General features: G+C 35.6%; 101 protein-coding genes, 1 other RNA gene, 8 pseudogenes and 1 other annotated feature (1 of these 111 running past the window's edge). Of the genes and pseudogenes, 87 read left to right on the top strand and 23 right to left on the bottom strand.

The genetic code is table 11. The features are described from left to right. On the top strand, positions 1-202 hold the 3' portion of the coding sequence (locus tag AC1PU0_RS12195; RefSeq protein ID WP_206849424.1) for an ABC-F family ATP-binding cassette domain-containing protein. The gene continues 1,337 nt to the left of window position 1, outside the view; the window shows 202 of its 1,539 coding nt (coding positions 1,338-1,539); the start codon falls outside the window, past its left edge; it ends in the stop codon at positions 200-202. Between the two features lie 42 nt (positions 203-244). On the opposite strand, the gene efaA is transcribed toward AC1PU0_RS12195, so the two are convergent. The 4 genes from efaA to AC1PU0_RS12175 all read right to left on the bottom strand — a co-directional run bounded on the left by efaA (position 245) and on the right by AC1PU0_RS12175 (position 4,255). Beyond that, entirely contained in the window at positions 245-1,174 is a 930-nt protein-coding gene (gene efaA / locus AC1PU0_RS12190; protein ID WP_206849423.1) for an Mn/Fe ABC transporter substrate-binding lipoprotein EfaA, read from the bottom strand. Continuing rightward, positions 1,171-2,028 carry a metal ABC transporter permease gene (locus AC1PU0_RS12185; RefSeq protein ID WP_069655128.1) on the bottom strand — a complete coding sequence of 286 codons (858 nt, stop codon included), beginning with the start codon at positions 2,026-2,028 and terminating at the stop codon, positions 1,171-1,173. The genes efaA and AC1PU0_RS12185 overlap by 4 nt, the downstream gene beginning before the upstream one ends. Then, the gene (locus AC1PU0_RS12180) at positions 2,025-2,780 is read right to left on the bottom strand and encodes a metal ABC transporter ATP-binding protein (RefSeq protein ID WP_206849422.1); all 756 of its coding nucleotides are present in this window, start codon (positions 2,778-2,780) and stop codon (positions 2,025-2,027) included. Before AC1PU0_RS12180 ends, AC1PU0_RS12185 begins: the two co-directional genes overlap by 4 nt. Before the next feature lie 281 nt (positions 2,781-3,061). Further along, positions 3,062-4,255 carry a serine hydrolase domain-containing protein gene (locus AC1PU0_RS12175; protein ID WP_206849421.1) on the bottom strand — a complete coding sequence of 398 codons (1,194 nt, stop codon included), beginning with the start codon at positions 4,253-4,255 and terminating at the stop codon, positions 3,062-3,064. Positions 4,256-4,499: 244 nt separating this feature from the next. Between AC1PU0_RS12175 and AC1PU0_RS12170 the strand changes: the two genes are divergently transcribed. From AC1PU0_RS12170 to mnmA, 5 genes are all read left to right on the top strand, one after another. Next, positions 4,500-5,465, top strand: a complete 966-nt coding sequence (locus tag AC1PU0_RS12170) for a ribose-phosphate diphosphokinase (RefSeq protein WP_206849420.1) — start codon at positions 4,500-4,502, stop codon at positions 5,463-5,465. 87 nt (positions 5,466-5,552) lie between these two features. Then, positions 5,553-6,449 carry an EamA family transporter RarD gene (gene rarD, locus AC1PU0_RS12165; RefSeq protein ID WP_206849419.1) on the top strand — a complete coding sequence of 299 codons (897 nt, stop codon included), beginning with the start codon at positions 5,553-5,555 and terminating at the stop codon, positions 6,447-6,449. A gap of 84 nt (positions 6,450-6,533) precedes the next feature. After that, positions 6,534-7,679, top strand: a complete 1,146-nt coding sequence (locus AC1PU0_RS12160; RefSeq protein WP_206849418.1) for an aminotransferase class V-fold PLP-dependent enzyme — start codon at positions 6,534-6,536, stop codon at positions 7,677-7,679. Positions 7,680-7,761: 82 nt separating this feature from the next. Continuing rightward, positions 7,762-8,103 (top strand): DUF1831 domain-containing protein, encoded by a 342-nt coding sequence (locus tag AC1PU0_RS12155; RefSeq protein WP_069655134.1) that lies wholly within the window; start codon positions 7,762-7,764, stop codon positions 8,101-8,103. Between the two features lie 209 nt (positions 8,104-8,312). After that, a complete protein-coding gene (mnmA, locus tag AC1PU0_RS12150) occupies positions 8,313-9,437 on the top strand; it encodes a tRNA 2-thiouridine(34) synthase MnmA (RefSeq protein ID WP_069655135.1) in 1,125 nt (374 codons plus the stop codon). 111 nt (positions 9,438-9,548) lie between these two features. Here the strand turns inward: mnmA and AC1PU0_RS12145 are convergent, their stop codons facing one another. Then, positions 9,549-9,932, bottom strand: coding sequence for a hypothetical protein (locus AC1PU0_RS12145; protein ID WP_206849417.1), 384 nt, complete (start codon positions 9,930-9,932; stop codon positions 9,549-9,551). 225 nt (positions 9,933-10,157) lie between these two features. On the opposite strand from AC1PU0_RS12145, the gene AC1PU0_RS12140 reads away from it, so the two are divergent. Continuing rightward, positions 10,158-10,523: a DUF1033 family protein gene (locus AC1PU0_RS12140; RefSeq protein WP_069655137.1), complete on the top strand. Its 366-nt coding sequence runs from the start codon at positions 10,158-10,160 to the stop codon at positions 10,521-10,523. Positions 10,524-10,669: 146 nt separating this feature from the next. On the opposite strand, the gene AC1PU0_RS12135 is transcribed toward AC1PU0_RS12140, so the two are convergent. Then, positions 10,670-11,383, bottom strand: a complete 714-nt coding sequence (locus AC1PU0_RS12135; RefSeq protein WP_206849416.1) for a DsbA family oxidoreductase — start codon at positions 11,381-11,383, stop codon at positions 10,670-10,672. A 184-nt stretch (positions 11,384-11,567) separates the two neighbouring features. Here AC1PU0_RS12135 and AC1PU0_RS12130 point away from each other — a divergent pair, with 184 nt between their 5' ends. Next, entirely contained in the window at positions 11,568-13,649 is a 2,082-nt protein-coding gene (locus AC1PU0_RS12130; RefSeq protein WP_206849414.1) for a DNA topoisomerase III, read from the top strand. Positions 13,650-13,697: 48 nt separating this feature from the next. On the opposite strand, the gene AC1PU0_RS12125 is transcribed toward AC1PU0_RS12130, so the two are convergent. Beyond that, positions 13,698-14,630 (bottom strand): DUF1266 domain-containing protein, encoded by a 933-nt coding sequence (locus tag AC1PU0_RS12125; protein WP_206849412.1) that lies wholly within the window; start codon positions 14,628-14,630, stop codon positions 13,698-13,700. A gap of 582 nt (positions 14,631-15,212) precedes the next feature. On the opposite strand from AC1PU0_RS12125, the pseudogene AC1PU0_RS12120 reads away from it, so the two are divergent. The 4 genes and pseudogenes from AC1PU0_RS12120 (at position 15,213) to cydC (ending at position 21,139) form a co-directional block, all read left to right on the top strand. Next, positions 15,213-16,630 (top strand): annotated as a pseudogene (locus AC1PU0_RS12120) (cytochrome ubiquinol oxidase subunit I). Beyond that, complete coding sequence (gene cydB, locus AC1PU0_RS12115; RefSeq protein ID WP_206837333.1) at positions 16,627-17,652, top strand: cytochrome d ubiquinol oxidase subunit II; 1,026 nt, start codon at positions 16,627-16,629, stop codon at positions 17,650-17,652. Before AC1PU0_RS12120 ends, cydB begins: the two are co-directional and overlap by 4 nt. Further along, positions 17,649-19,379 carry a thiol reductant ABC exporter subunit CydD gene (gene cydD / locus AC1PU0_RS12110; protein ID WP_479998419.1) on the top strand — a complete coding sequence of 577 codons (1,731 nt, stop codon included), beginning with the start codon at positions 17,649-17,651 and terminating at the stop codon, positions 19,377-19,379. The genes cydB and cydD overlap by 4 nt, the downstream gene beginning before the upstream one ends. After that, on the top strand, positions 19,379-21,139 hold the full coding sequence (gene cydC / locus AC1PU0_RS12105) for a thiol reductant ABC exporter subunit CydC (RefSeq protein ID WP_181429439.1): 1,761 nt from the start codon (positions 19,379-19,381) through the stop codon (positions 21,137-21,139). The genes cydD and cydC overlap by 1 nt, the downstream gene beginning before the upstream one ends. 115 nt (positions 21,140-21,254) lie before the next feature. Here the strand turns inward: cydC and AC1PU0_RS12100 are convergent, their stop codons facing one another. Continuing rightward, on the bottom strand, positions 21,255-22,235 hold the full coding sequence (locus AC1PU0_RS12100; RefSeq protein ID WP_479998417.1) for a polyprenyl synthetase family protein: 981 nt from the start codon (positions 22,233-22,235) through the stop codon (positions 21,255-21,257). A 119-nt stretch (positions 22,236-22,354) separates the two neighbouring features. On the opposite strand from AC1PU0_RS12100, the gene AC1PU0_RS12095 reads away from it, so the two are divergent. From AC1PU0_RS12095 to AC1PU0_RS12015, 17 genes and pseudogenes are all read left to right on the top strand, one after another. Then, positions 22,355-23,260, top strand: a complete 906-nt coding sequence (locus AC1PU0_RS12095; protein ID WP_206849409.1) for a prenyltransferase — start codon at positions 22,355-22,357, stop codon at positions 23,258-23,260. Positions 23,261-23,292: 32 nt separating this feature from the next. After that, a complete protein-coding gene (locus AC1PU0_RS12090) occupies positions 23,293-24,504 on the top strand; it encodes an NAD(P)/FAD-dependent oxidoreductase (protein WP_479998416.1) in 1,212 nt (403 codons plus the stop codon). Positions 24,505-24,847: 343 nt separating this feature from the next. Further along, complete coding sequence (gene nhaC, locus AC1PU0_RS12085; protein WP_206849407.1) at positions 24,848-26,233, top strand: Na+/H+ antiporter NhaC; 1,386 nt, start codon at positions 24,848-24,850, stop codon at positions 26,231-26,233. A gap of 110 nt (positions 26,234-26,343) precedes the next feature. Further along, positions 26,344-28,722, top strand: a complete 2,379-nt coding sequence (locus AC1PU0_RS12080; RefSeq protein WP_206849406.1) for a DNA translocase FtsK — start codon at positions 26,344-26,346, stop codon at positions 28,720-28,722. Between the two features lie 259 nt (positions 28,723-28,981). After that, complete coding sequence (locus AC1PU0_RS12075; RefSeq protein ID WP_479998414.1) at positions 28,982-29,683, top strand: GntR family transcriptional regulator; 702 nt, start codon at positions 28,982-28,984, stop codon at positions 29,681-29,683. Positions 29,684-30,379: 696 nt separating this feature from the next. Beyond that, positions 30,380-31,486, top strand: coding sequence for a tyrosine-type recombinase/integrase (locus AC1PU0_RS12070; RefSeq protein ID WP_206849403.1), 1,107 nt, complete (start codon positions 30,380-30,382; stop codon positions 31,484-31,486). A gap of 203 nt (positions 31,487-31,689) precedes the next feature. Next, positions 31,690-32,358 (top strand): winged helix-turn-helix domain-containing protein, encoded by a 669-nt coding sequence (locus AC1PU0_RS12065; RefSeq protein ID WP_206837354.1) that lies wholly within the window; start codon positions 31,690-31,692, stop codon positions 32,356-32,358. A gap of 71 nt (positions 32,359-32,429) precedes the next feature. Continuing rightward, positions 32,430-34,208 (top strand): MSCRAMM family protein, encoded by a 1,779-nt coding sequence (locus AC1PU0_RS12060; RefSeq protein ID WP_430597461.1) that lies wholly within the window; start codon positions 32,430-32,432, stop codon positions 34,206-34,208. Between the two features lie 67 nt (positions 34,209-34,275). After that, entirely contained in the window at positions 34,276-34,920 is a 645-nt protein-coding gene (locus tag AC1PU0_RS12055) for a WxL domain-containing protein (protein ID WP_430597460.1), read from the top strand. A gap of 34 nt (positions 34,921-34,954) precedes the next feature. After that, positions 34,955-36,052: a WxLIP family cell surface protein gene (locus AC1PU0_RS12050; RefSeq protein ID WP_479998413.1), complete on the top strand. Its 1,098-nt coding sequence runs from the start codon at positions 34,955-34,957 to the stop codon at positions 36,050-36,052. 34 nt (positions 36,053-36,086) lie between these two features. After that, the gene (locus AC1PU0_RS12045; protein WP_479998412.1) at positions 36,087-36,422 is read left to right on the top strand and encodes an LPXTG cell wall anchor domain-containing protein; all 336 of its coding nucleotides are present in this window, start codon (positions 36,087-36,089) and stop codon (positions 36,420-36,422) included. Between the two features lie 71 nt (positions 36,423-36,493). Beyond that, positions 36,494-37,312 carry a WxL domain-containing protein gene (locus AC1PU0_RS12040; RefSeq protein WP_206837367.1) on the top strand — a complete coding sequence of 273 codons (819 nt, stop codon included), beginning with the start codon at positions 36,494-36,496 and terminating at the stop codon, positions 37,310-37,312. Positions 37,313-37,475: 163 nt separating this feature from the next. Further along, positions 37,476-38,588, top strand: coding sequence for a WxLIP family cell surface protein (locus AC1PU0_RS12035; protein ID WP_479998411.1), 1,113 nt, complete (start codon positions 37,476-37,478; stop codon positions 38,586-38,588). Positions 38,589-38,775: 187 nt separating this feature from the next. Beyond that, positions 38,776-39,831, top strand: coding sequence for a PA14 domain-containing protein (locus AC1PU0_RS12030; RefSeq protein WP_206849396.1), 1,056 nt, complete (start codon positions 38,776-38,778; stop codon positions 39,829-39,831). 213 nt (positions 39,832-40,044) lie between these two features. After that, positions 40,045-41,493 (top strand): SdrD B-like domain-containing protein, encoded by a 1,449-nt coding sequence (locus AC1PU0_RS12025; protein ID WP_206849394.1) that lies wholly within the window; start codon positions 40,045-40,047, stop codon positions 41,491-41,493. 122 nt (positions 41,494-41,615) lie between these two features. After that, complete coding sequence (locus AC1PU0_RS12020; RefSeq protein WP_069655160.1) at positions 41,616-42,365, top strand: ABC transporter ATP-binding protein; 750 nt, start codon at positions 41,616-41,618, stop codon at positions 42,363-42,365. After that, positions 42,355-44,180 (top strand): annotated as a pseudogene (locus AC1PU0_RS12015) (ABC transporter permease). The gene AC1PU0_RS12020 and the pseudogene AC1PU0_RS12015 overlap by 11 nt, the downstream one beginning before the upstream one ends. Positions 44,181-44,229: 49 nt before the next feature. On the opposite strand, the gene AC1PU0_RS12010 reads toward AC1PU0_RS12015, so the two are convergent. Together AC1PU0_RS12010 and AC1PU0_RS12005 are read right to left on the bottom strand one after the other, a co-directional pair. Next, on the bottom strand, positions 44,230-44,586 hold the full coding sequence (locus AC1PU0_RS12010; protein ID WP_479998409.1) for a helix-turn-helix domain-containing protein: 357 nt from the start codon (positions 44,584-44,586) through the stop codon (positions 44,230-44,232). A gap of 84 nt (positions 44,587-44,670) precedes the next feature. Next, positions 44,671-45,174, bottom strand: coding sequence for a nucleoside 2-deoxyribosyltransferase (locus AC1PU0_RS12005; protein ID WP_206849391.1), 504 nt, complete (start codon positions 45,172-45,174; stop codon positions 44,671-44,673). Between the two features lie 202 nt (positions 45,175-45,376). On the opposite strand from AC1PU0_RS12005, the gene rlmN reads away from it, so the two are divergent. Beyond that, positions 45,377-46,447, top strand: a complete 1,071-nt coding sequence (gene rlmN, locus AC1PU0_RS12000; protein ID WP_206837395.1) for a dual-specificity RNA methyltransferase RlmN — start codon at positions 45,377-45,379, stop codon at positions 46,445-46,447. A gap of 180 nt (positions 46,448-46,627) precedes the next feature. Here the strand turns inward: rlmN and AC1PU0_RS11995 are convergent. From AC1PU0_RS11995 to AC1PU0_RS11970, 6 genes and pseudogenes are all read right to left on the bottom strand, one after another. Continuing rightward, positions 46,628-47,931: pseudogene (locus tag AC1PU0_RS11995) on the bottom strand (ISL3 family transposase). A 129-nt stretch (positions 47,932-48,060) separates the two neighbouring features. Next, a pseudogene (locus AC1PU0_RS11990) lies at positions 48,061-49,678 on the bottom strand (IS1182 family transposase); the annotation flags it as partial. 148 nt (positions 49,679-49,826) lie between these two features. Further along, positions 49,827-50,756, bottom strand: coding sequence for a LysR family transcriptional regulator (locus tag AC1PU0_RS11985; protein WP_111247732.1), 930 nt, complete (start codon positions 50,754-50,756; stop codon positions 49,827-49,829). A gap of 74 nt (positions 50,757-50,830) precedes the next feature. Next, a complete protein-coding gene (locus tag AC1PU0_RS11980) occupies positions 50,831-51,598 on the bottom strand; it encodes a DeoR/GlpR family DNA-binding transcription regulator (protein WP_111247731.1) in 768 nt (255 codons plus the stop codon). A gap of 15 nt (positions 51,599-51,613) precedes the next feature. Further along, complete coding sequence (locus AC1PU0_RS11975) at positions 51,614-51,859, bottom strand: hypothetical protein (RefSeq protein WP_479998406.1); 246 nt, start codon at positions 51,857-51,859, stop codon at positions 51,614-51,616. A gap of 50 nt (positions 51,860-51,909) precedes the next feature. Continuing rightward, positions 51,910-52,377, bottom strand: a complete 468-nt coding sequence (locus AC1PU0_RS11970; RefSeq protein ID WP_479998404.1) for a hypothetical protein — start codon at positions 52,375-52,377, stop codon at positions 51,910-51,912. Positions 52,378-52,573: 196 nt separating this feature from the next. Here AC1PU0_RS11970 and ulaG point away from each other — a divergent pair, with 196 nt between their 5' ends. From ulaG to AC1PU0_RS11885, 17 genes are all read left to right on the top strand, one after another. Next, positions 52,574-53,638 carry an L-ascorbate 6-phosphate lactonase gene (gene ulaG, locus AC1PU0_RS11965; protein WP_206849897.1) on the top strand — a complete coding sequence of 355 codons (1,065 nt, stop codon included), beginning with the start codon at positions 52,574-52,576 and terminating at the stop codon, positions 53,636-53,638. Positions 53,639-53,653: 15 nt separating this feature from the next. Then, positions 53,654-54,112 carry a PTS sugar transporter subunit IIA gene (locus AC1PU0_RS11960; RefSeq protein WP_206849898.1) on the top strand — a complete coding sequence of 153 codons (459 nt, stop codon included), beginning with the start codon at positions 53,654-53,656 and terminating at the stop codon, positions 54,110-54,112. A gap of 15 nt (positions 54,113-54,127) precedes the next feature. Further along, complete coding sequence (locus AC1PU0_RS11955) at positions 54,128-55,603, top strand: PTS ascorbate transporter subunit IIC (protein WP_206837408.1); 1,476 nt, start codon at positions 54,128-54,130, stop codon at positions 55,601-55,603. 180 nt (positions 55,604-55,783) lie between these two features. Continuing rightward, positions 55,784-56,083, top strand: coding sequence for a PTS sugar transporter subunit IIB (locus AC1PU0_RS11950; RefSeq protein ID WP_069655171.1), 300 nt, complete (start codon positions 55,784-55,786; stop codon positions 56,081-56,083). A 127-nt stretch (positions 56,084-56,210) separates the two neighbouring features. Beyond that, on the top strand, positions 56,211-56,849 hold the full coding sequence (locus AC1PU0_RS11945) for a 3-keto-L-gulonate-6-phosphate decarboxylase UlaD (protein ID WP_206849899.1): 639 nt from the start codon (positions 56,211-56,213) through the stop codon (positions 56,847-56,849). A gap of 5 nt (positions 56,850-56,854) precedes the next feature. After that, the gene (locus tag AC1PU0_RS11940) at positions 56,855-57,715 is read left to right on the top strand and encodes an L-ribulose-5-phosphate 3-epimerase (RefSeq protein WP_069655173.1); all 861 of its coding nucleotides are present in this window, start codon (positions 56,855-56,857) and stop codon (positions 57,713-57,715) included. Then, on the top strand, positions 57,705-58,415 hold the full coding sequence (locus AC1PU0_RS11935) for an L-ribulose-5-phosphate 4-epimerase (protein ID WP_069655174.1): 711 nt from the start codon (positions 57,705-57,707) through the stop codon (positions 58,413-58,415). The genes AC1PU0_RS11940 and AC1PU0_RS11935 overlap by 11 nt, the downstream gene beginning before the upstream one ends. A gap of 136 nt (positions 58,416-58,551) precedes the next feature. Next, positions 58,552-59,883 (top strand): APC family permease, encoded by a 1,332-nt coding sequence (locus AC1PU0_RS11930; RefSeq protein WP_206849900.1) that lies wholly within the window; start codon positions 58,552-58,554, stop codon positions 59,881-59,883. A gap of 477 nt (positions 59,884-60,360) precedes the next feature. Then, entirely contained in the window at positions 60,361-61,323 is a 963-nt protein-coding gene (comGA, locus tag AC1PU0_RS11925; RefSeq protein WP_111247724.1) for a competence type IV pilus ATPase ComGA, read from the top strand. Next, on the top strand, positions 61,277-62,323 hold the full coding sequence (comGB, locus tag AC1PU0_RS11920; RefSeq protein ID WP_206849901.1) for a competence type IV pilus assembly protein ComGB: 1,047 nt from the start codon (positions 61,277-61,279) through the stop codon (positions 62,321-62,323). The genes comGA and comGB overlap by 47 nt, the downstream gene beginning before the upstream one ends. Then, positions 62,320-62,601, top strand: coding sequence for a competence type IV pilus major pilin ComGC (gene comGC / locus AC1PU0_RS11915; RefSeq protein ID WP_111247722.1), 282 nt, complete (start codon positions 62,320-62,322; stop codon positions 62,599-62,601). Before comGB ends, comGC begins: the two co-directional genes overlap by 4 nt. A 5-nt stretch (positions 62,602-62,606) precedes the next feature. Beyond that, positions 62,607-63,041, top strand: coding sequence for a competence type IV pilus minor pilin ComGD (gene comGD, locus AC1PU0_RS11910; protein WP_069655179.1), 435 nt, complete (start codon positions 62,607-62,609; stop codon positions 63,039-63,041). After that, a complete protein-coding gene (gene comGE, locus AC1PU0_RS11905; protein WP_069655180.1) occupies positions 63,016-63,339 on the top strand; it encodes a competence type IV pilus minor pilin ComGE in 324 nt (107 codons plus the stop codon). Before comGD ends, comGE begins: the two co-directional genes overlap by 26 nt. Continuing rightward, the gene (gene comGF, locus AC1PU0_RS11900; protein ID WP_206849902.1) at positions 63,305-63,778 is read left to right on the top strand and encodes a competence type IV pilus minor pilin ComGF; all 474 of its coding nucleotides are present in this window, start codon (positions 63,305-63,307) and stop codon (positions 63,776-63,778) included. Before comGE ends, comGF begins: the two co-directional genes overlap by 35 nt. Continuing rightward, a complete protein-coding gene (gene comGG, locus AC1PU0_RS11895) occupies positions 63,771-64,124 on the top strand; it encodes a competence type IV pilus minor pilin ComGG (protein WP_206849904.1) in 354 nt (117 codons plus the stop codon). Before comGF ends, comGG begins: the two co-directional genes overlap by 8 nt. Positions 64,125-64,375: 251 nt before the next feature. Beyond that, positions 64,376-65,383 (top strand): class I SAM-dependent methyltransferase, encoded by a 1,008-nt coding sequence (locus tag AC1PU0_RS11890; RefSeq protein WP_206849982.1) that lies wholly within the window; start codon positions 64,376-64,378, stop codon positions 65,381-65,383. A gap of 25 nt (positions 65,384-65,408) precedes the next feature. Then, positions 65,409-66,596 (top strand): acetate/propionate family kinase, encoded by a 1,188-nt coding sequence (locus AC1PU0_RS11885; RefSeq protein ID WP_069655183.1) that lies wholly within the window; start codon positions 65,409-65,411, stop codon positions 66,594-66,596. A 60-nt stretch (positions 66,597-66,656) separates the two neighbouring features. Here AC1PU0_RS11885 and AC1PU0_RS11880 read toward each other — a convergent pair whose 3' ends face one another. The 4 genes from AC1PU0_RS11880 to AC1PU0_RS11865 all read right to left on the bottom strand — a co-directional run bounded on the left by AC1PU0_RS11880 (position 66,657) and on the right by AC1PU0_RS11865 (position 69,123). After that, positions 66,657-67,133 (bottom strand): universal stress protein, encoded by a 477-nt coding sequence (locus tag AC1PU0_RS11880; protein ID WP_206849905.1) that lies wholly within the window; start codon positions 67,131-67,133, stop codon positions 66,657-66,659. Positions 67,134-67,229: 96 nt separating this feature from the next. Next, a complete protein-coding gene (locus AC1PU0_RS11875; RefSeq protein ID WP_069655185.1) occupies positions 67,230-67,508 on the bottom strand; it encodes a hypothetical protein in 279 nt (92 codons plus the stop codon). 70 nt (positions 67,509-67,578) lie between these two features. Then, positions 67,579-67,772, bottom strand: a non-coding RNA gene (ssrS, locus tag AC1PU0_RS11870) — 6S RNA. Between the two features lie 70 nt (positions 67,773-67,842). Beyond that, a complete protein-coding gene (locus tag AC1PU0_RS11865) occupies positions 67,843-69,123 on the bottom strand; it encodes a replication-associated recombination protein A (RefSeq protein WP_111247719.1) in 1,281 nt (426 codons plus the stop codon). Positions 69,124-69,421: 298 nt separating this feature from the next. Here AC1PU0_RS11865 and AC1PU0_RS11860 point away from each other — a divergent pair. The 9 genes and pseudogenes from AC1PU0_RS11860 to AC1PU0_RS11820 all read left to right on the top strand — a co-directional run bounded on the left by AC1PU0_RS11860 (position 69,422) and on the right by AC1PU0_RS11820 (position 77,684). Beyond that, a pseudogene (locus tag AC1PU0_RS11860) lies at positions 69,422-70,121 on the top strand (DNA-3-methyladenine glycosylase). Then, the gene (locus AC1PU0_RS11855) at positions 70,057-70,542 is read left to right on the top strand and encodes a DUF3013 family protein (protein WP_111247718.1); all 486 of its coding nucleotides are present in this window, start codon (positions 70,057-70,059) and stop codon (positions 70,540-70,542) included. The pseudogene AC1PU0_RS11860 and the gene AC1PU0_RS11855 overlap by 65 nt, the downstream one beginning before the upstream one ends. Before the next feature lie 14 nt (positions 70,543-70,556). Beyond that, a complete protein-coding gene (gene prmA, locus AC1PU0_RS11850) occupies positions 70,557-71,504 on the top strand; it encodes a 50S ribosomal protein L11 methyltransferase (RefSeq protein WP_069655189.1) in 948 nt (315 codons plus the stop codon). A gap of 1 nt (position 71,505) precedes the next feature. Continuing rightward, positions 71,506-72,255: a 16S rRNA (uracil(1498)-N(3))-methyltransferase gene (locus AC1PU0_RS11845; RefSeq protein WP_111247716.1), complete on the top strand. Its 750-nt coding sequence runs from the start codon at positions 71,506-71,508 to the stop codon at positions 72,253-72,255. 17 nt (positions 72,256-72,272) lie between these two features. Next, a complete protein-coding gene (locus AC1PU0_RS11840) occupies positions 72,273-72,920 on the top strand; it encodes a beta/alpha barrel domain-containing protein (protein WP_206849907.1) in 648 nt (215 codons plus the stop codon). Next, positions 72,911-73,069, top strand: a complete 159-nt coding sequence (locus tag AC1PU0_RS11835) for a hypothetical protein (RefSeq protein WP_167351529.1) — start codon at positions 72,911-72,913, stop codon at positions 73,067-73,069. The genes AC1PU0_RS11840 and AC1PU0_RS11835 overlap by 10 nt, the downstream gene beginning before the upstream one ends. 59 nt (positions 73,070-73,128) lie before the next feature. Further along, positions 73,129-75,342 carry a RelA/SpoT family protein gene (locus tag AC1PU0_RS11830; protein WP_069655192.1) on the top strand — a complete coding sequence of 738 codons (2,214 nt, stop codon included), beginning with the start codon at positions 73,129-73,131 and terminating at the stop codon, positions 75,340-75,342. A 12-nt stretch (positions 75,343-75,354) separates the two neighbouring features. Beyond that, positions 75,355-75,801 (top strand): D-aminoacyl-tRNA deacylase, encoded by a 447-nt coding sequence (gene dtd / locus AC1PU0_RS11825; protein ID WP_069655193.1) that lies wholly within the window; start codon positions 75,355-75,357, stop codon positions 75,799-75,801. A gap of 122 nt (positions 75,802-75,923) precedes the next feature. Then, positions 75,924-77,684 carry a choline/carnitine O-acyltransferase gene (locus tag AC1PU0_RS11820; RefSeq protein ID WP_111247714.1) on the top strand — a complete coding sequence of 587 codons (1,761 nt, stop codon included), beginning with the start codon at positions 75,924-75,926 and terminating at the stop codon, positions 77,682-77,684. Positions 77,685-77,799: 115 nt separating this feature from the next. On the opposite strand, the gene AC1PU0_RS11815 is transcribed toward AC1PU0_RS11820, so the two are convergent. After that, positions 77,800-78,732, bottom strand: a complete 933-nt coding sequence (locus AC1PU0_RS11815) for an aldo/keto reductase (RefSeq protein WP_206849908.1) — start codon at positions 78,730-78,732, stop codon at positions 77,800-77,802. Positions 78,733-78,909: 177 nt separating this feature from the next. Beyond that, positions 78,910-79,116, top strand: a binding site (T-box leader). 384 nt (positions 79,117-79,500) lie between these two features. On the opposite strand from AC1PU0_RS11815, the gene hisS reads away from it, so the two are divergent. The 10 genes and pseudogenes from hisS to AC1PU0_RS11765 all read left to right on the top strand — a co-directional run bounded on the left by hisS (position 79,501) and on the right by AC1PU0_RS11765 (position 92,279). Continuing rightward, positions 79,501-80,802 (top strand): histidine--tRNA ligase, encoded by a 1,302-nt coding sequence (hisS, locus tag AC1PU0_RS11810; protein ID WP_206849909.1) that lies wholly within the window; start codon positions 79,501-79,503, stop codon positions 80,800-80,802. Between the two features lie 29 nt (positions 80,803-80,831). Further along, on the top strand, positions 80,832-82,601 hold the full coding sequence (aspS, locus tag AC1PU0_RS11805; RefSeq protein ID WP_206837444.1) for an aspartate--tRNA ligase: 1,770 nt from the start codon (positions 80,832-80,834) through the stop codon (positions 82,599-82,601). 179 nt (positions 82,602-82,780) lie between these two features. Continuing rightward, positions 82,781-83,575, top strand: coding sequence for an ankyrin repeat domain-containing protein (locus tag AC1PU0_RS11800; RefSeq protein ID WP_206849910.1), 795 nt, complete (start codon positions 82,781-82,783; stop codon positions 83,573-83,575). A 135-nt stretch (positions 83,576-83,710) separates the two neighbouring features. Then, positions 83,711-84,586 carry a YitT family protein gene (locus AC1PU0_RS11795; RefSeq protein ID WP_069655200.1) on the top strand — a complete coding sequence of 292 codons (876 nt, stop codon included), beginning with the start codon at positions 83,711-83,713 and terminating at the stop codon, positions 84,584-84,586. Between the two features lie 330 nt (positions 84,587-84,916). Continuing rightward, positions 84,917-85,954, top strand: a complete 1,038-nt coding sequence (locus AC1PU0_RS11790) for a sugar-binding transcriptional regulator (protein ID WP_069655201.1) — start codon at positions 84,917-84,919, stop codon at positions 85,952-85,954. Positions 85,955-85,994: 40 nt separating this feature from the next. Next, positions 85,995-86,997: pseudogene (gene gap / locus AC1PU0_RS11785) on the top strand (type I glyceraldehyde-3-phosphate dehydrogenase). 136 nt (positions 86,998-87,133) lie between these two features. Next, a pseudogene (locus AC1PU0_RS11780) lies at positions 87,134-88,328 on the top strand (phosphoglycerate kinase). 163 nt (positions 88,329-88,491) lie between these two features. Continuing rightward, positions 88,492-89,247, top strand: coding sequence for a triose-phosphate isomerase (gene tpiA, locus AC1PU0_RS11775; RefSeq protein ID WP_069655203.1), 756 nt, complete (start codon positions 88,492-88,494; stop codon positions 89,245-89,247). A gap of 158 nt (positions 89,248-89,405) precedes the next feature. Then, complete coding sequence (eno, locus tag AC1PU0_RS11770) at positions 89,406-90,701, top strand: phosphopyruvate hydratase (protein WP_479998396.1); 1,296 nt, start codon at positions 89,406-89,408, stop codon at positions 90,699-90,701. Positions 90,702-90,893: 192 nt separating this feature from the next. After that, entirely contained in the window at positions 90,894-92,279 is a 1,386-nt protein-coding gene (locus tag AC1PU0_RS11765; protein WP_206849911.1) for an aldehyde dehydrogenase family protein, read from the top strand. Between the two features lie 78 nt (positions 92,280-92,357). On the opposite strand, the gene AC1PU0_RS11760 is transcribed toward AC1PU0_RS11765, so the two are convergent. Beyond that, positions 92,358-92,837 carry a DUF3955 domain-containing protein gene (locus tag AC1PU0_RS11760; protein WP_206849983.1) on the bottom strand — a complete coding sequence of 160 codons (480 nt, stop codon included), beginning with the start codon at positions 92,835-92,837 and terminating at the stop codon, positions 92,358-92,360. Between the two features lie 364 nt (positions 92,838-93,201). On the opposite strand from AC1PU0_RS11760, the gene AC1PU0_RS11755 reads away from it, so the two are divergent. The 19 genes and pseudogenes from AC1PU0_RS11755 (at position 93,202) to AC1PU0_RS11665 (ending at position 112,083) form a co-directional block, all read left to right on the top strand. Continuing rightward, the gene (locus AC1PU0_RS11755; RefSeq protein WP_069655205.1) at positions 93,202-93,909 is read left to right on the top strand and encodes a DUF975 family protein; all 708 of its coding nucleotides are present in this window, start codon (positions 93,202-93,204) and stop codon (positions 93,907-93,909) included. 170 nt (positions 93,910-94,079) lie between these two features. Continuing rightward, complete coding sequence (locus tag AC1PU0_RS11750) at positions 94,080-95,039, top strand: DUF4822 domain-containing protein (RefSeq protein WP_069655206.1); 960 nt, start codon at positions 94,080-94,082, stop codon at positions 95,037-95,039. A 77-nt stretch (positions 95,040-95,116) separates the two neighbouring features. Continuing rightward, the gene (locus AC1PU0_RS11745) at positions 95,117-96,580 is read left to right on the top strand and encodes a sensor histidine kinase (protein WP_111247703.1); all 1,464 of its coding nucleotides are present in this window, start codon (positions 95,117-95,119) and stop codon (positions 96,578-96,580) included. Between the two features lie 13 nt (positions 96,581-96,593). After that, positions 96,594-97,295, top strand: coding sequence for a response regulator transcription factor (locus tag AC1PU0_RS11740; RefSeq protein WP_069655208.1), 702 nt, complete (start codon positions 96,594-96,596; stop codon positions 97,293-97,295). Positions 97,296-97,319: 24 nt separating this feature from the next. Then, on the top strand, positions 97,320-98,366 hold the full coding sequence (locus AC1PU0_RS11735) for a hypothetical protein (protein ID WP_111247701.1): 1,047 nt from the start codon (positions 97,320-97,322) through the stop codon (positions 98,364-98,366). Positions 98,367-98,671: 305 nt separating this feature from the next. Continuing rightward, the gene (locus AC1PU0_RS11730) at positions 98,672-99,871 is read left to right on the top strand and encodes an MFS transporter (protein ID WP_069655210.1); all 1,200 of its coding nucleotides are present in this window, start codon (positions 98,672-98,674) and stop codon (positions 99,869-99,871) included. A 53-nt stretch (positions 99,872-99,924) separates the two neighbouring features. After that, a complete protein-coding gene (locus AC1PU0_RS11725) occupies positions 99,925-101,094 on the top strand; it encodes a M20 metallopeptidase family protein (protein ID WP_111247699.1) in 1,170 nt (389 codons plus the stop codon). Between the two features lie 218 nt (positions 101,095-101,312). Continuing rightward, positions 101,313-101,597: pseudogene (locus AC1PU0_RS11720) on the top strand (DUF2200 family protein); the annotation flags it as partial. A 439-nt stretch (positions 101,598-102,036) separates the two neighbouring features. Then, entirely contained in the window at positions 102,037-102,237 is a 201-nt protein-coding gene (locus AC1PU0_RS11715) for a helix-turn-helix transcriptional regulator (RefSeq protein ID WP_069655212.1), read from the top strand. Between the two features lie 211 nt (positions 102,238-102,448). Beyond that, a complete protein-coding gene (locus AC1PU0_RS11710; protein ID WP_206849912.1) occupies positions 102,449-103,045 on the top strand; it encodes a hypothetical protein in 597 nt (198 codons plus the stop codon). Positions 103,046-103,144: 99 nt separating this feature from the next. Beyond that, positions 103,145-103,963 carry a HEAT repeat domain-containing protein gene (locus AC1PU0_RS11705; protein WP_479998395.1) on the top strand — a complete coding sequence of 273 codons (819 nt, stop codon included), beginning with the start codon at positions 103,145-103,147 and terminating at the stop codon, positions 103,961-103,963. 11 nt (positions 103,964-103,974) lie between these two features. Then, positions 103,975-104,328 (top strand): hypothetical protein, encoded by a 354-nt coding sequence (locus AC1PU0_RS11700; protein ID WP_206849915.1) that lies wholly within the window; start codon positions 103,975-103,977, stop codon positions 104,326-104,328. A gap of 122 nt (positions 104,329-104,450) precedes the next feature. Further along, positions 104,451-106,184 (top strand): DNA/RNA helicase domain-containing protein, encoded by a 1,734-nt coding sequence (locus tag AC1PU0_RS11695; RefSeq protein WP_206849917.1) that lies wholly within the window; start codon positions 104,451-104,453, stop codon positions 106,182-106,184. Beyond that, entirely contained in the window at positions 106,172-106,501 is a 330-nt protein-coding gene (locus AC1PU0_RS11690) for a nucleotide pyrophosphohydrolase (protein ID WP_206849919.1), read from the top strand. Before AC1PU0_RS11695 ends, AC1PU0_RS11690 begins: the two co-directional genes overlap by 13 nt. 100 nt (positions 106,502-106,601) lie before the next feature. Beyond that, positions 106,602-107,915: a hypothetical protein gene (locus AC1PU0_RS11685; protein WP_206849921.1), complete on the top strand. Its 1,314-nt coding sequence runs from the start codon at positions 106,602-106,604 to the stop codon at positions 107,913-107,915. 205 nt (positions 107,916-108,120) lie between these two features. Further along, the gene (locus tag AC1PU0_RS11680) at positions 108,121-109,128 is read left to right on the top strand and encodes an SIR2 family protein (protein WP_479998393.1); all 1,008 of its coding nucleotides are present in this window, start codon (positions 108,121-108,123) and stop codon (positions 109,126-109,128) included. 70 nt (positions 109,129-109,198) lie between these two features. After that, positions 109,199-110,164 carry a restriction endonuclease gene (locus tag AC1PU0_RS11675; protein WP_206849924.1) on the top strand — a complete coding sequence of 322 codons (966 nt, stop codon included), beginning with the start codon at positions 109,199-109,201 and terminating at the stop codon, positions 110,162-110,164. Between the two features lie 251 nt (positions 110,165-110,415). Further along, positions 110,416-110,883, top strand: coding sequence for a hypothetical protein (locus AC1PU0_RS11670; RefSeq protein ID WP_206849926.1), 468 nt, complete (start codon positions 110,416-110,418; stop codon positions 110,881-110,883). Positions 110,884-110,922: 39 nt separating this feature from the next. Further along, positions 110,923-112,083, top strand: a complete 1,161-nt coding sequence (locus AC1PU0_RS11665; protein WP_206849928.1) for a C47 family peptidase — start codon at positions 110,923-110,925, stop codon at positions 112,081-112,083. An 88-nt stretch (positions 112,084-112,171) separates the two neighbouring features. Here the strand turns inward: AC1PU0_RS11665 and AC1PU0_RS11660 are convergent, their stop codons facing one another. Continuing rightward, complete coding sequence (locus tag AC1PU0_RS11660; RefSeq protein ID WP_206849930.1) at positions 112,172-112,465, bottom strand: hypothetical protein; 294 nt, start codon at positions 112,463-112,465, stop codon at positions 112,172-112,174. A gap of 1,163 nt (positions 112,466-113,628) precedes the next feature. Between AC1PU0_RS11660 and AC1PU0_RS11655 the strand changes: the two genes are divergently transcribed. Both AC1PU0_RS11655 and AC1PU0_RS11650 read left to right on the top strand, forming a co-directional pair. Then, positions 113,629-114,849, top strand: coding sequence for a C39 family peptidase (locus AC1PU0_RS11655; protein WP_206849932.1), 1,221 nt, complete (start codon positions 113,629-113,631; stop codon positions 114,847-114,849). Between the two features lie 18 nt (positions 114,850-114,867). Further along, on the top strand, positions 114,868-115,263 hold the full coding sequence (locus tag AC1PU0_RS11650) for a hypothetical protein (protein WP_206849934.1): 396 nt from the start codon (positions 114,868-114,870) through the stop codon (positions 115,261-115,263). The last annotated feature ends 80 nt before the right edge of the window (positions 115,264-115,343 follow it).

The following is a 115,343-nucleotide window of genomic DNA, read 5'->3' as shown; positions in this document are numbered from 1 at the left end:
GAAGCTATGTGAGTTGACAATGGAGTCTAGTAATCTTATTTTTTTAGATGAACCAACGAACCATATTGATGTAGCTGCAAAAGAAAGCGTACGTCAAGCGATTCAGCAATTTCAGGGAACGATTGTCATCGTTTCACATGAGGAGGAGTTTTATACTGATATTACAGACCGTGTGATCAATATTGAGGAAATGATACAATAAAAAAATTGCTTCTAACAATTTAGACCGTTAGAAGCAATTTTTTTATTTCATTAACCCATCATGGATTTTATCTAAATTCCATTTCATCATTGCATAATAGCTATCGCCATCTTCCCCTTTTTTAGCAATAGAATCAGTAAAAATCGTACTATAAATTGGCAAATCTGTTTCTTTTGATACTCGTTCCATACTACGTTTGTCGACACTTGTTTCAACAAATAAAGCAGGTACTTTTGTTTTGTGGATTTGATCAATGATTTGTTTCATTTGATCGGGTGTTCCTTGGCTTTCTGTATTGATTTCCCAAATATAAGCAGCAGTCAGTCCATATGCTTTAGAGAAGTATTTAAAAGCCCCTTCACTGGTAACGAGTAATTTTTGATTTTCGGGAATATCTGCGAATTTTTCTTTGGCTTCTTTGTCTAGAGCGTTAAGCTTTTCGATGTATTCTTTAGCATTTTTTTCATAAGTTTCTTTGTTTTTTGGATCTTTTTTACTCAATGTGTCTCTGATCGATTCTACATAAGCAATCCCGTTTTGAATATCTAGCCATGCATGTGGATCTTGTTCGTCTTCTTTTCCAGCACTCGTTAAATACATGGGTTCGACTTTCTTACTTACAGAGAAAAAGTCTTCATCTTCTTTTTTCTTAGCGGTTTCCATTAGTTTATTGAACCAACCGTTACCACCAGTTTCTAAGTTTAACCCATTGAAGAATAAAACATCAGCTTCCGAAGCTTTAGCCACATCTTCAGGTAGGGGTTCATATTCATGTGGATCTGTTCCAACCGGCACAATACTATGGAGATTAACTAAATCTTCTCCAACATTTTCGACCATATCGGCAAGAATCGAGTTCGTGGCAACAACGTTGATCTTTTCTTTTTCTGAAGTATTGGCAGAGTTAGTTTGACAAGCGACTAGTAAAAATAAACCGGCTAGAGCAGTGATAAAAAGTATTTTTTTTCTCATAAAGTTGGTTCCTCCGTTTTCTGTTTATTGACAAAAAATAGTCCTTTTTTTGGTGAAAATAGAAAGGCAATAATAAAAAATGCTGCGGCAGTTAAAACGATCGTAGCTCCCGATGCTAAATTGTACGAATAGCTAAAGAATAGGCCGATAATCGAACTTAGAATTCCGAAAAGAGAAGCTAAGGCAATCATAGTAGGCAAGTGATTCGTCAACAAGTAAGCGGTAGCGGCAGGAGTAATCAGCATAGCAATCACTAAAATCGTTCCGACTGTTTGTAAAGATGAAACAGCAACGAGCGTTAATAAAAACATTAAAGCATAGTGGAAAAATTGAACATTTAATCCATAGGCTTGTGCCATTGTAGGGTCAAAAGAAGTAATTTGTAATTCTTTATAGAAGATTCCGACAAAAATCAATACGATGATCCCCACGATCACAGTAATCAATATATCAGAATCACGAACAGCTAGAACATTCCCAAAGAGAATATGATAAAGGTCAGTCGAACTTTTAGCAAAAGAAATCATAATAATTCCTAAAGCAAAAAATGAACTGAAGACAACCCCAATAGCTGTATCGTTTTTTAACTGACTTTTTTGAGTGATAAATCCGATCAATAAAGCAGCTAGAATACCGAAAATCGATGCCCCAAAAATATAATTGACCCCAAACATATAAGAAGCTGCTACTCCTGGGAGTACGGCATGAGAAATTGCATCTCCCATCAAAGACATTCCTCGTAAAACAATAAATGAACCAATTATTCCTGAAACCAATCCAACGATGATCGAGGTGATCAAAGCATTCTGTAAAAATTGGTAACGAACCAAACCATCAATAAAATTTGCAATCATGCGTCAGCCACCCCTTTGATCATAATATCGCCCATTGTGTCACCATAGGCTGATTGAATATTTTTGTTTGTAAACGTTGTTGCAACAGGACCACTAGCAATCAATTTTTTCTTTAAAATGATCACATTATCAAAGTAATGAGCAACTTTGTGAAGATCATGATGAACGATCAAAATCGTTTTTCCGGCATCTTTTAATTGTTTTAGAATATCCATGATCACTTTTTCGCTGGTCATATCGATGCCTACAAAGGGTTCATCCAAGACGATGACATCTGCTTTTTGAGCGAGAACGCGCGCAATGAATACTCGTTGTAATTGACCACCGGATAATTCACCGATTTGACGTTTGGCAAATGCCTCCAACTGAACGGTTTTGAGGGCTGCCAAAGCTTGTTCTTTTTCTTTCTTTTTAGGTCGTTTCATCAAACCCAGTTTCGGATATGTTCCTAAGAGAACGACTTTCATAACATTGATTGGAAAAGAAAGGTCTAATGCACTCCGTTGTTCTACATAAGCGATTCTCTTTTTCTGTGTATCCAGAGGTTGCTCTCCAATTGCTACAGTTCTGGAGTCTGTTTTAAGTAGACCTAGCAATCCCTTTAGAAATGTTGACTTTCCGGCTCCATTTGGACCGATGATCCCCGTTATTTTTCCAGCAGGAATGTTTAAAGAAATATCAGTTAGCGCTTTTTGACCTTGATAACTAACTGTTAACTGTTTGATTGTAACATTATTGTTATTTATAGACATAAAAAAACCTCCTTTTTAGGTTTACCTTAAAATAAGTATAAGATAAACTTAAAATAAAATCAATCCATTTTTTAGGTTCGCCTAAAAATAAACGAAAAAAGAGGCCGGATACAACTCTACGAGTCATATCTCAGCCTAAAAGAATTCAAATAAACGATATAAGTAAAAGCAGCGCCTTCGGAAATTAGCTCAAAAACACAACGAGGGACGTATTGATATTATACAGCATCTACTTGTTTTTCGGAGTTAATTACGTCTCTCTCAACTTCTTTATAGTAAAATTATTCGCTTTGATCGGATTCTAATAAGTCGAAAATTGAATCAGCTAATTTCGAATGGGAATCATTTTTTGGGTATTGATTTGATAATAAAATGACTGCATTTTTTCGGTCTTTTGAGAACATTGCATTTGATTCGAAACCTGCTTCGTTACCATGTCCTTTGATATGGGTTGCGAAATTGTATAATCCGCCCATATATTTTGTTTCAGTTTCAGGAGTCCAAACTTCTTCCATGATTTGTTGGTCAATAATTTTTCCTTCAAATAAGTCAGAGTAAAATAAATAAAGATCGCCGACGGTCATGCCAACATTTCCTGTTCCAACTTCTTGATCAAACGTTAATGGATTGTCATTGATTTGGGTGCCAAAATCTTTACCAGACGCTGGTTTATACGCATAGGTTCGATTCGAAGAGTGTATAAAGTCATCATAAAAGCATGTATGAGACAAATTTAGTCCTTGAATAAAGGTTTGCGTAAATAAAGTTCGATAAGACTGACCAGTCACTTGTTCTAGAATACCAACTAAAATGGAGTAATTAACTCCTTCATATTTATATTTTCCATAAACGCCCATAGTGGCATTGGCAATAGAAAACTGAATGAAATCATCATCCGTCATCAAAATAGTAGGCTTGACCTTTTGCTCTAATCCGGAAGTCATTGAGAGTAATTGGCGAATGGTTATTTTCTGGCTATCTGGAATTGTAGGATAAAATTGATCTAAAGTATCATCCAACGAAAGTTTTCTCGCTTGAACTTGCTTTAAAATAAGTGAAGCGGTAAAAGCTTTTTGAATCGAACCGATTTGAAAGGTAGCGTTATAAGTGTTCGGTCGACTTTCAGAAACATTGGCATAGCCAAAGCCTTTTTGCAAAATGATTTGTCCGTTGTGAATAATTAAAGCTGTACCTGTAAACTGAATATCTTCTAGTTTTTGGTTTAGTTCTTCAGCAAAATCTGAACTGGGTTGAACTTCTTGATTAAAGTTTTTTGTTTGCTCTATATCTTGGGTATTTGAAGGAGAAGATTCAGTCATCATACTTGTTTCGCTTGAGTTGGTTTGCGATGAAGAATCAGGCTGGTTTTGATAGAACAAAAGATAACATTCTACCATGACCAAAAGAATCAAAACTAAAATGATGAATGCAGGGATAAAAGAATTTCTTTTTTTATGATGTTTTTTGTAATGCATGAGTTCAGGCACCTCCGATTATTAATTTATTTTACTTATATTTTGTTGAAATACAAGATGATCCTATAAGATTTTACGAACAGTTTTGTAAGCACAACTATTCTTCATTTAAAAGTCGATAGATTTTCAATTATTTTTCACAAGAAAGCAAAAGTTTCATGATTTTTTTAGCAATCAATGTTAAAATAGAAACTGAAGTTTTTAACTATAGGAAAAGAAAAATACCTAGATCACGGAGGAAATCATGACCCAAAAATACAAGGATAAAACATTACGAATCTTTAGTTTGAATGCCAATCGCCCTTTAGCGGAGAAAATTGCTGAAGTTGTCGGGACTGAACTGGGAAAAAGTACGGTGCGCCAATTTAGTGACGGAGAGATTCAAATCAATATTGAAGAGAGTATTCGTGGGGACCATGTTTTTCTTGTTCAGTCAACCAACCTTCCAGTTAATGATAATTTAATGGAATTGTTGATCATGATTGATGCATTAAAACGAGCAAGTGCTAAAACAATCAATGTAGTGCTGCCTTATTATGGGTATGCTAGACAAGATCGTACGGCTAAGCCAAGAGAACCGATTACCGCAAAATTAGTCGCCAATTTATTAGAAGAAGCCGGAGCAACGCGTGTCTTGACCTTGGATTTACACACTGTTCAAGTCCAAGGATTCTTCGATATTCCAGTAGACAATCTATTCACAATGCCGTTATTCGCGCACAATTATCGTGAGCAACAGTTGACAGGTGACGATATCGTGGTTGTTTCACCTAAAAATAGTGGGGTGCAGCGTGCTAGAAGTTTATCGGAATATTTAGATGCGACACTTGCAATTATTGATCAAGATGAAGTAGATGGTGTACGTTCAGGTTACGTTATCGGAGAAGTCAAAGGTAAGACATGTATTTTAGTCGATGATATTTTAAATTCCGGTAGTACTATGGCAACAGCTGCTAAGATTTTAAAAGAAAATGGCGCCAAATCTATTTATGCTTGTGCGTCTCATGGTTTACTATCTAAAGGGGCTAAAGAGAGGTTAGATGCATCGCCGATCGAGCAAATTTGTGTAACGGACTCTGTTTTCATTTCTGAGGACCGCAAACCTGATGCTTTAAGTATCGTTTCTTGTGCGGAGCTTATGGGTGAGGCAGTTAAACGAATCCACGAAAATACGCCGATGAGTCCACTATTTCGTTTAGAAGAGAGATAAGACCGATTGAGTTAAATCAAGAAAGAAGTTCAGTTATTGTTTTATACTGGGCTTCTTTTTATCATTTAATAGAATGGAGTTGTACATGTGAAGGAACAGAAAAAAGGGATCTTATTTGGATTTATTGCGTATATATTTTGGGGGATCATCCCAATTTACTGGAAATTGCTACCTACAGTCGATCCGTTGGATATCTTATGCTATCGAATAGTTTGGTCATTTGTCTTTATGATTCTTTATATGTTGATCACTAGAAGATGGTCATTATTTTTAGCAGAAGTTAACGTTGTATTACAAGACAAGAAAAAATTATTCGCTATTATTTGCGCCGCTATGCTGATTTCAGTAAATTGGTTTACCTTTATTTATACGGTTAGCCAGGGACATGTTACACAAGCTAGCTTAGGTTATTATATAAATCCGTTAGTGAATGTGTTGCTAGCAACATTGATCTTGAAGGAAAAATTGAGTCGTTCGGGAATGATTGCATGTGGGTTAGCACTGTTCGGTGTTCTGTTATTAACGATTCAAACAGGAGAAATTCCATATGCGCCATTAATTATGGCGGTGACCTTCAGTTTTTACGGGTTAATCAAAAAAGGGATAACCGTAAGTTCATATACGGGCTTGACCATTGAGACAGTGGTTATTATGCCAATAGCGGTCATTTATTTAGTCTTCTTTTCAAGACAAGGATTTATGCACTATGAACTGTCTACTAATTTATTATTGATGGGAGCTGGCATCGTGACGGCTATTCCATTATTGCTATTTGCACAAGCAGCAAAACAAATTTCCTACATTATTCTAGGATTCATTCAATATATAGGCCCAACAATCATGTTGCTATCTGCACTCTTTTTATACCATGAACCCTATTCAGCAGAGCAATTTATTGCCTTTGGTTTTATTTGGTTAGCGATAGCAGTGTTTACGTATGGCAATATTTACACGTATCGCAAGGAAAAACGGTTCGCCAAGTGAGAAGCTTAAGAATCAATCTTTGAGGAACATTTCTAGTTATGTTAAACTAATCCCATTAAAAAGGATTCAGAAAGGATGAGTTCAGTGGAACCCATTTATTTAGATCACGCAGCAACAACACCAGCGCATCCAGCAGTTATTGAGATAATGGCCAGTGAATTGGCTAACACATTTGGTAATCCATCTAGTATCCATACATTTGGTAGAAAAGCACATCGTACCTTAGAAGATATCCGCCAAGTGATTGCAGCTAGTCTTAAAGTGAGCCCTCATGAAATTATTTTTAATAGTGGTGGGACTGAAGGGGATAACACAGCAATCATCGAAACGGCGCTTTCTAGAAAAAATCAAGGGATGCATTTGATCACAACGGCGATCGAACATCCAGCTGTTTTAGAAACCATGAAATATTTGGAAGAATTAGGTTTTGAAGTCACCTATTTACCTGTTGATGAACGTGGAGAATTGTCTATCACAGATTTCGAGAATGCCTTAAGAAAAGATACAACATTGGTATCTGTGATGTACGGTAATAATGAAATCGGTAATTTGCTCCCAATCAAAGAAATCGGCGCTTTACTAGAATCACATCCAGCGATTTTTCATACAGATGCCGTACAAGCGTATTGTTCTGAACAGATTTCACCTCACGAATTAGGGATCGATTTATTAAGTATATCTGCTCATAAAATCAATGGACCAAAGGGGGTGGGCTTCTTATTTAAAAATGACAACATTTCGTTGCCCTCATTTTTACATGGTGGCGAGCAGGAAGAAAAACGTCGGGCAGGAACGGAAAACTTAGCTGGCATTGCAGGTATGGGCAAAGCGGTTGAGCTTTTATCAGATAGTGAAAAAAAACAACGACATGAAAAATATGCTGATTTTGAGCGAATGATTTTAGCTCAACTAGATCAAGCTCAGATTGAGTATCAGGTCAATGGCAATCCTGAAAAAAAATTAGGTCATATTCTAAACTTACGGTTTTCAGGCGTCTCAAGCGAGCTGCTATTGATGCATTTAGATCTTCAAGGTGTGGCAATCTCAACGGGATCGGCGTGTACGGCTGGCACAGTAGAGCCTTCTCATGTTTTAGAAGCAATGTATGGCGAGAACCATCCTGCAATCAAGGAATCTGTTCGGATCAGTTTTGGGTTAGGCAATGATGAAGTACAAATTCAACGTTTCGTAGCGCTATTGATCGAAACAATCAAAAAAATTAAACAGTAATGCAATAAAAATAAGATTAGAACTAGTAAAAAGAAAGCGCACCAATTATAATAGAAGAGACAAAAAATAAAGAGGTGGAAAAATGGCATTTAAAGAAAAGGCAACAGTCGAAGGTTGTACGGTATTTTATAAGGTAAATGAACAAGCAAAAAAATACACACTGAAAGATAATGGCTTCACTGAAACAAATTCAGGAAATTTTCAATTGATTCGTCCATTAGATGGGACACCCCAAAGTAAAGAAGGATTTAAATTAAAAATCACGATTGCTGAAGATCTGAAAACATTAAAAATGTCAGTAACAACTGCAAATGGATTGAAAGCAATGAATATCTTTAAGAGTGAATCTCATGCAATGAGTCAAGAGAAGTTTTATTTCTTGATGGATGGTATGATTAGCCGCGGTGTGTTTGAGAAAGCGTAATGTTCAAATTCTGAAAATAAGACAAGGTCAAAAAGATCGAGTCTTATTTTTTTACTATCAAAATGAAGAAAGATTTTGCAAAGAAGGACGTTGTATTCTCTTAATACCTTTACATCTTCCAAAATCCTAGTATAATAAGTATCACTGAAAAGTTACGACCTTCAAATCGTAGATGCATTCAGAATCTAAATTGAAATGATGGTGATCAAATGACAGATAACAGCAAAACTCGTGTCGTTGTGGGCATGAGCGGAGGCGTAGATTCTTCTGTTACAGCACTGCTTTTAAAAGAGCAAGGCTATGATGTTGTGGGTATCTTTATGAAAAATTGGGATGACACGGATGAAAATGGTGTGTGTACAGCTACCGAAGACTACAAAGATGTAGCAAAAGTTGCCGATCAAATAGGTATTCCTTATTACTCTGTAAATTTTGAAAAAGAATATTGGGATCGCGTATTTGAGTATTTCCTTAAAGAATATCGCTTGGGACGAACGCCAAATCCTGATGTGATGTGTAATAAAGAAATCAAATTCAAAGCCTTTTTGGAATATGCCATGCAATTAGGCGCAGATTATGTTGCAACTGGACATTATGCTCAAGTAGAACGAAAAGAAGATGGCACCGTACGTATGTTGCGTGGTATAGATAACAATAAAGACCAAACTTATTTCTTAAGTCAATTATCTCAAGCTCAATTGGCTAAAACCATGTTTCCTTTAGGCGGTATGGAAAAATCAGAAGTTCGAGCAATCGCTGAACGTGCTGATTTAGCAACAGCGAAGAAAAAAGATTCAACCGGGATTTGTTTTATTGGAGAAAAGAACTTCAAGCAATTTTTAAGTACCTATTTACCTGCTAACAAAGGAAATATGGTGACTTTAGATGGTGAAATCAAAGGACAACATGATGGTTTGATGTATTATACCATTGGGCAACGTCAAGGTTTAGGCATTGGCGGTGGCAAAGGTTCACAAGAACCTTGGTTTGTAGTGGGAAAAGACTTAGCAACGAATACATTATATGTTGGACAAGGGTTTCATCATGAACAATTATATGCAACGCATTTAGACGCAAGTGAAATCCATTTCACAGTCGATACAGAAATGCCAAGAGAATTTGAATGTACGGCGAAATTCCGCTATCGTCAAGAGGATATACCAGTCAAAGTTGTGTTAACTGGTGACGGAGCGACAGCGAAAGTGATTTTTTCTGAACCTGTTCGTGCCATCACTCCAGGACAAGCAGTCGTCTTTTATGATGGCATGGAATGTCTTGGTGGTGGCTTGATTGACCAAGCCTATCAAGAAGAAAAAATATTGCAATATATTTAATCAAAGCGGTTGGGACAGGAGTGTTTAATCCCGAAAAATAAGGAGGGATTGCTCCTGAACCCACCGTTTATAAGGATTCAATGTGAGCGGGATATGACTCAAAGAGTTGCCCTACTCATTTTTTTTAGTAATATAAGCTCTTGATTCAGGCGAAAGAACAAGATAAATCATTGAAGCAAACTCGATCACACGAAATGCTAGCATAAGCATTTTAGGAAACATACTGACCATCATAGGAGGATAAATGTACATTAAAAAGATAAATGGAATGAAAAGAATGGAAATGATGTACCCTTTTTTACCACCCGTCATCAATCCGGCAATCTCAATAATGTAAATAAGATAGACAAATATCTGATACCAAACATCCGATCCAAATGTTCCATTTCCTTCGACCACCGTTTTTAGCGCTATGATCAATGAAATAATAAGTAAAATATTATTATATAAGAGTAAATAAATCGCAATCGAGTTCCAAAATACAGGTTTTTTCATAATAAGAAACGTTCCTTTCTATTCTTTCCATATTTTAGCAAATGCTATTTCTATTCGCAATCAAATAAAGTAGAAATTAAGTTTATTCTTTCGTACAGAATAACTTGTGGTGGAATAAAAAATCGCAAACGTTTAAACAAAAAGAATTTCACAAGCACTTAAGTTGAAAAGTTTTTGGGAAGTGACTAGAATAGCTCTTGTAGAAAGAATTGGAGTGATCGATCAATGTATCAAGTGGTTACCATGTACGGCGATAATGAACCTTGGTGGTTTTTTGAAGACTGGCAAGAAGATATTGAAGAAAATAAAACGTTTAATTGTTTAGAAGATGCCGAACGTTACTACATAAAAAAATGGCAAGAACTTTCTTCAACATATGAATACATAAATACAAAAGTGAATTATTTGGCAGCCTTTTGGAATGCTGGTGATGAACGCTGGTGCGAGGAATGTGACGAAGATTTGCAACAATACAAAGGAATAGCTTTGCTGAAAGACTTGCAGGCTGTAACATTTGAAAGTGGCGATGATTTTCATGAAAGGCATAATGACTGTGCTAAGCCGAAATGTTGTAAATCGAGTTTTGCTTAAATGAACCAATAAAAGGGTTAGAAGAGTGAGAGAACAGAATTGTTTCTTACTTTTCTAACTTTTTATATTCTATTAGAGCAAACAAACGAGTAATCAAAAATCTGATTCACAGTATGAGCTGAACAAAAATTAGTTTGAAGACATGATTAATCTGTACAAACCCACTTGCCATTTTCCATGTTGCAAGATCCATGCTCGGACTCATTATTTTCGATTACTTCAATAATAGGTGTTTCTTTATCTTTGATCGTCTCGATAGCTTGGCTGATTTGGTCCATTGGTTGTGCACCGCTAATCAGATATTTTCCGTTAACGATCAATGCAGGGTCGCCTGTAAGTTGATAAGTATTAGCTAAACGAAAATCGTCTTCAACTAAAGTTAGAGTAGTTGGATCAGTGAAGGCCTGTTGCCACTTTTTAAAATCAATCGAGCTAGCTTTTACGATGGACTCAATCACGTTTAGATCATCAATATTTTGGCTATTGACGAATAAGCCTGTCTGCAAAGCATCAAAAACAGACCAATAACCGGTCTGCATTCCTACGACACTAGCTGCCTTTGAAGCAAGCAAACTGTTCATAGAGGTTGGGAAAAGAAAATCAGCCTTGTTCATTCCTTCGATATTAAAGCGATGGAGATCATCATTTTGATTCGTATGAACCCAGTGGGATAAAATATCATTTTTTGCATTTTCTCTTGAGCCAAACATTTCCTCGTGACTTTTTGAATCTCTAGCTAAAGCAAAAGAGCGGAGTATAATTTTGACTTCAGGTATTTCTTTTTGAACTTGTCTCATTCTATAGGACATGGGAAAACAAAAACTGCAGATAACGTCGTGAAAAAATTCAATTGTAATCATAGCTTCTCCTTGATAATCATAATTTCAGCTTAAAATTAGTAAGTATATGCTCTTTTATAGGCATTTCAATGAAAAAGCGTAAATAAGAGGCGAAAAGAATAGGGAGAGTGTGGTAAAATCAACCTATTGACATTTTACAGATAAATTAAATTTACATAAGGAATACAGAAAGTGAGTGAACAAAATGGCGAATAAACAACTGATCATTGCTGAAAAACCGAGTGTTGCCAAAGATTTAAGTAAAGTACTTGGCGCCAATCAAAAAAATAAAAGCTACTACGAAGGCCCAAATGTCATTGTGACTTGGGCATTAGGACATCTGCTAGGATTAAAAATGCCGGAAGATATCAACAAAGAATGGCAGTCTTGGCAAATGGAGACTTTACCAATGGTACCCAAAAATCTAGGGATCAAACCATTACCCAAAACGGGTCATCAATTAAAAGCCATCAAACAATTAGCGAACAGAAAAGATGTCACAGAAGCAGTTATCGCAACGGATGCTGGACGTGAAGGAGAACTTGTTGCTCGTTGGATTTTAGAATATGTTCATTTTAATAAGCCAGTTAAGCGTTTATGGATCTCTTCTCAAACAGACAAAGCAATCAAAGATGGCTTCAAAAAATTAAGACCAGCTAAAGAATATGACAACTTATATTATTCAGCCTTAGCTCGTGCAAAAGCGGACTGGTTAGTGGGATTGAATGTTACTAGAGCTTTGACTGTGAAGTATCAAGATAGCTTATCAGCAGGACGTGTACAAACACCAACCCTATCTTTGGTCCGTCAACAAGAAAAGAAAATAGAAAGCTTTAGACCGCAAACGTATTTTTCAGTGGAACTACACGTTCAAAAAGAAAAAGCTAAATTAGTTCAAAGTAATCCATATGCCTTAAAAGAACGCAATGATGTCGAATCCTTTGTAAAAAAATTAAGCGAAGGCAAAGGAAAAGTAACTGATATTCAAGAAAAAACAAAGACAGAACAAGCACCGTTACCTTATGATCTAACCGAAATTCAAAGAGAAGCAAACCAACGCTACCAATTTTCAGCGAAGAAAACGCTATCGCTTGTTCAAAGTCTCTATGAATTTCATAAAATTGTGACGTATCCAAGAACGGATAGTAAGTATTTAACAACGGATATGAAAGCTACTATGAAAGAACGCTTGCAAGCAGTCAGTGATTTTTCGCCAGAAGTTAAAACCTATATCAAAGACGGCGGTCAAGTGAAACTAACAAAAGTATTCCAAAATGAGAAGGTCACAGATCATCATGCCTTGATCCCAACAGAACAACGCCCACGCTATGAGAAGCTAAGTGGGGATGAACAAAAAATCTATAACATGATTGTGACTCGTTTCCTAGGGATGTTTGCAGAATCTCATCGCACGAAACAAACAAAAGTAATCGTGAATTTTGGCAAAGAACAATTTATCTTCCGTCAAAGTAAAGTTGAAGTTGCTGGCTGGAAACAAGAAAAAGAAGAAGTCGTTCCGTCTGTGGATTGGAAATTAGGCATGATCATACCGCCGAATTTCACTATAAACAAAGAACTCACTACGCCACCTAAACCTTTAACTGAAGGAACCTTACTCGGTTTGATGGAAAAACACAGCTTAGGAACGCCTGCCACACGAGCAGAAATCATTGAAAAACTAATCAAATCAGAATTGATGGAACGGAATACGAATGGGTTAAATGTTTCTCCGAAAGGGAAGCAATTACTAGAATTAGTCAATCCGTCATTGGTAACGCCAGAACTAACTGAAAAATGGGAAAAAACACTTGAAGCTATCGCCAAAGGCAAACAAAGTAGCACTGTTTTTCTAAAAGAAATCGAACAAGACACGAAAAAATTAGTCAACGAAATCAAACAAAGCGAAAGCAAATACCAAGACTTTTCGATCACGCAAAAAAAATGCCCAGAATGCGGCTCAAATTTACGTGAGAAAAATACCAAAGATGGAAAAATCTATGTTTGCTCCAACCAAGATTGTAGCTATCGCCGTAGAAAAGATCCAAAAGTATCTAATCATCGTTGTTCACAATGCCATCGAAAAATGGAAATCATCGATGGTAAAAACGGTTCATACTTCAAATGTAAGTACTGCTCAATCACTGAAAAAATGCAAGATAAAAAAGAACGTAGTAAAAAACTTACAAAACATGAAGAACGTAAGTTAATGAAAAAATACTCACAAAAAGAAGAACCAGAAGAAAGTGCATTAGCACAAGCGCTGAAAGCAGCGATGAAAAACGATTGATCACAAAAAATCCAACCATTAGCTATTCTTTTGGTTGGATTTTTTACGTTACAGTTCACTAAGCGGGTATTTTTTCCAAATATTTTGCTGGAATTCATTTACGTCATCCTCGGGATAAAAAGAAAAGAGCCATGAAAAATGCTCGATATACCATTCTTGATAAGGATCACCAGACCAAATATATCGGCCAACTAAAAAAGATACTGCAAGTTGTTCCCAAGAAGAAAAGTCTTGTACGACCAATTCGTTAAATGCAAGGATGTAGCGCCACGTTTCGTTTTCATCAAGATAGCCTAAATTATAACAATCTTTTGCCATGCTTGCGCCACGGATATAATCCCAACCACTAAGATTCGTAAAGTTGTAGATGATGTTGGGGTTGATGTAATCAATCTGTTTGCTGTGAATAGAATATGTAATTTGATTGACATTTTTGATCAATTCAGAGATTTCTTCTGTTAACTCAGCTGGATTACGTAGCTGAGCTATGAGGGCATTTTTTTGAGTGATGATAGTCTTGTCATTTCTATGACCAGAATGAAGCAACCAATCAAGTTGTTTTTTTGCAGAAGTCATATCAACAATTCCCCAAGACTCGTTTATATTCTCTTTTCCCTTTAGAGTATCTTCGGGTTTTTGCAGAAAAAACTTATTCAAGCATTCAACAGTCCGATAGGGATGAAGTGAAAATAACGCGCCCAGAGCCAGATATTTTCTTTTCTCTTCCGGTGCAATATGGTTAAATAGAAAATCTTCTTGTTGATTTTCTAAGGTTGAAGCAGAGCCAGATAAATTCCGTATAAAAATAAAAAGGCCAATGAGAAGTGATAGACCACCGCCTATCAAAACGTAACCTGCGTAACCAGTATTCCAATCAACATAGGTATCTTTTGTGAACCCCATAAAAAGGAAAACTAGCCCCAATAAAAGAAAGACTCCTGATTTACTTAGCGCACGTGAAAGACGAATATACAACAACATAATAGTACCTCCTTTTTTTAAAAATTATAACAAAAAGTTATATATTTGTACATATTAGCTTTACTTTACCGTCACTTCAGTGATATAAATAGAGTAAGCAGTTTCAGAGTGTAGAGTTTTTAAAAGTTAGACAACCATTTACGGTATGTTGAATCAATTACAAGTAATTGATCATATGAAAAAATTATTGTAGGCAAAATCTTACTATTAAGGAATATATTTATGAAATATCGACTAAAGTAAAAGTTGTTTCTAAATTAAGGAAGAAAAACTTTATTCAGACTGTTTTTTTTATATTCTATCATCTGAGCCTACTTTTCTTATTTTTCCCCAAGAACAAAGGAATATTTTGATGAAAATAGGACAGAAACATTTGTATTTTGTAAATAAAAGAGTATACTTTAGATTGGAATCATTCTAAAATTAATAAAAAGAGTTTCCGCGCACATATTGTATTTAGGTTTATTTTATTCTGGGTTTTGATTCATTTTGGCAGCACCAACCAACTGCGCAAATGAATAATTATGTTGAATGAAATTAGCTTATTCTTTTTGTGGAGACAGTAAAAAAGGGGGATTATTGATGTTTGATATTGTAACATTAGCAAGATTCCAATTTGCAATGACAACAGTCTTTCATTACTTCTTCGTACCGTTTTCAATAGGATTAGCACTAGTAGTTGCAGTCATGGAAACGATGTATGTCGTGAAAAAAGATGAACGTTATCGCAAAATGGCGAAGTTTTGGGGCAACATTTTTCTATTAAGTTTTGCAGTCGGAGTTGTAACAGGAATTATTCAAGAATTCCAGTTTGGAATGAACTGGTCAGATTATTCACGCTTTGTTGGAGATATTTTTGGTGCTCCACTGGCAATCGAGGCGTTACTTGCATTCTTTTTAGAATCAACATTTTTAGGTTTATGGATCTTTACTTGGGATAAAGTAAGTCCTAAACTACATTTAACATTTATTTGGTTGGTGGTATTTGGTTCAATGATGTCTGCTTTCTGGATTTTAGCTGCAAACAGCTTTATGCAACATCCAGTGGGCTACACATTAAATAATGGTCGTGCTGAGTTGATCGACTTTGGAGCCGTAATTGGCAATCCAAAAGTGTGGTATGAGTTTACCCACGTTCTGTCTGGTGCAATTGTAATGGGCGGCATGATCGTTGCAGGTCTTGCAGCGTTCCAAATTTTGAAAAAACGTGATCTTAATTTCCACAAAACGTCTATGCGCATTGGGTTATGGATTGCTTTATTTGGTTCACTATCTGTTTTATTTACAGGGGACTTACAAATGAAAGCTTTGATCAATGATCAACCAATGAAATTTGCGGCAATGGAAGGCGATTATGAAGATTCTGGAGATCCGGAGCTTGGACATTGATCGCATGGGCAGACGAAGCGCAGCATAAACAAGTATTTGGAATCCAAATTCCTTATATGCTAAGTATTCTTTCTTATAATAGTTTATCTGGTTCCGTTGATGGAATGGACACTGTGAATGAACGTTTGAAAGAACAGTATGGTGATGATAAAAATTATTATCCACCAGTCAACACATTATTCTGGAGCTTTAGAGTCATGGCTGGCTTTGGTGCATTGATGCTTTTAGTTTCAGCTTTAGGATTATTCTTTAGTCGCAAGAAAAAACCTTCACTTTATGAAAAACGTTGGATGGTTTGGATATTAGCATTGTGTACATTTGCTCCATTCTTGGCAAATACAACAGGTTGGTTGATCACTGAACTTGGTCGTTATCCTTGGACTGTTTATGGTCTATTTACGATTGAAGATAGTGTGTCACCAAACGTATCAGTGGCTTCATTGTTAACATCGAATATTATTTACTTTATTCTTTTTGCAGGTCTAGGCTCAGTGATGGTTTACTTAATCACTGTGGAACTAAAAAAAGGCCCAGATTATGAAGAAAAGAAATTAGCAGAGGCGAACTCTACTGATGTAGATCCATTTGATAAGGAGGTCTTTGGCGAATGAGTACGTTGCAATTACTTTGGTTTGTCCTAATTGGTATTTTATTCTCAGGCTTCTTCTTTCTAGAAGGGTTTGACTTTGGCGTGGGGATGTCGGTTCAAACTTTGGCTCATGATGAAGAAGAGAAAGAACAAATCATCCAAACAATTGGACCGGTTTGGGATGGTAATGAAGTATGGTTATTAACAGCAGGTGGGGCGATGTTTGCTTCTTTCCCATACTGGTATGCTTCATTGTTTAGTGGTTTTTACTTGATTTTGTTTATTATTTTAGTTGGTCTGATCATTCGTGGAGTGTCGTTTGAATTCCGTCACCGTATGCCAGATGGTAAACGTCGTAGAATGTGGAACTGGACATTATCGATTGGTAGTTTTATCGTACCATTTTTCTTTGGGGTTTTATTCATTGATCTAGTTCAAGGGATGCCTCTTGATGTGAACGGAAATATGATGGCGTCATTTACAGATTATATCAATGTGTTTTCTGTTGTTGGTGGTGTTGCATTGTCCTTACTTTGCTACTTGCATGGTTTAAACTATATTACGCTTAAAACAGAAGGACCAGTTAGAGAACGTGCTCGCAATTATGCGTCATTCTTCTATTGGGTTTTATATGTTGGCTTAGTTGTGTTTGCAGCTTTGTTGTACTTTAAAACAGATTTCTTTGATAATCACTTTTTAGTGACAATGTTACTTGTTGTAGCAATTGTAGCATTGACAGTTGTTGCTAACGTTAGTGTCTTTAAGAAAAAAGAAATGTTGGCGTTTCTTGCTAGTGGTTTAACACTGATTCTTCTAGTGGCGTTATTATTTAGTGGTTTATTCCCACGAGTGATGATCGGTAGTGAAGGGTATTATGACATCTTGATCCAAGATGCTTCAAGTTCCCCTTACACATTGAAGACAATGACGTGGTTATCATTAACGATTCTACCATTTGTATTAGCGTATACAGGTTGGTCTTATTATGTCTTTAGAAAACGTATCAAACATCCAGCGATTGCTGCTGTGGGGTATGAAGGATGATTGATAAAGCCATCTTAAAAATGCCGAAAATCAAAAATATCATGATCTTGCTTGCAGGTTTTTCTTTCCTGCAAGCAGTATTTATTATAGGACAAGCATTTTATTTATCTAAAGCCGTTGTTGGGTTATGGGAAGGTGGTCAGCTACACGACCAGCTGTTGAATATTTTGGTGTTCTTTTTGTTTTACACTGGTAGACATGTCGTGACGTATCTTCGTGAGAAAATGTTAGACACCTTTAGTTATGAGCGGTCACGTGAATTAAGGGAAGCTTTGTTACAAAAGGTTTTCCGCTTAGGACCAACGGTGGTTCAAAAAAATGGTACGGGAAATATGATTACAATGGCGCTTGAAGGAATTAGTCAAGCGGAAAATTATCTTCATTTGATCTTGATGAAAATCATGAATATGATGATTATTCCGTGGATCATTTTGATTTTTGTTTTTATGTTGGATGTTCGTTCAGGGGTTGTTTTACTGGTTGTGTTTCCTATGATCATTATTTTTATGATCATTTTAGGCTATGCAGCGCAAAGTAAAGCGGATAAACAATACAAAGCTTTTCAAATTTTGTCTAATCACTTTATTGATTCGTTACGAGGATTGGATACGTTGAAGTTGTTTGGCTTGAGTAAAAAATACGCAGGTAGCATTTACAATACGAGTGAGCGGTTTAGAGAAGCAACGATGAGTACACTAAAAATTGCGATTTTATCAACGTTTGCTTTGGATTTTTTCACAACGTTATCTGTGGCTGTTGTGGCAGTGTTTTTAGGATTGAGCTTGTTAGAAGGGGGGATTTTACTATTCCCAGCATTAACGACCTTGATTTTAGCACCAGAATTCTTCTTACCTGTTCGAGATTTTGCCAGTGATTATCACGCGACATTAGACGGGAAAAATTCATTCCAGGCAATTCAAGCTGTATTGGATTTACCAGAAATGACTGAAACGGATCGCCTTACTTTAGGGGATTGGACTGCATTAAGTGAAGTATCTGTTAAACAATTGACATTCCAATATGAAGAAGCAATTCAGCCTGCTCTAAAAGGACTGGACTTTGCAGCAAGAGGGTATCAAAAAATTGGGATCATTGGTGCTAGCGGTTCAGGGAAATCGACGCTGATCAATGTATTGAGTGGATTTTTAGAACCTGATACACAAATGACTGAAATTGAAGTTGATGGGCAATCCATTCCTCATTTTTTACAAAAAGAATGGCAGAAGCAAGTCGTGTATATTCCGCAGTCTCCTTATATTTTCCAAGATACATTGGCAAACAATGTTCGTTTTTACGCACCTGAAGCGACAGATGAACAAGTTTCAGCTGCAGTTCAATTAGTAGGATTAGAAACGCTTGTAGAAGAGCTTACGGATGGTTTAAGCACGGTGATCGGTGAAAGCGGCAGAATGTTAAGTGGTGGTCAAGCGCAGCGTGTAGCGCTTGCTAGAGCCTTTTTAGACAAAACACGTCGAATTTTATTATTTGATGAACCGACTGCTCATTTGGATATTGAAACGGAAGTGGAATTAAAAGAAAGAATGTTGCCATTAATGGAAGATCATCTTGTATTTTTTGCTACACACAGATTACATTGGATGGCCGAAATGGACTATATTTTAGTGATGGATAAAGGGCGACTGGTTGAGGCCGGAACTTTATCAGAATTGACCGATAAAAATGGTTATTATGTGAAATTAGTCAATCAAATGAGGGGGACAGAATAATGGAAAATACCCCAACAAATAAAGAATTATACCAAAAAGATAAATGGATCAAACCGTTTTTAAAAAAATACAAAGGATTATTATACTTAGCATTGGTTTTAGGTTTTTTGACTTTCTTCAGTGCAGGAGCGTTGATGTTTAACTCTGGTTATTTAATTAGTCGAGCGGCGTCACTTCCAGAGAATATTTTGATGATTTATATTCCTATTGTACTAACACGTGCGTTTGGGATTAGTCGACCAGTTTTTCGTTATATTGAACGTTTAGTTAGTCATAATTGGGTGTTGAAAATGACGTCTGATTTACGTTTGAAGCTTTATCTAGTATTAGAAAAAGATGCAATTTTCTTTAAATCAAAATACCAAACGGGTGATATTTTAGGGTTATTATCAGAAGATATCAATCATTTGCAGAATTTGTATTTACGTACGGTGTTCCCAACTGTGATTGCTTGGTTGTTATATATCTTTATCATTATTGGCCTAGGATTATTTTCTTGGTGGTTTGGGTTGTGTATGTTGCTAATGTTAGGTGTAGTGATTTTTCTATTGCCATTGATTTCAGTTTTAGTGAATGGTGCCAGACAAGAAAAACAAAAAGTGTCAAAAAATGAATTGTATAAAACGTTAACGGATAATATCTTAGGTGTTTCAGATTGGGTATTCAGTCAGCGTGGACAGGAATTTGTTCATTCTTATGAAAAAGAAGAAGCAAAATTACGACAGTTAGATGAACAAATCAAACGCTTCAATCGTTTTCGAGATTTTGTATTACAAGTGGCTTTTGGTGTAATCACTATTGCGATTTTAGCATGGGCGAGCGTTCGTTTTCCTGGAAATCACGGTGGTGCTGCAAATTGGATTGCGGCTTTTACACTGACCGTTTTTCCGTTGATTGACGCTTTTGCACCGCTACCCGACGCAGCGCAAGAAACGAATATTTACAAGGATTCAATCAAACGTTTAAATGATTTGCCGGAATTAGAAGAAAACCAAGTTGTAACAAAAGAAATCTCAATCACAGATGCGGAAATTAAAATTAGCGATGTTTCTTTTTCGTATGCTGGAACAACTAAACAAGTGTTAGAAAACATAGAGTTAACGATTCATACAAAAGAAAAATTAGCGATTTTAGGTCGTAGTGGTTCAGGGAAAAGTACTCTAGCAACATTGATTCGTGGAGATTTACAACCTGATAAAGGATCGATTACATTGGGTGGACTACCGACTTATGAATTTGGGGATCAAATTACGAAATCAATCGGTGTGATTCATCAAGCACCGTATCTTTTTAGAACAACGATTTTAAATAATGTCCGAATCGGCCGAGAAGAAGCCTCTGAAGAAGAGGTTTGGCAAGTATTGGATAAAGTTGGTTTGAAAGAAATGATCGAAGGTCTTCCAGAGGGACTATTAACGATGGTAGATGAAGCTGGTTTACGTTTTTCCGGTGGTGAACGTCATCGATTAGCGCTAGCTCGTATTTTACTTCAGGATACACCAGTGGTATTGTTGGATGAACCAACGACAGGACTGGATCCAATCACAGAACAACATTTATTAGATACATTCTTTGAGGCATTAGAAGACAAAACCATTATTTGGATCACTCATCATTTACAAGGGGTTCACAAAATGGATCGAGTGATATTTATTGAAGATGGACAACTAGAGATGAGTGGTTCTCCAGAGGAGTTATTAGCGACAAATCAGCATTACCAACAGCTTTATGCCATTGATCGTGGAACAAATCACCGTTAATGAAACTAAAAAAGATGAGGCTGGGATATAACTCTATGAGTCACATCTCAGCCTCAATAACTTTAACGAACTATTTCTGTTTTAACTTCATTCGTTTAAAAAGTGAAGTTGAGTATCAAAAAGAGCGTTGCAGTAATAATTCTGTCAACAAAGTTAATTGTTCTTTCCCTAGACAATTTGGTAATTTTTCGATGTCAGTCAAGGCTTTTTCAGTGACACGTCGCGCAAATACTTTGGCATCATTGACGCCATCTAGCTCATGAACCAGTTGAGCTGTTTCAATTGCTTGTTCGGCTGTGATAGCAGCCCCTTTCTCTAAGTAAACGGCAAAGCGTTCGGGCGCTTTTTGCATTGCATAAATCAAAGGCAATGTATAGACACCTTGTGCCAGATCCTCTAAAATTGGTTTTTTCAAGGTTTTTACATCTGCTGTATAGTCTAAGATATCATCATAGATCTGAAAAGCAATTCCAATATGCCGACCAATTCGTTTGGCTAAGCGTTGTACCTCTGGACAAGCGTAACCAAAATGAGCGCCTTCCAGACAGCTTAGAGAAAATAATTCAGCTGTTTTTCCATTGACACTTCGTAAGTAATCGGAAATACTCATGTCTGTTTTGTAGCGTGTGTGCATTTGATCTAATTCACCAAGTAGAAGTCGTTTCATTGCAGAAGCGTTTGTATGTAGAAAATCAGAGCCATTCATCGTTTCGGCTAGTAATTCAAAGAATTCAGTAAACAATAAATCTCCTGTGTAAACAGCAATATCTTTACCATAGCGGGATTGAATCGTCACAGCTCCTCTACGCAGTGGAGAGTCATCTATGATATCGTCATGTATCAATGTCGCCATGTGTAGAATTTCGATAGAAGCGGCGATTTTAATCAGTTGTGTGCGGTCTTGTTTTTGCTCATCGCCGATTTGGGTAAACAAAAAAAAGAAAGCTGGGCGTAGTAATTTACCGCCTGAACTGGTTAACTCGATCAGAGCGGCTTCGATATCTTTGTTTCGTATTTTAACTTGATGTTTGATCAGTTCACAAGTTTCATTTAATTGTTGTTGGATAATAGGAAATTCTTTCCAAAAATCATTCATAACACAATAGTCCTTTCAGTAATTCAATACTATTGATTGTATACGATGTTAGTGATGAAATACAAGTAAATTATTCTGTGAGCATAAAACTAAATATTGTAAGGAGAGAGGAGTATACTTTGAATAGAGAAGTATTTTTTGAATTAGTTGAACTAAAAGCAAAGACAGCCAGTATTTTGCCCTTTCTTTTGGGAATTTGTTTTAGTTGGTATCATTATGGACATTTACATTTAGGGTATGTTCTTATTTATTTTATTGCGATGTTTATTTTCAATATGGCTGTTGATATTTTAGATAACTATAATGATTACCATCATGCTAAAGACGGGCATGATTACAAACAGAAGACGAATATCATTGGGCGAGAAAATTTATCTTTGCCGATGATTCGTCGTTGGATCATTTGGATGGTGGCCATTTCTGCATTGATGGGGATTGGTCTGTCTATGATTGTCGGTTGGCCATTGTTATGGTTAGGACTGTATTGCTACTTGATTGGCATCTTTTATTCTTCTGGACCTAAACCATTATCAAGCTTACCTTTGGGTGAATTCTTTTCGGGATTTACGATGGGGTTTATGATCATGTTGATTTGTGTCTATATCAATACATTTGATTCATTTCAGTGGACATGGGGCAATCTTGGCAGTATCTTCTTAGTGTCGCTACCCAATACTTGTTTGATTGCCAATTTAATGTTGGCGAATAATATTTGTGATTTAGAAGAAGACGAAATGAACCATCGTTTTACCTTAGTTCATTATCTAGGGAAAAAAACGTCGATTGGTTTATTTGTGGGGTTGATCGTGATCGCCTTTGCTTCGATCGTGTTAAGCGTTGTATTAGGGTTAACACCGATTACGATGTTGCTCACGCTTTTGGTCGTGCCATTTATTTGGAAACAAACAAAGGTATTTTTACACGAACAAGTCAAAACAAAAACTTTTATCTGCGCTGTGAAAATTTTAGCAGTCGGAGCATTAGCACAAGTTGTATTTTTTGCCATAGGATTATGGCTTAAATAATAAAATAAAAAGGTTAAGAGGGGATTTTAAAAATGAGTAAGCACGTCGTTATTTTAGGCGCTGGCTATGCCGGTTTAAGAGCGCTACATGAATTACAAAAAGGAGACCACGAATTAAAAATCACATTGGTCGATCAAAATGATTACCACTTCGAAGCAACGGATATCCATGAAGTTGCAGCAGGAATCCAAACGTCAGAAAGAATTACCTATCCAATTAAAGATGTTGTAAAATCTGCTTGCACGACATTTGTACAAGGAACTGTAGAAAAAATTGATAGTGAAAACCAACTCGTTCATTTGAAAGATCAAGCAGCGATTTCTTATGATTATTTGATCGTAGCATTAGGCTATGAATCAGAGTCATTTGGGATTCCTGGTGTTGAAGAATTTTCATTAAAAATGGTCGATATTCCAACATCAGAAAAAGTCTATCAACATCTAACGGAACAAATGGAAGCATACAAAGAAACGAAAGACGAAAATTGTCTGAAAATCGTTGTCTGTGGAGCTGGTTTTACAGGAATCGAATTATTAGGGTCATTACATGAAGGAAAGAAAAAACTAGCTACTATTGCTGGCGTTGAACCTGAAAAAATTCAATTATATTGCGTTGAAGCAGTGACACGTTTATTGCCAATGTTTAGTGAAAAACTTGGAGGTTACGGGATTGATCATTTGAAAAAATGGGGTGTCAATTTCTTAGTTGGAAAACCAATCAAAGAAATCAAACAAGATACTGTTGTTTATTTAGATAATCAAGAAACAAATGAATTGAATGAACTAAACGCTAAAACAATTATTTGGACGACGGGAGTAAGTGGTAGCCATGTAGTGGGTGATTCTGGTTTTGCAGCAAAACGCGGACGAGTGATGGTTCAATCAGATCTAACGGATGCAAATCATAGTAATGTCTATATCATTGGGGACTGTTCTGCTGTGATGGATAAAGAATCGAACCGTCCGTATCCAACAACTGCGCAAATTTCACTTAAAATGGGTGAGCATGCAGGTAAGAATATCAAAGCACAACTAAAAGGTGAACCAACGAAAGAATTTACCTTTAAATCACTTGGTTCTGTTGCCTCAATCGGTAATAGCCATGCCTTCGGTGAAGTTGGAAAAATGGAAGTTAAAGGCTATCCAGCATCAGTGATCAAAAAAGTAATCATGGATCGTTCATTATTCGAAACAGGCGGCATCAAAGAAATGTTAGCGAAGGGTCGTTTTGATTTTTACCGTTAACAGTTGGAATAACAAGAAGCGCTAGGAAAGATTATAGTAGAGCGTTGTTTTGAAATAACAGAAAGTCAACGGTAGATGGAAGTTGACCAAAGCAAATACTTGAAGTACAAATCTGGAGCGAAATAATAGATTCGGGTAAGATCCGTTAGCGTCTTTTGAGTGGAAATTATTTTTTAATTTCAATTTGGGTGGTACCGCGTGTAGGTTGCGGCTGAGACAAAAGCGCTTGTTTCCAAAGGAAGTTGCTTTTTCTCGCTATTATACGTCCCTGACAGTCTATTTGTGATTGTCAGGGATTTTTTGTATGCAATAATTAAATTTTTAAAAAGAATGAGGATCGTAAATGAAGAAAGAATTAAGTGTAAAAGAAGCATTAGTTGTATTTTTGGCCCTTTTATTGATTATCAGTATTTGTGTGATTGGTGTCGGGATGAGTCCAATTTTTCCCGTATTGTGTGCATTGGGTTTATTGATTGGTTGGAGTAAATGGCGAGGAGCATCATGGGATAAAATCCATGAAGGAATCATAGAAGGTGTAAAAACAGGCATTGTACCAATGATTATTTTTATTCTGATTGGCGCTTTGATTGCGATTTGGATCGCCAGTGGTGTTATTCCAACGATGATGTATGCAGGTTTTTCAGTTATCAGCACAACAATCTTTTTGCCTTCGGCCTTTGTCAGTTGCGCAGTGGTTGGAATTTCGATTGGAAGTGCTTTTACAACCGTTTCAACGATTGGCTTAGCGTTGATGGGGATGGGGATTTCGATGGGATTCAACTCTGCTATTTTAGCAGGAGCGATCATTTCAGGAGCTGTTTTTGGGGATAAAATGTCTCCTCTATCAGATACGACGAATTTAGCATCAGCAGTTGCTGGAGCAGATTTATTTAAACATATTAAAAATATGATGTGGACAACGGTCCCAGCTTTTATTATGTCATTTATCCTTTATGCAATTATTGGATTTCAAACAGAAATTGGCCAAACAGAAATTAAAACAACGCAATTTTTAGATGTCTTACAGGATAATTTTGCAATCAGTTGGTGGGCGCTTCTACCGATTTTGTTACTTGTTCTTTGCTCAATCAAACGTGTTCCAGCAATTGCTTCATTACTAATCACGATTTTACTTTCCAGTGTGATGTATATGGTTCAGACAAAAAATGTTGATTTAAAACAATTGAGTTCGATTTTAGAAAATGGGTTTGTATCAAAAACAGGGATGGAACAAATCGATGCCTTATTAACTCGTGGCGGTATCCAAAGTATGATGTGGTCTGTTTCATTGATTTTATTGACTTTATCCTTAGGTGGTTTGCTGATGAAAATGGATGTGATTACTGTTTTGATGGCGCCGCTGGCGGATAAATTAAAGTCAACAGGGAGTTTAGTTGCGGCAACAGTTTTCAGCGGTGCTTTGGCGAACGTGATGATTGGCGAACAATATTTATCGATCATTTTACCGGGACGGGCGTTTAAAGAAAGATATGATAAAGCTGGACTTGAACCAGAAGTGCTATCTAGAGCCTTGGAAGATTCAGGAACGGTTCTAAACTCATTGATTCCTTGGGGAGTAAGCGGGGTATTCATGGCAAGTACACTACAAGTTTCTACATTAAGTTATGCACCATTTAGTTTCTTTATAGTATTCTGTCCTATTTTATCGATCCTTTCTGGGCTAACTGGTATTGGGATACCTAAAAAAAGGATCACCACACGAAAGTAAGTAGAAAAATAGAAACTAAAACATTAAAATTTTAAGAGAAACAATGGGGGTACTTTTGTTCGGCTCGTTTTTTAGGTATAATGGATACTGATTGAGAAGAGGGATGTTAGATGGCACAAAAAAGGAAAAGTGCAAAAAAGAAAAAAACAAAAAAACAGCAACAACAGCAAGAGCATCTTAATTTCATTTTTCTCGGTATCTTTTTTATCTTCTTCGGATTATTTGGACTTTTAAAATTAGGATTTCTTGGCACTTTGATTGCCAATGGTTTACGTGTGGTTATAGGAAATACATTTCCAGTGGCAGCTATATTACTGATGCTTTACGGGCTTTCTCTAGTTATTTTTGGGAAAGAGTTTCCTATCAAAAAAAGTCGACCGATGATCGGTGGTGTATTTGTTTACTTGGGTGTGGTGCTATTTTTGCATGCGTATATGTTTCGTAATGTAGGAACGCAAACGCCAGATATTATAGGAACAACATGGGAATTTCTTAGAATGGATTTAAAGGCCAGTACTGTGGCTCAAAATGTCGGTGGTGGTATGATCGGTGCTGCAATGTATAGCGTGACGTTCTTTTTAGTTGCACAATTTGGTAGCTATCTAATTGCTGCTTTATTGATTGCATTAGGCCTATTTTTAATGAGTATGCTTGATTTTCAGCAAGTAATGAACGGATTGCAAAGCATTCGGGAAATGCTTAGTGGCCTAACGGCTAGAAGTGCAGAGCGTCAAGCTGAAAAAGAAGCCAAACGAGCTGAAAAACGTGCGGCGAAACAGGCTGAAGTGGAGAAACGTGCTCAAGAACGTCTAAAAAATGAGGTAAGAGAATTAACTCCAGGTGAAAAATTAGCCCAAAAAGCAAGGGAGCAAGAAGAAAAAGAAGCACAGGAACCAGAGCAACTGACACTTGTGCCAATCGACAGTTTCCAAAGCCAAGCTGAAACACAGCCTGTCCAACAAAAAACTATTGTCGAATCTGAAATGGATGAAGGCGGCGAATTAAACTTTGAAATTTCTGAAGAAGCGGAAGATCGTGATTATGAACTCCCACCTTCAACACTATTAGATTCGATTCCATCTGCGGATCAAAGTGGAGAGTACCAAAAAATCGAAAAAAATATTGGGGTGTTAGAACAAACATTCAAAAGTTTTGGTGTTGATGCTAAAGTAGTCAAAGCAAGTCTTGGACCTGCTGTTACAAAATTTGAAATTCAACCAGCAGTTGGGGTGAAGGTGAGCAAAGTCGTTAGTCTAACAGATGATATTGCTTTAGCGCTTGCTGCAAAAGATGTACGGATGGAAGCACCAATTCCTGGGAAATCTCTGATTGGAATCGAAGTACCAAATAGCACTGTAAGTACAGTTTCATTTAGAGATATCATTGAAGCACAACCAAGTCATCCAGATAAATTGTTGGAAGTACCACTTGGACGAGATATTTCTGGGATGGTTCAATCAGCTGATTTAGCTAAAATGCCTCATTTACTGATTGCAGGCTCAACCGGTAGTGGGAAGTCTGTTGCAATCAATGGGATTATCTCCAGTATCTTAATGAGAGCCAAGCCACACGAAGTGAAATTAATGATGATCGATCCAAAAATGGTTGAGCTGAATGTCTATAATGGGATTCCACATCTGTTGACACCAGTCGTAACAAATCCACGAAAAGCTGCACAAGCATTGCAAAAAGTCGTGCAGGAAATGGAATTCCGTTATGAAAAATTTGCCGCTACTGGGGTTCGAAATATTTCTGGTTACAATGAGTTAGTCATTCAAAAAAATTTAGAAGACGGTGAAAATCGTCCGATCTTGCCATTTATTGTAGTCATCGTTGATGAGTTAGCAGATTTGATGATGGTTGCTAGCAATGAAGTAGAAGATGCTATCATTCGTTTAGCGCAAATGGCTCGTGCTGCTGGAATTCATATGATTTTGGCAACACAACGTCCAAGTGTGGACGTTATCACAGGAATCATCAAAGCGAATGTTCCTTCTAGAATGGCATTTGCTGTTTCAAGTGGAACGGATTCACGGACTATCATTGATAGTAATGGAGCAGAAAAGCTTCTGGGTCGAGGAGACATGTTGTTCTTGCCAATGGGTGAAAATAAACCGATCCGTGTGCAAGGCGCGTTTATTTCCGATCATGAGGTTGAACGAATCGTGGCCTTTGTCACAGAACAACAGGAAGCAGACTATCAAGAAAGTATGATGCCAACAGAAGAAGAGAACACTGGTGGTAGTAGCGAAGCATCACAAGATGAACTGTATGAAGAAGCGAAAGCTTTAGTCGTAGAAATGCAGACAGCAAGTATATCCTTACTGCAAAGACGCTTTAGAATCGGGTATAATCGTGCAGCACGTTTAGTGGATGAATTAGAAGATCATGGTGTAATTGGACCGTCTGAAGGGAGTAAACCAAGAAAAGTTTTTCTTGAACCAGTACCAGAAGATATGCCGATAGATCATGATTCAGAGCCAAAATAAGTATGAATAAAAAATGGAGCGAGCTGAAAAGCTGGCTCCATTTTTTTGATCGACTAATGATGTATCTTTTGTGTAGACTACTTTTTAAATTCGTTTTCCATAAATGGAATCTTTGGTATAATGTATGAAATACTATCGTTTGGATAGATGAAAAGTTGAATTAAATGGCAAATACGATTAGAATGAGGATAATCTAACGGAATAACGAATAAACTAAAATAAAACGATAGACTAAATAAAGAGTATAAGGATGGATCACATGAGAAGAAAAAGCGTATTGTATTTAGACGTAGCAGATCAAATTAAATCAGATATCATGAATGGTACCTATCCCGTAGGGTCATTATTACCAACAGAGGCTGAACTTGAGCAGCTGTTTGATGTAAGTAAAATCACAGTTCGTCGTGCAATCGAGTTATTATCGTCAGAAGAATTAGTGGAGAAAAAAAGCGGTAAGGGAACTACTGTGTTGAGTAATCGTCCTTACAATAAATTGTCTAAAGCGGGAACCTTTACAGAATATTTAAATGAGTCTGGACAAAAAGTAGCTAAGAAAATTTTGAATTTGGAAAAAGTAACGTTAGCACCTGATTCTCCAGTGTATCAATCTCTAGGTGAGCATGCAGTAAAAGTTTCGCGTTTATATACACTAGATGAGAAACCGTACATCTACTTTAACTATTTTTTACCGAGTAGTTTAGCAGATGTACCTTTAGAAGATTTTGAAAAGGAATCATTGTATCGACTAATGGATCAACACGGCATCGAGATCATCAAGTTCGAAGATAGCTTCCAAACCATTGAATTAACAAAACAACAACAAGAAATTCTAGCTACATCTGAAAAGAATGGATTAAAACGTATTAGAAAATCTATTGGGCTATCAGAGGAAATCGTTGAGTTTTCAGAAGCCATTTATAATACCGCTCTTTATCCGTATGTGATTGAATATGAAGCCTAATAACAAGTGTTAACGGAGCTTAAATCTGCTGAGCAAAATACAGGGATCAACGAGTAAATACCATTAAAATAAGAGCTTTTTATCAATGTTTTTGATAAAAAGCTCTTATTTAGTTATCGTGTATTGAATAATCATCCGATAGTTAGTAAGAAATCTCTTTTTTCTAGACGGAATAGAATACATCCAAAACGATAAACCGATTATCCTAATTGCTCATGATTAGAATAACCGGTTTTTGAATCTTTTTTATCTTAGAGTATTTAAAACATTACTCTATGTTATAGTTGTAAATGGCATAATTCTCTCTTAATAATAACTTGAATAAATGAAAAATTATTCTTTTTGTTACAAATATATAGATTTCTTGTTTTATGATTTATATCATTTTTGTTATTTTATTTTTGACTGAATGAAATAATTCGGATAGGTTAGTTCGTTAAAAATAACTTTATGTAATCAAATGATTACGTTTCATATTTTTACTTAAAACATGAAATCTCTTAACTAGAAACAGTATATCCCTTTGAAATCAGTAAATCAAGAGTTTTTTTAAATGGAAATTCTCAATTTTTAGCATATTAATATAAAAAAATGAGAATTTCGTTTATCATGTTGTTAAATAACCTAGGTTAATCAAGGTTGTTTTTTAAAGCCGTCAATTGCGCCGTCAAAATTTACAGAAAAGGATTTGATTTTTTGGCTAAAGGAGAAAATATTTATAAACGAAAAGATGGTAGATGGGAAGGTCGATACCCAAAAGCAAGAAAGACTGATGGTTCAATTCATTATGGGTATGTTTATGCATATTCTTATCGTTCTGTGAAAGAACAACTATTTGAGAAAAAAGTTCAAACAAGTATGTTCTATTCCAAAAGCAAAAAAGAATTTCACGGAACATTTGGAGATTGGACTAAGATTTGGATGACCTCTATTATGGCGCCAAAGATAAAAGAAAGTACCTTTGCAAGTTACAAGAACAAAATGGATCTACATATTTTACCTTTATTAGAGCACCGATCACTGCAGAAAATTGGTTTAAACGATATTGATCAAGTAATCAATCAATTATCTAACAAGTTATCAGTAAGCTCGGTTCATGTCATCTTTCGTATAGTCAAAAGCTGCCTTGAAGCAGCAAAGGAACGTGGCTATATCTCCTCCAATCCATGTGAAGGAGTGATTCTACCAAAAGTTAAAAAAGAAAAAGTTCGTGCGCTCACGCGAGCAGAGCACAAGGCAATCGAACTGGAAAGTTTGAAAACGAAAAGAGGACTTCCTATATTAATAGCCTTAGAAACCGGAATGCGCATTGGTGAAATATGTGCATTAAAATGGGACGACATTGATTTCGATTCTTCTATTATTCATGTTAGTAGAACGAAACAAAGAATCTGTTTGCCTGATGACTCTGGAAATAAAACCCAAATTATTGAAACAGCACCAAAAACACCAAACTCCAATCGTTTTATTCCACTTTCCTTAAAATTAAAAAAAGCACTGCTGCAGTGGAAAGATGAATCTCAGTCATCATTCGTTATTACAAATAAGGGACACGCCATTGAACCGAGGACAGTTAGTTATCGATTTGATCAGATAAAAAGTCAACTTGGATTGACAGATATATCGTTCCACTCATTGAGGCATACATTTGCCACTAGATGTGTAGAACTCGGGGTAAATATTGCTGCCATTAGTTCTCTGTTAGGTCATTCATCTATAAAATTGACATTAGATACGTACACCAGTTCATTTTTAGAAGAAAACCGCATAGCTATTCAAAAATTAGATAAATTAACGTTTTAAATTGAGTAGGATAAAGCAAATCTATTTTTTATATAGAAGCTAACATTCCTTACTCGACAACAGTGTTGAACATAAACAGAGCTTTTTTTATTTTCCCCGCCGTCATTTCCGCCGTCAGATCATGTTTTTTTTCATATAGGACAAGAGATTTAGCTGTTTTTCATATTTTAAGTAAAAATATGAAACAAGGAGAGACCTATTTAATGTATACATTAGGAATAATCATGTTGGACTATTCTTTTGATTTAGAAATGAGCGAGAAACTTCATTCCTATGGGTTTGAATCAAAAGAAATCAAAAAAATGGACCAATTAAGTGAAGTTGATGGGATTTTAATAAATGTAAATCAAAAAATAAACAATCATACAATCAAAGGGTTAGAGTGGTTGACTAATTTGAAGAAAGAAAAGTGTGGCGTTCCAATATGGTTGTATACAGATACTCCTATGACACCGATTGAACGGAAGTTGTGTCTTCATTTAGGGGCTAACGGTATTCTTGTTAGGGATAGCGAAGAAGAAGAGAATGACTTTATTATAATGAAAAATATATTAGGGTGTCTCGTTCAGCCAGAAAACTCATCGTTGGTCATTCTAAATAAAGAAGCACACAGTTTGTCATTTAATGGTCAGGAAGAAATTAGTTTTACACGATTGGAGTTTCAGGTGTTTTCTTTTCTTTATGATCATGCGGGTGAAGTTGTTACATATCAACAGATTTCCGATTATTTATGTAATGGAGAGCGGGAAGTCCAACAGTACCGTATCTCGAATATCATTTTTCTGATTCGGAAAAAATTAGGAGAAGAAGGAAAGGATTTAATTCGAACAATCCGAACGAAAGGGTTCCAATTAAATAAAATGCTTGTATAAACGGAGTGTTTGTAAATGCCTTGAATCGGGCTTTCTTTTCAAAATACCATATCTATTAGGAGTTGTTAAACGTGAGAAAAAAAATGAGTCTAGTCCTTTTGATTAGCTGTTTAGGTGTATTATGTCTAAATTTGTTTGGGAATACAAAGATTAATGCAGCGAATGAAACACTAGATAAAGAGTCATCAGTTTTCCAAAATGTTAGTTTATCAAAAATCGAGCAACAAACGGGCACTGTAGCGAAAAACTCGCTTAAAAACGGAGAATCAATTAATTATGATGATGTTTTTCAAGTGAAATACCATCTATCAATCCCCGATGAGATGAAGCTTACAAAGAATCAAACATTTACTACGAACCTTCCCTATCTTACCCCAAGCAGTAAAGAACCAGTTGAAGTAAAGGATAAAGACAAAAATATCTTAGGGAAATGGAAAATGATAACAGACGCTAAGGGGTCAAAGCGATTGTCGTTTCAAGTAAGTGATTTTTTCGTCGAATCAAAGAAACACGAAGCAGATATCGAATTTACTGCTCGTCTAGATTCTTCAATCACAAATAAAAAGCAGATAGTATCATTTAAATTTGAGACCAAGAAAGAATCCGATTTAGAATTAACGGTTTTAGAGGTTCCTTTCTTAGATGGTTCAACCGAAAAAGTAAACACTAAAATACCAGAAAAATCAATAGTAAAAGGTGACGAAAAAACTCGGTCTAAGAGAGCAACTGTGGTGTCACCAAGAACAAAAAATGCAACTGTGGAAAATAAAGCGGCTACCTATTCAATCAAGGTGTATACAATAGATAAAGAGGATCACAGCATACCTGTTAATGGGGTAATTGCGCTTTTTTCTTACGATAATCTATCAGAGGCAATAAGAATAGAGACGACAGTGAATGGTCAGCTTACATTTACTGATCTACCAGCTGGGAGGTATCGGGTTGCTGCTGGGGCAAGCCAAAGCGCTGGTTATTATGCACGTGTAGGAGTAGCAAATTATCATGAGTTCATTGTACCCTCTACTAATCAAACAGCTACTGTTGAATATTTGAGAGGTTGGGGAAGTGTTAGATTGACAAAGCAAGATGAGACAACTGGCGCTGTTCTTCCAGGAGCAGAATTTAAATTAGTAAAAAATAATCCAGATAATTCAATTGAAGTGGTGAAAGAAGGGATAGTTTCAACAAATAAAGGGATTGTTCAAGTTGATCAGCTTTTTGTAGGAAATTATTCATTCATTGAGACTAAAGCACCAGAGGGGTATATTCTTGATAGCACCCCGATAGTGGTTAGTCTCAAACATGAAATATTAGTGTATCCAGATCCTAAATCTAAACCACTTTGGACTCCTGAGAGCAAGAAAACTAAAACAAATAAAAAAGCAGATATAACAATGAGCAGTAGCACAGTTCCAACAAATTTAAATTTTGGAAAGACGAAAATTCAAAATTCTAGAAATGAAACATTCACTGCCACAGAGTATGGGTTTCCAACAGTTGGAAAAGTAGTGATTGATGATACGCGTTCCAATGGTGGCTGGACATTAAAAGTGAAGCAAAACTCAGATTTTGTTGCGACTGATGGTAGTCCTTTGGTGAATACAACGCTTGATGTTGCAATCGGTCGCGTAACGAATACAGCTTCTAATTTACCGAGTTATATAAGACAAGTCGTTTCGTTAAAAAGCGGGGTAGAAAATTCGATTGCTATAGCGAAAACGACAGAAGGAACAGGGAAAACAACGATTCCTTTGGATAAATTTTCGTTGACTGTTCCAAAAGAAACAACTAAGAAAATAAGTCAATATAATTCGTCGCTCACTTGGACACTTTCAGATGTTCCACAATAGATTCGATCAAATACGTTATCAAGCTTGAAAAAGCTTAATATAAAAAATATTTTTAGGGGGATTTTAAATGAAAAAGTTGATACATGCAACGTTATTATCTGGATTAGCATTAACTGCGATTGGGTTTTCCAATCAATCATTAGCTGTAGATAAAGACACGAAATCAACAAATGCAACAATTACCTATACAGAAGGGGATATGACGATTGATCCTGGAGATGGAAGTTTAGGCTCGGGTTTACCTGACAATTTAAACTTTGGTGCACACAAAATTCAAAATAAAACAGCCGAAAATTGGATAGCTACTGACAATGGAATGGAAGGTGGTCCAGTTACGACTGGTAAGCTGACAGTCAATGATGCTCGAGGAACCAAAGCAGGTTGGAGTGTGAAAGTGGTTCAAACATCTCAATTTACAGAAAAAGGTGGAACTGGACAATTAACGAATGCTGCATTAACTATCAAGACCGGTTCTGCGACGAATACAGGAGGAACAAGACCTACAAGTGGTAAAATCAATAATTCACTGACCTTAGTTCCTGGTGCTGGAGGAGAGCAATTGATATTTGGTGCTAAAGTAGCAACAGGTGATGGAATTTCAACATTAGAATTATCAAAATTCGAGCTGGCTGTACCAGTTGATACTGCTAGAAGAGCTGTAGAGTATCAATCTACATTGACTTGGACATTATCTGATACACCAGCACCATAAAAGAGTAACTAGATAAATTTTGAGAGGGATAACAATGAGTAGCAATCAAAAACGATTTAATTTTTTCGTTATAGGATTCGTTATCAGTTTATTTTTTGGCACAACTACAGTTGTTTACGCCACAATTGATGAAACATTTGCTGGATTTACAACAGATGCCAAATTACCTGATAATCAGTACACAAAAGAAGTCACTTATTTTGATTTGAAGATGATACCTAGTCAAAAACAAGAACTAGAAGTTATATTAACGAATGCTTCCTCTAAGGAGATTGTTGTTGTCCCTTCAATTAATCGTGCTCAAACAAATCGAGCAGGTGTAGTGACCTATTCGGTTAAAAGTGAAACAAACAATGCGGGTTTAACGTACAACATTGAAGATATTATAACCATTGCTGAAAAAGAGATCGTTTTAAAAGCCCATGAACAATATAAGCTAAAGTTGCAGGTGGAAATGCCAGAACAGCCATTTGAGGGTATTTTAGCTGGAGGATTATATTTATACAATAAAACAACAGCTAAAACAGAGGGGAACATAAAAAATCATTTTGCTAGAGAAATTGCCTTGATTCTGAGAACGACAGATAATAGTGAAGAAATACTCGGTGATTTAGCATTGACAAAGGTGCGTACGGATCAAGAAAATGCCAGAAATGTTATTAGTTTATTATTAGAGAACGCGCAACCAGCTTATTTATCAGCAGTGGACTTTAAAGGAAGCATAACAAAATCCGGCTCTCAAGAACCGCTGTTAACACTAGACAAAAAGAATCTGTCGATTGCGCCAAATAGCACATTTGATTTACCGATTCCTCTAAATGGTGAGCCGTTTAAAGCTGGGAAGTATGAGTTTAAAGGAACAGCTACTCAAAAGGAAAGAGTTTGGCAATTTGACCAAAAATTTCAAATCACATCAGAAGAAGCCAAGAAATTAAACCAAAAAGATGTAAGTATCAAAAAAGAAACTATTTTTGAGAACCGTCTAGTTCTGATATTGATAGGTCTTCTAGTTTTGTTACTACTGATTCTAATCGTTTTACTTTTCCGTATATATAAAAAGAAACGTGCTAGAAGAAAACGGAAAGACCAACGAAGGAAAAAGAAGAAGCGAACGAAGGTGTTGAAAAAGTAGCTAAACAGAGAATCTACACAGAAAGGATTAGGATATGAAAAAATTAGTGTATATCATGGGTTTCATGCTCCTTTTTACCGTTTTATTAAGTTCGAACTATTCAGCAATGGCACAAGAGTACAATGGTCCCGCGAACATAACGACTGTTGGGGGAATACGCTTTTATGAAACAGACGATACAGAAACAACTACTACTTCTGATTCGTCTAATACAACAGAAACAGAGACTTATGAGAAACCAAAAGAGCTTTCGAGCAAACCGCGCTTTCCAAATACAGGAGAGACAAGTACGCGCTTTATACTTGTTATTGGTCTAGTATTCGTTTTTATAGCATTTTTAGGGTTGATGAACAAGAGAAGTAAGAAATAAACAATTCATTATGGGTTACTAAAGTATCAATACTTTAATAATAAAAAAAGTTTTTTAAGGAGAGATTGACAATGAAATTGACAAAATTAGTAATGAGCGGTGCCGCCTTGGCCACAATAGTAGGAATTGGGGCGTTAAATGCAGATGCAGCAACTTATAAAGACGCTACAAATGCCGCAACAAATGGGAATATTAGCTTTACGGATGATGGAACAAATAATATTCCAGATCCAGAAAATCCTGATAAACCAACGAATCCAGTTGATCCGACAGATCCAGATAATCCAGATAAACCAGGCGGCAATGAAAATCCAGGAGATTTAAAATTAGTTGTCGTGCCAGATTTTGATTTTGGCTCACAAAAAAAATCTAGTGGAGAAGTAACTGCGAATGCGAAAGTTGTTGCAGCATGGGATGAGAATAAAAATAAGGTTTATCGTGCACCATGGATCACGACGCATGATATGAGAACAGAACGCGATACGGGTTGGACTGTTTCAGTAACTTCAGGCCAATTTACATTGACTGGTGCGGGGAATCAAAACAAAGTAATCAATGGTGGCGAGATCGTATTGACAAATGCAAATTATGAAGGCTCAAGTACTACTAAACCAACCATTCATTCAAAAGCGGTTGGAAAAGACATTGCTACAGGATTAGTTTTAACACCTGGAACAGAAGTTTCAATAGCAAGTTCTGATTCGTCAGGAGCTCAAGGAATTGGTGATTATTCACTAGCATTAGGAACAAATGGTAACGGGACGTATAAAGCAGATTCAGTTACAGATGGCGTAACATTTAGAATGCCAGCGAAGACAGCTGTTGAAACAGGAGAATATCAAGCTGTATTAAATTGGGAATTAAAACCAATACTAATTCCTTTCGGATAATAAAATGAAATAGGAAAACTGAGGTATAGCTCTTTGAGTTGTACCTCAGATTTATAATGATTGAGTGGATGGTAGAATTACATGTTTTTTGAGGATACTCATTTACGTATTGCTCGTTATGGACTTTTATCTTAAACTCTAATTTCCAAGAAGGAGCAGTTAGATGCGTAAACTGAATAAATATATTTTATGCTTAGTAGGACTATGTTTGTTTCTTTTTTCAAGAAACGAAGGACACGCTGCGGAGTCAACGAAACAAGGAGGCACAGGAGCGGCTTTTTCTGTTGAGGCTATTTATCCTGAGAATCAGCAAAGAGGAGAAAGTGGTTACTATGATTTAAACGTCATACCAGGAAGTAAGCAAGAAATAAAAGCAAAAGTAAAGAATTATTCTGATCATACGATAGAGGTTTTTATTGACGTCACACGAGGAACTACTAGTGATGGTGGCGTTATTAGCTACAAAGAATTTGATAAAGAAAAAGATAGTAGCATGTTAATAGATATAAAAAAACTAGTACAGGTGAAGGAACCTGTAGTGAAACTAGGCGCAAAAGAGAGTAAAGAAATAGTAGCTGAGTTAAGCGTACCAGAAGCTCCTTATGAAGGCCAATTATTAGGCGGACTTCACTTCTCAGAAAAGTATCAATCGTCTGAAGAAGACCAAAAGAAATCCGTGATCAATACTTTTTCTTATAGTCTTCCAATCATATTGACGGAATCAAGTACAAAAACTGAAAATAAACTAGACTTGATTAAGGCAGAAGCAGGACAACGGAATTTTCATAATTTTATTGAAGCGATCCTACAAAATCAAGCACCTAGTATTATTCATAAAATGACAATTGATGGTAAAGTGATCGCTAAAAAGACGAATAAGGTAATCTATGCTCGAAAAGAAGATGCCTTTCAGATGGCACCTAATTCAACAGTAAGATTTGGTTTTGACATGAGAGACACTGAAATGATTGCTGGAAATTATGAAATTGTCATGAACGTGACAGCTGATAAACAGAAGTATGCGTTAAAAAAAGAATTCACGATTTCGAAAGAAGTGGCAAAGAAATTCAACGATGAATCTGTCTATTTACAAAAAGAAGATTCGAACCTTCTTTTATGGTTAATTATGGGAACTGGTGGCACCTTAATAGTCCTTATGTTGGCTATAATTATTTGGCGGAAACGAAAAAAGAGAAAACGTATTCAAAAAAGAAATGCAGCTAAACGTAAAAATAAAAAGAAAAGTAAAAAGAATAAAAAAGTAACTGAAGGATAATTATTTTAAAGGATGGTACAAAGGGAGACTATTTTTTAAAGAGAGAAACGCAATGATCCTGTGTTTTTTACTTGTAAATAATTAATTCTTATCAAAAAGTAATTAAAAATAAACAATTTACATGTTATTTTTTAGTGGTACAATCAAAAAGGGGGTAAACAAAAAAATAAAAAGGGGATGGAAATGTATGGTATCAACAATAAGAAAGAAAATGCCGTTAATTATTTGTACTTTAATTGCTTGTTTTGCGTTACTTAGTATCAATTCAAGTGTGGCTTCAGCTGATGAAGGAAATTCGCTCACTAGAGCAGAAGGCAAATTAGTTCATGGCGTTTATACGGAATATTTTAGAAGAGAAGGCATTAATTATATTCCAGTTGCAAGTCAATATGAAAATAGCAATTTAGATTTTACTTGTAGTTTTAACAGAGAACCTTATCCAGGCATTAATCCGAATAATGGCTTTAGAGTAATTAAAACTGCCTATGTTAAACTAAGTGGTTCAGGTACTTACATGTTTATGACAAGTACTACTGGAAATACTCAAGTCTATATTGATGATGTTCTTGTTCAACCAACCTATCCATATGTTAATTTGCAAGCTGGTCAAATCATCAAGATCAAAGTCGTTAGTAATTTCCCGACGAATGCACAAAGTAAAGCGGGTCAATTCGTTACGGATTTTTATTGGAAATCTCCAGAAATTGGCCTTAATTTTCCAGCACAGCATATTGCACAAGAATTGCTTTATACAACGCCCGATTTACAAGGTATAGATATCGTTGTGCCAGACAAATTGGTTCATGGCGTTTATACAGAGTATGAAAGACGTCAACCAATGGGGAATTTTATTCCTGTTGCAAGTCAATTTGAAGACACTACACTCGATTTTAGGTGTCAATACAACAAGCAACCGTACCCAGGAATCGATCCTGCAGCGGGTTTCCGCGTGAAGAAAACAGCATACATTCAATTAACAGATACTGGAACATACAGATTTTATTCTGCTAACAGTAATGTAATTCCACAAATCTATGTTAATGATGTACTTGTTCAAAATAGTTATCCAGTGTATCTTCAAGCGGGTCAGATTATCAAAGTGAAGGTAGTAGCAGCATTCCACAAGCCTTCTCCAAGTGGTTATAATTATGACTTGGCGTGGTCGACACCATCTAGTCCAGCTCCGTATAAACTAATTCCACAAGAATTACTTTATACAACACCAGACTTAAATGGCGTTTAAAAGAACCGAGTAGTAAATTGTTTACCCCTTTTAATACGTTATGACTCTAAAAATACGTAAAAGTAACAATGATAAAACCTCCCAAAGCTAAATATTTCCCCTTTCACGTGGTTTAATTCGGTAAGGATAAACCAAAAGAGAGAGAATATTTTATAGTTTTGGGAGATTTTTAGTATAAAAATAGTTAAAATTTTTTTGAGAAAGGTGGATAATATGAAAAAAATTAAAATGAAACATATGTTTTTAGCTCTAATGATTATTGTAAGTTTTTTGACTTCTGGTGTATCTGTAATGGCAAAAGGGAGCAACAGTAAAGCGGAAGGAACAGCTTCTATTAGTGCAATCCTGTTTGAAGATGTAAACGTCAACGGTCAACAGGAGACGGATGAGCCTGGAATGGAGGGAATCACCGTCAGATTACTAAACGAGTCTGGAACAGAAATTACGAAAACTATAACGAATGCACAGGGGAAATATACATTTGATAAGCTTGTATCAGATGTATATCAGTTAAAAGTAGACTATCCAGAGGGGTATATAAAGGTTACAAATGGTTCTGTAAATTTCTCTTCTAGTGGGCTTTCTTTCCCGTTTGAACTAGATGAGGGGGAAATGTTTACGGATGCCTGGATTGGATTCCAGTCTACAGACCCAACTATAACAGGAACCGTTTTTAATGATGAAAATAAGAGCGGTGATAAGGATGCAGCAGAAAAAGGCGTTGCAGGAATCGAATTAGGTCTTTATGTAGCCGGAAGCACAAATCCTATTCAAACAGTCAAAACTGATGCAAATGGAAAGTATTCTTTTGTAAAGATTCCACCCGGTAAAACTTACGAAATAAAGCCAATTTCACTGCCATCCCAATATGAAATAATTAAAAATAGTAATTTTGATGAGAATGGGAAAAGCATTCAATTCGCTTTAGAAACACTAGATAAAAAATACAATGTAGACTTAGCATTGTATGAAACGATTCCAGTAACTGGCATCAATGTGGAACCAAAAGAATTGATTCAGTACGTTGGAGATACTGGTAAATTGACAGTTACAATTACTCCAGAGAATGCAACGTATAAGGAGGTTTCTTACGTCAGTGGAGATCCAACTGTTATGACTGTGGATAAAGATGGGAACTGGGAAGCTAAAAAAGTTGGAGTTACGGTTATAAAAGTCAAGACTGAAAATGGCTTAACGTTTGAAGTAAATGTAACAGTCAAAGAAAGAGAAGGTGTTGGCGCTACATTCTATGATTATCCAAGATATTTGGGCTATTTTATACAGAAAGGAACAGGGACCGCGAAAAATTTTGATGATGATTATAATAATGTAGAACCTTACAAAGGTCTAGGAACTGATTATTATAAGGTAAAAAAAGTAGGATATGTGACGCTTAAAGACACTGGTCTTTATACTTTCTCGATTGAGGTAGATGATAATGGTGCCGTTTATTTAAATGACGAAAAAATTATTGATCGCGATAATATCACTGGAGGAACATTAAAGAATTTCCGCTATTTTAAAGCAGGACAAAGGATTAAAATTACAACGGAGCATTTTAATAAAGAAGCGCCGGTTTCCTATTTTCATTTAAGGTGGCAAACACCAAGTAACCCTTACTCTCCAAAAGCAATTCCAGATTCTGAAATTACAATGGAATAACTAGTTCGTTTAGTCGCTATAACAGGTTGCTTACAAAAATGTAAGCAATCTGTTATTTTTTTCTATGGTGTGTTCGAATTATTTGGACTAGACTAACAACGTAGAGAAAAGGAGCGATAATGATGTTACAAGTAGAAAATTTATCTAAAACGTATGGACAAGAAATTAAATATGAAGCCTTAAAAGGATTGAATTTGACCGTTAATGACAGTGAATTTATTGGGATCATGGGGCCATCTGGAAGTGGAAAAAGTACCTTTTTGAACCTATTAGCAACAATCGATCAGCCAACAGCTGGACAGATTTTAATGAATGGAAAAGATCCAAATCAGCTGAATCAAGAGGAAATTGCTAAATTCAGACGAAGAGAGTTAGGCTTTATTTTTCAAAGTTTTAACTTGATGCCAACTTTAACTGTAGAAGAAAATATTGTATTACCCTTAACGTTGGATGGCGAAAAAATCTCAGTGATGAAAAAGAAACTTACTATTTTAGCGGACCGTTTAGGTATTGCAAGTTTATTAAAAAAACGAATTGCAGAAATCTCAGGTGGGCAGGCCCAACGTGTGGCTGTGGCTCGGGCAATGATTCATCAACCACAATTATTATTGGCGGATGAACCGACTGGAAATTTAGATACAAAATCTTCAAAAGATGTAATGCAATTGTTGCAACAATTAAACGAAGAAGAAAAAGCAACGATTTTGATGGTGACTCACGATCCTCTAGCTGCAAGTTATTGCAAGCGAATTGTGTTTATCAAAGATGGTGAACTGATTGATGAGATCCATCATAATGGAAATCAAAAAGTGTTTTACGATGAAATCATGGTAAAACTATCTGAGATTGAAGGTGTCGATAATGAATTTTAGTCAATTTGTTATTCGAAACACTTTACGAAACAAACACCTGTACATGGCTTATTTCCTAAGTACCTTATTTTCTGTCATGGTGTTTTTCACTTTTACGGTATTTGCTTTTCATCCAGCATTGTCTAATGGGCTAAATAAAAACGCGCAAATGGGCATGCTTGCTGAGCGATCATTATTTATGGTTTTGCATTTTTCTTTGTTCTTTATTCGATGGATGTGTTTATCCAATCTAGAAAAAAAGAATTTGGCCTGTTGATGATTCAAGGGATGAGCCCAAAGCAATTGAAAAAAATGATTTTTATTGAAAATCTAGTGATTGGATTTTTTGCGACAATCATTGGAAGCATTGCTGGAGTTGGTTTTTCACAAGTGATCTTATGGTTAAGTAATAAATTGATGCATGTGAATTTTGGTTTCTATTTTCCAGTACAAGCACTTGTTCTAACGATTATTTCGTTTGCTGTACTATTTTTAGCTATTTCGGTTTTCATTCAGTTCCGCTTACCAAAGTTGAGTTTACAGGAATTATTGAAAGCAGGAGATATCGGCAAAGGAACCATCAAAAGCTCACATATCAAAACTTTCTTAGCTATTTTGTTGATTGGCGTAGGATATGCAGTGGCTCTTTTAGTTAAAGGAATGCTAGTACCGATTGTCATGATCCCTGTGATTTTTCTCGTTGTGGTGGGGACACGTTTTTTATTCAATCAATTAAGTGTTTCAATTATTGAAGGATTGAAAAAGAAACAAACTATCTTTTGGAAAAAAACGAATATGGTTGTTTTTTCTGATTTAGCTTTTCGTATGAAAGATAATGCACGTTCATTTTTCTTAGTATCGATTATTTCCACTGTGGCCTTTGCCGCAATCGGTACATTGTATGGTTTTCAAAATATGATTTTAGAAAGTATGAACCAAGTACCATATGAATTCCAAATTTCAGGAACAGCGGAAGAAACAGCCACTATAAAACAAAACTTCTCTCAATTATTGGCAGATAAAGGGATCCATGTTGAAGAAGGAGACCTAACGACCTATAAAAATGGAGATCAGGTTGAATTGATAAAAGAATCTGAGTATAATCACCTTGCAAAAATAGCAAAAAAACCAACCCTTCAAACGGAGGGGAAAGCGATTCAGCTGTTACCAAGCAACGTGACGGGAATGGAAGAAGCAAAAGTAAATGAAGTGACAGTAGCAGATGATGTGATTTTACCGATTACTAAAACAGAGAAAACGACTGTTGTCTCGGCTTACGGTACAACGGTTGTCGTACCAGATGATACAAATGTTCAAAATATGGAAAGTACGATCACAACTGTTTGGCAACCGCAAAATAGTAATTATGACGAATTGGTATCTGTAGGGAAATTCCAAGATAAAAATATGCCATTTATAGCAAAAAGTTATTCGCAACAAATGATCACGAATGGATACGCCCCAATTTTATTTGTGGGAATTTTTATCGGAATAGTTTTCTTTGTATCAGCTGGAAGTTTCCTTTATTTCAGATTGTATAGTGATATGGATGTCGATGTGGAGAAATTTAAGATGATTTATAAGATGGGGTTGGCGAAAAAAGAATTGAAGAAAATGATCTATCAACAAGTAGGTATCTTGTTCTTTACACCGATCATTGTCTCTGTGATCCACGGAGCGGTAGCGTTAACTGCAATGTATCATATGTTCAATATGGGGATGCAAATAGCTGGCTGGCAAGTGTTAGGCGTGTTCGTCTTGATTCAAGTTGTGTACTACTTGATTGCTCGTGTATTCTATTTTAAAAAAGTATATCGTTTAGTTCAAGCATCATAAAAACATACTAAGATTAGAGGGTAAACTCATCGACGGATAAGTTTACCCTCTATTTTCCTATTTTTAGGTTTATAGTAAGAAGTGAAAGGAAGATCGACCATAGCCTCTGCCAACGAGAAATCATCCACCCACTAGGCAACTCGAATTGTCTTGCTGCTTCACCGAAAGAAGCACCTGTCGTTTCTATAAAGTGTAATACATCTCGCTTAAATTCACTAGTATATTTTGTCAGTGAACGGTGTCTTTTGAGCCCTTCTTTCCCAAAAAATTGATAGGAGTGTTTCCAATTGTAAATTAAGGCATTTGATGGGAGTCCGTATTTTTTAGCCAAGGCTCGTCCTCCCAGAGGGCCTTCTAGGTACTCTTTCACTAGCTTTAATTTGAATTCTACCTCATAATAACTCATAAAAAATAACCTCCAAAAATTGTATTTTTCACGTACAACTTTTGGGGGTCACATCATTGTATCCTACTCACATTCTGTGATTAATCAAGGTTCCACGATTCCTTGGTCATCAATCCGACCAGAGAGTTCAACATCATTATCAGCGTAAAAAGATAGAGGAGTCTCTGAAGTTATAGGAGACTTTACAGCTTCTACTATGTCTTTTTGGAATTGTTTTATTCCCTCATCTGTTGTTGTGTCATATAAAACAGAGGCATGGCCTAAATCAAATAGCAGGGGTTCACGATGTTTGTTTTGGATTTGGATTACTTGCTTTTTCAATGCTTTAGCATACCCTAATTCGTAGTAACTATTCGGATCATGACTAGATAAATCAGTAATAACCAAATCCGCTTTTTCTAAACCATCATGAATTTTTTGCTCTATTTGGCGTTGATCTGTATCAAGATCAACTTTTAACAGGTCAAATGTTAATTTGTTTTTAACAAAGGCATCTTGAATGTAGCCAACCAGTAAATCGGTGTGACCTTTAAAATTACTGGTATTTTCATTGATCGGTGTTGTAAAGAAGCATACGTTTGTTTTCATAAAAAAGACCTCTTTTCTTATTTTTAAGTATAGCAACGATTGGAGAGTGAAACAAACAATACGAATGGAGATTGTTGAAGGGGAAATCAAAGGGATAAGAAATGTCTAAATCTGCGGACTAACCTAGATAACATATAGACAAATCGGGTACAATAAGTTATAGTATGAAGCGAATGTTTAGAAGAAATGAGGAAGAAAACTAGTGGAAAAAGCGTCCATTTATGGTTTAACAAAAGAAGAGCTGATCGCATGGTTCATCGAACATGACGAGAGAAAGTTCCGGGCCACTCAAGTATGGGAATGGCTTTATATTAAACGTGTCATGGCATTTACCGACATGACGAATTTATCAAAAGATGTCATTGAGTTATTAGAAGAAAACTTTATTATCAATCCTTTGCGCCAAGTAATCATCCAGGAAGCAAAAGATGGCACAGTGAAATATCTTTTTGAATTACCGGACAAAAACATGATCGAAACGGTCTTGATGCGCCAAGAATATGGTATGTCTGTTTGTGTCACAACACAAGTGGGGTGTAATATTGGCTGTACTTTTTGCGCAAGTGGGCTATTGAAAAAACAACGCGATTTAACCGCAGGAGAAATTGTCGCTCAAATCATGCTGGTTCAACATTATTTTGATGAGCGTGGTCAAGGTGAACGAGTGAGCCACATTGTGGTAATGGGGATCGGTGAGCCGTTTGATAATTACGATAATTTAATGAACTTCCTACATACGATCAATGATCCTAAAGGTTTGGCAATTGGCGCACGCCACATTACTGTTTCAACAAGTGGGTTAGTGCCTAAAATCAAGGAATTTGCAAATAATGGCCTACAAGTCAATTTGGCGATTTCTCTTCATGCACCGAATAACGACGTTCGAACATCGATCATGCGTATCAACCGTAGCTTCCCAATTGAGAAATTAATGGAAGCAGTCGATGAATATTTGGAAAAAACGAATCGTCGAATCACATTCGAATATATCATGTTGAGTCATGTCAACGATCTACCAGAACATGCACAACAATTAGCTGATTTGTTAAAAGATAAGAAGAAGTTGACGTTTGTTAACTTGATTCCCTATAATCCAGTCAGTGAACATGATCAATATAGTCGTAGTGAAAAAGCGGATGTTATGAAGTTCTATGATATTTTGAAGAAAAACGGTGTTAACTGCGTTATTAGAAAAGAATATGGTACAGATATTGATGCCGCTTGTGGACAATTGAGAAGTAAGCAAATCAAAAAAGCAAGCAAAACTCGTTAGTTAAACCATACTAAGACAGAAGTTTATTTCCGAAGGGATTACTTCTGCCTCACCGTTTATTTGTATTTAGGGTGAGTTTGGGACGTAAGTCCCAAGAACCTTAAAAGGCTCTTTGTCAACTAATGTTGGTGAAGAAATCCAAAGAATTAAATCACTAATGAAGCCTAGAGGGAAATTCCTCTAGGTTTTTCTATTTGATTGAAAAAGAACAGTGCCAAAGCATAAAGTAATTCTCAATTTAAAATTATAGAAGTTACGGAAGCCATAGGCGTTCCTCTTTAATACTTTTATATGGTTATTCAAGCATTCTAATGGTCCGTTGGAATAAGGCAAATTCAACGCATTTTTAATGCCCGTTTGAACTTTTTTAAAGGTAGTAATGGTCGTTTGATAATAAGCTGGAAGCCTAGAATGATCTTGTTCTAATAACGCATGAAACCGTGTGTAATCTCTTGTTTGTATGGCATAGAGAAACTCTTGATAACAGGTATAGCCAGCTTTCAATTCTTCATCATAGGCAAGTAATCGTTCCACAAGTTCTGTTTCTGTTAAATAGGTACGGAAGGAAGGACGCCATTGGCGTTTTTCAAAATTAAGCTTCGATTGATTCTTTTGAAGCAGTTTCCAGTATTTCTTCAAGTGACGGTATTTTTTTGTTTCTACAGGTCCTTGATGGAGAAAGGTATTCATTCGCTGAATACGGTGTTTTAAGAACATTCGCCCAATGTGTTGCACAATATGAAAGCGGTCAAGAACAATCTTAGCCATGGGAAATAGTTTCTTAATTAAAGAAAAATAAAGCGCATACATATCGCAAACAATGTACTTTACACCTTCACGAACTGCCAAAGAAAATCGTGAAAAATAGCGTTCTAAAAAAGAAAGTTGTTGATTTTCAACGACATCCATTAACTGTTTTGTTTGCCCATCCATCATGATAAAGCTCATAGAAGCAGCGACTTGTTTCACTGATTTGAATTCATCAAAACAAAGGACTTCTGGCAAGGTGAGTCGATTGATTTTTTTTGGTTCGTAAAATTGTTTCAATACACGATAAACAGAAGAAACGGAGACCTTCTTTTGACGGGCAATTTCGCTCATAGATGTGGTGTTTCTTAAACGATCGGCAATCGAAAGCTTTACTTTTTTCGAGATCGAACAACACTTTTCGATAAGATTTGTTTCAGCGACAAAGGTTCTATCACAAGAATGACAGAAGAAACGGCGTTTCTTCAACCGTAAGTATGTTTGGTATTCAGAAACATCATTCACTAAAATCTGACAGGTTGTAAAGCTCCAACGAATAATCGAGTCGTCTTCTTTGGCACCACTATGAGGACAGGAGTGGGCTAAATAGTCTAGCGTACCAGAAAATACCTGGCAGATTCGTCCTTTGATGCGTTCCTTTTTTAAAGAGTTTTCATTAAAAGTAATGTTTAAGTCTAGAATATCTAGGTATTTTTGATAAGGTTTGTATAGGACATCTTGATTTTCTCCTTTTGATTGGTTTTAGACGACTTAATTCTAAAGGATATCAGGATGTCTTTTCTAGTATTTTGCATTAAAAAAGATGCCGGTGATTGTTCACCAACATCAGAAAGTATAGAGCCCCTTAAAATAGAAGACCGAAAATCGTAAAAAATGATTTTCGGTCTTCTATTCTTTAGATTATTGGGAGAATCCTCCTTATTTTCTAGCGTACTTAGCCTATATTTCCTTAAATTTACTGCCATTAACGTGAATCCAATTTCATTGTGTGCCTGCTGTTTCCCTCGAACAGAGAACCGAGTGAACCCTAAACAAGCCTTCAGATGTCCGAAAGCTGGTTCGACGTCAATTTTTCGTTGGCGATAAATTTTACCTGTTTCTTCTTCTGAAAGCAGCTGTTGAATTGTCGCTTTAAAGTATTCCCAGTTCATGTTCTTTTGAATCTCACGATTCTTGTCACTCTTCGTTCTTGTACATTTTCTTCGAAGAGGGCAATTTGAGCAGTCCTCACATTCATACCGTTTTAAATATCGTTTAAAACCGTACTTATTTGTACGAATGGAATAATTGCGAAAATTCATTTTCCGTCCATCGGGACAAAGAAACGTATCCTCTAATTCTTGGTACGGCCAGTTTGCTGGAAGGAACGGATTTAATTTAAACTTTTTCTTCTGTTCTTTATGATACATGGCATAAGTGATGAGTGGTGTTCGCTCATGATCCTCTAAAACCGCTTGATAGTTTTCTTCTCCTCCGTAGCCAGCATCTGCGACAATATAGGTTGGCAAATCAAAGAAACGCTCTTTTAAAGCGGTTAAAAAAGGGCGCAATGTCCGTGTATCTGTTGGATTTGAGAAAAGCTCATAGCCTAAAACGTACTGACTATTCGTGGCAATTTGAAGATTATAACCTGCTTTCAACTGACCATTTTTCATGTGATCGTCTTTCATGCGCATAAAAGTGGCATCTAGATCCGTTCTAGAGTAACTGTTTCGTTGCCCAAAAATCTGTCTATGTTTTTGATAAGCGAGTTTTCGCTCTTTAAAGTCCTGGAAAAGTTTCCTTAATTTTTTAGGAACTTTTCGTTTAGAACGGATTGATTTGCGCGTAATTCCATCCTCTGCTTGTTCGATTTTTTCTGTAAACTTTTCTACAATATGCGCGAGCTTTTCTTCAATCTTGCCTAATTCAGTGACAGATAATTCTTTTGCGGACTCTCGCTCAATTTCAGGAATAATTTGATTTTTCAGTAAGCTTTTTATCAAAGTTATCAATCGATTTTCTCCAAACAAAGGTGTATTTATTTGCATTGGCTTCAATCTTTGTGCCATCGATAAAAATGGCTTCTTCATCTATCAATTGTTCTTTGACTAAATGGCTACGGAACTGGACAAAGCACTCCCGAAGGAGTGTATTCACTAAAGGATTGACACGAAAACGATTGATGGTTCGATAACTAGGCTGATAGCTTTGAGTGAGCCACATCATACGAATACTGTCTTTCGTCAATGCTTCAATTTTGCGACCAGAAAATACAGATTGCGTGTAGGCACACAAAATCATCTTCATCATCATTTTCGGATGATATGAAGAAGGCTCCATTTGATGGTGAAAAGGAAGAAAGCGTTCCTCAGGAATACTTTCAACTAATTGATCAATGGCAAACGCAATATCATTTTTTTCTAACTGAAAACTAAAATCTAGAGGAAGAACGACTTGATTTGTGGTATAATTTTTAAACATAAGAACACCTCGCTAGTTTATTTGGTTTGTCACTTTTATTTTAGCAAAGGTGTTCTTATTTTTGAACAACAAAATAATCCAGATGCCAATCAAGTTGACTGGTATCTGGATTTTTCATTAGGACTTATGTCCCAAGCTCACCTTTTTGTTATTTTTCAGGTAAAATAGTGAAGCCATAATCTACAATATGTTCTTTTAAATAACGTAAATATTCTTCACCCATCGGAGATAAGGACATTTGAGCAGGTCGAATCCAACCAATCTCCATTGTTTCGTCCACTTCAAGAGGTAATGCCACAATGTTTTCATCATTTAATTCACGGCTTAATACACCTGAACTGATCGTATAACCGTCTACTCCAATCAAAAAATTGAACAACGTTGCTCGATCACTAACGCGGATACTTTTTTTATTGTAACGTGTACTTAAAATTTCTTCTGAAAAGTGAAAGGAATTAAATTGACCTTGTTCAAATGAAAGGTAAGGGAAATCTTCTAAATCTGCTAAAGTTACTGATTTTTTTCCAACCAAAGGATTCTTTTTACTAACAAAAACATGTGGATGAGCGGTAAATAGAGGTTGAAAGAGTAGTTGTTTTTCTTTTAATAATTTACGGATCACTTTTTCATTAAAGGTATTCAAGTATAAAATACCTAACTCGCTTTGAAAGGTACTGACGTCTTCTATAATATTATTGGTTTGTGTTTCACGAAACGTAAATTCATATTCATTTTTTTCGTAAGATTTGATCAATTGTACAAATGCATGAACAGCAAACGCATAGTGTTGCGCAGAAACTGAAAATAATCTTCGACGAGTTTCGGTGCCTTTGTATTTTTCTTCCATCAAATCGACTTGCTCCAGAATCTGACGAGCATAGGATAAAAATTCAGTTCCTTCTGTGGTAAGAACCATTCCTTTTTGTGTACGTTGAAAAATCTGAATATTCATTTCTTCTTCTAATTCCTTTACAGCTGTTGAAAGGCTTGGCTGAGTGATAAAGAGATGTTTCGCCGCTTCATTGACAGAACCTAATTCCACGATTTTTACGATATAATCCAATTGCTTGATCCGCATGATCTACCCCCCTCTTTTTAATTAATCGTATTGAACCTACGTAACTTTGCGTTGATAATTATAATTGAATAAGCTTAGATTTCAACTTGGATCACTTGTACGCCCTGTTTCTCGATTTCTCGAATCACTTCAGGAGCAGCAAATGTATCTGTGATTAAATAATTAATATCTTTAATCATTCCACTCGTAAAATTAGAGGAAAATCCAATTTTACGATAATCTGCAACAACAATCACTAAGCCATTTGTTCGTTCAATGATGAGCGAATTTATTTTAGATTCATGTAAGACGGAAGTAGTAATCCCATTTTCCATACTAAGCCCAGAGCATCCGATAATTGAAATGTCAGAAGACATTTTTGAAAAAGAGTCAATTGCAATATCCCCCACTAAGGCTTCTTTAGGAAAGCGAATTTCACCACCGGATAAAATCACGGTTGAATTTGGATTATGATCCAGATTGGCGACTTTGACATTATTTGTGACAATCGTTACACGTTTATTTTCTAAATTTTTTAAAGAGGAAAGCGCAGTAGAGCCTGTGTTGATAAATAATGTATTGCCCTCTTTAACAAATTCGGCTGCTTTCTTTGCAATCGCATTTTTTAAAATTTCAATTTCTTCATTGTAATCTTCTATACCAGTTTTTGGAACGATTTGTGCTTTTCCATGAGCGCGTTGAACCAAGCCCATCTTTTCCAGCGCCGTTAGATCACGACGGACAGTTATTTCTGAAACACCAAGTTTCAGGCTTATCTCTTTCACTAACAAACTTGTTTCTTTATTTAGTAATTCAAGTAGTTTATCTCTACGATTTTTGATTGTTTGGTGCGAGCTTTTCATTTAAAATCCTCCCTTCTAAATCATTTGAGCAACCGCAAGTGTATTGCCAAGTGTTTTAGCTTCTTTTAACGAACGATATCCTTCCGGCAGCCTATTTAGCTTAAGTAAACACTGGCCTTTTAGGTAGAGCAGATAAGTTAACTCTCGATTATTTAATCGATTTTGATCAATTAAATTTAATTCACTTAAACAGTTGTTATTTCTATTTTGATGAAAATATCTTACTCCAGCAATTTCATTCCATGAAAACAATCCCCGCATTTGCTTCTTCTTGACATTTTTTAGTTTAAACAAATTTTCTAGACAAGTATTTAAATTTTCTTCATCTTTAAAAAAAAAAAGCAATACATTTGCGTATGATAATAGATGAAGAGGTAATCGAATGTGGAGTGAAAGAAATGGTGATTCTTATGTAAATGTTTCAAACAATCAGGGTAATTCCCTTCGTCTAACAAAAGTAAGCTGTCAAAAATAATAATAGACTGTTTGAAGCCATTAAACAAATCTTTTTTTTGCAGTTTTTCTTTTAGAGCGATTGCTTTTTTCAACTCACACTCAACAGTCAGCGCAACAATCATTTTTTCGTAGATACATTTTAAATACTCGAAAAGGAGAACTACACTCAGTACAATACCGCCAAGACCACCAAAAATAAGCTTTGCTCCTACTTCATGAGTATGAGTGATCAAATAGCAGATATAGAGGGCAAACAACCCATAAACAATCCATAAAGAAATTTTTTTTCCAACATAAATAATTTTCCAAATTAAATGCTTCATATTTCTCACCTCACCGAAACTATATCATAAAAGGGTTGATATGAACATAAAAAAAGAAAAATAAAGCTATTTTAAATCATTAAATGATGAAAACGTTCTTAAAAAGTTTCAAACGATCATATAAATAGATTGAAAACGTTTCATAATATTGTAAAATGAAAATGTAATTGAGATTAAGACAATTCGGAGGGATCATATGGCAACAATTCATGATGTAACAAAAGAAAGTTGGATTTTAAGTACTTTTCCTGAATGGGGAACCTATTTAAATGAGGAAATTGAGCAAGAAGACGTCAAAGTGGGAACAGTTTCCATGTGGTGGTTAGGCTGTACAGGAATTTGGCTAAAATCACATGAAGGAACGAATGTTTTATGCGATTTATGGTGTGGTACAGGAAAACGATCACATGGTAATGGGAAAATGAAAAAAGGACATCAGATGATGAGGATGAGTGGATGCGAAAATATGCAGCCTAATCTTAGAACACAACCTTTTGTGATAGATCCGTTTGCAATCAAAGATGTGGATGCTTTGGTTGTTACTCATATTCATTCGGATCATTTAGATATCAATACGGCTGCAGCAGTTCATCAGAATTGCCCTGATGCCCGTTTTATTGGACCGAAGGAAGTTGTTGCTACTTGGTTAAAATGGGGGATTCCTGAATCGAAAACAACAATTGTAAAACCTGGCGACCGTGTTTCGATCAAAGATATAGAGATTGTCGCTTTAGAGGCTTTTGATAGAACAGCCTTAGTAACTTGCGAAGATCCAGAAGTGATATTAAAAGGTAGATTACCGCAAGATATGGATGAAATTGCCGTTAATTATTTGTTTGAAACGAGCGGAGGCAGTATTTATCATGCTGGTGATTCTCATTATTCTAACCTGTTCGCCAAACATGGTAATAAACATAAAATCGACGTTTGTTTAGGTGCCTATGGAGAAAATCCTCGGGGAATCACGGATAAAGTAACATCAGTCGATATGTTGCGTATGGCAGAAGCTTTGAATGCGAATGTTGTTATTCCCGTACATTATGATATTTGGGCAAACTTTATGGCTGATCCAAAAGAAATTACAGAAATCTGGAAATTTAAAAAAGATCGCTTAGACTATCAATTTAAACCTTTTATTTGGCAAGTTGGTGGAAAATTTACGTATCCAAATGATAAAGACAAACTTGAATTTAACTTCTATCGCGGTTTTGATGATGTCTTTACAACAGACAACGATACACCATTTCCATCATTTTTATAAGAAGGGAGAAACTGGATGTTAAAGTATTTTTACGATAATGATTTGATTCGATTCTGTGAAGAAACGCCTGAAAATTGGGAAGAGGCTGTGATTCTTAGCTGTCAGACTTTATTGGAAAAAGGAATGATCACGCAACAATATATAGATGAAATCGTAGAATGCGTTCAAAAGTATGGACCATACATCGTAATCGTTCCAGGCGTAGCTATGCCACATTCGTCAGAAGACAGTCAAGGTGTTTTAGGAACAGCGATTTCATTTACAAAAATGAAACAAGATGTGAGTTTTGAAGAAGGGAATGCGGAAAAAAATGCTCGTTTATTTTTCACATTAGCAGCTAAAAATAGCGAAGAACATGTAGAAAATATTTCGAGATTATCAGAAATGCTGATGACAGATGGATTGATTGAAGCATTGATGACAATTGAGACGATTGAGGAGTACAAAAACGTGATGGCAACTTTTGATCTATAGAGAGAAGGGGAGTAAATGACACAAGTAGTAGATTTTCTGATGGGGATTTGGGATTATTTCGCTGCAAATATTTTAACACAACCAGCATTTTTAATTGGGTTTATCGTTCTATTAGGTTATGTTCTGCTAAAAAAACCATTGTATGAAAGTATTGCCGGTTTTTTAAAAGCAACTGTTGGCTATTTGATTTTAACTGTTGGATCTGGTGGTTTAGTTAATAATTTTAGACCGATCCTAGTTGGTTTAAAAGAACGTTTCAATTTAGATGCCATGGTCATTGATCCTTATTTTGGTCAAAATGCTGTAACAGCAGGAATTGAAGAAACGTTTGGACGAACATTTAGTGATACGATGATATTATTATTGATTGCGTTTGTCATGAATATCTTATTGGTTCGATTTAAAAAATATACAAAGTTACGGGCAGTTTTTACAACTGGTAATGTTCAAATTCAACAAGCCGCAACGGCATTTTGGATTTTGTTGTTTTGCTTTCCTGATTTAGGTCAAATTCAAATACTGTTGATCATGGGCCTTATTTTAGGCTGTTATTGGGCTGTCGGTTCAAACTTAACAGTGGATATCACGCAAGATTTAACTGAAGGGGCAGGCTTTGCAATCGCACATCAACAGATGTTTGGTGTTTATATCTTCGCTCGATTAGCAGAAAAAATGAAAAAAGATAAGAACAATCGCAAATTAGAAGATGTACAATTGCCAGGATTTTTATCAATTTTCAATGAGAATATGGTTGCAACGTCCATTTTGATGCTCTTCTTCTTTGGGGTTATTTTAGTTGTATTAGGGCCCGCTTATTTGATTGAGGCAGGGTTTATGGTAGAAGGACAAAGTTTTGTTTTCTATATATTACAAACAGCATTGTACTTTGCGGTTTATCTCGCTATTTTACAACTAGGAGTGCGAACTTTCGTTTCAGAGTTAACAGAGTCATTCCAAGGAATATCGAATACGTTATTACCAGGTGCAGTGCCGGGGATCGATGTTGCGGCGACATTTGGCTTCGGTTCGCCCAATGCAGTTACGATAGGTTTTTTATTTGGTGCGTTAGGACAGTTTATAACAATCGGATTATTGATTCTATTTAAATCACCAGTGATCGTTATTGCCGGCTTTATTCCATTATTTTTTGATAATGCGGTGATTGCTGTTTATGCAAACAATCGTGGTGGATTTAAAGCTGCTTGTATGTTCCCGTTTATTTCAGGTGTGATTCAGGTACTAGGATCTGCTTTGATAGCAGCATTTATTGGGTTGTCGCAGTACGGTGGATATATAGGGATGTTTGACTGGGCAACGGTTTGGCCAGTGATGACTTTAGTGATGAAATATTTAGGTTATTTTGGTGTCGCATTCGTAGTTATTTTGTTACTGGCAATTCCACAATTGCAATATCGAGCAAATCCTGAAGGCTATTTCTTGATAGCTGAAGACTATGATGAGTATGTAAAAAAAATGGCGGCAAAAAAATAAAGGGATGTGGGCTTAGTCATGATGTTTTACATGGAAACATCATGACTGAAGATGAACCGATATTGAAAAGTACAAGACGAAGTGAAGTATTAATACCCTATCATCTTTAACTATGTAGACTATTTTTTTGAAAAATATCAAACGAGCTCTTTCAACTTTTAAATTTAGGAGGAAATTAAAATGAGAGTATTAGTATCATGTGCAAATGGATCAGGAACAAGTTTAATGATGAAAAAAAGTGTTGAGAAAGCATTGAAAGAATTAGGCTTTAATATTACGAATATTCACCATTGTGCAATTTCAGAAGGGAAAAGTACTGCAGGACAATATGATGTTGTATTTTGTCCGATGAATTTTCTAAATATGTTCGAAGATGCTAAGAAAAAGGGAATTACAGTTGTTGGTGTGAAAAATGTCATGTCTGCTAAAGAAATCAGTGAACGTGTGCAAGAAACTGAATTAGCTACTAAATTTAAATAGTTAAGGTAGAAGTGATTGCATCGTGTTTAAGAGTACTCTAATCATATAAGCAAAAGCAATTTTTAAAAGTTTGAGTACTTCTGCTTATATGATTAGTTATCACAGACAGTAGTAAGGAGAGAAAGTAATGAGTAGACCTAATTTACAGGTAGCATTAGATCATTCGGATTTACCCAGTGCAATCAAAGATGTGGTAACAGTCGGTGAAATTGTAGATATCGTGGAAGTTGGAACGATTCTTTGTTTGCAAGCGGGAGAAGACGCTGTTCGCTGTATTCGCGCATTGTACCCAGATAAAAAAGTAGTTGCAGATACTAAATGTGCAGATGCTGGCGGCACTGTGGCAAAAAATTGTCGAGAAGCCGGGGCAGATTGGATGACGGTCATATGTTGCGCAACGATTCCAACAATGAAAGCGGCAGCGAAAGAAGTTGAAGAAGTTCAAGTCGAATTGTATGGTGACTGGACATATGAACAGGCTCAAAAATGGTTGGATGGGGGTATTTCCCAGGCGATTTATCACCAAAGTCGAGATGCACTCTTAGAAGGTGAAACATGGGGAGAAAAGGATTTAGCAAAAGTCAAAAAATTGATTGAGATGGGCTTTAGAGTTTCGGTTACTGGCGGATTAGATGTGGAAACATTGAAATTATTCAAGGACCTTGATGTCTATACATTTATTACAGGTCGAGGTATCACAGCTTCAGTTGATCCTAAAAAAGCAGCCATGGATTTTCAAAATGAAATAAGACGCATTTGGGGGTGACATGGATGACTACAATCGGAATCTACGAGAAAGCGCTCCCGAAAAATATGAGTTGGAAAGAACGTCTTTTACTTGCAAAACAATTAGGATTTGATTTTATTGAAATGTCGATCGACGAAACAGACGAACGCCTAACAAGAGTAGACTGGACAAGTGCCGAGCGTAAAGAAGTGAGAGAAGCAATTGCTGAGACTGGGGTGAAAATATTATCCATCTGTTTAAGTGGACATCGGCGTTTTCCTTTTGGTTCAGAAGATCCAGATAAAAGAGCAACTGCGTTGAATCTAATGGAAAAAGCGATTCATTTGGCATCTGATATTGGTATACGCACCATTCAACTTGCAGGTTATGATGTTTATTATGAAACGAAAACTTTGACATCAAGAGAATACTTTATTGAAAATCTAAAAAAAGCGGTAGCGATGGCTGCATCAAAGGAAATTGTTTTGTCAATAGAGATCATGGATGATCCATTTATTAACTCTATCTCTAAATATTTAAAAATCAAAGAGCAAATTCGTTCACCATACTTACAGGTATATCCTGATTTAGGAAATTTATCTGCGTGGGCAGAAAATGATGTTGGCTATGAATTAGAAATCGGGATCGATCAAATTTCTGCGATTCATTTGAAAGATACGTTGGCTGTAACGGATCAGTTTCCTGGAAAGTTTAAAGAAGTACCATTTGGTAATGGCTGTGTTGATTTTTTAGGATGTCTCAAAACTTTAAAACGTTTAGAATATGCAGGTCCATTTTTAATTGAGATGTGGAGCGAAAATAGCGATAAACCTGAAAAAGAAATCCAACAAGCCAAAGCATTTCTTTTTCCATTCTTAAAGGAGGCGGGCTATAGTGTCAACTAAAATATTGATTGAAGAAATGAAAGAACGTGTTTTCTCTGCAAACTTGGCTTTGCCAGATGCTGGATTAGTCAAGCTTACTTGGGGAAATGTCAGTGAAATCAATCGAGAGGCCGAACTGATTGTTATCAAGCCTAGTGGTGTTCCTTATTGTAAAATGGAGGCTTGCGATATGGTTGTGACTGACTTGAATGGTGAGGTAGTGGAAGGCAAATTAAAGCCATCCTCTGATTTAGCTACCCATATTGAATTATACAAAGCATTCAACGAAATTCAGTCAGTAGTCCATACTCATTCAAAAAATGCAGTCATGTGGGCACAAGCTGGTCGGGGAATACCAGCATATGGTACCACTCATGCAGATACATTTTATGGTATTGTTCCTTGTACGCGACAATTAACATCAGAAGAAGTTTCTTTAGCTTACGAACGGGAGACAGGAAAAGTGATCATAGAAACATTTAAGGAAAAAAATATTGACCCTTTAGCAGTTCCTGGGGTACTAGTCTATGGTCACGGACCCTTTACTTGGGGAGAAACACCTCAAAAAGCTGTAGAAAATAGTATTGTTTTAGATGAGATTGCTGAGATGGCGTCTGTAACAGAAGTTGTAAATGATTCGATTTTGCCAATACCTCAATATCTTTTAGATAAGCATTATTTTAGAAAACACGGTGCAAATGCCTATTATGGACAAACTTAAAATAAATTATTTTCATTAAAAAGTACAGATAAGTCTAAAGAAGGCTTTGTCTGTACTTTTTTTTGGGCAGTACTTGAATTTACATTCAAAAAAGCTATACTAGTAAAATAACTTATAAGAGAGAAAGAGGATGAGTATGGAGCAGAATCAATTAAAACGTGAAATTTCTTTGTTTGGCGCTTTTTCAACAGTTATGGGTACTGTTATTGGAGCGGGTGTTTTTTTTAAAACAGCAAGTGTGGTTAGTTTTGCTCAATCATCAAGTTTAACCATTTTTGCCTGGATATTAGGGGGTATTTTAACGTTATGTGCGGGATTAACGAGTGCTGAATTAGCTACGGCTATTCCAAAAACGGGTGGAGCTGTTAAATATATCGAATATACATATGGAAAGCTACCAGGTTATTTACTTGGTTGGGCGCAAAGTGTGATTTATTTTCCTGCTAATATTGCGGCATTATCGATTATTTTCAGCACACAATTTATTCACTTATTTCATTTGTCTAGTGACTTTCTTTTGCCGGTAGCATTGGTAACAGGATTAAGTGTCACCTTAATCAATTTGTTGGGAACTAAAGCAGCTTCGAATTTGCAATCATTTACACTGGTTATAAAAATTATCCCAATTGCATTGATTGTGTTGGTAGGTCTTTTTATGCCAGCCAATGTTGAGGTATCCGTGATTCCTATTAAAGCTGGTGGAGATAGTGGTTTCATCCAAGCACTTAGCGGTTCCTTACTAGCGACTATGTTTGCTTATGATGGTTGGCTGGGAGTTGGGGCTGTGGCTGGTGAAATGAAACGACCAGAAAAAGATTTGCCTAAGGCGATTTTTTTAGGCTTAACGTTTATCACCTTTGTATATGTTTTGATTAATTTTGTTTTTCTTAAAACATTACCAATCGAACAACTTTCTGGAAATTTAAATGCTGCATCAGAAGCTTCTATTCATATTTTTGGCTCGATTGGTGGTAAATTAGTCACTATTGGCATTTTGATCTCAGTCTATGGGGCGTTAAATGGGTACACGTTAACAGGGATTCGAGTTCCTTATGCATTAGCATTGGATGGGATGATTCCATGTAGCAAGCAATTTCAAAAATTATCCAAAAGATTTGTCGTTCCATATATTTCTGGAATTTTTCAATTTGGCATTGCAGCAATCATGATGTTTTTAGGTAGTTTTGATTTATTGACAGATATGTTGATCTTTGTTATGTGGCTGTTTAGCTTATTGATTTTTTCTGCGGTGTTGATTCTAAGAAAAAGAGAACCAGAGCTAAATCGTCCTTATAAAGTTCCATTTTATCCGGTTATTCCTATTATAGCCATTTTTGGAGGACTATTCATTCTAATCACTACGTTGTTCACACAAACACTATTAGCAAGTGTTGGTATTGGTATAACCTTGCTAGGAGTTCCAGTCTATCTATTAAATCAAAAAGTAAAAGGATTAAAAAGTAAATAATCTTCATTTATTGTCAAAAATTTATCACTTTGTACTAAGAGATTGAGAAAATCTTTAAAGATTATTTGGTATAATAAAGTTGATCTAAGTCTTTGTCGTTAGATAAAGCAGTGCTCTTGTTCAACCCTTTTGAGCAAGAGCTACTTTTTCTCAAAAATTTTAATAAAATTAACAATTTCTGAAAGTTATTCCAATCAATTTTTTAGTATAATAGATATATCAAAACGATAAACTATTTTGGGGAAGATAGTGCATCAGAACTCTTGATAAAGCCGTAAGTGTTGATTTTCAACATTTAGGGCTTTATTTTTATTTATTGGTAAATGGACAGAATCAAGAAATAATGAAATACTATTTTTAAACGTATATTTGGATTTAGAGAATGAGGTGAAACTAATTTTTAGTTTTGTCTCATTTTTTTCTTTTTTACACAGATAATGCATGTAGTTGCGTATATTGTTTTAAGGAGGGAAGAAGATGGATATTAAAGAGCTTTCTTTAAGGCTAATAGAATGGGGACTGACAGAATATGTACAAGATGTCTATATTTTGCCAACGGAGAATAAAGTTCAAGTATTTACAAGGAAAGGAAAGCACAAAATAATTTTTAAAGAATTAGATGAAGAAGATGGCGAAAAATTAATTTTTCATTTTAAATTTATTGGCAGTATGGATGTTGGCGAAAAAAGAAAAGCACAGGTTGGCGCTGTGACTTATGCGATCAATCAGAGAGGGATACGATTGCGATTATCGACAGTTGGAGATTTTAGACAACGGGAGAGCTTAGTGATTCGCTTTTTACATGTTTTTGGCAATAGTCAGGAAAATTATTTTTTACCAAAACAATTAATGAGCGTCAGAAAACATATCAAACGTCGTGGATTACATCTATTTTGTGGACCGGTTGGATCTGGTAAAACGACACTGATGTATAAGTTGGCAAAAGAGACAGATCAATTTCAGCAAGTGATTACAATAGAAGATCCAGTTGAAATTGAAGAACCATCATTTCTTCAGTTGCAGACCAATACTAAAATCGATCTGACTTATGATGTGTTGATCAAGGCCTGTTTACGTCATAGACCAGACATTTTGATCATTGGTGAAATTCGAGATGGGCTTACAGCACAAGCTGCAATCAGAGCCGCGTTAACTGGACATACAGTATTTGCAACGATTCATGCGAGAAGTGTGACTGGAGTATATGAAAGACTGGCTGAATTAGGCGTTCAGCAAAGAGAAATCGGAGAATGTGTAACAGGTATAATTTATCAGCGATTATTGCCTTTTAAGATGACTAACAACAAAGAGTTAAGTGGATTGCTTATGGATTATAATTTTTCAGAAAAAATGTCTTCTAATTGGTCAGCTGAATTAAGAAAGGTTTGGGCGTATGGATTTATCGATAATCAAACATTTGAAGAAGAAAAAGAACATTAAACTATCAAGTATTCAACAGCAATTGTTTATCCAGTTGTTAGCAGATTTATTAAGTAATGGATTTACGATTCAAGAAAGTTTGAAGTTTATGAAAAAATCTCGTTCAATTTCTGAATCTGTTATCGATTACTTGATCGATAAGATGGAACGTGGTGAGTCGTTTTATGGTAGTTTAGCTAGACTAGGATTTAAGACAACAATCGTTACCCAAATTGAATTTGCTCAAACACATGGTGATATAGCAGGAACATTAAATAAAATCAAACAACATATGAAACTTGTGGACAAACAGCAGCAAAATTTCTATAAAGTAATCAGTTATCCGATACTACTTTTGCTTTTTTTAACCGTTGTTTTGATAAGTATTCGCCAAGTGTTACTACCTCAATTAATGACAAATGGCACAATTCAAGCCGATAATATCGGAATCAAATTTATTCGGCAAAGTCCATATTATATACTGACCATTTTATTGGCATTAACAAGTATGATTCTTTTGACACGTTGGTATTTGAGCAAAAAAACCTTTTTAAAAAAAGCTGAATTTATTGCGAAGATACCACTTGTAGGTAATCTATATAAAGAATACAATTCAGCATTTTTCGCACTTGAATGGGGTAAATTATTTTCTCAAGGATTAGAGATCAAAATGGTCATCCAGTTGATGCGCGGAACTGATCAGAAATCTTTGATGAGTGAACTGGCGGAAAGAATTGAAGAACAATCGATGTCAGGCTATACGTTTTATGAACAGTTACCCAGATTTAGTTTCTTTTCGCCAGAGTTATCGTTGATTATTCAGCAAGGACAGATAAAAGGGAATTTAGGAAAAGAGTTAATTTTATATAGCGAACTTTGTTGGCAGCATTTTTTTAAGCGCATGGAAAAAATAATTCAATGGATCCAACCGATTATTTTTTTAATTGTTGCATTATTGGTAGTTAGTATTTATGCTGCAATGCTTTTACCTATTTATGGGGGAATGGAGGATTTTTTATGAACACGCAAAAACAACGAATAAAATATAAAGGATTTACCTTGTTAGAAATGCTTGTAGTACTATTGATTATTTCTGTTTTAATCTTACTATTTGTTCCAAATCTTTCAAAACATAAAGAAGGTGTAGATAAAAAAGGCAATGAAGCAATTGTTAAGATCGTTGAAACACAAATCGATCTTTATACTATGGAGAAAAATCAATCCCCTACTGTAGAGCAATTGTTAAAAGAAGAATATATTACCCAAGAGCAGTACGATAAGTATCAGGCGAGCAAGTAAGGATTATGAATGTGAAGGGATTTACATTAATAGAATCGTTAATAGTGTTGTTTATTTGTACGGTATTTATGTTACTACCAACACTTAGTATTAATAAATGGAAACAAGCTTTGGAGGTTGATCAATTTTTATCGTCTTTTGAGAAAAAATTGCTTTTTACACAGCAAATGGCAGTTGTAAATACAATCGATACACAAATTATATTTTTGGAGCAGGCTAAACAAATTAAGTTTAAAGATGGACAAGTAGTTGAAAAGGGACTCACAATACCAGTATCGTTACAAACTGTTGGACCAGATAAGCTTACGTTTAAAAAAGGTTCTGGAAATATCGACAAACTATCCAAATTTTCTTTTTCATGGACGGAAAAAAATCAATTGATTGAATTTCAATTTCAATTAGGGAGTGGTCGCTATGTTAAGAAAATCAACCGGTTATAGCGGCTATGTTTTCCTTGAAAGTTTGATTGCATTAGGGTTAATGTGTTTGATCATTGGCAGTTATCTTTCATTAAATACTTTTTTACTAAAAAAGAATAAACACGCAACTAATCAATTAATACTTTACAGAGTTTTATATGAAGAAATGAAACACTTTGAAAATTACGGAGGACCGCTGTTACGAGATATTCATACAGAGAATGGCGACTATCAACTACGCGTTTATCAAGTTGCAAATAAGTTGATTGAAGTGGAGGTTATAGGTGAAAACGAGCATTTTGAAATTAAGAAAGAGTAACCTACGGAATGATCTTTTAGGATTTACATTATTAGAATCATTACTTGCGCTGTTCCTATTATCAATTATTTGCATGCTTTTTTCAGCTTCAATTAAAAATGCAGCTATTGTAACGAATCAACTGAAAAGTGAGCGGCAAAGAGAATGGCAGATTTTTGTGATCCAACTAGAAAATGAATTGAGAAATTGTCGTTATGAAAATACCCAAATAAACAAAATAATGCTTAGAAATAAAAAAAATAACAAACAGGTTTGGATCGAGCATAAATTAGGCAAAATTGTAAAAGTAGAAAACGGAGGGTATCAGCCTCTTTTAATGGGGGTCAAACAAGTCAGGTTTGTAGAGGAAGATAAATCTGTCGTAATAAAAGTAATATTTGAAAATAACTTAAATGTTACTGCAAAGTGGATTATCACGCGTGAGCATGAGTATGAATAAGAGATACAAAGGTGGCGTATTACTTACAGCATTATTATTTGTTTTTTTGTTTAGTTTCATTTTTACATTCGTTTTGGAAGATTTTCAGCTCACACAAAGATTTACCAAAAAAACCAAAGAGTATTATATCGCTAAGACAATGTTGAGCATGTTTCTTGCAGACCTTAAATCAGAGGAGAGAGCACTTGTAAAAAAAGGACAACAGAATTTTTCCACAGGAATATTACGGTACGAATATAATCAACCAATATTAGACGTTACCATTCATTTAAACCAAACAACGTATAAATTTCAAGAACAATATCAAGAAGAAAACAAACCAAATCAAACTAAGTCATCTAACTAACTGAATAGTGAAATGACAAGAATTAAGAATCTGTGAAATGTGTATCAAACTTATGCTAAAAAAAACTAATACAGCGATTCGTTTTTAAATGAAAATCAATTAGAAGTCTTTTATTATTTTCCAAAAAAATGAGAGTAGTTCAATGATTTTCAAATATTATTAGGAAATTGATTGATTATTGTCTGATTTTTCGTTAAAATAGAACAGGTATGAAAATTGTTATATTATAGAAGGAAATTGAGGTGTTTCACTTGTTCCCTGAGAAAATAGAAAAGGCTTTCGGTTTAATGGAACAGGCTATCGGATTACTTAAACGATCTTTGGATACTTCTTTTTTAGATGCCTACATTGAAAATGGTGAAAATATCATTGATAATTTTCAAGTGCGTGTGCAAGACGATGTGCCAGATGGACAAACTGTTCAAAAACTTAAAGACATCTATGAACAACTACAAGCAATCGAATTAGAACCAGAAGAGATTAGACGTTTGTCACAGTTGATTTTACTTAAAGGGAATAAAGCAGAATCCTTACTGGCAAATCATCAATTAACGCCGGATAGTATTGGCTTTTTATTTGTTTATTTGATTGAGCAACTGTATAGTAAGGAGCAATCGCTAAAAGTATTGGATATTGCAACTGGGATGGGAAATCTACTTCTGACGATCATTCTCAACTTAAACATAGCGAAGTACACAGCTCAAGGCTTTGGTGTGGATATTGACGATACCTTATTGTCTGTTTCAGCAACGAACAATGAATGGACAAAGGCTGCAATACAACTATTCCATCAAGATGGATTACAGGACTTACTTGTCGATCCTGTTGATGTAGCTATCAGTGATTTGCCAATCGGTTATTATCCGAATGATGAAAAAGCAAAAGACTTTGATTCAGCAGCGGAAGAAGGCCATAGCTATGCACATCATTTATTGATGGAACAAGCAATGAAATTTGTTAAACCAGACGGATATGGACTATTTTTGATACCAACCAATATTTTAGAGACAGAACAAAGTTCATTCTTCAAAAATTGGCTGCAAAAAAATGTGTATCTACAAGGGATGATTCAGTTGCCTGATGAACTTTTTAAATCAGTCCAATCAAGCAAAAGTATTCTGTTTGTACAAAATAAAGGTAAACATAGTGAACAAGTAAAAGAAGTACTAGTTGCAAAACTAGGTTCATTAAAAGATCCTGCAAAAGTAACTCAATTTTTTAAACAATTTGAGGCTTGGAAGTCTTCGAATTTAAAATAAAACAACTGATAAAGAGGAGAGTATTATGTCTAAAACAATTGCAATCAATGCTGGAAGTTCAAGTTTAAAATGGCAGTTATATCAAATGCCAAATGAAGAAGTTATCGCTAAAGGAATCGTTGAACGTATTGGTTTAAATGATTCAATCTTCACAATTAAATACGGTGAAGATAAGAAATATGAAGAGATCATAGACATTAATGATCATGATGTTGCAGTAAAAATGTTATTAGATAAATTGACTGAATTGAACATTTTAGCTTCTTATGATGAAATTACAGGTGTTGGTCACCGTGTAGTTGCAGGTGGAGAAGACTTTAAAGATTCTGTTGTGATCGATGATGAAGTGTTAGCAAAAATCGAAAAATTAGCAGATCTTGCACCTTTACACAATCCAGCAAATGCAATGGGAATCAAAGCCTTTAAAAAAATCTTACCTGATATTATCAGTGTTGCGGTTTTTGATACAGCCTTCCATACAACAATGCCAAAACATAATTTTTTATACAGCATTCCAACTGAATACTATGACAAATACGCAGCTCGTAAATATGGGGCACACGGAACAAGCCACAAGTATGTTGCAGACCGTGCAGCAGAAATGCTGGGTCGCCCAATTGAAGAATTAAAAATCATTACTTGTCACCTTGGTAATGGAGCTTCAATCACAGCGGTTGATGGTGGTAAATCTGTAGATACATCAATGGGCTTCACACCGCTTGCTGGCGTAACAATGGGCACTCGTTCTGGAGATATCGATCCTTCTTTACTGGCTTACTTAATGGAAAAACTTGAATTAACAGATATCAAAGATATGATTGATATCTTAAATAAAAAATCAGGTTTACTTGGTTTGACTGGTATTTCTAGTGATATGCGTGATTTAGAAGCAAACATGGACAAAGAAGCAGTTCAAGTAGCATATGATATCTTTACAGATCGTATTCGTAAATACATCGGTAGTTACGTAACTGTATTAAACGGCGTGGATGCAATTGTCTTTACTGCGGGTATTGGTGAAAATGATTCACACGTTCGTAGCGAAGTAATCAAAGGTATGACTTGGTTCGGTTGTGAGCTAGATGATGATAAAAACAATGTTCGTGGAAAAGAGTCAGTTATTTCTACTGAAGAGTCTAAAGTAAAAGTATTGTTGATTCCAACAGATGAAGAATTAATGATTGCTCGTGATGTCGAGCGTCTAAGAAAATAAATTTTAAATTAAAAAGAAGCAACTCGCCTTTTAACGAGTTGCTCCTTTTTTTGTATCAATTCATTCATCATCTTGTTGAACGGGTATTTTATTGTCTAAGTCAGTTCTTACGACTAGAACATCGCAAGCTGCATTACGAATAACATATTCAGAAACAGAACCAATAAACAATCGTTCCACAGCATTTAAACCAGTAGCACCTAACATAATCAAATCAACATCATGATCTTGAGGCAATTGTTTAGCGATTAAAGGTTTTGGTGAACCGTATTCAATCACACTAGAGACTCTTTCACAGCCCTGTTCTTTAGCTTGTTCCTTGTATCCTTCTAATGTTTGTTTCGCCATTTCAGTAGCTTGTTCAGCTAAAACACCATCAAAAGAAGAAACGGATTGGAATGCTCGTGTGTCAATAACATGAGCTAATAATAATTCTGCATCATTTCTCATAGCAACATTCATTGCTTTTTGAAAAGCTAGTTCCGCCTCAGATGAGCCGTCGACAGCAACCATGATTTTACGATAATTTTGTAACATTTTAATCACTCCTTTCAATTTTTGAAAATACATAATTCATTATACTTTAATTGTAGAACAAAATGACAAAAAAGCAAATAAAAAAAGAAGATACAATTACAGAATCTTCTTGGCTAACATCACGGTAAATATAGCTGAAATAGCAAGTAAACTAAAAATATAGAACAAAGAAAAAAAGGTCAAATTAAAGATCCCAACTAAAATACCGATAGCAGCTAAAATCAAATAAAAAATACCAAACTGATGTAAGAACTGAATAGTTTCATCAGGTTCACCGTCGTGTATCAATGGTAAAAAAACGTGTGCCTTTTTTAATAAATAGAGCCCAATAATAACTAATAAAGCTACAGACATAAAAATAAGTATGCGAACCATGCATCAAACCTCCGTCAAATAAAAAACAATTTGCACTTCGCAAATTGTCTAAAAAACTAAAATAAAAATGGTAAAATCCGTCGATGCCGTTATTCGTCCTATAGTATTGAACCCGCAAACAAAGCAGGTGGGTTCCACGACTGACAGCTTCGAACTACCAAATGATAAGGCATGTTACCAGCTTAGGTACCAGAAGGATCCCTAGATATCAATAAAATGTTCGGTCAACACACAAAAAAGACAACGCGTACATCACAGATTTACCATCTTTATAATAGCACAATATAAACCAAACAGCAACGAGGGTGCTTAGATTTGAGAGCGGATCGTTTTTTTATTTCTTATTCTTTTTCCACTCTTGAATGCGTTGATACTGCTGGTGCAATGCTAGTTCATATTTTCCATTATCGACAGGTTCATAGTAATGAGCTTGTTTTATTTTATCAGGAAGGTATTGTTGATCGACCCAAGCATTTTCAAAATTATGAGGATATTGATAGCCAATTCCACGATTCAATTCTTTTGCGCCTGAATAGTGACTGTCTCGCAAATGATCAGGAACATCTCCAGCTTTTCCTTCTCTTATGTCGGCTAAAGCTGCGTCAATTGCGCTGATAGCAGAATTTGATTTTGGAGACAAGCATAAATCGATAACTACGCTGGCAAGTGGAATCCTTGCTTCTGGGAAACCAAGCTTTTCAGCGGCTTGGACAGCTGTTATCGTGCGAGCAGCTGCGGGCGGATTACCTAACCCAATATCTTCGTATGCAATCACCATCAAACGACGACAAATAATCGGTAAATCACCTGCTTCAACTAGTCTAGCTAAATAGTGAAGTGCAGCATCAACATCACTGCCACGAATCGATTTTTGAAATGCGGAAATCACATCATAATGGGCATCGCCGTTTTTATCATGCGTCAATGCTTTACGTTGGACACATTCTTCAATGATCGAAAGAGTAATCTCAACTTTTTTATTTCCATTTTCAGGTGTGGATTTTACAGCTAATTCAAGTCCGTTTAAAGCGCTACGTAAGTCACCATTTGTAGCACGTGATAAATGGAGCAAAGCTTTTTTTTCTAATACAACTGAAAATTCGCCCAAACCTCGCTCTGTATCATTTAATGCTTCTTTAATTGCTTTTTGAATATCAAGTTCGGTCAAGGGCTTGACTTCAAAAATTTGTGTTCGACTTCGAATGGCTGGATTGATTGTAATATATGGATTCTCAGTCGTTGCCCCGATCATAATGATGCGACCACTTTCAAGATGAGGCAATAAAAAATCTTGTTTTGTTTTATCTAAACGATGAACTTCATCTAATAATAAAATCACAGTTCCACTCATTTTTGCTTCTTCGGCGACAATTTGCAGATCTTTTTTTGTATCTGTTGCAGCATTCAGTAAGCGAAAGGCGTAGTTTGTAGAACCCGCAATGGCACTGGCGATGCTGGTCTTACCAGTACCAGGTGGACCGTATAAAATCATAGATGAAAGCATGCGCGCTTCAACCATCCGACGAATGATTTTCCCAGGCCCAACAAGATGTTGTTGCCCAACGACCTCATCTAAATTGCGTGGTCTCATGCGATAAGCTAAAGGTTTTTGCATGGTTGAACCTCCTTATTTTAAAAGCGTAGTGGGCTCGTTAAGCTCTGACAAAGAAATAAGGAAAGCTGAGAATGGCTCTCTAATCTAAAATCAGATGTTCTCTTTTTTTCGAAACGTAGCCCAAGTCACTTAACAAAATTTCATTATCTAGACATTATACCATAAAGAACGTATGTTTGTACAAAGGGTCGTTTTGTCCATTAAAACAAGAAAAAATCAGACTTTATCTTACGAAACGTTTGTTTTTTCAATGGATAATAGCCCTAGATTCGTGTATGATAAGAGATGGTGAAAAATAATGGAAAAAACGATACATTTTTTTAATACAAAATCAACAGAAGAGATTGCTCAATTCTTATTAGGGATGTACTTAGAGCATGAGACAGATGCTGGAATACTTAGCGGATATATCGTTGATACAGAAGCCTATTTAGGTCCTGAAGATGAAGCGGCTCACAGTTTTGGATTAAGAGAGACCCCACGGCTAAAAGCTATGTATGATAAGCTGGGAACGATTTATTTATACACAATGCATACACATTTAATCTTAAATATGGTCACTCAGGAAAAAGGCAAACCTCAAGGAGTCATGATTCGTGCCATTGAACCTGTGGAAGGACTCGAACAAATGGAAGCAAATCGTAATGGACGAAAAGAAATGGAATTGTCAAATGGGCCTGGAAAACTGGTTTCAGCTTTAGGAATCACTAAAGAATTATATGGGCAATCGATTTTCGATAGTTCGTTGCGTATTGTTCCTGAAAAAAGAAAAATACCAAAAAAAATCATTTCACTTCCTCGTATTGGAATCCCTAATAAAGGTATCTGGACGGAGCGACCTTTACGGTATGTTGTTTCAGGAAATCCTTATATCTCAAAACAAAGAAGAAGTGATATTGATCAAAAAGACTTTGGTTGGAAGGAAGAAAATAAATGAAAAAAGTAACGATGTTAACTTATTTAGATCAACAAATTACCAAGAAAATCACAGAATATGATGTAGCTCTTGATTGGAACAGCAAAAACCATATAATTGAGGTTGTTTTTCGTTTGTTTGCTGAAAATACTACTCATGAACAAATTGATGATGCACAGGGAACAGTTTCAGAAGAAGAAATCATTGAATTTGAAGACAGTATTTTGTTTTATAATCCTGACAAATCTTCTTTAGCTGAGGAAGAGTTTCTAGCGGCCATTCCTTATGAGGGCAAAAAAGGAATCAATCAGTCTGTGCTGGATGGTTTTGTCGATTATTTAAATGATGTTTTAACAGAAGGACAAAGTGATTTGTTAGACTTTTTAACGGATGAAGGACAAGTAGTATTTGAGTTGAAATGGTCGGAAGAAGCTTTTAAAGAAGCTGTTCAAAAGTATCAAAAAGCAGATGGTGATACATATATCGCTTATCCAAGCTATTAAAAAGAGGTGATCGTATGAAGTGGACAGAAGTAAAAGTTGAAACAGCTAGTGAAGCAGTTGAAGCAATCTCTAATATTATGATGGAAGCAGGAGCCAGTGGTGTTGCTATTGAAGATTCTTTAGATGTAGAAAATTTCAAAAGTGATCTATATGGAGAATTGCTTGATAAAGAACAATTTACTCATATCAAAGACGGTGCTTTGGTCATGGCTTATTTTCCTGAGACGACTTTTCTACCAGAAATACTCCCTTTTATTAAGGAAAGTATTACTCGTTTACCAGAATTTGGGCTTGCAATCGGTAAAAATGAAGTGACTGTAAGTGAAGTAGCTGAAAGTGATTGGGCGACAGCCTGGAAAAAATATTATCACCCAGTTCGTGTGACTCGCTTTCTAACAATTGTACCAAGTTGGGAAAAATATGAACCGCAAGATACGGTTGAAAAAATAATTACGTTAGATCCAGGAATGGCTTTTGGGACAGGTACGCATCCAACAACTCGCTTAACATTGCAAGCACTGGAAACTGTATTGCGAGGAGGCGAAACGCTTCTTGATGTAGGAACTGGTTCAGGTGTTTTAAGTATTGCAAGTAAACATTTAGGCGCAAAAGAAGTTTATGCGTACGACCTAGATGAAGTAGCTGTTACTGCAGCAAAAGAAAATATGGATATGAACCCAATCGCAAGTGATGTCCATGTTTCAGCCAACGACTTGTTGAAAAATGTAACGATTGAAGCAGATGTGATCGTAGCCAATATTTTAGCGGATATTATTACTTTGATGATCGAAGATGCTTGGCATTTATTGAAAGATGATGGAACATTGATTGTTTCTGGAATCATCCATGAGAAAAAAGAGATGATTGTAGAGAAAATGATAGAAGCAGGTTTTCTTGTAGATCAGATTTTCCAACAAGGAGATTGGTATGCGATTATTTTAAAGAAAATAGAGGAAGAGTAAGATGCAACGTTACTTTCTAACTGAACCTTATGAAGCGAAAGAGCACTATACGATTATGGGAGAAAATTATCACCATATCGTTCGAGTAATGCGAATGGAACCAAAACAACAAGTTTTCTTGGTATTTAGTGATCGGTTAGCAATCATTGCTGAAATCACCGAAGTGACCGAAGAAGCCGTTTATTTAAAAGAAATTAGTAAAGAACAAGCTAAAAAAGAACTACCAGTCAACGTTACGATTGCTTGTGGCTATCCTAAAGGGGATAAACTAGAATGGGTGGTACAAAAAGGAACAGAGCTTGGTAGCCACAAATTTATAGGATTTCCAGCTAAAGCATCTGTTGTGAAATGGGACAAAAAAAAACTAGCTAAAAAAACTGAACGTTTAAAAAAGATTGCGACTGAAGCAGCTGAACAATCTCATCGCCAGTTTGCACCAGATATTGTATTATTAGAGAAAGAACAAGAGCTGCTCGATGTTTTTTCTAGTTATGACAAAGTGTTGATTGCATATGAAGAGTCTGCAAAGGTTGGGGAACGTAGTCGCTTTGCAACAGCACTTTCTGAATTAGTTATTGGAGAATCATTCTTAATTATTTTTGGACCAGAAGGTGGTTTTTCGCCAACTGAAATCGAGAAATTTCAAGAACATGGTGGTATTATTTGTGGTTTAGGACCACGGATTTTACGTGCAGAAACGGCGCCGCTATATGCGTTAAGCGCCATTAGTTATCAATTTGAATTAGTGTAAGGTTTAGGGGGCTATTTATGGAGTTAGAGTTGCAACGACTTTCAATTATGTTAATGGATCCATCGTTTACAGATCAACAGTTCACAGAAGAAATTCTTTTTTTAAAAGAATTTCCCGTTCGTTCAATTTTTGTTTTACCTTATAATGTTGCAAGAGCAAAGCAATTATTAACAGGAACGAAGATTCAAGTAGGCAGTTTCGTTGATTTTCCGCTAGGTCGCGGAACATTAGCAAAAAAGGCATTTGAAACAGGACAGTTGTACAGAGAGGGTGCATCGGATGTTTTTGTGACTATGGCACCAGAAGATTTGAATATATATGGGAATCAGAGTTTTCAGGCTTTAGAGCAGCTATCATTTGGACGAAATGCTCTAGGGTTCTTTATAGATAGCACGGATATAACGGATGAACAAAAGCAGATCGTCACGATGAATCTTGCAGAGCTAAATGTCAGTGCTATTTCTTTAGGGGTAAATTTAACGATGGAACAAGCAATTTATGATATGAGTATTTTCAGAACAAGGAGAAAAAAACGAATGACTTTTCAAGTGAACGTCAAAGCGCCAACCTTACTTGAAATTGAACTTCTTTTTCAAGCTGGGGCGTCTTATATCGGAATCAGTAACGGTCGTGAGATTTTACCGTTGATCTCGAAATGGAATTAAAATTTGAAGAATTGAAAATCCAGAAAAATGTTAGTATAATAAAAGATGTTGGAAGTGCTACTGTTTCAAGTGGTACTTTTCTTTTTTTAAAACGATCGATCATTTACATAAATAAAAAGAGTGCTGAACCGTTAGTTAAAGGAGCATAACTAATGTGTTAGAACAACACGTAGTTTTTAACTGATGCAGATAAAGGAGTGTGAGAACCATGCCAAAAGAGGAAATCATGACAGGACCAGGTGTTATTAAGCTCGTGTCAAAATATATGGAACCTCAACATGTTGCTTTTGTTCAAAAAGCATGTGATTATGCTGAAAAAGCGCATGAAGGCCAAGTCAGACAGTCAGGTGAACCTTATTTTATCCATCCAATCCAAGTGGCTGGTATTTTAGCAGAATTAAGGATGGATCCACATACAGTTGCAACAGGTTTTCTACATGATGTAGTAGAAGACACAGATGTAACATTAGAAGATTTAGCGAATGAATTTGGTGCAGACGTTGCGATGCTGGTAGACGGTGTAACCAAACTTGGAAAAATTAAGTATAAATCCCATGAGGAACAATTAGCTGAAAATCATCGAAAAATGCTATTGGCAATGGCGCAAGATTTACGTGTGATTATGGTGAAGTTAGCTGACCGTTTACACAATATGCGTACATTAAAGCATTTACGAGAAGATAAACAGCGCCGAATTGCTCAAGAAACCATCGAAATATATGCGCCTCTTGCTCATCGCTTAGGGATCAGTCGTATAAAATGGGAGTTGGAAGATACCGCACTGCGCTACATCAATCCAAACCAATATTATCGAATTGTTAATTTGATGCAAAGTAAAAGAGATGAGCGCGAAGCGTATGTGGAGGAAGCAGTAGAGGATATTCGTTTAGCGACAGAAGATTTAGATATCTATGCTGAAATCTATGGTCGTCCAAAACATATTTACTCGATTTATCGCAAAATGAAAGATCAGAAAAAACAATTCAACGAAATTTATGATTTACTAGCGATTCGCGTTATCGTTGATTCAATCAAAGATTGTTATGCTGTACTAGGTGCGATTCATACGAAATGGACACCGATGCCTGGGCGTTTTAAAGATTATATCGCGATGCCTAAGGCGAATATGTATCAATCCATCCATACGACTGTTATCGGACCAAAAGGCAATCCAGTAGAAGTTCAAATCAGAACCCATGAAATGCATCAGATTGCTGAATTCGGGGTTGCTGCTCATTGGGCCTACAAAGAAGGTAAGACTGAAAAGGTTGATGAAGATACTGACACAAAACAATTAAGTTGGTTCCGTGAAATTCTTGAATTGCAAGATGAAAGCTATGACGCTTCTGAATTTATGGAAAGTGTAAAAGGCGATATTTTCAGCGACAAAGTTTACGTATTCACACCAACTGGTGAAGTAACGGAATTGCCTAAAGGTTCTGGACCGCTAGACTTTGCGTATAGTGTGCATACTGAAATCGGCAATAAAACAACCGGTGCGAAAGTCAATGGTAAAATGGTTCAGTTGGATTATACATTAAAAAATGGGGATATCATTGAAGTGTTGACGTCTCCGAATTCCTTCGGTCCAAGTCGAGATTGGTTGAAAATGGTTGCGACTAGTAAAGCACGAAATAAGATCAAACGATTCTTTAAAATCCAAGATCGTGAAGTGAATATTATCAAAGGGCATGATGCCATCAGCAAATATTTAATGGAACATGGATTTACACCCAAAGAATTTTTAAGTAAAGCGAAAATGGCAGAAGCGTTGGATCGTTTCAATTTCCAAACAGAAGATGATTTGTATGCAGCCGTAGGGTATGGTGAAGTCAGTGCTCAAGTAGTCTTTAATCGTTTGACTGAGAAGGAACGGAAAGAGCAAGAAGTAGAACGCCAAAAACAAGAAGCAGAGGAATTGATGACACAACCAGTCAAAAAAGAATCTGATAAAATGAAAGTTCGTCACGAAGGCGGAATTGTGATTCAAGGAGTTGAAAACCTACTTGTTCGAATCAGTCGTTGCTGTAACCCCGTACCAGGTGATGAAATCGTCGGTTACATCACAAAAGGGCGCGGCGTTTCAATTCATAGGGCAGATTGTCCTAACGTACAGCATCAAGAAGAACTTGCGCAACGTTTGATTGAAGTTGAATGGGAAGATACGAATAATTCAAATAAAGAATATGATGCAGATTTAGAGATTTATGGCTACAATCGCAGTGGGTTATTAAATGATGTTCTTCAAGTCATTAGCTCAATGACAAAAAACTTAGTCAGTGTGGAAGCCAAGCCAACGAAAAATAAAATGGCAATGATCCATGTGACAGTGAAAATCCAAAATCTAGCACATCTAAAAACGATTGTCGATAAAATCAAAAACATACCGGACGTTTACAATGTACGACGGACCAATGGCTAGGAGGAACAATCTATGAGGGCAGTCATCCAGCGAGTTACGCAAGCTGAAGTTACCATTGATCAAAAAAGTGTTGGAAAAATAGAGCAAGGATTCATGGTTTTACTCGGCATCCATGAAACTGATAATGTCGAGGATGTGGCGTATTTAGTTCGTAAAATCAGTAAGCTTCGTGTATTTGAGGATACAGCTGGTAAGATGAATCTAAGCATTCAAGAGATCCAAGGTAGTATTTTAAGTGTTTCTCAATTTACGTTGTACGCAGATACTAAAAAGGGCAACCGTCCTAGTTTTATAGAAGCTGCCAGACCAGAGGCTGCAATTCCTTTGTATGAGCTATTCAATAAACAACTGAAGGCACTAAATATTCCAGTAGAAACAGGAGAATTTGGCGCTGATATGGCGGTGTCATTGATCAATGATGGCCCAGTAACAATTATTATAGACACAAAAGATAAATAAGAAAGCATCATTCCTGCAATGAGACTAGTAGGGATGATGTTTTTCAATAAGTTACAGAAAAAAGTCATGCACGGAGTAAATGCTTGGTATAATAAAATAGAAAAAGATTGTTGAGGTGTAAGATGAAAAAATATAAAGAAGCGTTATTACCAAAGCTAGAAAAATTACCTGTTCCAGAATTACAAGAAACTCTGGCGGCTTTAAGTGAGTGGTTGAGACCCTTGGTTACATTAGAAGAATTAAAAGATTTTCAAAAAAGAGCCGTAGCATTCAGTGTTTCTGATGGTGTACTATTGCAAAAAGACCTAGAGAAACAGGCAGAAAACACGAACGGCAGCTGGCTAGCACCTCTTTGGGAAGAAAGTTATTTAGAGAGCCGAGGTTATTTACAAAGTGAGTCAAATTTTGCCATGGTTATTGATGACAGCTATTACGATCGAATCAAATCGAAAGAGGCACGAGCGGCACAACTTATTTATCAAATGACCAATTGTTATCTTCGTTTCGTCGATGGAACCTACCCAATCGAATATAGCAAACAGAATCAACATGTCGATATGTCATTTTACTTAAATTTTTTTAAAAGTTGCAGAATACCAGGAAAAGAGCGAGATTCTTTTCATAGAGGCGAAATGAAACCTGCTGAGAATTATGTCGTCATTTTTGTAAACGGTACCTATTTCCGTTTAGAAGTAACTAACCATCTAGGAGAAATTAACTCTTTAGAACAAATAGCTGAAAATTTGAACTTTATTTTATCTTGTAGAATTTTACCAAAACAAGGGGAGCATTTAATTCCTTATTTAACAGGAGTTGAAAGAGCGCAGTCAAATTTGATTTATCAACAGCTCAAAAAAGAAGAATTGAATCGTCTAAACTTACAGCAAATCGAAGATGCATTATTTGTACTGAGTTTTTCCGATGGCAAAGACGAATCAAAAGAAGAGCGAATCAACGAAGTATTATTGAATACAAATCACCAATTTTTAAGCAAAACAATGCAAGCAATTATTACGAGAAACGGTTATATCGGTTTTAACATGGAACATACAGCAATCGACGGCGTACCAACACTAAATTTACTGACCAAGATTTTTGAATCATTCGATAATGTAGAACATGCGCCAACAAAAAAATCTTCTTCTGAGTTGGTTCAAACATTTGAATGGGCCTTAACAAACCAAATGATCAGTACTTTAGAAGAAGCCCGAACACATGTCGAAATGGAAAATAACTCTTATGTTCTTATGCATCATGTTCTCTCAGAAATTGGTAAAGAACGGATGAAAAAAGCAAAGGTAAGTCCAGATGCGTTCTTTCATATTGCTTTAGCGATGGCACAGCAAAAAGTGTTTGGCAAGCTAAAATCTGTTTATGAACCAGTTGCTATGCGTATGTATTTTGAAGGTCGGACAGAATCTGCTCGTTCGATTAGTCAAGAGAAAAAATTAATTGCCGAAGCATTTTACAATTCAACAGAATCAGGATCTAAGGAAAAATTAGTCGAATTATTCTTTGCAGCAGCAACAGCCCATTCTGATCGAATTGCGCAATGTCAAAAAGGAAAAGGAGTTGAACGCCATTTATTTGGTCTTCAAAAGATGGCACTTAACCCAGAGGAAGGTCGAAGTTTTTTCTCAGCAGAAGCGCTTAAAATACTAGGGGATGACTTTATATCAACTACTGGTATTCCGTATGATATAGTAGAGTCCTTTAGCTTTGGACCAGTTAATAAAAAGGGATTTGGTCTTTATTATGGCATTTTAGATAAGGAAATCATTCTGACTTTGTCTGCAAAAAAAGGGTATCAAAACGAAGCAAGGCAACTGATTGAAGGGATTTCCACAGCACTGACTGCTTTGACAGAACTTTTAGGAATTTAGTAAAAACATACTGAAAATAATGAGTAGAGCCATTTTACTCATCATTTCCAGTATGTTTATTTTTTTTGAAGGTTAAACTCTAAAATTCTGGTAAAAATAGTCCATTAGTTAGCAATTATTTAAATAATTTGTCGATTCGGTGATAATCTTCATCAGTCAAATGAACATCCAATGCTTTGACGTTGTTGATGACTTGTTCTACCTTTTTTGCTCCTGGGATAACAACATCAACGAAAGGATTTTTGATGTACCATGCGAGCACGATTTCTGCGACACTGGCGTTGTACTCTGCTGCAATCTGTTTAAGTTGGTTGACTTTATCGAGAATTACATTGAAGCGTTCACCCTGGAAATCTGGTTTTTTACTGCGTAAATCTTCAGGTGGAAAGGTGATGTTACGTTCATATTTTCCTGTTAATAAACCAGATGCTAATGGGAAATAGGGAATAAAAGAAATCTGATTTTCTTTTAAATAAGGCAGTAATTCTTGTTCTGCTTCACGATGAATCAAACTATATTCATCTTCCACAATATCCACATAACCATCTTGATTTGCCTCTTTAATCTGATCTAGATTGAAATTAGAAACACCAATCGCTCGAATTTTTCCTGTTTCTTTTATCTTTTGCAAAGCAGCTACTGCTTCATTTTTAGGGGTTGTTTCGTCTGGGAAATGAATGTAAAAAATATCGATATACTCTGTCTGTAGCCGTTGTAATGCTTCGTCAACAGAACGTGCTAAAAATTCTGGTGTATTATTAAAGGCACCATCTTTAGCCGGATCATGAGCGGCTTTTGTGGCGATAATTACTTTACTGCGGTCAAATTCTTTTAATACCTCGCCAATCAATTCTTCTGAACGACCCATTCCATAGGCGAAAGCGGTATCTAGTAAAGTAATACCATTTGTTAAAGCGGTATGGACAATTTCTTTCCCAGTATTATCATTCAAATTTGGAAACAAATTGTGACCACCAACAGCATTTGTACCTAAACCTAGAGGAGTTGAGTAGACCTCTGTTCTTCCAATTTGTACGTTTTGTGTCATTCTGATTCCTCCTAACTTATTTCTTTTAGTGTAGTTTATAGAAGTGAATCAGTGAAGTGTTTTGTTTTAAAAGATAGTGGAAAAGCAAAATAAACATTCTTTATTTGATATTGCATGTGAAATTAGTCGAATCCCTATTGACTTTATGAGGAAATTTTAGTAGTTTATATATAATATCAAAAATCAATGAAAGAACGAGTACATTTCAATCTAATCGTATAAGAGAAAGTTGTCGTGGCTGAAAGCAACTTCATTAGAGAAATCGAAAGACATTCTGGAGATGAACGGATAAAAGCCGTTCCGTTACGAGCGTTAATCGTTAAAGGAAAGAGCAATCTTTCAAACTTAGGTGGTACCGCGTATGTCTATTCATTCGCCCTTGTATTTAATACAAGGGCGATTTTTGTTGTGAATCACTATGATTGGCTGCGCCAGAATAGATGATGAACAATACTTGGCGAACGAAGTGAGAGAAGTTACTATACTAGTGAATCACCAAAAGCCCAATCCCAAAAAAGCAAAGAAAAAAATTGTGAGTTGCTATTTAGGTCTGTAAGCATAGCGGTTGGCTGCGCCAGAATAGATGATGAACAATACTTGGCGAACGAAGTGAGAGAAGTTACCATACTAGTGAATCACCAAATCGCGCTAATAAAGGAAAAAAGAATCGACGATAAAATAAGTGAAAAGAGTATAAAAATAAAACCTCACTTATACCTAGGACGAAAAATCGTTGTCCCAATAAACAATAACTAGGAGATGAAACAAATGAGTTATCAAAAACCAAAAGGAACCAATGACTTATTACCAGGAACTTCAGAAAAGTGGCAGTTTGTTGAAGAAACTGCTCGTTTGATTTTTCGTGATTACCAATATGAAGAAATCCGTACGCCGATTTTTGAACATTATGAAGTAATTTCTCGTAGTGTAGGAGATACAACAGATATCGTGTCAAAAGAGATGTACGATTTTTACGATAAAGGAGATCGTCATGTAACATTACGTCCAGAAGGAACTGCACCAATCGTTCGTTCATTTGTTGAAAACAAACTGTTTGGACCTGAATTTACGAAACCGTATAAAACGTATTATATGGGACCAATGTTTCGTTATGAGCGTCCGCAAGCAGGTCGTTTAAGACAATTTCACCAAATCGGAGCAGAAGCTTTCGGTAGCGAAAATCCCGCAGTGGATGTCGAAAGTATGGCAATGGCTTTAGACTTTTTCAAACAATTAGGCATTAATCAAATTCGATTAGTGATCAACTCTTTAGGCGATAAAGCTACAAGAGCGGCATATCGTCAAGCTTTGATCGATTATTTAGAACCAAAATCCGCTGAATTGAGTGAGGATTCAAAACGTCGTTTGCACGAGAATCCATTACGTGTATTAGATAGTAAAGATAAAAAAGATCAAGTGATCGTAGCAGATGCGCCATCAATTTTAGATTATCTAAGCGAGTCATCAAAAGAACATTTTGAAACAGTTCAAACAATGTTAAACGAATTGAACATTCCGTTTGTAGTGGACAGTAATATGGTTCGTGGATTGGATTATTATACAAATACCATTTTTGAAGTGATGAGTGAAGCACCAGGTATGGGCGCACAAGCAACGATTTGTGCTGGCGGACGTTATGATGGGTTAGTTGAAGAATTAGGCGGACCAGCAACACCTGGTTTTGGTTTTGCGATGGGGATCGAGCGTGTCTTGATTACTATGGAAGCCGAAGGTGTTGTGGTGCCAGTAATCAACGACATTGACGCTTACGTGGTCGGAATTGGTGAGCAGACAAATATTGAGGCATTAAAACTTGTTCAAGCAATCCGTGATTTTGGTTTCTCAGCAGATCGTGATTTTATGAACCGCAAAGCAAAAGCCCAATTTAAAACTGCCGCTAAAGTAAACGCCAAACTTGCCTTGACTTTAGGGGAAACAGAATTAGCCGAGGGAATCGTTAACGTAAAATCAATGGCTAACCGTAATGAAAAATCATTCCCACTATCAGATATTTATGAAAGATTTGATGAAGTCTATGATGAAATGATGACCGTGATGTTTGATGAATAAAGAGTAAAAATGAAAAGGAGCAAAGACCAATGACAAAAAGAACAGTATACTGTGGAGAAGTCTCAGCAGATTTAGTAGGACAAGTGATTACATTAAAAGGATGGGTACAAAAACGTCGTGACTTAGGCGGAGTTATTTTTATTGACCTACGTGACCGTGAAGGAATTGCACAAGTGGTGTTCAATCCAGCCCATTCAAAAGAAGCTTGGGAAATTGCAGATAAATGTCGTAGCGAATATGTAATTGAAATTACTGGAGAGCTGACGTATCGTGATAAAGAAGCAATCAATCCTAAAATGAAAACCGGTGAATTTGAAGTGATGGCAACAGATATCACGATTTTAAATACAGCAAAAACACCACCATTTTTGATTGAAGATGAAAACAATGTCGGTGATGAAATCCGTATGAAATACCGTTATTTAGACTTACGCCGTCCACAAATGACTGCAAACTTAAAATTACGTCATGAAGTAACCAAATCAATCCGTCATTATTTAGACGATACTGATTTTATCGATATCGAAACACCTTATTTTGGTAAATCGACACCAGAAGGCGCGCGCGACTATTTAGTGCCATCACGTGTACATGCAGGGCATTTTTATGCATTACCACAATCACCACAAATCTTTAAACAATTATTGATGAATGCTGGTTTCGATCGTTATTACCAAATCGTTCGTTGTTTCCGTGATGAAGATTTACGTGGTGACCGTCAACCAGAATTTACACAAGTCGATTTGGAGACAACTTTTTTATCACCAGAAGAAATCCAAACAATGACTGAAGAGATGCTAGCGAAAGTGATGCGTGAAACAAAAGGGATCGAAGTGACATTACCATTCCCACGTATTAGCTACGACGAAGCGATGGCACGTTATGGTAGTGACAAACCTGATACTCGTTTTGATATGGAATTGATCGATATCGCAGATGTAGTAAAAGATGTTGATTTTAAAGTCTTCCAAATGGCGCTAGAAAATGGTGGGCAAGTAAAGGCGTTGAATGCTAAAGGTGCTGCTGATAACTATTCAAGAAAAGATATGGATAACTTAGGTACCTATGTAAGTCAATTTGGTGCCAAAGGACTTGCATGGTTAAAAGTAGAAGAAGACGGTCTAAAAGGGCCAATCGCGAAATTCTTAACAGAGGTTTCTGATGACTTGATCAAAGCGACAAATGCAGAAGTTGGCGATATTTTGATGTTTGGTGCTGATAAACCGGAAATAGTTGCAGCATCATTAGGTGCCGTACGTTCGCGTTTAGGGAAAGAATTAGGATTGATCGATGATACTAAATTCAATTTCTTGTGGGTCGTTGATTGGCCATTGTTTGAATACGATGAAGAAGCTGGTCGCTACGTATCTGCACACCATCCATTCACCCAACCGAAAGAATCAGATATTGAACTACTTTCGACAGATCCAGCAAACGTTTATGCCGAAGCTTACGATATTGTCTTGAATGGTTACGAACTAGGTGGCGGTTCATCACGTATCCATAAACGTGAGTTGCAAGAAAAAATGTTTGAAACGCTAGGCTTTACAAAAGAATCAGCACAAGAACAATTTGGTTTCTTGCTAGATGCCTTAGATTATGGTTTCCCTCCACATGGCGGGATTGCTTTAGGATTAGACCGTTTAGTGATGTTATTAGCTGGCGAAAATAATATTCGTGAAGTAATTGCCTTCCCTAAAAATGGGAAAGCAGCTGACCCAATGACAAGTGCACCAAGTGTCGTTTCACCATTACAATTATTTGAATTAAATATCGATGTCACGGCTGTCGATGAATAGAATTTGCTGAAAAACGGTTGGGAGAAATTCCCAATCGTTTTTTTACGGTCAAAACAAGATCGTCGCGTCAATTGAATGGGCCAATTAAACTTTAGACAGATGAATTACGTTGTTTATAATTCGTTTACATTTATCCTTTATACTGGTTTTAACCTATTATTAAAGGAGGGATTACGAGAATGAAAAAGCAATTTTTATTGAAGACGCTACTATTGTTTTCGTCATTGCTACTTTTTTCAGCCTGTCAAACGAATAAAAGTGAGAAGACACAACCAACGGAGGAGAGTACGGAGATGGGAATTAAAAAAGATGAACGTAGTCAATCTACTAAAGAAGAGTTAGAGCATACAACGGAAACAACAGAAGCTACACGCAAAGAGTTTGCTAACGGAAGCTTGATCCAAGCCGTAAATGAAAAAAATGCTGAAAAAGTTCAAGAAATACTGAAAGATAAAGACTATCCGATCAATGAAAAAAATGAACGAGGAGAAACATCGCTTCTGATTGCAACGCATCAAAATTTCATTGAGATCGCCAAAATCCTGATTGACGCGGGAGCGGATATTAATGTACAAGATTTAATTTCTGATAGTCCTTATCTTTATGCTGGAGCGCAAGGGAAAACTGAAATTTTAAGCTACATGCTGGAAAAGCAAACACCTGATCAACAAAAAGTAAACCGCTTCGGTGGAAATGCATTGATTCCAGCAGCAGAAAAAGGACATCTTGAGAATGTGAAATTACTATTAAAAGATGGACGTGTAGAGATTGACCATCAAAATAATTATGGCTATACTGCCCTTATCGAAGCGGTAGCTTTGACAGATGGATCTCTTGTATATCAGCAAATCGTTACTGTTTTATTGGAAGCGGGAGCAGATAAAAATTTAAGAGATAATACTGGACGGACAGCTGAAGATTACGCTAAAAATTTAGGTTATACTGAAATATTGAAAAGCCTAAATGCCAATTAAGATTGAATTTTTCAAAAGCTTGATTCGTGTAACGAATAAGTATTTTCTTCTATTTAGAAGATTGTCCTTTTTTTCTTATCCTAAAGCACGTATAATAAGAACCAAATGAATCAAGTAAAGTGAGGCTACCTCTACATGAAAAAATTTTTTGAAAGTTTACCTGTCCATGATTATACGACAAAACTTTCAGTGTCGATCGTTTATGCGATTTTGGCATCTGTTGCGATGAACTTCTTTTATCAACCAGGAAATATCTATTCCAGTGGGATTACAGGACTAGCTCAAATTCTTACAACCTTATCAACGAATATCGTAGGGTTTAAAGTACCTGTATCGATTACGTTATATGCTTTAAATATCCCGCTGTTCTTTGTGGCTTGGCTAAAAATTGGTAAAAAATTCACCGTTTTTACCTTTTTAACGGTCACATTGACCTCAATTTTTATGCAGATTGTACCGCAAACAAGTTTATCTAATGATCCCATTATTTGTGCGATATTTGGTGGAGCAGTGATGGGATCTGGGATTGGGTTTGCTTTGAAAAATGGTCTTTCATCAGGTGGATTGGATATTTTTAGCATCACGATCCGTAAGAAAACAGGACGTTCAGTAGGATCGATATCCATGTATTTCAATGGATTAATTATTTTCGTAGCAGGATATTTGTTTGGTTGGCAGTATATGTTTTATAGTGCGTTGTCAATTTTTGTCAGTGGTAAAGTAACAGACGCCGTGTATACGAAGCAAAAGAAAATGCAGGTTATGATCATCACAAAAAATCCAGATGATGTAATCGATGGTATTCAACAGAAAATGAGACGAGGCATTACGATTATCCATGAAGCAGAAGGGGCATATCGCCATGACAAACAAACGCTACTACTGACAGTCGTGACTCGTTTTGAATTACCTGCGTTAGAAGCTGCCATGAAAGAATCTGATCCATCTGCGTTTGTCAGCATTTCTGATAATGTAAAAATTCTCGGTCGCTTTTATGAAGAAGACCTGTAAGGTATGATATCATCTTAAAAAATCCAGAGTAGGGTCTGGATTTTTTTATTTGTACTAAAATTAGAAATGAGAGCGTGGGTCGTGTTTGTGATTGCAGGCTAAAGTATAGGATCAACTATTATGAATAGAGTGGTTAATTAAAAAAATAATCTCTTTTTCTTGAAAAGAAGAATGAAAACTGTTAAACTATGTATGTAAGATTGAGGGACGCTTTTATGACTGTTAAAGAATTTAACAATGAAAAAGAAGAACGTCAATCCTATTTTTTTAAAGTTCATAGGTCGTTTTAAGTCTTACTTGGACGTTTTTGGACCAACGAAGGAGCGCATCATGCTAGATGAATTGAAAATGATTGAAGCAGTTGCTCCAGATTTGCTCGATGTAATGCAGGAAAGGTTTCATATTCTTCGTAATATATACTGGATGCAGCCTATTGGACGTAGAAGCCTATCTGATAGTATGGGAATAACAGAAAGAGTCTTAAGAACTGAGACAGACTTCCTGAAAAATCTTCAACTAATAGAAACTTCTAAAAGCGGAATGACATTAACTGAAAAAGGCTTAGGTGTTTATCAAGGTTTAGAGTCGATGATGAATCAATTACTTGGCATGCATCAAGTCGAAAAAGAAATCAGTCAATACTTTGGAATCAAACGTTGTATCGTTGTAGCTGGTAATAGTGACAATCAAGATAAAGTTCTTTATGAGTTCGGAGATATTTTGACCGATTCGTTGGATTTGCTTTTACCTGAAGGACGTAATATTATTGCAGTGATGGGCGGAACAACAATGGCAATGACTGCAGAGCACATGGGAACATTAGAAACAGAAAAGAGACATAATCTGTTTGTTCCAGCTAGAGGCGGAATCGGTGAAGCAATGACGGTTCAAGCTAATTCGGTAAGTGCTGTAATGGCAAGTAAAACCGGTGGTCATCATAGAGCATTATATGTTCCGGAACAGTTGAGTCTTGAAACGTATAATTCACTACTGCAAGAACCTTCGATCCAAGAGGTGTTGACACTGATTGAACAGAGCAATTGTGTTGTTCACAGTATTGGACGCGCGTTGCATATGGCAGCACGTCGTAAAATGTCAGATGACGAAATGGTCATGTTAAAGCAAAATAATGCTGTAGCAGAATCTTTTGGCTATTTCTTTGATGAAGAGGGCGAAGTTGTTTATAAGATTCCTCGAATCGGACTTCAGTTAAAAGATGTCCAGAAAATTTCGAATGTCGTTGCAATTGCAGGCGGTAAGTCGAAAGCTAAAGCAATCCGCGCTTATATGAAAAATGCACCAAAACAAACGTGGCTCATCACAGATGAAGCTGCCGCAAATGAGATTTTAAAAGGGGTAACCCTTTAAAATAAAAAAATTTTTGATTTTCATAAGGAGGAAATCTTTAATGACAGTTAAAGTAGGTATTAATGGATTTGGACGTATCGGACGCTTAGCATTCCGTCGTATCCAAGATGTAGCAGGAATCGAAGTAGTAGCAATCAATGATTTAACAGACGCTAAAATGTTGGCTCACTTGTTAAAATATGACACAACTCAAGGACGTTTCAACGGAACTGTTGAAGTTCATGATGGATCTTTCAACGTAAACGGTAAAGAAGTTAAAGTTCTTGCTAACCGCAACCCAGAAGAATTACCATGGGGCGACTTAGGCGTAGATATCGTTCTTGAATGTACTGGATTCTTCACTTCAAAAGAAAAAGCTGAGTTACACTTAAAAGCTGGTGCTAAACGTGTTGTTATCTCTGCTCCAGGCGGAAATGATGTACCAACAATCGTTTATAACACGAACCACGATATCTTAACAGGTAAAGAAACAGTTATCTCAGGTGCTTCATGTACGACTAACTGTTTAGCTCCTATGGCTAAAGCTTTACAAGATAACTTTGGTGTGGTTGAAGGTCTTATGACGACAATCCACGCTTACACAGGTGACCAAATGACTCTTGATGGACCTCACCCAGGTGGAGACTTCCGTCGTGCACGCGCTGCAGACAGAAAACATCGTACCTAACACTACTGGTGCTGCTAAAGCAATCGGTCTAGTTATACCTGAATTAAATGGTAAATTAGATGGAGCTGCTCAACGTGTTCCTGTAGCAACTGGTTCATTAACTGAATTAGTAACAGTTCTTGACAAAAAAGTAACAGTTGAAGAAGTAAATGAAGTGATGGCTAAAGCTGCTAACGAATCTTACGGATATAACACAGACGAAATCGTTTCTTCTGATATCGTAGGGATGACTTTCGGTTCATTATTCGATGCTACTCAAACAAAAGTAATGACTGTTGGCGATCAACAATTAGTGAAAACTGTTGCTTGGTATGACAACGAAATGTCTTATACTGCACAATTAGTTCGTACTTTAGAGTACTTCGCTAACTTATAAGATTCATTCTTATCATTAGTGAAATTTGAACAACTGTGAAATAATAAGCGGGGAAGCAACGCGCTTCCCCGCTTTTTTTATAAGTTTAAGATAATCATTCTTTTAAAAAATTAAAAATAGATAGGAGTAACGTTTAATGGCTAAAAAGACTATCAAAGATGTAGACTTAAAAGACAAAAAAGTTCTTGTACGTGTCGACTTTAACGTACCTTTGAAAGATGGCGTGATCACGAACGACAACCGTATCGTAGCGGCACTTCCAACAATCAAATACGTAATAGACAATGGTGGAAAAGCAATCTTATTCTCTCACTTAGGTCGTGTTAAAACAGAAGAAGATAAAGCCGGCAAATCATTAAAACCAGTTGCAGAGCGTTTAGGCGAATTATTGGGTAAACCAGTAACGTTCGTTCCAGAAACTCGTGGTACTGAATTAGAAACTGCTGTTAACAACATGAAAGACGGCGATGTTTTAGTATTTGAAAACACTCGTTTTGAAGATATCGACGGTAAAAAAGAAAGCGGAAATGACGCTGAATTAGGTAAATACTGGGCTTCTTTAGGCGATGTATTTGTTAATGATGCATTTGGTACGGCTCACCGTGCACACGCTTCTAATGTAGGAATTGCGTCAACTGGTATCCCAACAGTTGCTGGATTCTTAATGGAAAAAGAAATTAAATTCGTTGGTGAAGCAGTAACTGCACCAAAACGCCCATTTGTTGCTATCTTAGGTGGCGCCAAAGTTTCTGACAAAATCGGTGTTATCGAAAACTTGATCTCTAAAGCAGATAAAATCCTTATCGGTGGCGGAATGACCTATACATTCTACAAAGCGAAAGGAATCGAAATCGGTAATTCTCTTGTTGAAGAAGATAAGGTTGCTTTAGCAAAAGAGTTGATTGAAAAAGCTGGTGACAAACTAGTATTACCAATCGATTCAGTATGTGCTAATGAATTCAGCAATGATGTTGAAACAGTTATCACTGATGGTGAAGCTGTCCCAGAAGGCTACATGGGCTTAGACATTGGACCTAAATCAATTGAATTGTTCACTAAAGAATTAGAAGGTGCAAAAACAGTTGTTTGGAACGGGCCAATGGGCGTATTCGAAATGAGCAACTTTGCTAAAGGTACGATCGGTGTATGTGAAGCAATTGCTAACTTAGAAGATGCAACAACAATTATCGGTGGAGGAGACTCTGCTGCAGCTTGCAATCCAATTAGGCTTTGCTGATAAATTTACTCACATCTCAACTGGTGGGGGCGCAAGCTTAGAATTATTAGAAGGTAAAGAATTACCGGGATTAGCGGCAATCAACGAGAAGTAAAAAAGTTGAACAAGCCTATTTTGATCTCAAGTATTACTGGAGAAAAATTTTAGCGATGCTTTTTATCGTGAATTTTATTCAGTAATACCGAAGAGAGATGGCTTGTGAAACTGGATTGGTTTGATCAATCTATACCACAAAAAAGAAAAGGATGTGCTTTTCCATGCGTAAACCAATTATTGCTGGTAACTGGAAAATGAACAAAACGGCTTCAGAAGCAAAAGATTTTGCAGAAGCTGTAAAAACAAAAATCCCTGCAAATAGTTCAGTAGATTCTGTTATCGGTTCTCCTGCTTTATTCTTACAAGAATTAGTAGAAGCAGCCAAAGGGACTGAATTAAAAATCTCTGCACAAAACTGCTACTGGGAAAATTCAGGTGCATTCACTGGTGAAACGTCTCCAGCAGCACTTGCTGATCTAGGTGTTGACTATGTAATCATCGGTCACTCTGAACGTCGTGAGTACTTCCACGAAACAGACGAAGACATCAACAAGAAAGCGAAAGCAATCTTTGCAAACAACATGACACCAATCTTCTGTTGTGGTGAATCTTTAGAAACATACGAAGCAGGCAAAACTGCTGAATGGATCGAAGGCCAAATCACAAAAGGGTTAGTTGGTTTATCAAACGAGCAAGTATCTTCAATGGTTATTGCTTATGAACCAATCTGGGCCATCGGAACTGGTAAATCTGCTGATGCGAATATCGCTGATGAAATTTGTGGCGTTGTTCGTGCAACAGTTGAAAAATTATATGGCAAAGAAGTATCAGAAGCTGTACGTATCCAATATGGCGGTTCTGTAAAACCTGAAAACATTGCTGAATATATGGCAAAAGAAAACGTTGATGGTGCTTTAGTTGGCGGAGCGAGTCTTGAAGCTGACTCTTTCTTAGCTTTACTTGATGCTGTTAAATAATCACGTCTTATAACAATATACGCAATTAATCAAAGATTCATTGAATATTCTATGAATTATGCAAAAAATGTTTGCATAGCGCACGGTTATTCACTACAATCATAATTAAGGGAATCGAATCCCCTTAGTATAAAACAAACTCAAAGGAGAGACAAAACATGTCAATTATTACTGATGTTTATGCACGCGAAGTCTTAGACTCACGCGGTAACCCAACAATCGAAGTAGAAGTATACACTGAAAGCGGTGCTTTTGGTCGTGGAATGGTTCCATCTGGTGCTTCAACTGGTGAATACGAAGCGGTTGAATTACGTGATGGCGACAAAGCTCGTTACTTAGGTAAAGGGGTTGTTAAAGCAGTTGACAACGTAAATAACATCATCGCTGAAGCAATTATTGGCTACGATGTACGTGACCAAATGGCTATTGATAAAGCAATGATCGATTTAGATGGAACTCCTAACAAAGGTAAATTAGGCGCAAACGCTATTCTTGGTGTTTCAATCGCTGTAGCTCGTGCTGCTGATTACCTAGAAGTACCTTTATACCACTACTTAGGCGGATTCAATACTAAAGTATTGCCAACTCCAATGATGAACATCATCAATGGTGGATCTCATGCTGATAACAGTATCGACTTCCAAGAATTCATGATCATGCCTGTAGGTGCTCCTACATTCAAAGAAGCTTTACGCTACGGTGCTGAAGTATTCCACGCATTAGCTGGAATCTTAAAAGCGCGCGGTTTAGCTACTTCTGTAGGTGACGAAGGTGGATTTGCTCCTAACCTTGGTTCAAACGAAGAAGGTTTTGAAGTGATCATCGAAGCAATCGAAAAAGCTGGCTATGTACCTGGTAAAGATATCGTTCTTGCGATGGATGCTGCTTCTTCTGAATTCTACGATAAAGAAAAAGGTGTTTACGTTTTAGCTGATTCAGGCGAAGGCGAAAAAACAACTGAAGAAATGATCGCATTCTACGAAGAATTATGTGCGAAATACCCAATCATCTCAATCGAAGATGGATTAGATGAAAATGACTGGGATGGTTTCAAAAAATTAACTGTTGCTTTAGGCGATAAAGTTCAATTAGTTGGTGACGATTTATTCGTTACAAACACAACTAAATTAGCTGAAGGAATTGAAAAAGGCATCGCGAACTCAATCCTTATCAAAGTGAACCAAATCGGTACTTTAACTGAAACATTCGAAGCAATCGAAATGGCGAAAGAAGCTGGCTACACTGCAGTTGTATCTCACCGTTCAGGTGAAACAGAAGATTCAACAATCTCTGATATCGCTGTTGCAACAAACGCTGGTCAAATCAAAACTGGTTCATTAAGCCGTACAGACCGTATTGCGAAATACAACCAATTATTAAGAATTGAAGACCAATTAGGCGAAGTTGCTGAATACAAAGGGTTGAAATCTTTCTACAACTTAAAAAACAAATAATTTTAGTTGATTATAAAGCAAAAAGGGACAACTGATTCATGAATCTTTTCTCCTTATACTCATACGTAAAAGCTCCTCTTGCGAAAGTAAGAGGAGCTTTTTTATTAACTATCAAGCTTCATGAAGTATCCTTCTATTATCAAAAATAAAAAATCGGTGCTATACTAAAAAGAAAATAGAGGAGGGTGTATCATGAATCAATCTGATCTACAAGCTATCATGAAAAAACAACAAAATTTTTTTAACACAAATCAAACAAAATCGGTTTCTTTCAGAAAAGAAAAGCTGGAACAACTTCTGACGAACGTAAAAAAACATGAAGAAGATTTTTACTGGGCTTTTGAAAAAGATCTTAAAAAGCCTAAAGCTGAAGTATATGCAACAGAATTTGGATTGGTACTCTCAGCAATCAAAGATATACTTAAAAATCTTGATAAATGGACGACCCCTGTAAATAAACCTAGAGCTATATCATCTTTACTAAATAAAAATACAGTTATTCTAGAGCCGTATGGTACTGTGTATATAATTGGTCCCTTTAATTATCCCCTTCAATTGACGTTAGTACCCTTAATTGGCGCACTTGCAGCCGGTAATTGTGCACTTGTAAAACCATCTTCAAAAACACCGAATGTAGCCGCTGTAATTGGGGCTATTGTGGGTGAAACATTTGATGAAGAGTATGTGAAAGTTCTTTCGCCAAGTTCAATTGATAATGCCACAGTTTTAAAAGAGCGGATGGATTTTATCTTTTTCACAGGGAGTACTAAAGTTGGAAAAATCGTGATGGAATCAGCAGCTAAACACTTGACTCCAGTTGTTTTAGAGCTTGGAGGGAAGAGTCCAGCAATCGTTACAGAGCAAGCGGATATCGAAATAGCAGCTGAACGTATTATTTGGAGTAAACTGCTGAATACTGGTCAAACATGTATTGCAACCGACTATGTTCTGGTAGATGAAAAAGTGAAACGTGAATTGATTCACGCGATGAAAGAAAAAATAATCGAATTTTACGGAAGAAACATTCAAGAAAATCCTGATTATGGTCGAATCGTTCAAGGGGATGCAATGGCTAAATTTAGTCAATTAATTAATGAAAATCAGCAATTTCTGATTTATGGAGGAGAGTATGATCAGCAAACAAGATATGTCGCACCAAGTCTTTTCGATATCGGTTTAAGCCGAGATAATAGCTTGATGGAAGCAGAATTGTTTGGTCCGCTACTACCGATTTGTACGTATCGAAACTTAGATGAAGCTATTACCTTTATTAAAGAAGGGGAAAAACCATTAGCTTTATACTTATTTTCCGATGATAGGGATATTCAGAAAAAGATCTTACAAGAAATCTCTTTTGGTGGGGGTGGTATCAATCAAACGATTCTTCATGTTGCCAATGATGAATTGCCTTTTGGTGGAGTAGGCGCTTCTGGGATGGGGAACTATCATGGTAAATACAGTATCGAAACCTTTTCTCATAAAAAAGCAATCGTTTATGGAAGAAAAGATTCTATGGCAAAATTGATTTATCCACCCTATGATCAAAAAAAATTCGACTGGTTAAAACGATTGTTATAACCCTTGCTACTAAAATAAACAAGCTAAAAAGCACAGTTTGAAAAATGACTGTGCTTTTTAGTTCTACGACGAATCTACCTATTTTCTGTGTGCAACGAAAGCGATAATAAATTTTATCCCTGTAAAGATGAATACCATCATTCCAGCAAAAATAAAAAGAAATCCTATCGGGATAAGATAAAAGTTTTCATGTAGAATTCCTATTGCATCAATATATTCTACTGAATTAGCTTTTATAAAAAAACATGCAAAGCCAAAAAACAATAAAAAGGCACCAATCAATGTTGTGACCATAGTTAATTTTGCTCGTCTTGTTTCACTACCATCCTTAATTAGCTTTTCTGTCATATTATTCACGTTACTTCCTCCTAAAATCAATTCATCAAGTGAAATATGAAAAATACTAGAAATTAGGATCAACATTTCAAGGTCTGGAAGGTTTCGATTATTCTCCCAGTTTGATACGGCTTGTCTTGTTACATTTAAACGAATCGCAAATTTTTCCTGTGTCAGTTGATTTTTTGTTCGTAGCTCTTTTATTTTTTCTCCAAATTCCATCGTATAATGTCCTTTCATTAATGTATCTCAATCATAAAGAGATATCTTAGTTTATTCAAGAAAGCATTGCTTGCAGATGTACAAAATAAAGGAAAGCACGTCTTGCTTCGTCATTTTTTCCTCTATAAATATTTTTTTTTCACAGTCAGAACATTTGTATAATTAAATTATAGCATTCATTATTTATATAGCGAACGATCACTCTCAGTTTTAAATTAGTAAACAAAAAAGTGATTGTTGCTTCATCCAGATGAAAATCTACCTAGTGTTAGATTATAAATGAATACTGTTCAACGCATATGCTTTTTTTTATGAAGAGTTATTTGATATACTAAATGTATTGAAACGAAAGGAGGAAAATTTTATGAAAACAAGAGCTGAATTAAAAAGTGAAGCTAAAGGCGTTTTGCGTGGACGTTGGAAAGATAGTGTATTGATGTGCTTAGTTCCAACATTGGTCTCAATTGCAATTGTACTATTGTTATTCTTTTTACTAATCATTCCTATCATTACATTTGCGCAAAACAATCCAGATTTTATGAGTGGTAATGCAAATTATGACGGAAATTCAGGTGGAGGTGGAGGTAGCTTTTTAGGTGGTATTATTGGTGCTATCTTTAGCGCTGGTATCTCTTGGACATTCCTTGATCTTTATAGAGGGAAAAGACAAGATATTCGCCCATTTTCAGATGCTTTCCGCGGCTTTGCTGGGCCTGTAGTTTTAGGAGTAATCTGTCTATACGTTATTACAACGGTGTTTATTTCTCTTTGGACATTACTATTGATCGTTCCAGGAATTATCAAAGGCTATTCTTACTCACAAACGTATTTTGTTTACTATGATGCTTTTGAAGAAACAGGGGTACGCCCAGGATTTCTAAATTCTATTACGCGCAGTAGACAACTTATGAATGGGTACAAAGGTCAATTATTCTTATTAGACTTAAGCTTTATTGGTTGGCATATCCTAGCAATTTTAACATTAGGAATCGGCTACCTATGGCTAACACCTTATATCACTGCAACGAAAGCTGCTTTTTATGACAATTTACCGAAAACAGCAACAGTTTAAGACCATTAAAACTGAAAGTGAGGCATGACTCTTAGAGTTAGGCCTCCTTTTTTTGTATATATCGATTGTTTATAGTTTGTTTATTTTCTCGTTAGCACTTGTTTACACCTCCTCTTTATACTAAAGATAAGCAGTAACCATTTATCCAAATACAGGGGGAGAAAATTACCATGAAAAATAAAAAAATTATCGTAGGAATCTCAAGTTTGGTACTATTATTAGCAGGTTGTAGTGTCGGAACACAAGAAACCTCAGGATCAAAAGATAGTAAGCAACAACAGACAGAACAATCCAAAGAAGGACAGAATAAAAATAAAGGGGATCAGTTAAACAAAATTTTAGGTGAAACCAATTGGCAAGGAACAAAGGTTTACGATAAAGACAATAATGATTTAACGAAAGAAAATGCTAATTTCATCGGATTAGCAAAATATGATAGTGAAACTGGCCGCTATGAATTTTTCGATGCGCAAACAGGTGAAAGCCGTGGAGATCGTGGCACCTTTTTCATTACAAACGATGGGACAAAACGAATCCTACTTTCAGAAACGATGAACTACCAAGCAGTTGTTGACCTTACGGAACTGACGAATAAACAATTTACCTATAAACGAAAAGGCAAAGACAAATCTGGGAATGAAGTAGATGTATTTGTAGAACATATCCCGTATAATGAAAATGAACTAGCTTTTACTGAAAAAGAAACAGCACTAAATACGACAACCGGTTCTATTAACGCAAAGAAAGACGGCGCTGAAATCTTAGGTCAAACGTTATGGAATGGGACAAAGGTTGTTGATGAATCCGGTAACGATGTAACAGAGTTCAACCAAAACTTTATTAGTTTGGCTAAATTCGCTGCAGATACAAATAAATACGAATTTTTTAACTTAGAAACAGGTGAAAGCCGTGGGGACTTCGGTTACTTTGATGTATTGAATCACAATAAAATCCGAGCGCATGTCTCGATCGGTCAAAATAAATATGGCGCAGCACTAGAATTGACGGAATTAAACAACAAAAAATTTACGTATAAACGAATGGGCAAAGATCAGACTGGCAATGACATCACCGTATTCGTTGAGCATCAACCTTATACGGGAGAATTTAAACCAGAATTTAGTTTTTAAAAGCTTCCAATAACGGTGCAGCTGGTTAAGTTGAAAACATCGATCGCTTTTTCGTAAATAACGCAAAGGAGAATAATATGACCATAAAAAAACGATTTCTCATTTCATATATTGGCGGGATCGCGATTGCTTGTTTATCGCTATTTTCAATCATCTGCATTGTTTTTTATGTTACAACTGGGAAAATACCTAGTCCTGGAACGGTGTACAAAACGTTTACACAGCAACGTTCCTTAAGTCCGGAAGAGGAATTAGCATATATCAAACTTCGTGGCATTGCCAAATCTAATCCAGAGCAGTTGCTTAAACCTAGTGGAGAATTAAAACAAACCATTCAGCAATTTGAAGCTGAATCATTGGGTGTCGTTGTTCGTAAACAAGAAGCAATCGACTACTATTCAAAAGACTTAGTCGAAAAATCATTGATCGCCCATTTTCCTAAATTTGATGCCAATAACATTGAAACAAGGGGAACCATCGACAATGCAGGACGATTGTATCGCTATATGAAATTTGATTTTTATTTTAACGATCAAGCGCCTGGCAGTCTATTGGTTTTAATGAAAGAAAGTAGCTTTCTGGAATTTATGACGAAATGGGGAGTCCTGATTATTATTACGATTTTATTGGTGTCAATTGGCGGATTACTTTTTTTAAATCATTTATTGAAGAAAACGATTATTCGACCACTTGAAACACTTGGTTCTGGAATGACTGAAATCCGTAATGGACATTTAGAAACTTCCGTAACCGAACCAGTTAAACAGACAGCGTTGGAAGTCAAACAATTGACGGATGATTTTGAAAAAATGAGAGAAGCGTTGATTTCATCAACAGAAGAGCAAGTAAAGCTTGAAAACAACCGCAAAGAGCTTGTTGCTAGTATCTCACACGATTTAAAAACGCCGATCACCTCGATTATTGGTTATGTAGAAGGTTTGTTAGATGGCGTGGCGGATTCTCCTGAAAAGCAAGCCAACTATTTAAAGACGATTCATACAAAAGCCCTCTCATTGAATGAACTGATCGAAGAATTATTTCTTTATTCTAAATTAGATGCTTCAGCAGTACCATTTCATTTTGAGCGGATCGATATCAATGAATTTTTAAAGCATATTATTGAAGAATTCCAGTTACAAGATAATCAAGTTTCTCTTCAATTAACAAATCAAGAAATGACAAACAGTTATGTTTTAGCAGATCGGATGCAATTAAATCGAGTTTTTATCAATTTGATTGAAAACAGTTTGAAATTTAAACATCCAAACCGTTCGCTTTCCATTGCAATCGATGTGTCTAGAAAGGCCGAAAGGATAATGATTCAGTTATCAGACAATGGTCAAGGCATTTCAAAAGAACAATTACCTTATGTTTTTGATCACTTCTATCGAGGAGAAGAAGAACGTCCAACACATACTGGTGGTAGTGGTTTAGGTCTGGCTATTGTAAAACAAATCATTGAGATGCATGAAGGGAAAGTTACGATAGAAAGTGACTTACACCAAGGGACGACCGTTACAATCTACTTAAAAAAAGCCTGAGGAGGACAGCCAAATGTCAAACGAAGTATCACGTGTTTTATTGATTGAAGATGATGCAAGTATTGCAGAATTACAAAAAGATTATTTAGAAATCAACCAGATAAAAGCTGAGATTTCAAGGGATGGATTGGTTGGTCTGAACCGGGCATTGAATGAATCGTTTGATTTGATTGTGGTCGATATTATGTTGCCTTCAATGGATGGTTTTGAAATTTGCCGAAGAATCAGAGAAAAGAAAAATATTCCATTAATGATTGTTTCAGCTAAAAAAGAAGACATCGATAAAGTCAGAGGCTTCGGTTTAGGAGCAGATGACTACATGACGAAACCTTTTAGTCCTAGTGAATTAGTGGCTCGCGTTCAAGCCCATATCAAACGGTATCAATCTTTGACAAAAGCTGAGCCTGTCAATGAAATTATCGAAAGTGGTCAGATCAGGATTGATAAAAGTGCCCGCAGAGTTTTTGTTTTAGGAGAGGAAATCATTTTTCCTACAAAAGAATTTGACCTACTATTATTCTTTATAGAACATCCGAATCGGGTTTGGATGAAAGAGCAGCTGTTCCGTCAAGTGTGGGAAATGGACGAGTTGGATAGTGACATCTATACCGTAGTTGTGCATGTAGGACGCATTAGAGAGAAATTGAAAAAAGGCAAATTATCAGAAATCCCAATAGAAACAATTTGGGGAAGTGGCTATCGCTTCAACAGCTAACGAGTAAACAAAAGGAGAAAATTTATGAAAAAAAACCATCTGTTTGCTGTGTTTATTTTATGCAGTATTGTTGGACTGTCAGGTTGTAAACCAGATCAAAGAAGAGAGACTGAACAATCTAGTGCCACATCCAGACCCGCCATTTTTAATCCAGCTTCATCGGAGACACAAGCCAAAAGTGAAGAAGTGGAAAAAACTGACGTGAATGATGTAACGTTTGAAAATACTTCGTATAACTATGATGTTGTTACGGGGGCGACTCAGACAACCTTTGGATCGAACCCAAAACCTCTATACACATATGAAGAAAAATTAAAGAAAATGTTTTGGTCAAATCAACCTCCGTTAGGGTTGATGGAGGGAAACTATTTTACAAATGAAGGGTATTTTGATGTGGGAAATAAAGGCATTGTTGAGATTGTTACCGATGAAACGAATAAAATCATCAATGTTGAATTTAATGAATACGGAGCGGAAAATTATTATGCCTCAAAATATGCAGGAGCGAATAAACGCCTTTCTGATTATGCTTTTTTCCAAGCACAAAACCCAAGAACAGATACGACCTTAGTCACGGTGGTCAATGGCATCACGTTTGTAGAAAAACAAATGCGAGAAGAAAATCGGGTTGATGGAAACTTTGAAACAGTCAAAGGCTCTTCAACAACTGCAAGACAAGGATTAATGGCAATTGCAGCTGAACTCAAAGACGAAATCAAACAACCGTCGAAAACGAAGTATATCGGATATGCGGAGGATTTTGGTAATGGATTGATTGGCAGACTTCAATTGACCGTCACGGATGGAAAGATCGATACTGCGCGTTATGATGAATATTTTGCTGATCAGCCAGAGAAAATTGCGGAAGATCAGTTAAAACAATATTATCGCCAATCGAAATACTTTTCGCTAGATTATAATGAAAAGACGAACAATGATTTCATAACATTTGCTGACGAATTGACACATGCAATTGTTACACAACAGTCACTACTAGTTGAGAATAGTGAAGTGACAAAGCATCCGTCTTTTGCTTCCTATCAAAAATTGATAGAGCATGTTAAACTTTAGTCTATTTCCATTGCTGTTTCAAAGTACTTTTGTCACAAGTTCCATTCAGTAGACATCAAATATAAGCAGAAAAAAGTTGACGATTGTTTCATCGTTAACTTTTTTGTTACTCTAAATTATAGAGTTCAGATTAATTTTAATGCATTAAAATTAAAATATTCTCATTTTATTCTTCATTTTAGGTGGAGAATAGATTATACTAAAGTAATAGTAGTAAGTATAATGAAGTAGTGGAGCAGATGAGAGTTGCCTTTGACTAGCCACAGGGTTAGTTTTACGCTACGCTTTTATATTAAGGAGGGCATATGGAAAAACGTAAAACAAAGAAAACGGGTTTATTGTTAGTAGCATTATTTTTAGGGTATACTATGGTATATATCGACAAACTTTCAGTAGGGTATTCGCTGATTCCCATCTCAGAGGAATTTGGATTAGACCCAGCAGCGAAGGGTATGATCATGAGTGCTTTTTTCCTTGGTTACGCAATTATGCAGATTCCGATGGGCTTAGTCATCAATAAAGTTGGCTCAAGAGTTGTGTTGATCGGTTCTGTTTTAGGAATGGGTTTATTTTCATTCCTATTTGGTTTTGGAACATCGTTGATCATGTTTATGTCGTTACGCTTCTTAACTGGATTTTTAGCGCATTCAGGTTATGCATCGTCAGCGAGTAAGGAAGTTACGATGAACTTTCCACCAGAGAAGCGAACCTTTGCACAAGGGATCTTATTATCATCCTCTGGTGTAGCAGGTTTTATTGGACCATTAGCGTTATCACCAATTATTACAAATGCGGGTTGGAAAAATGCCTATATGCTTTTAACTGCCATGGCGGTAGTCATTGCTATTTTTCTAATTATCGCTATTCCTAGAAATGAAAAAGCAAAAGAAAAAGAAGAGGCCATTGTGACCAAAACGGAAAAGATTTCGATTTTAGTTATTTGGTCAGATATTCGAGTATGGATTTTATTTTTAAGCTCATTCTTCATTAACTGCTTGTTATACGGACTCTCAAGTTGGGTACCAAGCTTTCTGACGGGGGAACGTGGTTTGGCACTAAATGGTGCGGCTGTAATCAGTAGTGTGGGTGGTTTGTTCATGCTGATTGGTTCGATTGGCGGTAGTTATGTTGTCGGAAGATTTTTCCAACACAAGGAAAAGGCAGTCGTTGCAATCACGGCTATTTTAGGCACACTTTCAGCATTTGGTTCTTATTATATCGGTAATCTTGTTTTATTATCGATTGTAATGGGCTTGGCAAACTTTTTCTTGATCATCTCATTTGTTACGATGATGAGCATCCCATTAAGAATCTTTGAAGGCGCTAAGTTTGCTCCAAGCTATGGCACACTAGCAACAGGAGGAATTCTCGGTGGATTTGTTTCACCGACTCTTATCGGAAAATTAGTGGAGCTGTCAAACGGTCAGTATATTTCAACATTTATTTTCTTTTTAGTGGTGGGCTTATTAACCGCCGTAACAATTATGTTTATTAAACAAAAATAATGCGATAGTTTCGTTCATTCTAATGAAAACTAAATTAAAGGGAGGAACCACCAATGACAAACATTCAAGAACAAATGCCTCAAGCAGATATGATCAAATGGAGAAGACATTTACATCGTCATCCAGAATTATCATTTCATGAAGTTGAAACGGCAAAATATATCCAAAAGGTCTTAGCCGATTTTCCTAACTTAGAAGTTACCTCTTTAACGGAAAATAGTGTGATTGCTACTTTGAAAGGGAGTAAACCTGGCAAAACGATTGCTTTGCGAGCAGATATTGATGCATTGCCGATCATGGAAGAAGCGGATGTTGATTTCCCGTCCGAAAATCCAGGTGTCATGCATGCTTGCGGACACGATACCCATACAGCAATGCTTTTGGGTGCTATTAAAGTTTTAAGCGGAATGCAAGACAAAATTGCAGGAACGGTGAAGTTTATTTTCCAACCGGCCGAAGAAGAACCACCGGGGGGAGCAAAATTACTAGTTGAAGCGGGTGTTATGGATGATGTGGATATGGTGTTCGGTCTACATATCGCGCCGAATATCCCTGTTGGTATGGTGGGGACTAGAAAAGGAGCAGCTAGCGCCGCTTCTGATGTCTTTACATTGAAAATCCAAGGAAAAGGCTCACATGGTTCAACCCCCGACTTATCTGTTGACCCTATCATGATTGGAGTCGAAATCATCAATAATTTAAATAATATCGTCTCAAGAAATATTAGTCCTTTTGACAATGCCGTTATTTCAATCGGTGAATTTAATGCTGGAAAAACAGCCAATGTTATTCCGGATACAGCACAAATCCAAGGAACGGTTCGTACGAATAATAAAGAAGTTCGTCAGTTTATCAAAACACGAATTGAAGGAATTATTGAAGGAATTTGTAAGATGTATGGAGCTAGTTATGACTTAGATTATTTACTAGGCTATAGTGAGGTCAATAATGATAGTGATGCAACAGATATTGTTTTGGCAGCAGCTGAAAAAGTGGTCGGTAAAGAGCGAATATTTGAAGCGCCAAAAATGATGGGCGGTGAAGATTTCTCAGCATACACAGATGTGAAGCCAGGATCATTCTTTATTTTAGGCGGTGGAACGGCGGCAGAAGGATGTGGCTATATGAACCATCATCCCAAATTCAAAATTATGGAAGAGTGCTTCCCAGTGGGTTCTGGGATGCATGCACAGCTTATTTTAGATATTTTGGGACAAGAATAAATTTGATAAAAAGAACTTTAACGTCAGTGTTAAGGTTCTTTTTATCTTCTAATTGTTAAAAGTAGGCATTAAATAAATACAAATAGTTGCGATTTTAATTACTTAAACGAAAAAATCGTATCTATTAAACAATGAAAGAATCATAACGGAAACGTTAAAATGTAATAAATAACAAAAGAACGATACAACAGTAGCAAATACTAAAAAAAGGGTAAAATAAAGCCGAAGTAGATGAAATCATCCGTTGGCTAACTGGCTATGACAAAATTTTATTGCAAAAGCAACTTGATGAAAAAGTCGATTTTGAAATTTTTTTTGAAGACGCACCAGAAATGAACCCGAATGTTTCGTTGATCAAAGGTGTTGGTTGTGGCTATCGCGTTGAATATATCGAAGACAAGTTAATGCAGAAAATTCGTTATATGGATAAACGGATTGATGAATTAGCTAAAGGAAAAACAATACAAAATAATAAAAATACAGTCTTATTGTTATCTAGATAGTCGTTCGTATCTAGATAGATGAGGCTGTTTTTTAGCAATTTAGTAGATGAGGCAATACAAGTGTGAATTTAGTGTAATAACCTCAAAACTATATGGGGATACGTTGGCTTTTGTTCGATTTATTCGTATGGTAATCTACTGATAACCCTTTAACTACAAAAAAGTATGAATATTCTATCAATAAAGAGCAACGTAACATCAAAATTGCTTTTTAAATCAGGCCTAGTATGTGATATTTAAGAGAACACAGACAGGAGGGACTAACATGAAGAAAAAATTTTTTTACGATGGTCGAAGAAATCGCTTCTTTGGTGAAGGAAATGTCTCGACAAACAAAGAAGTAAAGATAAAACTGAGTAGAATGGTCACATAGTTTTTTATGTGAAATCATAAGAACATTTCATACATAAAAAACGTTTTGAAGGTAGGATGACATTTTATGGAGATAGGAAAATTGTTGAAAATCCGCAGAGAGCAAAAAGAGTTAACACAGCAGCAAGTTGCTGCAAAATTTCATGTAACGAGACAAACAGTCTCACGTTGGGAAAATGAAAAATCGTATCCGAATATTGATACCTTGGTTGAACTAAGCTTGTTTTTTGATTTTTCTCTTGATGAAATTTTAAAAGGAACTGAGTAGAATGATTATAAGAAGATTATTTGATTTATAGGCGTGAAATTTATACCTGATTAAAATCCTGTTCAATCAAAAGATTAAGCCTAGATATGAGAGTAATGACTCTTGTGTGTAGGCTTTTTTGTTTAGAGGATATTTTACTGGTTATTATAATGTTAAACTAGCTGTAAGCAAGAAATAATCGTTTATAAAATAAAACAAGTGATGAAATAAAATGAACCAAACGTTGTTGGTATTACAAAAAGAACACTCAGAAATTAAAAGTATAGCCATCGCAATAAAATATTGCTATAAAAAAATTATGTTCAATCAAGATAATTGTTCGGTCTATACAACGTATCTTGAGCAGTTTCTAGAAGATCAGTCACCAAAGGAATTTTACAATACATTTAAGCAATTACGCACCTTTTCCTATGTTCAAGATAGTTGGAACTGGTTAGAGATAAACGAATCATTATTGATTAGCCTAAGCCCAATTAATCCAGTCTTTTTTTGGTCATGGTTAGTTTGCCATCCAAACGGTTATGTCAGAGAATTTGCATTGAAAAAAATAAGTGCTACGTCGAATTCAAAATCACTGCCTTTTCTATTAGTTTCGTTAAATGATCATATCGGAAATGTAAGAAAATTAGCTGAATACGAAATAATTAGGACGTTTAGACAGGAAAATAAGGCGACGATTCTTTTTTCTTTACCTTTAATCAAACGCTTAAAAGAGTTAGAGCACAAAGAAAATTTAGATGTGTACAATCGACTAAACACCATCTTATTGAATCAGTTTGACTTATTGGAAAAAGCTCAGGAAAGCTAGGATATCTATATTTCAAGGTATGGATTTGAGTTAAGCTTTCGACTCGACGAACAACATAAAGTACAAGTAATAAAAAACGGCTTGAAAAAAACAGACAGAATGATCTTAAGATGGACATTTAATGAAATACTAAAAGAAGAACAGTGGGAAAAAGAGTATCTATCTCAGGTGTTAAGTCATCCGCAAATGATTATTCGAAAACTAGCATGCGAGTGGTGTTATAACAATCGAGTGAAAGAAGAGCAAATGATTCCAAAATTATTGGATCAAACAGCTGTAATTAAGTATTTAGCGCTTGATTATGTGAAAAAGCAATTTCTAGATATAGACTGCAGAGAATATTATCTCCAGCATTTAAAAGATAATCCGATCAATGCAATCCATGGTTTAGCAATTTTACAAGATAAGAGAGACCAAGATCGAATGGTGCCGCTGATTAATTCGAGTAAAAAGAAAATCAGAGTATCCGTGTTGAATTGGTTGAGCTGTTTACTTTTAGAAGAGCAGGTACCGATTTATATTGAATGTTTGTCAGATTCTTCTAGGGACGTGAGAAATAAAGCGATAGATCAATTGAGTACACATTATTCATTGCAGATAAAAGAGCAGTTGACTCCTCTATTTAAAGAGAGAAAAGAAACACGCTTTCAACTGAGTATTATCAAAATTCTTGGCGTGGAAAGTCGTAAGGATTACTTTTTTGATTTGGTTTTATTGTACGTGGATGCGTCAGATCAACTAGTGAAAGATAAGATTGAACATCAGCTTATTGGATGGATGCTTAGCTGGAATCGGCGGTTCTTTTTTAGGTTTAGTTTGAAGGATAAAGTGACGTTGGCTTATTTGATGAATAAGAATTATGAGGAATATTCGGTGGGGGTTTTGGATGTGTTGTGGAAAGTTTTGAGAGAAAAGTAGTGGAGGTATTGATGGACTGGTTAATTGAAGAACAAGTTCCTAAAGAAGTTGAAGGATATAAAGAAGATTCATTTATTTATCTACTTCACGAAGAAAGCTTTATTGATTTAAATGCGTTCAAACACTTGATTACCTTGTGTGATCAATTACCTGATTTCTATAAGGCGAATGGCAAAACAAAAAATTATGTAGAGATTATTCGAATAATCTTAGATCGATTTGAATACATTTTGATGTGTTGGAGTTATCATCTTAATGAGAATGATTTATTTTGTATCAAGAATTTTCAAGAGATGGAAGAAAATGAGTGGATTATGTGGATTAATGATGAGTTAAGAAGAATCACGGAGTTATTGATTTTTTAGAATGACAATGCTTTATATTACGTAAAATAAGTCCATTTCTATCTATAAATTAAAACTTTCTTGCATAAAAGATTCCCTATTTTGAAAATAATTGTTACAATGTGTTTGGGAGAGTGTCGTTTATGAATTATGAAGATGATAGTATTAAAATCCAACTAAAAGAATATGATTTTTGTGAAAAAGAGGTTGAAAACTTAAAAGATCCATTTGAGACAAATTATCCTATTTTGTATATTTTATATAATACGGACAAAAAGAAGATGCCAGAAGCATATGTGGGACAAAGTCGCCGCTTTGATAAACGAATGTCTGAACATCTAAAAAGTAATAAGAAAGCAATGATGAAGAAAATTGTCATGATTGGACATGACACATTGAACGTATCTGCGGCGTTGAATATTGAAACGAATTTAATCAGCTGTTTTATCGCTGATGAAAAATACAAAGTTGAAAATAGAAGCCAAATCAAAGGCAGCGAATCACATAACTATTATGATAAAAGATACTATGATGAAGTATTGTTTCCGAAAATTTGGACTCGTCTTAGAGATGAAAAAATTGTTGAGCACAGTGCTGATTTTTTAAGAAATAAGGACACCTTCAAATTATCACCGTTTCGCGGATTATCACCTGAACAACAAGACTTAAAAGAAAAAGTCATCGATTTTTGTAAACGAAGTTTAGCTGATACGAAAAATGAACATCATGTCTTTTTTATTGCAGGAGAAGCTGGTACAGGTAAAAGTGTTGTTTTGAGTGCTATATTTAAAACGATTCAAGACTTAGCTGAAAAGAAGGAAAACAACGAGTTCTCTGACTTTAATCAGGATAATAATTATCTTTTGGTCAACCATAATGAGATGCTGAAAACATATAAGAGTATCGCCGAAAGTTTGCCTAATTTAAAAAAGAAAAACTTTATGAAACCAACTAGTTTTATCAATGACATCGACAAGGGAAAACGAAAACAAGCAGACATCGTATTAGTAGATGAATCTCATTTACTACTTTCTACAAAAGACAAATATAATAGCTTTGAATATGAGAACCAACTGGAAGAGGTTATCAAAAGAAGTAAAGTCACGATTGTCGTATTCGATGAAAAACAAGTTCTAAAGCTAAAAAGTCATTGGAATGTTGATAGTCTTGTTGAAATAAAAGATAAGTACCCAATTCATGAAGAATATCATTTAACGACACAATTTAGAATGAAAGCTGATACTGAAATCGTTCATTGGGTAGATTCATTTGTGGATCGAAAAATTTTGTCATTTCCTAAAGTGACAAAACGAGAAAAAACGGAAGCAGAGAAAAGATTTGGCGATGAGGATTTTGATTTCCGCTTTTTCTCAAGTGCTGAAGATATGCGAATGGAAATAAAAGCAAGAAACCAGAAATTTGGATTAAGCAGAATCGTTTCAACCTTTGACTATACACATAAAAAAGATGGCAAAGATTATCTAGTTGAAGAAGGGAATTTTTCAGCACCATGGAACCGTACAAATTACAAAAAAAGCTGGGCAGAAGAAGAGGCAACGATCAATGAAGTCGGTTCGATTTATACAATACAAGGCTTTGATTTAAACTATGTAGGGGTGATTTTAGGTCCTTCGATTGGTTACGATGCTGAAAAGAATGAGTTAAAAATCGATAGTGAAAAATACAAAGATTCAGAAGCATTCAAAAGTCGTGAAGGAATCGAAAATATCGACAAAGTGAAAGAACAAATCATTTTGAATTCGATCAATGTTTTGTTAAAACGAGGGATCAATGGTTTATATATTTACGCGAGTGATGATAAACTGAGAGAGAAGTTAATGACAATTCAAAAGGAGAAATCAAAATGGACGAATTAATCAAGAAAATCAATCAATTTAGAGATGATCGCGATTGGCGACAATTTCATAATCCAAAAGATTTAGCAATTTCAATTTCTTTGGAAGCTTCTGAATTGCTGGAGAACTTTCAGTGGAAAACAAGTGAGGAATCGAAAGAGAAGAATCAAGAAAATATTGAGCAGGAATTGGCGGATGTGTTGATCTATAGTTTGATGTTGGCCTCTGATTTGGAATTGGATGTTGAGGGAATCATTGAGAGGAAGCTGGAACTGAATGATAAGAAGTATCCCGTTGGGAAGAGCAAGGGGAATAAAGAGAAGTATACGAAGTTTTAGTTTTGAGCGATTTTATTAATGCAAGTATTATTAATGGAAAGATGAAATAAAATTTATTTTCAAATAATTGTTAATAAAATTAATGGAAGGGTAGGTTTTTATGGAAGAGATGGCTGCTGAGCAATTTTACTTGAATAAATTGAGTTTGTACACGGAGTTTATTCATTTAGAAGATTTAAAAAAAGAATTTAGTTTGCTAAAAGTTAGGTATAATACGACGAAATTAGATAATTTGTTAAGTGCTCAAAAATATTCTGAAATTTGTGATATTATCTCAACGAGTACATTTCCTAAAACTCTATTTTTAGATATGAAAAATTTAATAATCGATAATATAATTTATCATTCGGTGAGTCATGTATATATTGATAGTCTAGAAAAAGAGTTAGATAAAACAAGTATTTCGAATAAGATTCAAAGTAAATTAAGCGAGTTGACAAATAATTTTTCAGAAAATGCCAAGTCAGCTCTTCATAATGATTTTTACAATTTAATTGACGAAGTCAATGTTTCTAAAATGAATGAAATTTATATTCCAAGCTGTTATTTTGTAGATGAGGATTTAAAAATTTTTTGTATGTTAAAAATGTTCAATTTGACAAAAAATAAATCAGTTTTAATTCCAGCAATGATTATTGTAAATAAAGAAGAAAAGAAAATATATACTTATCTGTGTAATAAATTTGCGATGAAAAAGGGAGAAGATGCAATAATAAGATCTGTAGATTCCTATTACAATGTTTTGATTAAAAAACTAGAAGTAATATTTAATATTGAACGAAGGAAATTTACAAAAGAAGATGTTTCTAAATATAAAAGGGCTATGTTTGAGACTTGTGTAGATATGAATAAAAAATTAATCGAAGATTATCAAAAAAAATTACTAAAAGACATGCCACCAATCAATACTCATATAAAAAATGTAATTCAAAATTTAGGTAAGATGGTTAGTTTGTCTAATACAGATAAAGAAAAAGCCAGTAAAAAGATTATCTCAATTTGTGTTAGTGAATACATGACAAAAAATGTAGAAGGACTCGAGTTAAAGAAGAAAGCTTTAGAAAAAAAACTCCCTGGTTACCCAACTAGAATTAAATTTTTGGGGATGGATGCTTCAAGTAGTAATACTAAGTCTAAAAACAAAGATCAGCCACTTCCTATACACGAAATTTTTCATAGTTTAAATACAAGTTTTGAGTATTTTGGTTCTATCGCTGAATGGAGAATTGCATGGTTTGATCGATATCTGTTTCATAGTTCAGAGGAATATAAAAATAGGACTTCTGTCAGTCAATCTACAATAAAAATTACGGATTATAATGTATTAATTAACATCATGGCAAGAGAAAAGAAAAATAAGGAGATGGTATCTTATATTATCAACGAAATTCAAACATCTATCAAGGATTTTTAATGAACATTTAAAAGAAAATCATACTTTTCAATTTATAGAGCTAATAAATAATTTTTCGTTTCAAAATCAAGAAGTAGTAGAGGATTATTTTATTTATGAAATAAATTATCATTTTTACAGAGCACCATATCTTTTTAACGAAATGGTTCAAGAAAATTTATTTGACATAAATTACTTTTATGAGTGTGAAGGGGAAGCTTATGGTGTGAATATTCCTGAGAAAATATGTGAGTGTGGAGAAAAAATAAAGGATCATGAAAGTGTATCAATGTTGTATAATCTTAAAGAAGAAATAAAAATATATGTTGATAGTATTAATAAACACAAATTGGGTGTATTTGAACAAGATTGGTTAATAACAAAAGCCTTGTTAGACTCTTTAAGGGTATGTACAAATATTGTTCCTTTTATTGGTGCTGGTATCTCAGTACCTTTGGGTCTGGTTAATTGGTCTGAAATGATTGGGGAACTAAGTATTTCTTGTTCAGAAAATGTTAAGGGAGGAATCCAATTTTTTTTAGGTACCAATAGATATTTGGAGTGTTTTGATGAAATAATTTCTGATCCCCAAAATCAATTGACAAAAGATATTGAATCAATAAAATATAAAATTTCAGAAATGTTTTCTTTTGAAAAAATTGATATGGAAAGAGATAATAATTATGATGATATTTTAATGTCAGATTATCCTTTGATTATGACTACTAACTATGATGAAGTAATTGATAAAGTAGGGGAAAAATATGATTATAAAACGGTTATTTTCAAAAATATTGAGGATATAAAATCTTTAGAAAAATTTCCAAGTATTGTTCATTTACATGGTTCATCAAGCTATCAAGATAAAGGGAGTATGGTAGTCAATATAGATGATTATAAAAATTTATACGATGATCCAAAATGTATGCGTAGATTACAAAGTTTACTTGGAAATAAAAGCATTCTATTTATGGGATATTCTCTAGATGACTACTATTTTATGAAGCAATTAATGGAAATATGTGAAGCAAATAGTGGTTTTTCAGACTATTATGCAATTATGATTAATCCGAATATAGATATATTGAAACAAAGAATTCCAGAATATTATGAAAAAATAAAAATAATTTCAATAAATTTTGACGATAAGTGTTCAGATATTAATAAACTAATTGTGGAACGTATTCGTTATTATATGAGGTATATAAACAACTCATTATATTTACGGAGATAATTATTTATGGGTTAATTAATAAATAATTTTAGTGCGTATCTGATAGTAAAGAAATTAGAGAGGTAAAAACATGAACACTGATTGGAAAAAACTAAAACAATCAAAAGACGGCATACCAACTTATGATTCTTTAATTCCCTACATTTTGAAAGTGCTTGAAGATGGAGAAGAAACGACCACGTCAACCATTAGCAAAAAAGTAATTCAGTTTTTAAAGATTCCAGATGAAATTCGGAATATAAAATACCCGAAGTACCCAAATAGCGATGGTGTATTGATTAATCGTTTTAGTTTTGCTCTAAGTGATTTATTTAAAGCGGATTCCGTAGCTAGACCAAATAGAGGGATTTATCAAATTACGGATTCAGGAATAGCTTTGTTAAACGAATACGGTGATCAACTTAATAAAAAAATATTGAAAAAGCAGCCAGCCTATATTAAGTACATGCAAGAAATGAATGAACGTAATAAACTTGCTGGATTAAATGAAACTGACGAACTATTAGAAGAAGATGATGAAATCAATCCACGGAAAAAGATTGATGAATTAGCGACAACATTGAATAATGAAGTAGCGACTGAATTACTAAGCAAAATTAGAAACAGCGATCCCTATTTCTTTGAACGTTTAGTTGTGGATTTACTTGTGGCTATGGGATACAGTGGTGAAAATGGGACAGCTAAAGTAACGAGTAAATCGAATGACGGTGGAATTGACGGCGTTATTAATCAAGATCCACTTGGAACAAGTACAGTTTATATTCAAGCAAAACGATATAAAGAAACAAATGTCGTTCAACGGAATGATATTCAATCATTTTATGGTGCATTAGCAGGTGTCAATGCTGATAGAGGTGTATTTATTACAACTTCTAAGTTCTCAAAAGGTGCGATGGAATTTGCCAAAAATCAAGGTATTGTCTTAATTGATGGAATCCAATTAACTGATTTGATGATTGATTATCAAGTTGGCGTTGAAACGGCCAAAACGTATAAAGTTTTTAAAATAGATAGTGACTATTTTGATTTTGAATAATCGGATATTGTAAACTAGGAGCACTTTAACCAGTGAACCTAGTTTATTTTATTTCAATTTTACTTTTTCATAAAAGCAGCCATAATTTTCTTCTCCCATTGCTTCTTCTTAAAACTGTAATCAATTCAATGTATGCTACTAATTTCATATTCTTTAAGATTATAATGAATCAATGGGTGAAATTTAAATTGACTAATGAATAACTATATATTACTATTGGTTTTATATAATGTTAGATTGGAGAGGTTATATTGAAAAACATAACATACATTCCTCTTTTTTTCGTTCTGGTATTTTTGCTAATAGGTTGTAAACCTACCAACGAAAAAAATCCTGTACTGAAGCAATCATCAAAAGAAAGTAGTCAAGTAAAAGAACTAGTTATTGAAAGTACAGAAAAAAAATTACAATTCGATAAATTTTTAGGTGATTGGCGAGGTATAAAGGAAGATAGTCAGTATTTATTAAGTATTACAGAAGGCAGCGAAGGCATGTTGAATTTTGTTTTAAAAGATGGAGAAAATGAACAGAATTATGAAAATTATCAAGTTCAAAAATATGATGAATCAAGTCTATATTTACTAAACGAGGATCAAACATTTTTTATAGGAATATCTATTGAAAATGATGAATTGACATGGGCTTATGGTGTATATACACAGTCAAATACAGCAGAAGGAATGAGTCGACCTATTAAATTCAGTAAAACAAATACTTAAAAGGTATTTAGTTTAATAAAATTTATTTGGAGGAATGATATGAAAATGAAAAAGTGGTTGTTGTGTAGTGTAATGTTTTTAGGTTTATTTGTTGGAATAGCAAATTTTAATGTGGTAGACGCAAGTAGCGATGAAGAATTGCTAGTTAAAACGTCAAAAATCCCTCAAGAAATAGATGAGTTTGCGAAAAAAGATTTTGGGAATTTATTGAGTGCTACGTTGTTTTTTGAAGGTGCTAATACAAAAACCAGTGAATATGAGCTAGGTTCTTCATTTGCAATGTTTGACGGCGAGAATGTAGAAAATAGTACTATTTTTTTCCCGATTTTTTTGAATCAGCGAGTTGAGTTTCTATATTCTGTAAGAAATGATGTTATTACTGGGTACACTTCATCTGTTTCAAGATTTTTAATTAAAGAAATCAATGATATATTGGATTCAGCTAATGGTGAACCCATATCTTTTCATGTTAAGGATAGCGATATCTACTTTAAGCTAAATGATAAGATCAAGAAAATATACAGTGCGCCAAAAGAGAACACTGATGAGAATCAAAGCTCAGACGATATTATAGTTGAAGAGAATGATTTAGAAATAAAAAATGTATCTGAACATATCGATTATGACATACAGCCAAACCTAGAAAAAGCTAAAGTAACCAGGTCATCTGTTTCAACAGCTTCAAACTATGCGATGATTAACTGGTCAATACGTGAGACTCAAAGTACTTTTCCTTGGTGTGCGGCATATGTAACAGCAGCAATTTTGAATAACAAAGTAGATAGTCGGCCGACACTTGCAAGAGATATTCTAAATTACACGTTTCCTAAGTTTTCAACAGCTCAAAAAGAAGCGACTGGTGTTAATCAAGATCAACTATTAAATTATGGTAGAGCACGTGGCACAAATCCAATTAGGACAGGCTCAATGTTAAGCCATGCAACTGTGGAAAGAGAGTTAAGAAAAGGGAACGCAATATATATGGGTACCGAAGGCTATTCTCATTCCAATTCTAAACTCCATAAATCCAGACATGCATTTGCTTTGTATGGTTGGGTAAACTCGGATAAAATTAGAACATACTATCTTTGGAATCCATGGTGGAATTATCCAATGGTTGTACAAGCTAATAATTATCCAATAACTATTCCGGTTCCGGAAGGAGTTTATATCTGGGATTCTTCAATTTATAACTGGTAATTTAGCGCGTGTTATTACTTTTTTTAGAGTTATATGTTATAAACTAGGAACACTCAACGCAGTGAACCTAGTTTATTTTATTTAAACATCACGTTCTCAAACCATCACCCGCAATTTTCCTCCCCCCATCCAACTTCCTCACCTTCTCCTCCTCAATCGCCATCAACCTCAAAAACTCCTCAAAAAAAGCATGAAACAAATGCCCACAAGCATAATACTCCTTCACAACCTTTTTCTTATTAATCGGCCCTTTCCGAAACTGAAAAAAATGATCCAACACAGCAAGCGGCTCCTCCCAAGACTGCAACCGATCCAACGTATGCTGCAAATCCGTAATATCCTGATAAGGAATCACCTTTAAACTCTGACCTTCTTTTTTCATAACCCATTTCCTCCCTTTTTAAAAGTACTCTTAAAACCAGTAACACGAAGCGCTGAACACTATCATCCAACGCTTCACATACGTAACTCATCTATCTGCGCATTGACTCGGGCAACTATTAAACAAACCAGTGATAAAAACGACTTACGCATGATTTTTCTAAGCCTGTCCGTATTCCTATCACTTTCTTCTCAAAGCAAAACAAAAAACGCTATTGTAGTTTTTATCATCCTACCAATACCGTCATCAATCCCCTAGATAAAGCCCAAACCCTCCATAAAATACAAAATCCCAACTAAAAGTTTCCAGACAGACTAGAAAATCCCAGTAAAATTAGGTACAATAAAGAAAGCTAGTGCTTTTGTGCTAGCAATTGGCAACTTGTATAGATAGGTGGTACTGTCTATGCAAGGCTTCATCATGTGATTGCTGTCAGATGGTGAAGTGCCTTTTTATTTTGCACCATCCTGACTGACCAAAAGGCAGAGTGGATGATGCAAAGTACAAGGTGAACGAAGTGAACGTTGTCTCCTTGTCTTATATCTATCATTGATCATTTGCTTTACTTTGAACGAAACCTCCTTTCACCAGATTTGTAGAATAGAAAAAACGATATCAGGTAACATCACCCAATATCGTTTACAATAGTCCCAAAGAATCATCTACTACATTATCAAAGTAACCTATAGAGAATCCAAGAAACCTATAGAAAAATAGGCAAACTTTAGGTACAATGAAAGAAGCTAGTACATGTTGCTAGCACTATTGGCAACTTGTTTGGGCAGGTGGTACTGTCTTTACAAGGCTTCAAACGCTTGGTTGCTGCCAGGCTTTGAAGCGCCAATTTATTTTTATATTCAGATTTGAACAGTTCATGTTAGCATGAGCTGTTTTTCTATTCTACCTCTTAAGTATATCCGAAAAGAATACGAACACGCAACATAATTTTTCTTACAAATAACATTAAATAACACTCAAAATCGTTCCCTTATATATAAGGAAAAATAACAAAAAAATTTTTTGAAATCAAAAATCATAGCAATTATCTTAAAATAAAATGTATCGACATATAGTTGCTTTATTAATGTTTAATGTACTGAACTATTTACTTAGAAAAGTTAATGTAATAACATTAGTTAAAAATTAGAAAAATGGAGGTTTTTATGAGAATTAAAAAAGTTTTTAATAGGATTTGTTTTGGTATAGTGATCGTGTCAGCTTTATTGGTAGGAGGACATTCTGTTTCAGCAATTTCAAATGTAGAGTCAGAAAATACTTATTTTGAAGTTAAAGAAGAAACTGTTTCAGAGCTTGCGCTAAAGTTAGCTAAAGATGTGAAACCAGATATAAATACAAGCATATCAGATGTAACCAAACTTTATGATAAAAACAATTCAGCAATTGGGTTTATTGTTAGTTATAAGGTAGGAGAAAAACCTTACGGATATGCGGTGTATGATTTTAGAGTACCAGGTTATTTGATGGAATTTTCAATAGATGAAAATGTAGGGGATATCATCGATAAGACTGTTGAAATGGCAGAATCAAATGGCATAGAAGTTGAAACGAAAGTAGAGAATAAAGATGTAAAAGTTGTTGAAATTGAGCCATTGAAATATTCAGTTGAAGTGAATAATGATGTGACAATTACTTCTGAAAATGAAGTAATGACGACTGATCAAGAAGTCGCTGAAATGGAAGAAAAATCTAAAGATATTGTGGTTACTAATGATGAATTTGTAACAGATGATGAGTTAGACGAACTATCTTCAACTAGTAGTAAATATGACAATCATGATAAAGTTCTCCTAAGAAAAATTGCGAACGGCTTAACTAATTTGGAGTTTAATATGTGGAGACAGTTTATACCAAGTATAGAGAGCCAAGTGGAAAGTCAAACTGGAATTTGGGGCTGTGCAGTATCTGCATTGGATATCTTAGCTAAAGGAACGAACTTAGAACAAAACACTAAGATATCCTATCCTAAACTTTGGAAGTATGCTGGAACAACCCAGTATAAGGTCGAAAATGGAATAAAATATGGTACTACCAATAACACTAAAATTGGAAATGGATTTACCCAATTTGCAAAAGAAAAGAAAAAAAATATAACGCATCAAAATATATCTAATCCGAGCTTCAATCAATTCAAGTCTGCAATTGACAATAAAAAGCCCGCCATACTAGCTTATGGAATTTGGAATGCAAAAGAGAAAGCTCGTTCTGGTCACGCAGTTGCTGTTGAAGGATATTTTGCCTCAAAACAAGCAAATTATTTAGTTGTAGCAGATGGGTGGTATGCAGCAGCAAAGTATATTAATTATATTCCAGGAAATTTCCTTGATACATATGGTATTATATGGTCAGGAATCAATACTATTTAAGTCTGAAAAGGATCAATCATGAAAAAATTGAGTAGCGTTACAACTGTTTTAATCTTGTTGATTATTTTTATGGGGTGTTCAAAGAACACGGAGGAGAATGATGCAAGCATGAAAAGTGGAGAAAGTTTTGCACACATACGTCATTTGATCGGCACTATAACAGCTATTAGGGAAGAATCACTTATTGTGAATACAGCAACAGAAATAAGTTCTACACAAACATCTGATGATCTAGATATTCCGAAAGGAAGTGAAATTTACATTTTTATTCCTTTTAAAGATACTCGAGAGGATATTTTAAAAAGGGTTAAAATGAATGAGAAGGTAAGAATTTCATATTCTAATATAGCTATAACGAATGGCGTTTATACGTTAACGATTGTAGAAGATAGTCAAATTACCAAAGAAGACTAAAGTTAAACAGAAAAAATGTGAATTTTGTATAGGAAAAGATATCGATATTTTAGGTGACGCATCTTAAACTATTTTAAAAA

Source organism: Enterococcus sp. XAF26B05_ASV22 (assembly GCF_056727285.1).
Note: the sequence above shows the minus strand (reverse complement) of the source record. Positions and strands in the feature narration are given on the sequence as shown.

Coding starts and splice junctions, on each gene's coding strand:
- AC1PU0_RS12125 (WP_206849412.1), bottom strand. CDS start 14,630: ATGTTGTTGTATATTCGTCTTTCACGTGCGCTAAGTAAATCAGGAGTC.
- AC1PU0_RS11695 (WP_206849917.1), top strand. CDS start 104,451: ATGAATTATGAAGATGATAGTATTAAAATCCAACTAAAAGAATATGAT.
- aspS (WP_206837444.1), top strand. CDS start 80,832: ATGACAAAAAGAACAGTATACTGTGGAGAAGTCTCAGCAGATTTAGTA.
- AC1PU0_RS11980 (WP_111247731.1), bottom strand. CDS start 51,598: ATGAAAAGCTCGCACCAAACAATCAAAAATCGTAGAGATAAACTACTT.
- AC1PU0_RS12155 (WP_069655134.1), top strand. CDS start 7,762: ATGGCATTTAAAGAAAAGGCAACAGTCGAAGGTTGTACGGTATTTTAT.
- eno (WP_479998396.1), top strand. CDS start 89,406: ATGTCAATTATTACTGATGTTTATGCACGCGAAGTCTTAGACTCACGC.
- AC1PU0_RS11790 (WP_069655201.1), top strand. CDS start 84,917: ATGCTAGATGAATTGAAAATGATTGAAGCAGTTGCTCCAGATTTGCTC.
- AC1PU0_RS11740 (WP_069655208.1), top strand. CDS start 96,594: ATGTCAAACGAAGTATCACGTGTTTTATTGATTGAAGATGATGCAAGT.
- AC1PU0_RS11700 (WP_206849915.1), top strand. CDS start 103,975: ATGGACTGGTTAATTGAAGAACAAGTTCCTAAAGAAGTTGAAGGATAT.
- hisS (WP_206849909.1), top strand. CDS start 79,501: ATGAGTTATCAAAAACCAAAAGGAACCAATGACTTATTACCAGGAACT.
- AC1PU0_RS11685 (WP_206849921.1), top strand. CDS start 106,602: ATGGAAGAGATGGCTGCTGAGCAATTTTACTTGAATAAATTGAGTTTG.
- AC1PU0_RS11940 (WP_069655173.1), top strand. CDS start 56,855: ATGACTACAATCGGAATCTACGAGAAAGCGCTCCCGAAAAATATGAGT.
- AC1PU0_RS12175 (WP_206849421.1), bottom strand. CDS start 4,255: ATGCATTACAAAAAACATCATAAAAAAAGAAATTCTTTTATCCCTGCA.
- AC1PU0_RS12185 (WP_069655128.1), bottom strand. CDS start 2,028: ATGATTGCAAATTTTATTGATGGTTTGGTTCGTTACCAATTTTTACAG.
- AC1PU0_RS12075 (WP_479998414.1), top strand. CDS start 28,982: ATGAGAAGAAAAAGCGTATTGTATTTAGACGTAGCAGATCAAATTAAA.
- efaA (WP_206849423.1), bottom strand. CDS start 1,174: ATGAGAAAAAAAATACTTTTTATCACTGCTCTAGCCGGTTTATTTTTA.
- AC1PU0_RS12020 (WP_069655160.1), top strand. CDS start 41,616: ATGTTACAAGTAGAAAATTTATCTAAAACGTATGGACAAGAAATTAAA.
- AC1PU0_RS11715 (WP_069655212.1), top strand. CDS start 102,037: ATGGAGATAGGAAAATTGTTGAAAATCCGCAGAGAGCAAAAAGAGTTA.
- AC1PU0_RS12005 (WP_206849391.1), bottom strand. CDS start 45,174: ATGAAAACAAACGTATGCTTCTTTACAACACCGATCAATGAAAATACC.
- AC1PU0_RS11730 (WP_069655210.1), top strand. CDS start 98,672: ATGGAAAAACGTAAAACAAAGAAAACGGGTTTATTGTTAGTAGCATTA.
- AC1PU0_RS11745 (WP_111247703.1), top strand. CDS start 95,117: ATGACCATAAAAAAACGATTTCTCATTTCATATATTGGCGGGATCGCG.
- AC1PU0_RS12025 (WP_206849394.1), top strand. CDS start 40,045: ATGAAAAAAATTAAAATGAAACATATGTTTTTAGCTCTAATGATTATT.
- AC1PU0_RS11930 (WP_206849900.1), top strand. CDS start 58,552: ATGGAGCAGAATCAATTAAAACGTGAAATTTCTTTGTTTGGCGCTTTT.
- AC1PU0_RS11710 (WP_206849912.1), top strand. CDS start 102,449: ATGAACCAAACGTTGTTGGTATTACAAAAAGAACACTCAGAAATTAAA.
- AC1PU0_RS12045 (WP_479998412.1), top strand. CDS start 36,087: ATGAAAAAATTAGTGTATATCATGGGTTTCATGCTCCTTTTTACCGTT.
- AC1PU0_RS11970 (WP_479998404.1), bottom strand. CDS start 52,377: ATGAAGCATTTAATTTGGAAAATTATTTATGTTGGAAAAAAAATTTCT.
- AC1PU0_RS12145 (WP_206849417.1), bottom strand. CDS start 9,932: ATGAAAAAACCTGTATTTTGGAACTCGATTGCGATTTATTTACTCTTA.
- AC1PU0_RS12100 (WP_479998417.1), bottom strand. CDS start 22,235: ATGAATGATTTTTGGAAAGAATTTCCTATTATCCAACAACAATTAAAT.
- AC1PU0_RS11725 (WP_111247699.1), top strand. CDS start 99,925: ATGACAAACATTCAAGAACAAATGCCTCAAGCAGATATGATCAAATGG.
- AC1PU0_RS11755 (WP_069655205.1), top strand. CDS start 93,202: ATGAAAACAAGAGCTGAATTAAAAAGTGAAGCTAAAGGCGTTTTGCGT.
- AC1PU0_RS11845 (WP_111247716.1), top strand. CDS start 71,506: ATGCAACGTTACTTTCTAACTGAACCTTATGAAGCGAAAGAGCACTAT.
- AC1PU0_RS11840 (WP_206849907.1), top strand. CDS start 72,273: ATGGAGTTAGAGTTGCAACGACTTTCAATTATGTTAATGGATCCATCG.
- AC1PU0_RS11650 (WP_206849934.1), top strand. CDS start 114,868: ATGAAAAAATTGAGTAGCGTTACAACTGTTTTAATCTTGTTGATTATT.
- AC1PU0_RS11875 (WP_069655185.1), bottom strand. CDS start 67,508: ATGGTTCGCATACTTATTTTTATGTCTGTAGCTTTATTAGTTATTATT.
- AC1PU0_RS11815 (WP_206849908.1), bottom strand. CDS start 78,732: ATGACACAAAACGTACAAATTGGAAGAACAGAGGTCTACTCAACTCCT.
- AC1PU0_RS12080 (WP_206849406.1), top strand. CDS start 26,344: ATGGCACAAAAAAGGAAAAGTGCAAAAAAGAAAAAAACAAAAAAACAG.
- cydD (WP_479998419.1), top strand. CDS start 17,649: ATGATTGATAAAGCCATCTTAAAAATGCCGAAAATCAAAAATATCATG.
- AC1PU0_RS11945 (WP_206849899.1), top strand. CDS start 56,211: ATGAGTAGACCTAATTTACAGGTAGCATTAGATCATTCGGATTTACCC.
- mnmA (WP_069655135.1), top strand. CDS start 8,313: ATGACAGATAACAGCAAAACTCGTGTCGTTGTGGGCATGAGCGGAGGC.
- AC1PU0_RS12130 (WP_206849414.1), top strand. CDS start 11,568: ATGGCGAATAAACAACTGATCATTGCTGAAAAACCGAGTGTTGCCAAA.
- AC1PU0_RS11880 (WP_206849905.1), bottom strand. CDS start 67,133: ATGTTACAAAATTATCGTAAAATCATGGTTGCTGTCGACGGCTCATCT.
- comGD (WP_069655179.1), top strand. CDS start 62,607: ATGAATGTGAAGGGATTTACATTAATAGAATCGTTAATAGTGTTGTTT.
- nhaC (WP_206849407.1), top strand. CDS start 24,848: ATGAAGAAAGAATTAAGTGTAAAAGAAGCATTAGTTGTATTTTTGGCC.
- AC1PU0_RS11885 (WP_069655183.1), top strand. CDS start 65,409: ATGTCTAAAACAATTGCAATCAATGCTGGAAGTTCAAGTTTAAAATGG.
- AC1PU0_RS11975 (WP_479998406.1), bottom strand. CDS start 51,859: ATGCGGGGATTGTTTTCATGGAATGAAATTGCTGGAGTAAGATATTTT.
- AC1PU0_RS11950 (WP_069655171.1), top strand. CDS start 55,784: ATGAGAGTATTAGTATCATGTGCAAATGGATCAGGAACAAGTTTAATG.
- AC1PU0_RS11855 (WP_111247718.1), top strand. CDS start 70,057: ATGAAAAAAGTAACGATGTTAACTTATTTAGATCAACAAATTACCAAG.
- prmA (WP_069655189.1), top strand. CDS start 70,557: ATGAAGTGGACAGAAGTAAAAGTTGAAACAGCTAGTGAAGCAGTTGAA.
- AC1PU0_RS11655 (WP_206849932.1), top strand. CDS start 113,629: ATGAGAATTAAAAAAGTTTTTAATAGGATTTGTTTTGGTATAGTGATC.
- AC1PU0_RS11835 (WP_167351529.1), top strand. CDS start 72,911: ATGGAATTAAAATTTGAAGAATTGAAAATCCAGAAAAATGTTAGTATA.
- comGG (WP_206849904.1), top strand. CDS start 63,771: ATGAATAAGAGATACAAAGGTGGCGTATTACTTACAGCATTATTATTT.
- AC1PU0_RS11820 (WP_111247714.1), top strand. CDS start 75,924: ATGAAAAAATATAAAGAAGCGTTATTACCAAAGCTAGAAAAATTACCT.
- AC1PU0_RS11865 (WP_111247719.1), bottom strand. CDS start 69,123: ATGCAAAAACCTTTAGCTTATCGCATGAGACCACGCAATTTAGATGAG.
- AC1PU0_RS11830 (WP_069655192.1), top strand. CDS start 73,129: ATGCCAAAAGAGGAAATCATGACAGGACCAGGTGTTATTAAGCTCGTG.
- comGA (WP_111247724.1), top strand. CDS start 60,361: ATGGATATTAAAGAGCTTTCTTTAAGGCTAATAGAATGGGGACTGACA.
- AC1PU0_RS12065 (WP_206837354.1), top strand. CDS start 31,690: ATGTATACATTAGGAATAATCATGTTGGACTATTCTTTTGATTTAGAA.
- AC1PU0_RS11705 (WP_479998395.1), top strand. CDS start 103,145: ATGATCTTAAGATGGACATTTAATGAAATACTAAAAGAAGAACAGTGG.
- AC1PU0_RS12055 (WP_430597460.1), top strand. CDS start 34,276: ATGAAAAAGTTGATACATGCAACGTTATTATCTGGATTAGCATTAACT.
- AC1PU0_RS12135 (WP_206849416.1), bottom strand. CDS start 11,383: ATGATTACAATTGAATTTTTTCACGACGTTATCTGCAGTTTTTGTTTT.
- comGE (WP_069655180.1), top strand. CDS start 63,016: ATGTTAAGAAAATCAACCGGTTATAGCGGCTATGTTTTCCTTGAAAGT.
- cydC (WP_181429439.1), top strand. CDS start 19,379: ATGGAAAATACCCCAACAAATAAAGAATTATACCAAAAAGATAAATGG.
- AC1PU0_RS11985 (WP_111247732.1), bottom strand. CDS start 50,756: ATGCGGATCAAGCAATTGGATTATATCGTAAAAATCGTGGAATTAGGT.
- ulaG (WP_206849897.1), top strand. CDS start 52,574: ATGGCAACAATTCATGATGTAACAAAAGAAAGTTGGATTTTAAGTACT.
- AC1PU0_RS11750 (WP_069655206.1), top strand. CDS start 94,080: ATGAAAAATAAAAAAATTATCGTAGGAATCTCAAGTTTGGTACTATTA.
- AC1PU0_RS11800 (WP_206849910.1), top strand. CDS start 82,781: ATGAAAAAGCAATTTTTATTGAAGACGCTACTATTGTTTTCGTCATTG.
- cydB (WP_206837333.1), top strand. CDS start 16,627: ATGAGTACGTTGCAATTACTTTGGTTTGTCCTAATTGGTATTTTATTC.
- comGB (WP_206849901.1), top strand. CDS start 61,277: ATGGATTTATCGATAATCAAACATTTGAAGAAGAAAAAGAACATTAAA.
- AC1PU0_RS12170 (WP_206849420.1), top strand. CDS start 4,500: ATGACCCAAAAATACAAGGATAAAACATTACGAATCTTTAGTTTGAAT.
- AC1PU0_RS11795 (WP_069655200.1), top strand. CDS start 83,711: ATGAAAAAATTTTTTGAAAGTTTACCTGTCCATGATTATACGACAAAA.
- AC1PU0_RS11760 (WP_206849983.1), bottom strand. CDS start 92,837: ATGGAATTTGGAGAAAAAATAAAAGAGCTACGAACAAAAAATCAACTG.
- AC1PU0_RS12030 (WP_206849396.1), top strand. CDS start 38,776: ATGGTATCAACAATAAGAAAGAAAATGCCGTTAATTATTTGTACTTTA.
- AC1PU0_RS12140 (WP_069655137.1), top strand. CDS start 10,158: ATGTATCAAGTGGTTACCATGTACGGCGATAATGAACCTTGGTGGTTT.
- AC1PU0_RS12040 (WP_206837367.1), top strand. CDS start 36,494: ATGAAATTGACAAAATTAGTAATGAGCGGTGCCGCCTTGGCCACAATA.
- AC1PU0_RS12180 (WP_206849422.1), bottom strand. CDS start 2,780: ATGTCTATAAATAACAATAATGTTACAATCAAACAGTTAACAGTTAGT.
- comGC (WP_111247722.1), top strand. CDS start 62,320: ATGAACACGCAAAAACAACGAATAAAATATAAAGGATTTACCTTGTTA.
- AC1PU0_RS12035 (WP_479998411.1), top strand. CDS start 37,476: ATGCGTAAACTGAATAAATATATTTTATGCTTAGTAGGACTATGTTTG.
- AC1PU0_RS11960 (WP_206849898.1), top strand. CDS start 53,654: ATGTTAAAGTATTTTTACGATAATGATTTGATTCGATTCTGTGAAGAA.
- tpiA (WP_069655203.1), top strand. CDS start 88,492: ATGCGTAAACCAATTATTGCTGGTAACTGGAAAATGAACAAAACGGCT.
- AC1PU0_RS11675 (WP_206849924.1), top strand. CDS start 109,199: ATGAACACTGATTGGAAAAAACTAAAACAATCAAAAGACGGCATACCA.
- AC1PU0_RS11765 (WP_206849911.1), top strand. CDS start 90,894: ATGAATCAATCTGATCTACAAGCTATCATGAAAAAACAACAAAATTTT.
- AC1PU0_RS12090 (WP_479998416.1), top strand. CDS start 23,293: ATGAGTAAGCACGTCGTTATTTTAGGCGCTGGCTATGCCGGTTTAAGA.
- dtd (WP_069655193.1), top strand. CDS start 75,355: ATGAGGGCAGTCATCCAGCGAGTTACGCAAGCTGAAGTTACCATTGAT.
- AC1PU0_RS11665 (WP_206849928.1), top strand. CDS start 110,923: ATGAAAATGAAAAAGTGGTTGTTGTGTAGTGTAATGTTTTTAGGTTTA.
- AC1PU0_RS12050 (WP_479998413.1), top strand. CDS start 34,955: ATGAGTAGCAATCAAAAACGATTTAATTTTTTCGTTATAGGATTCGTT.
- AC1PU0_RS12010 (WP_479998409.1), bottom strand. CDS start 44,586: ATGAGTTATTATGAGGTAGAATTCAAATTAAAGCTAGTGAAAGAGTAC.
- AC1PU0_RS11955 (WP_206837408.1), top strand. CDS start 54,128: ATGACACAAGTAGTAGATTTTCTGATGGGGATTTGGGATTATTTCGCT.
- AC1PU0_RS11690 (WP_206849919.1), top strand. CDS start 106,172: ATGGACGAATTAATCAAGAAAATCAATCAATTTAGAGATGATCGCGAT.
- AC1PU0_RS11660 (WP_206849930.1), bottom strand. CDS start 112,465: ATGAAAAAAGAAGGTCAGAGTTTAAAGGTGATTCCTTATCAGGATATT.
- AC1PU0_RS11735 (WP_111247701.1), top strand. CDS start 97,320: ATGAAAAAAAACCATCTGTTTGCTGTGTTTATTTTATGCAGTATTGTT.